This window comes from Colwellia sp. MB3u-45, from assembly GCF_014077005.1.
Classification (GTDB): Bacteria; Pseudomonadota; Gammaproteobacteria; order Enterobacterales; family Alteromonadaceae; genus Cognaticolwellia.
Genome location: NZ_JACGVC010000047.1, coordinates 230,686 through 339,144, shown reverse-complemented (window position 1 = coordinate 339,144; position 108,459 = coordinate 230,686). Strand labels below are relative to the sequence as shown.

Here is a 108,459-nt window from a genome sequence, read left to right as displayed (position 1 = left end):
GCCCATTAGTTTCTTTTGCTATAAGAGATTTAAAATCAATGGATTCAAGTGTGATCATAACGACTGATATCAATGTATGAAAAATGAAACCAATTAGATCACAAATTTAATCAAAATGGTATTACTGCAACTTAAATGTCTTCGTCTAAATTGACCTTGTTCTGTTGTTTAAATCAAAAATACCCTCCAAAAAACACTGTCATAGTCATTACATTTTTGACATATAGCTAGCGTGAGTAGCTGCTATGAGTTTTATGTTATAAGTTCATCTCCCTATATTCTATTTTTGCATAAAAAAGCCGTTTATATTCTTTTTATTTCAACGTAAATCAGTTTATTATGACGTCATTGATTAGTAATAGGTGTATTGCCAGATGTCGCCAGAACCACAAAAATTAAACCAAACAATGCTAGATACCAACCAGTTGGCATCTTTTCAGCAAAGCATCAACAATCTTTCTCCACTTCAATTAGCGTGGGCTAGTGGCTATTTGGCCGCTAAAGCAGAAAATGTTACTAATGCTACAGTTCCCGCGGCCATTGCAAGTGCTGCTCCAACAACTTTAACTATTTTGTATGGCTCGCAAACGGGCAATGCTAAAGGTGTTGCTAAGAGTTTAGCGGCCCAAGCCAGTGCTCAAGGTTTGAATGTTGAATTAAAAAGTATGGGAGAGATTAAGCCTAAGGCCATTAAAAACATTACTCACTTACTGATAGTAGCAAGTACAAATGGTGAAGGTGAAGCACCAGACGATGCTATTGCATTACATGAATTTTTGTCTTCAAAGAAAGCGCCTAGACTTGAACATTTGAATTACAGTGTTTTGGCACTGGGTGATACCAGTTATGAGCTTTTCTGCCAAACAGGTAAAGATTTCGATCTGAATTTAGAAAAATTAGGCGCAAAAAGAATTGCACCTCGATTGGATTGTGATGTTGACTATGATGAGGCAGCTAATACTTGGTCAGCTACTGTTATTACTCAGGTTAAAACCCTGCTTAGTAGTGAGGCTAGCGCTAGCAATGTAGTGGCATTAGCCAGCGTGAACAGCACAGAAGAACTTTATACTAAGCAAAAGCCATATACTGCTGAACTATTGCTTAGCCAGAAAATTACCGGTCGTGATTCAGCTAAAGATGTACGACATGTTGAAATAGATTTAGGCAACTCAGGGTTAACTTATCAAGCCGGTGATGCCTTAGGTGTTTGGTTTGAGAACTCTGTTGCATTAGTAGATGAGCTTATTACGGAACTGGGGTTTGATGATCAAGAGAAAGTCTCTACAGGTGATGAAAGCATAGCACTTGGTGAAGCATTAAAGACCAAGTTTGAAATAACTCAAACCTCAATTCAGTTTGTTAATTTTTGGGCTGAAAAATCACAAGCGACTAATTTGCTTAATATTTTAGATGATAAGAGTGCGATGCGAGAGTATGCCGCTAATCATCAAGTCGTTGACGTAGTTAAATCTGCGCCATTACCGAATGAAGTTAAGTTAAATGCTCAAGAATTTATAGATGCGTTACGAAAAATAACGCCAAGACTTTATTCTATCGCGTCCTCTCAAAGCGAAGCGGAAGAAGAAGTGCATTTAACCGTTGGGCTTGTGCAGTATCAGACTGAAGAGGCTAACCGTCAGGGTGGTGCGTCTGGATTTTTAGCCAATGGTATTGAAGAAGGTGGTGCAGTTAAAGTGTTTGTTGAGCACAATGACAACTTTCGTTTACCAGCCAATAATGAAACACCCGTGATTATGATCGGTCCAGGTACTGGTGTTGCGCCATTTAGGGCCTTTATGCAAGAACGTGAAGCCACTGAAGCCACAGGCGATAATTGGTTGTTTTTTGGTGACCAAACGTTCACGCAAGACTTTCTTTATCAAGTTGAATGGCAAGGCTATCTTAAGTCAGGCTTGTTAACCAAAATAGATTTAGCCTTTTCTCGTGATCAAGCGGAAAAAATTTATGTGCAAGATAGATTATTAGAAAATGCTGATGAAGTTTTTTCATGGTTAGAGCGAGGTGCACATATTTACGTTTGTGGAGATATGAGCCGAATGGCAAAAGATGTTGAGGCGGCTTTATTAACTATTATTGCCAATAAAGGCCAATTATCAGCAGAACAGGCAAGTGATTATTTAAAAGATTTACGTAACGCTAAGCGTTACCAGAAGGATGTATACTAATGACTGATTTGACTAAAAAAGATCAAGCAAATGGCCCTTTAATTGTCGAAGGAAAACATGCCGATAATGAAAGGTTAAAAGCGGAAAGTAATTACTTACGTGGCACGATTGTCGATGATTTAAAAGATCATGTTACTGGTGGTTTTACCGCCGATAACTTTCAGTTGATCAGAACACACGGTATGTATCAGCAAGATGATCGTGATATTCGTAATGAGCGTGCTAAGCAAAAACTTGAACCACTACATAATGTTATGCTGCGTGCTCGTATGCCTGGTGGCATTATCACGCCAACACAATGGTTAGGTATTGATCAATTTGCTCGTGAAAAAACTAGTTACGGCAGTATTCGTATTACTACCCGTCAAACCTTTCAGTTTCACGGTGTGTTAAAGCCAAATATTAAGTTAATGCACCAAACACTGAACCATTATGGTATTGACTCTATTGCTACGGCAGGTGATGTAAACCGTAATGTGCTTTGTACGACGAATCCAGTTGAGTCAGAACTACACCAAGAAGCGTATGAATGGGCTAAAAAAATCAGTGAACATTTGTTACCTAAAACACGCGCTTATGCAGAAATTTGGCTAGATGGTGAGAAAATTGAAGGTGGGACAGAAACCGGTGAAGTAGAGCCGATTTTAGGTCCAAACTATTTACCACGTAAATTTAAAACTACGGTAGTTATTCCACCACATAACGATGTTGACGTACATGCTAATGATCTAAATTTTATTGCTATCGCTAAAGACGGCAAACTGATTGGTTTTAATGTTTTGGTCGGTGGTGGTTTAGCGATGACCCATGGCGATAAATCTACTTATCCACGTAAGGCGGATGATTTTGGTTATGTTGAGCTAGCTAAAACTTTAGATGTTGCTAGTGCAGTAGTTACTACTCAACGAGATTGGGGTAACCGTGTTAATCGTAAGAATGCGAAAACAAAATACACCTTAGATCGTGTCGGTGTTGAAGTCTTTAAGGCTGAAGTTGAGCAACGTGCCGGTATCACTTTTGCAGAAAGTCGTCCTTATGAATTCACCAGTCGAGGCGATCGTATTGGTTGGACTGAAGGCTTTGATGGTAAACATCATTTAGCCTTGTTTATTGAGAATGGACGTCTGCTTGATAAGCCAAATTTGCCATTAAAAACCGGTGTGGCTGAAATTGCGAAAATCCACAAAGGCGATTTTCGTATGACCGCCAACCAAAATTTAATTGTGGCGGGTGTGGCTAGTGAAGACAAAGCTGAAATTGAACGCTTAGCACGCGCACATGGCTTAATGGCTGATAGTGTTTCTGTACAGCGTAAAAGTTCAATGGCCTGCGTGGCTTTTCCTACTTGCCCGTTAGCAATGGCTGAAGCGGAAAGATATTTACCTGGTTTGGTCACTGATGTCGAAGCTATATTAGCGAAGCATAATGTCGCTGATGAAAGTATTATTTTACGAGTAACAGGCTGCCCGAATGGCTGTGGACGCGCCATGTTGGCCGAAATTGGGTTAGTCGGTAAAGGTCCTGGCAAATACAATATGCATTTAGGTGGTAATGTTGCCGGTACGCGTATACCTAAAATGTATAAAGAAAACCTTAATGAAGAAGATATTTTACAAGAGATTGACAGTTTAGTTGCCCGTTGGGTGAGCGAGCGTAACTCAGCCGAGGCTTTTGGTGATTTTGTGATTCGAGTCAGTATTGTTGATGAAGTTAAAGTTAGCAAGTGGGATTTTCATGACTAAGATTATTACAGCGAGTACACCTCCGCTGATCAGTAATAAATTTCCAGCGTCGTTACCAGAACCTTGGTTAAAGCAGTGGAACGAATTATTAGAAAAGCAGTCGGCAAGCCAACGCGTAGAATGGGCAATGGAAAATTTACCCGCGCAATTTGTTTTATCGTCGAGTTTCGGTATTCAATCTGCGGTAATGCTACATATGCTGACCAAAATTGAACCTAATATACCGGTATTAATAACCGATACTGGGCATTTGTTTCCTGAAACCTATCAGTTTATTGAGCAACTAACAGAGCGCTTAAAGTTAAACTTACAAGTGTTTAGTGCGAAAGAAAGTGCGGCATGGCAACAAGCTAAGTTTGGGCAAGAGTGGGATGGCGATGAAGACTCGTTGAAAGCTTATAATCGCCGTAACAAAGTTGAGCCATTAGAGCGAGGCTTAAGTGAGTTGCAAGCGGGTACTTGGTTTTCTGGTGTTCGTCGCCAACAATCTAGCCACCGTGAAGGTTTATCGGTAGTCAGTATTTTACGAGGGCGCTTTAAAGTACACCCGATTATTGATTGGAGCAATAAAGACGTGCATGAATACTTAACGGCAAATAATTTACCTTATCACCCGCTGTGGGAAGAAGGTTATGTTTCAGTGGGCGATGTACATAGTACGCGACCATTAACTGCCGGTATGGATGAGAGCGACACACGTTTCTCTGGTATGCAAAGAGAGTGTGGTTTACACACTGACGGTGATGGCATTTAAGGTCATTACTATAAAAAGAATGCGCGAGCCGCATTCTTTTTACTGTCTAATTTATTCATCTAACTAAGTTATCAATAGTAAAAATCTTATCCCTGTTATTCAGCCGTAAACTTCCTAGGTATCGATAGCAAAATTTTCCGCCAGTTGCGTTTTAATTAGCGTTAAATAATGCTCGTTTTCATCATCAGTAACTAAGTGGGCGAGTTCAGTGCCAATGGGAGTGAACTTATAAAAAGTGAGTATGCAATCAGCTTTTTTTGCGACAAAGCTAAGTTGTTTACCATGATAATTAAATTGAATTTTTTCTCCCTTGGCAAAGGAGTGGCTTTCTGTTTCTTGTTCAAACAGTAAGTGGTTATCGGCCAAAGTTAAGATGTCAGCGTAGCTTAATCCCACTTGGTTAAGGTCGAGCCGTTGTTGTCGCTGCTTATTAAACAAATTGAATAATTTCGGGATTTGATAAGCGCCGCTGATGACACGAATATTTTTTTTACGTGCATCAGTCATCGCGACACTGCAAGCTTTTGCCAGCAGCTTTGCTTCAGTAATACTCATGGTTCTAAATGCTTGTAAGGTTTTTAGTGAAAAAGAGCCAGGTTGAGATACTTCACCGGCTAAAATTTTCGCCCATAAGTCCTGCATATTTTTATTACTAATACTTTCAGCAAGTGTTAAAAAAGAGCTAAACCAGTCTTGATCTGCTCTGTCAGTAATTGTCTCATCCGAGCAATACTGAACAGCGCGTACAATGATAGCTTCCATATTTTGTTGTTTTCTTAATTGGTCAAGTTTCTTTCGTCGGTTGGCTCTTTCTTCCAAAGGGACTTGTTTGGTTTCTGGTGAAAATGCAGCGCTAAGTGAAAACTTTTTTGCCAGTACTAATAATTGTTTTTGTGAGGAAGCGTTGACGTTTGCATGTGCATTATTTTTAGGTGTGACGGTTTGTTCGTCATTTTCGACGATAGCGGGTTTACTTTGTTCTACAGGATGCTCAATTATTTTATTTTGATCAATCGAATTTGACATCAGTTGTATCCCTTAAAACTATCAAATGTTGGAAAAATGCTGGAAATTCCAACATAATATTGCCAAAAAATTATTATAGCGTAAATATAAATTTTACTCATGTCCTTATATTATTAACCTTTTTTTAACAAAGTGTAAAATGTTACCTTAAATTTATTCGCCTTTAAGTTTACGTCAGTATGTTTTTTGTACAGGAAAATGATTTGTGACTAACCGTACTTGAAAATGATATTATGATAAAAACGAAATGTTGAATAATTTCATTCCAACTTTTACTATGTACCTATTACATGAAGACAATTTTTAACGAAATTAATATTCAAAAAACTCTACTAGCATTTTTTTGTTAGTGCTTTGAGGATGATATGCAAGTTTTTGACAATACTAACGATGATTTTTTGTTTATCGACGATAGTGATGAAGATGAAATATTTGATTCAGCTATAAGAGATACTTGGAAAGTCTTAATTGTTGATGATGACCCTGAAATTCATTCAGTAACCAAGTTGGCCTTATCCGACTTGGTTGTTTTAGGTCGACATTTAGAATACCTGCATGCCTATTCAGGTCACGATGCTTGCAAACTTATTGCAGAGCATGAAGATATCGTTTTAGTTTTACTTGATGTGGTAATGGAAAGTGACGACGCGGGTCTTGTTGTCGTAAAGCACATACGCGAAGTATTAAAACGTGATGACATTCGTATTGTGTTACGCACCGGCCAGCCGGGCTATGCACCAGAAGAAAGTGTTATCAAAGATTACGATATTAATGACTACAAAACAAAAACTGAATTAACTCGTCGTAAATTAGTGACAACCGTTTATGCCGCTGTTCGCTCATATCAGCAAATTGACTCTGTAACTCAGTATAGAAAGGGTTTAGAAAAAATTATTGGCGCTGCTGCCAACTTGCTAGAACTGCGTACTATTCATGATTATGCTAGTGGCGTGTTAGCTGAGCTTATAAAGCTAGTGGATACTAGTAGTGCTATTTTTTGCGCTCGCGGACAAGGGATTGTAGAGGGGGCTGATGATTTAAGTTTGTATGTTATTGGCCAAACCGGTTTAGTTGAAGCGAAAGTAAATCAAAAATTAACGGCCTTGGAAAATCAAGATACCGCTAGTCAAATTAATAGTTGTTTTCAACACAAACAGCACTTTTTTGCTGTCGACTCTACCTCATTCTATTTCGCCAGTGGTGGCTTTAGAGCCGTAATTCATTTAGAGCTTACTCAAGCCTTAACAAGTATTGAAATACAGCATATCGAAGTTTTTCTCACCAATATCGCCACCGGTTATGAAAATGTTCACCTATTTCAAAAACTGCGTAATGCGGCTTACAAAGATTGGTTAACTGAACTGCCCAATAGATTAGACTTTGTCAATTTATTGGATGACTTCTGTCAAAGTGATGATGACAAGTTAGTCACTGCACTGGTTGATCTTAATCATTTTAGTGATATCAATGATGGCTTAGGTCAAGATATTGGTAACCAGCTTTTAATGGCAGTATCTAGACGTATTCAAGCATTAAGTGCACATAATCATGTGGCAAGAATTGGTGCTGATGTCTTTGGTATTATTGGTGCAAAAAAATGGGTTAATCCTGAAATATTAACCGCGCTGTTTAGTGAGCCCTTTACTGTTGGTGAACAAAATCTACTGATTAGCGCCTGTTTTGGTTTTTGTTCTAAAGGCTCAGCAGGATCGCGTGGTGTCAAAGTACTGAATCAAATTAATATTGCCCTTAATTTGGCCAAAAAATCTATGCATGAACCTTATGTTTATTATCATCAAGAAATGGAAGATAAAACACTTTGGCGTTTAAGTATGATTAGGCAATTACGCACTGATTTTTCCGAACACCGTTTAGAGCTTTGGTATCAACCACAGCTAAGTTTAATCACAGGCGAAATTATGGGTGCTGAAGCCTTGCTGCGTTGGAAAACAGCCGAAGGTAAGTTTATTTCACCCGCTATATTTATTCCATTGGCAGAGTATTCTGGTTTGATTATTGAGATTGGCAACTGGGTTGTCGATCAAGCATGTCAGCTGTTAAATAGACTGGCAGCGAGCAAATTTACCGAGGTCAGTATTTCGGTTAATGTCTCGATTCCTCAATTTAAACGCGATAATTTTGTCGATACGGTTATTGATATAGCGAAGTCGCATAAAGTTGATCCCAGTAAATTGGAACTAGAAATCACCGAAAATGTTTTAATGGATGAACCTCAGGTGATTATTGATGCGCTAGTGAGATTAAAAGCGCAGGGCATTAGTATTGCACTTGATGATTTTGGCACTGGTTTTTCATCATTAAGCTATTTACAAAAACTACCTTTGGACCGATTAAAAGTTGATCGCTCTTTTGTCAGTGCCATTGCCGAGCCGGGTGGTGCGATTATAGCCGCCACCATTATCAATTTAGGCAAGCAAATGAACTTAAAAGTCATTGCTGAGGGCATTGAAAACAGCGAACAAGAATCAGAATTAAGAACTTTGGGCTGTGATGAAGTGCAAGGTTTTTATTATGCTAAGCCAATGCCAGCTGACGAGTTCTTCACGTGTTTAGAGCGAATAAATCGATAGCGTATATTATTGGCAATACTGGATTTACAGCACTTGTTCTACAAGTGTTTTTTTTTGTGTAAATCTTTACATTTAGCCTTGGTGTTTAAAGCACAAAAAAGTTAATCATAAAGCCCAACAAGCCAAGCCTACACGATATACCCCCCCTAAAAAGTACTCACTATTCAAATAATTCCAAGTAGCACTGCAATAACCACTACGGTAATATGATTAAGGGAAAAGCAGGTCTTAGCACTTGCTGAAATGTATTATTTTTAAGCGTTGTAAGTTAGTTACTTGTAAAATATAGGATAAATCCAGTAAAGTTATCAGTGTTAGCTTAAGATTTTTCACTCCAAGCGAGTAATCAAGCGCAATAACGATAGATAAAAATTACAGCTGAGGTATGTATGGATATTAATAAAATAGCAGAGCAAAATTACGATTGGGTTGAACGTATGGGTTGGCATAATAAGACCACGTTGGAAGCATTAGCTTTAGTGGCCTCAGAGGTCGGGGAAGCGATAAATGAATGTCGTGGTGAAAAGCCGACTGACAATTTTAAAGAAGAGTTAGCTGATATTGTGCTGAGAGTTTTAGATATTGCACATTGGCAGGGTATAAATATGGAACAAGAGTTGCTAGCTAAAATGAAAAAAAATTAGCAAAGAGGCACCCGAGGTCGCATTAAATAAAGCGCTAAATAAAATTAATACACTTAATTAAAACGCTTGTTTAAAAATGTTTGCTTTCCCTTTCCTTTCAAGGCAAACTCAGTATCACTTTATTTCTTTTACTAGTTCATCATAAATAATTAGTAAGCTAAATATTTATACGCTCGGTAGTAGTCTATGATTACATATTACCAGTCAATCGACCCACAAAAAGTCAGGAGAGTAGGCATGTTATTCCAAGGCAAAAGCCTTTCTGCCCAGTTGTTAGACGACGGCATTGTTGAATTTAAATTCGATGCACAAGGCTCAGTTAACAAGTTTGATCAGGCAACGTTTAAAGAATATATCGCAGTTGTTGATGCGATTAATAATTGCAGTGAAGCAAAAGGGGTATTGATTACCTCAGGTAAGTCTTCTTTTATTGTTGGTGCTGATATCACCGAGTTTTTAGAAGTATTTAAAAAACCGGAAGATGAGTTACTACCTTGGGTAAAAAATGCCTCTGATATTTTTGATTCATTTGAAGATATTAATCTGCCTACTATTGCTGCTATTAACGGCTTCGCTTTAGGTGGCGGTTGTGAAATGACCTTGGCTTGTGATTATCGTATTGCAGATACCTCATGTTCAATCGGTTTACCAGAAGTGAGCTTAGGTTTAATACCTGGCTTTGGTGGTACCGTGCGTTTACCACGTGTTATTGGCGCTGATAATGCCATTGAATGGATGTCGACAGGCCGAGCTTTTAAAGCTGAGCAAGCGATGGCGGTAGGTTTGCTTGACGCTGTAGTTGCACCAGAACATTTGCGCGAAGCGGCACTGAAAATGCTAAATCAAGCGATTGCGGGTAAATTAGATTGGCGCGCTAAACGTCAACCTAAACTAGAAGCATTAAAGCTTTCTCCAGTAGAAACTATTATGACCTTCAATACCTGTAAAGGTATGATCGCGGCTAAAGCCGGTAAACATTATCCTGCACCTATGGTGATGGTTAAAACGATCGAAGCCGCAGCAGGTTTAGACCGTGCAGGCGCAATGGCATTAGAAAACGCAGGGTTTGCAAAATTAGCGAAAACTGATGCTGCTACTGCACAAATTGGCTTATTTATGGCTGATCAAGTGGTTAAAGGTAAAGCGAAAAAAGCCGGTAAACAAGCGACGAAGGCAGTCAATAAAGCGGCTGTTTTGGGTGCAGGTATTATGGGCGGTGGTATTGCATACCAGTCTGCTTATAAAGGCACGCCAATTATCATGAAAGATATTAATGACCAAGCACTTGATTTAGGTCTAACAACGGCTGCGGGTATTTTAACTAAGCAAGTTGAACGTGGCCGCATGAACGTTAAGAAAATGGCTGGCGTACTCAATAGCATCACACCGTCATTAAGTTATGACAGCCTTAAAGGTGTTGATATTGTTGTTGAAGCTGTAGTTGAAAACCCGAAAGTAAAAGCTATGGTGTTGGCTGAAGTTGAAAACCATGTTGATGAAGACACTATTGTGACTTCAAATACCTCAACTATTTCAATTGATTTATTAGCCGAAGGTCTTAAACGCAAAGATAAGTTTTGTGGCATGCATTTCTTCAACCCAGTAAATAAAATGCCATTAGTTGAAGTTATTCGTGGCAAAGCTACCTCTGATGAAACCGTTGCTGCTGTTGTTGCTTACGCAGCTAAAATGGGTAAATCACCTATCGTGGTAAACGACTGTCCTGGTTTTTACATTAACCGTGTTTTATTCCCATACTTTGCTGGCTTTAGCCAATTAGTGCTTGAAGGTGCTGATTTCGTTGCCGTTGATAAAGTCATGGAAAAACAATTTGGCTGGCCAATGGGCCCAGCATACCTTCTTGATGTGGTTGGTATTGATACCGCTGATCATTGTACGGGTGTTATGTCATCGGGTTTCCCAACTCGTATGTCAAAAATTGATAATGACCCAGTAAGTGCTTTATATAATAAAGACCGTCTTGGCCAGAAAAATGGCAAAGGCTTCTACGATTACGGTAAAGACAAGCGCGGTCGTCCAACCAAAGTGGCAGCACAAGTGGCTTATGACTTGTTTTCAGGCGTAGAGAAAAAAGACTTTACCCAGGAAGAAACTATTGCTCGTTTGATGATCCCTATGGTGAATGAAGTGGTGCGCTGTTTAGAAGAAGGTGTGGTTGATACTGCAGCTGAAGCTGATATGGGCTTAATTTACGGTTTAGGTTTTCCACCATTTAGAGGCGGTCCAATTCGTTATTTAGAAACGTTAGGCTTAGATAACTTTATTGCAATGGCAGATAAATATGCCCATTTAGGCGAAATTTACCAAGTTACTGATGGTATGCGTGAAATGGCAAGATCTGGTCAATCATATTTTACAACCGATGTTAAAACTAACAGCGTTAAAACAGCTTAGGCGAAGGAGAAAATCATGAAAGAAGTCGTTATTGTCGATTGCATCCGTACCCCAATGGGGCGCTCAAGAGCGGGTGTTTTTCGTAATGTTCGTGCTGAAACATTATCAGCACACTTAATGCAACAATTGTTAATTAGAAATCCAAATCTAGATCCTGCATTAATTGAAGATATTATTTGGGGTAACGTTAAGCAAACTAAAGAGCAAGGTTTCAATATTGCTCGTAATGCTCAATTGTTAACGGACATTCCAAAGTCTACCGGTGCTGTTACCGTGAACCGCTTATGTGGTTCATCAATGCAAGCGCTACATGATGCAACCACTAACATTATGGCCGGTCAAGGTGATGTGTTTTTAGTGGGTGGCGTTGAGCACATGGGTCACGTACCTATGATGTACGATGTTGATTTTGATCCCGCATTGAGCAAGCATATTTCTCGTGCGGCCGGCAACATGGGCTTAACGGCTGAATTGCTAGGTATGCAACACGGCATTACGCGTGCTGAGCAAGATGCCTTTGGCGCTCGCTCTCATCAGCTTGCTCATAAAGCCATGCTTGAAGGTCGTTGGGCTAATGAAATTGTACCCACTTTAGGTCATGACGCTATGGGCGCTTTAACGCTTATCGAACATGACGAAGTTATTCGTCCTGAAACAACGATTGAAAGCTTATCAGCATTGCGTCCGGTATTTGATCCAGTCAATGGCACAGTAACCGCGGGTACTTCTTCTGCACTTTCTGACGGCGCTTCTGCGATGTTAGTGATGTCAGCAGAAAGAGCTAAAGCTATGGGCTTAACACCTCGTGTTAAAATCCGTGGTATGGCTATCGCAGGTTGTGATCCATCTACAATGGGCTTTGGTCCAGTGCCAGCCACCAAGAAAGCATTGCAACGTGCGGGCTTAACATTAGCTGATATTGAACTAGCTGAGTTTAACGAAGCCTTTGCTGCACAAGCATTGTCATGTGTACGTTCATTAGGTTTAGAAGACAAAATGGATGACATGATTAACCTTAACGGTGGCGCAATCGCTTTAGGTCACCCACTAGGTTGTTCAGGTACGCGTATTTCAGGGACCTTAATTAACTTGATGGAAGCACAAGATGCTAACATTGGTTTAGCGACTATGTGTATTGGTTTAGGCCAAGGTATCGCTACAGTATTTGAAAGAGTGTAATTTTTACTTTTTATCGTTAGCTTTTGAGTTAACGCTCTAAGCTAACCTGATGAATAAAAGCCCAACATTTGTTGGGTTTTTTTGTGTTCAGACTTTTCTCAGATATTTTATTTTTCAGTGTCTTAGTGCCTATTCATGATGACTCCAGCATGACTAAGTAACGCTTAATTACTTTTTGCGTGCTGGGTTATTTTCTATGCGATATAGCACCACATCCAAATCACCTAATTGTGAGTCTGAATGAATATAAGTTTTGATATATTCCATACCCAGCTTTTTCATTATCGCAATTGAGCCAGAATTATCTTTTACAGCAATGGCACTAAAGCTTTTATTTTCTGGTTGCTTAGCTAGTAGCTGCTTAATATGAATCGTCGCTTCACTAGCATAACCTTTACCCCAAGTTGACTGTAAAAAACGCCAGCCTAATTCAATGTCATGCCAAATAGGCTGGTCGGAGAAAAAGTCCATTGGGCGTACTAAAATCCAGCCAATTTCGGCTTGAGTTGCTATCACGGTAACTTTCCATAAGCCCCAACCTTTTTCTACATTTTTATAGGCGTTATGGCGGGGGATAAATACCTCGCCAATATCTTTGCGAGTGGGCATATCACCACCATTGATATAACGCATAACTTCTGGGTTTTGATCGAGTTGGAATAAGAACTCACTGTCTGTTTTATCAATGAGCTGATAGCTAAGTCGAGCTGAATTATCAATGTTCATGTTTATACCATTTTTATAATTTTCAATAGCTTAATCATCATAATAAGTGATTAAATTTTTATTATTCTTACTGTTAACTAAGGCCATACCCTAGACATCAATTATTGACTGCCTTATGATTGCTATCAATATAATAACAATATGGTTTATTTAGTAAATTATGAATGCTAAAAAAGTAATCTTAAATTCTGCTGTGCTAATCGCCTTTTTCGGTCTAACAGCCTGCAGTAAAGACGCACCAATAGCGGCTAACACAGCCCCTGAAATTGAAAAAGTAGTGAGTATTGGCGATGAAAGTAAAATGTTAACTTATCCAATAACAAAAAAAGTAGCCGTTGTTGATGATTATTTTGGTACTAAAGTTACCGATGCTTATCGATGGTTAGAAGACGACATGAGCGATGAAACCGCGGATTGGGTAAAGGCACAAAATAAAACCACCTACGATTATTTAGCGAAAATCCCTTATCGCGAGAAAATTAAATCTCGTCTTGCGGCTTTGTTAGATTATGAAAAAGTTGGCATGCCGTTTCTTGAAGGTGACTATAGTTATTTTTATAAAAATGATGGCTTACAAAACCAAGCTGTTTTATATCGTCAAAAAGGCGATGCATCGGCTGAAGTATTTCTTGACCCTAATACGTTTAGTGAAGATGGTACCGTTTCGTTAGCCAATATTGAATTTAGTGAAGACGGTTCATTAGCGGTTTACTTAATTTCTGAAGGCGGTAGTGATTGGCGTAAAGCGCGTATTATAGCAACTGAAACTAATGCTGTACTTGAAGCCGAACTAGTTGATATAAAGTTTAGTGGCTTATCTTGGGTGGCTAATGAAGGCTTTTATTACTCAAGCTACGACAAACCTAAAGGCAGTGAGCTTTCAGCCAAAACGGATCAACATAAATTGTATTACCATAAGTTAGGTACTGCACAGTCGCAAGATAGCTTAGTTTTTGGTGGCAGCGAAGCACAAAAACACCGTTATGTTAGTGGTGAAGTCACTAAAGACGGACACTATTTAGTGGTATCAGCAGCGGTATCTACCTCGGGCAACAAGCTCTTTATTAAAGATTTAACCAGCACAGATTCGCCACTGGTTAGCGTGGTTGATAATACTGAGTCAGACACCTATATGGTCAGTAGTGAGGGTGAAAACTTGCTATTTGTCACCAATATGGCAGCACCTAATAACCGTGTGGTTAAAGTTAATGCACTGCAACCAAGTGCTGAGAATTGGGTTGATATTATTCCTGAAACTGAGCATGTTTTATCAGTGTCTACTGGCGGACATTACTTGTTTGCTAACTATATGAAGCATGCGGCGTCTTTTATTGAGCAGTATGATTTAACCGGTAAGAAAATTCGTGATATCGCCTTACCTGAAGTGGGCACGGCTGGTGGCTTTAGTGGTAAAGCGTCGCAAAGTCAGCTTTACTATTCATTTAGTAACCAGAAAACCCCATCAACCATTTTTAGCTTAGACCTTGCAACGGGTGAATCTGTTGTACATATGAAGTCGAAAGTAAAATTCAATAGCGATAACTTTGAATCAAAACAGGTTTTTTATAGCTCTAAAGACGGTACTAAAGTGCCGATGATCATTACCCATAAAAAAGGCTTAGTGCTTGATGGCAGTAACCCGACGATTTTATATGGTTACGGTGGTTTCAATATTAGTCTACAACCAGAATTTAGCTCAACTCGCGCTGCTTGGTTAGAGCTCGGCGGTGTATATGCCGTGGCTAATTTACGTGGTGGTGGCGAATATGGTAAACAATGGCATGATGCGGGTACGCAGTTGAAAAAACAGAATGTATTTGACGACTTTATTGCTGCAGCTGAATACCTGATTGAAGCGAAAGTGACTTCTTCAGATAAACTTGCGGTTATGGGTGGCTCAAACGGTGGTTTGTTAGTGGGTGCTGTGATGACACAACGTCCTGAGTTATTTAAAGTCGCATTACCCGCGGTAGGGGTACTTGATATGCTGCGCTACCATACCTTTACTTCAGGTGCTGGTTGGGCTTACGACTATGGTAAATCAAACGACAATGCACAAATGTTTAATTACCTGTTAGCTTATTCGCCATTACACAATGTTAAAGCCGGCACACATTACCCTGCGACATTAATAACAACGGGTGATCATGATGATCGCGTCGTGCCGGCGCATTCATTTAAGTTTGCTGCCGAGTTACAAGCAAAACAAGCGGGCGCTAACCCAACCTTAATTCGTATTGAAACGGATGCGGGTCATGGTGCCGGTACGCCGATTAGCAAAACCATTGAGCAATATGCCGATATTTATGGTTTCACATTATTTAATATGGGTGTGACGGATATTTAAGCGCTTGGCTATAATTCGTTGGTAATGAGCGATTGTAAAGTCAATCGCTAACAAAAAGCCCAGCAATTGCTGGGCTTTTTAATATCGTTTTAATATCGTTTTAAGTTATAGTTTTACAGGTATAACTTTACGCTTATAACTTTACATTTATAGTGCAGCTAACTACTTAGCAAAAGTATCTTGTAGTGGTGGCACAACTTGCTTTTTACGGCTCATCACACCCGGTAACCAAGTTTTACCGTCAACCAAAGTAATATCATAAGCTTTTTCAATAAGGCTGATATCATCACTTACCACTAACAACTCAGAGCCTTCTTGCATGATGTCAGTTAATAACAACATCACAGTATGACGATTACCTTCTTCTTTAACGGCTTGTAAATCAGCATATAAATCAGCTTTCATCTCGTCAAATAAAGCTAAGTCGATCACTTCTAATTGGCCAATACCCACAATATTATTCTTCATGTTGAAGTCTTTAAAATCACGTAAAACAAGTTCACGAACGGGCGTACCGGCGACTGATGACTTTACGGTGAACATTTCCATGCCCAAGCCTTTGTAATCTTCAATACCGGCAATTTCTGCCAAGGCTTCAACGCATTTTATATCAGCGGTTGTACAGGTTGGCGATTTAAATATCACTGTGTCTGACAATATTGCACACATCATGGCGCCAGCAATATTTTTAGGAATTTCAATACCGTGAAAATCGTACATCATTTTAATAATGGTATTGGTACAACCTACAGGGCGAACCCAAATCTCTAAAGGGGTAGAGGTGGTAATATCACCCAGCTTGTGATGGTCGATAATACCTAAAACTGTGCAGTCATCAATATCATCAGGGCCTTGAATTCGGTCTGAGTGATCAACAACATAAATGCCGTCAGTATCAGCGAAACTCAATTTAAGCTCAGGCTGTTCTAAGCCAAATTTATCTAAAATGAATAGTGTTTCTGGCGAAAGTTCACCCAAGCGTGCAGGCTGTACATCTTCACCAATATGGGTTTTTAAATATGAAAGGGCAATGGCTGAACAAATTGAATCTGAATCAGGAACTTTGTGTCCTACGGCATAAGCTGGCATAAATTGTGCTCTCCAAGCGCCGTTAAGCTAATAATGGCGCTACTGTATAAGTATTTTCTATAATATGTCGTATATTCTAGCAAAAATTCTAAGCATTAGCCTAGTCACTATTTATACTCTTTCATACGACTTTAGTCATTGAACTTGGTCATTCGTCGCCAGCAGTTGAATTTTTATGGCGGCGCTTTAAGTGCTGTTACCCAGGTTATTACTTTACCAACAACACAAAGTTTCTGCCTTGTTTACCTGTGCTGGCGAGGTCTATAACAGTGTTTAATAACCATAAATCACCCCGGTTAGCACAAATAAAAACACCTGAAATATTCAGGTGTTTTTATGCTTATATATACATTGTTATATCGAGTAACTTTTAAGCTTATTTGTAATAAGCTAAACAGGCTTCAACTTCATTTTTAGAACCCATGATCACTTCAACACGTTGATGAATATCTGTTGGCTCAATATCCATGATACGCCCTTGGCTAGTCATGGCTAAACCACCGGCTTGTTCAATTAAAAAGCTCATTGGGTTGGCTTCATACATTAAACGTAACTTGTAGGGTTTTTCTGGATTTCTATTATCAGCCGGATAGGTAAATATACCACCACGGGTGAGAACACGATGAATATCACCTACCATAGCGGCAATCCAACGCATATTGAAGTTTTTACCACGTGGGCCAGTATCACCGGCAAGTAAATCACTAATGTAGTTTTGCATAGGTTGTTGCCAGAAACGTTGGTTTGACATATTAATAGCAAACTCTTGCGTATCTTCTGGCACTTGTAAATTGCGCTCAACTAATAAATAACCGCCATGCGTGCGGTCTAAAACATAAAAGTGCGTACCGCTGCCTGTGGTCATCACTAAGGTGGTTGATGGACCATAAAGTACATAGCCCGCGCAAACTTGGTGATTACCTGATTGTTTAAACATATCAGGATTGCTAGCAGCCATGTCTGTTGGCGCTTGGTGAATGGAGAAAATAGTACCAATTAACGAGTTAATATCGATATTTGAGCTGCCATCTAAGGGATCAAATGAAACGATATATTTACCATCTTCGACACCCGCCACTGACGTGTCTTCTTCTTCAGAAGAAACGGCTTTGACAAAGCCTGATTCTAACAAAATATCTTTAAATAACTCGTTGGCAACAATATCGAGTTTCTTTTGCACTTCACCTTGAATATTTTCATCTAAGGTCGAGCCCATTGAGTCACTTAAGTGCCCTTGGCTAACTCGAAAGGAAATTTCTTTGGTGGCAGCTAAAATAGTTTCTATTAATGAAATTAAATCTAACGGTACATTGTCTTCACGTAAAGCGGGAGCTAGTCGTTGCATAGGGTTACCTAATTACTTTAGAGTCATACTCTTATGATAGAGCATATCGTATTTTATTTTCGATGTTATGATGTAGTATACCTATTACAATAAATAGTCGAACATATAAAGTGTCCTAAATATCCAATATCTACGTTACTTTTAATCACATACGCTAGCTATGGTTCAATCAAGCCTAGGCTATATCGATGTAGGTACTGATGTTTAGTCTGCAACAATAAACATGTGTTTTTGAATATTTATTGTTACTTGTTTATTACTTGTTACTGCTCACTGATTTAATTCAATGGGCATTATCAAGACATCAAAGGTTAATTCTGCACTGATTATAACAAAAATAAGCGTATTTTCAGCACTTCTAATGATTTTAATTTTAGCTAAACAAGTAATTTACTTAGCTTTACAGACTACAAGGATATGCAATGAGGTTTTTTATTAGGCTAATGGTGTTATTTTTTTACTGTGGCTTGTCAGCGCAAGTGCAGGCAAAAACAGAAAAAAGTTATACTGAATTTATTCAAGACAAACAGATCCATCAAGGTTATTTTTCTTTTTATCTTGATGATAAAACGGGCAAAGTGTTTTTAGAAGTAGAGAACTTTGAGCAAGAATTTTTATTTCAAAGTGGCTTGCCACAGGGGGTGGGTTCAAATGATATTGGTTTAGACCGTGGCCAATTGGGCGATACTCGGTTAGTGCGTTTTGAAAGAGTGGGTGATAAAGTGTTTCTGCGCCAACTCAACACTGATTATCGTGCTAATAGCGATAACCTCCTTGAACAGCAAGCGATAGATGAAGCCTTTGCTAGCTCGATTATCTGGGGCTTTAAGGTGAGTCATAGTTCAGCAGATAACCGTAAAACCTTAATTGATTACACGCCATTTTTACTCTCAGATATTCATAACTTGTCAGCACAATTAAAGCGTACTCAACAAGGCAGTTTTAAGATTGATGCCACGCGCAGTGGGGTTTATAAAAAGCGTACAAAAGCTTTTCCAAACAATACCGAATTAGAGGCTACTGTGACTTATAAAGGCACAGACGCTGGAGTGCACTTGCGCTCAGTAACGCCTGATGCCTCAGCGGTTACGGTTAACTTGCACCACTCGCTAATTAAGTTGCCTGATAATAGTTATCAAACACGAAAGTTTCATCCCTTTAGTGGCTTTTGGCAGCACGCCTATGCAGATTATGCCAGCGCCATTGATGAGCCATTGATTAAACGCAATATTCCTCGCCATCGTTTAGTTAAGAAAAACCCAGCCGCTAAAATAAGTGCAGCGGTAGAGCCGATTATTTATTACTTAGATGCCGGAGTCCCTGAGCCGATTAAAAGTGCCTTGCTAGATGGCGCGCGTTGGTGGGATCAAGCCTTTTCTGCTATTGGTTATAAAAATGCCTTTCAAGTTAAACTGCTGCCAAGTGACGCTGACCCCATGGATGTTCGTTACAACGTTATTCAATGGGTACATCGCGCGACACGCGGTTGGTCTTATGGCTCATCAGTGATTGACCCGCGTACCGGCGAAATTATTAAAGGCCATGTTACCTTAGGCTCTTTACGTGTTCGCCAAGATTATTTAATTGCCTTAGGCTTAACGTCACCGTTTAAAAATGCCAATACTGACACTGGTGCTATGAAAGCCATGGCTTTAGCGCGCATTCGTCAATTAGCGGCACATGAGGTTGGCCACACCTTAGGCATAGCACATAATTTTGCCGCCAGTGTCAATAATCGAGCGTCAGTGATGGATTATCCCCATCCGTTAATTACCATTGAAAATGGCCAGATAAGCTTAGCTAATGCTTATGCTGAAGATATCGGCGAATGGGACAAATATGTGGTTGCTTATGGTTATGCTGAGGTAGAAAAAGCGCAAGAAGCCCAGTTTTTGACTGAGTTAGTGTCAGCAACCCAGCAAAAGGGCCTGAAGTATGTTTCTGACCCCGATGCACGATCGCAATCAAGCGCTCATGCTACAGGGCATTTGTGGGATAATGGTCAAGATGCGGCTGTAGAGTTAAACCGGGTTTTAGCGGTTAGAGCACTAGCATTAGAAAACTTTGGTTTGAACAGTATACCGGTTGGTACGCCGATGTCTGAACTCGAAAAAATATTAGTGCCCATATACAACTTTCACCGCTTTCAGGTACAAGCCGCGGCAAAGTTAATTGCCGGTGTTGACTACGGCTATCAACTGCGCAGTGAACAATTTAGTAATCAGCAAACCAGGGTTGCAGGCAAATCTCAACAAGCAGCACTTGACGCCTTACTAGCAACGCTAACCGTAGAAACCTTAACACTGCCCGCTAAAATCACCGCCTTAATACCTCCTAAGGCCTATGGTTATAATCGCGATAGAGAAAGTTTTAATAGCCAAACAGGGGTAACTTTTGACCCCATCAGTGCAGCTGAGGCAAGTGCAAAACACACACTGTCGCTATTACTCAATGCCGAGCGACTAGCAAGACTACAGCAACAAGCCATGCTTGATAACGATATTCCGTCAGTGGCATTTTTACTCAATAAACTGGTCGAAGGCACAGTAAAATCAGCGCCAAAAACCTCAACAGCCATGTTAGTGCAACAAAGAGTAAATCAGCAATTAATTGAGCATTTAATTGTGCTTTGGCATGGCCAAAATGTTGTGCCAGAAGTCAGAGCTGAAGTGTATGTAACATTAACGGATTTAGCCCAATGGTTAACTGATAAGCGCAGCACACGAAAATACCCCGGCTTTCGAGCGCACTTTCAGTTATTAGCTCAGCAAATTAATTACAGCTTAGCGCATGATAAGTCATCGACACCGACATCCAAGATAACACTACCACCCGGTTCACCGATTGGTAGCTATTAAATACTATTAGCTTAACGGCCAAACTGCATTGGTAAGTAGAAAGAGTATAAATGAACCATGTTCAGTAGATAACTGAACATGTTTTATCATAAAAGACTGTTCACAAAAAGCTTATAAAAAGTTCATAAAAGGCAATAAAATGGCAGAAAATCCAGTAGGTAAAGTCGCATTATTAGGCGTACCATTTGATGACAACTCTTCCTTCGAGCGCGGCGCTGCCTTAGCGCCAAATAAGATTCGCGAAGTGTTAAATCATGGTTCATTAAATGGTGCTACAGAATTAGGCGTGAACTTGCGCGAGTCAAAGCAATGGCTTGATGCCGGTGATGTCGACATAAGCTCGTCAGATAACTTTATCGATAAAATTGAACAAGGTTGTGACCAGTTACTCGCACAACAGACCCGTTTATTAACTTTAGGGGGCGATCACAGTATTAGTTATCCGATTCTAAAAAGTTACCGAAAATTTTTTGATAAAATCACCATATTACACATTGATGCCCATTCTGACTTGTATGATTCTTTTAAAGGCAACCGCTACTCAAACGCTTGTCCTTTTGCCCGCGTGATGGAAGACGGTTTATGTGAGCGCTTAGTACAGGTAGGTATACGGACATTAAATTTGCATCAAAATGAACAAATAGAAAAGTTTAAGGTTGAGTCATTAGAAATGCGCCATTGGCCTTTGGCCCAGCCGTTAGTATTTCAGCACCCAGTTTATTTATCACTTGATATTGATGGTATTGACCCCGCCTTTGCACCGGGCGTTTCACACCGAGAGCCGGGTGGTTTAACAAGTCGTGAAGTGATCAACCTTATCCATCAAATTAATACACCGCTGGTGGGCGCTGATATTGTCGAGTTTAATCCCAATAAAGATATCGATAATATGACCGCTCAGTTGGCGGCAAAGCTAGTGAAAGAGGTTGCGGGTAAAATGCTCATGGGTCTTTAATTTGACCTGTTATACCAATCTCACTAATTATCTGATCATTTTTACTGGTTAAAATAACCAACTACTGCGTTATTTATTTAATAATCAGCACAACTAGTTATTAAAATAAATGCCTTATATTTGGCCATTTTTCCTGCGTATAAAGTAGCCCCCCTAATTAATGAAATTGGTATTAATTTACACTAGCAAGGAAAAACAAGCACAGTAGCAGGGTAAGAAAAAACGGCGCTAAACCGGAAGGTGTTTAGCGCCGCGGTGCAATTGTACTTAGGGTAAAGTGAACTGTGCACAAAAAAGTTGACCGTTTGGAAAGTATTAAACCTGATTATCAGCTCTGTGTCTTCAGTTTTGTTTGATTGATTTCTGCTTTTTCTGCGCTATTTGTCTGTTTTTCTGTACAACCAGCAGCTGTTAGCTGCTTTTTAGAGCGAATGAGTACCACAAGATTACCGGCCAAAATAAATAATAAGCCCACGAAGGTATAGGTGGTCCATGCAAATCCTTCAACTACAGTTGAAATGATCACCGCCACCGCTGGAAACATCACTGAAGCATAAGAAGCCTTATGTGCACCAATGCGGTTAAGTAATGTTAGGTAGCTAGCAAAGGCAATAACAGAGCCAAAAATGCTTAAATAAAGTAATGAACTGATATAAGAAAATGTATAGTCAAAGCTGAAATTTTTCCCCTGAGCCATAGCGATTATCGCCATGAAAATGGCACCGTAGGTCATGCCCCATGTCATTGCCGGTATTAGCGGCAGCTTTAGTTTTTGATTTCTCATTGACAGCATATTGCCAGTAGAGGCGACTAAAGTACCCAGAATGCAAAATCCTAAGCCTAATAGCGTTTCAGCGCCTAATTGCGTGTCACTTACTTGTGGCCAAAACAGTGTCACTATGCCGAGTAATCCTAAGCTACCCCCTAAGTAAACTTGTTTAGTGATATGAGTGCCGTACCAAATGCGAGCATTGAAGACATTAAAAAACATGATCATTGAAAAGGCAATGCAGGTTAATGCTGAGTTGATGTGTTGCTGTGCGCTATAGAGTAAATAATAGTTAAAGCTAAATAAAGTAACGCCAAAAAGAAAAAATTGAAGATGGTGGCGCAAGGAAAATCTTAACGGAAAATTTTTAAGTTTACAGTAGGTAAATAAAATAATAGCAGCCAAACCAAAGCGATAGACGATAGACGCTTCTGGAGCAACATGACCTAATTGGTAATTAATCGCTATCCAAGTAGAGCCCCATATCAACACGGTAATTAAGTATAAAAATGTGTTGTTCATTACAATCCTTTAGTATGTTTGCAAGTAAAGCACTCGCGATCAAAATTTAAATTACTCAGCGCCATACGGTTAGTGATGACTGAGGCAGTGTGTAGTTATCGACATTATTTTGTTTTTTGTGTTTATTGTTTTGTAGCTAAGTACTAAAAGCGCTAAGGCATTATTCAATACTTTCTTATTCATACGGTTTTATCCAATACGGTCTTACCTGATATGCCATGTTGAACGCCTTAGTTACCACTCTTATGCATTCCAACTTTAAACCTCATCGCTAACATGAACCGAGCTTATGCTAAGCAAAGGGTCTGTTAGTGATGGATAGACATTTTACCGATTTTTTGTTTTAATAACATATACAAAAAAATGAAAATGCAACCTATACAGTTATGCGATTAGTTGACAAATCATCCCCCTACTTTTTATATCAACAAGTAATCGACTTTGTTGAATTTCAGCAACAAAGTGGCGCAATACGCCCAGGTGATAAATTACCCAGTTTACGTAAACTCAGTCGACAGTTTGAGATCAGTGTACCTACTGTCAAGCAGGCATACCTTGAACTTGAGCGCCAAGGCAGTATTTCTGCTCGGCCACAATCGGGCTACTATTTAAAAGCTAAACAAGCACGTACTTTATTACCTATGCGGGCAATATGGGCGAGTTGTGAGCCGGCAGAAATATCATGCCGGAGTTTAATTGAGCAAGTTTATGACGCTGTGCATATGCCTGACTCAGTGGCATTAGGCATTTCTAATCCTGTTAATGCGCATCCGCCAGATAAAACCCTAGCAAGATTGATGCGCTCAGTGCTGAGTCGAGTATCTGAAAAAGCGGTGAGTTATGGGCCGATTAATGGCGATCCTAAACTACGTTTAAATTTAGCCTTTCGTTATCAAGAACAGGGTGTTTCGGTTAATCACGAAGACTTAATTATTACCAATGGCGCACAAGAAGCTTTGTCTATTGCCCTGCAATGTGTGGCTGAACGCGGTGATATTATCGCGGTTGAATCACCTTGCTACTTTGGGCTCATCGAACTTATTGAAAGTTTGGGGATGAAGGCTTTAGAGGTTTACACCTGCACTGAAGACGGTGTTTGTGTTGTCGAATTAGCCAAGGTTATAAAACAACATTCAGTGAAAGTTTGCTTGTTTTCAAGCGCCATTAGTAACCCGCTAGGGTCAATGATGACCGACAAGCAACGACAAGCTATGGTCAAGTTACTAGAAAAAAATGACATTGTCTTAATTGAGGATGAAGTCTACAGCGACTTGTATTTTACTGAGCACCGGCCGGTGTCAGCACAGTTATACTCAGAAAAAGGCTTAGTATTAACCTGTTCATCTTTTTCAAAAACAGCGGCTCCGGGTTATCGAGTCGGTTGGTTGTTACCCGGTAAGTTTGAAGAAAAAGCTAAGCGTATCAAAAGGGCTCAATCATGCTCTACGTCAATGTTGCAACAATGGACATTAAGTGATTACTTAATGAGTGGCGAGTATGACCGGCACTTGCAGGTACTGAGAAAAACCCTGCGTTATAATTGTGAGCGCATGCGGGCGTTAATCGCCGAGCATTTTCCTGAGCAAGTGTGTATTTCAAAACCCAAGGGTGGCAGCGTTTTATGGGTACGTTGTCGTTCACATGTTGATACCAGCCAGTTTTTTAAACAAGCGATTGCCCAAGGCGTAAATTTTGCACCCGGAGAAGTTTTTTCTCCCTCTGGAAAGTATAAAAACTATATGCGTATTAGCTATGGCGTACAATGGAGCGAAAAAATTGATCAAGCGATTCAAGTGCTAGGTCAGTTAGTGTATGACTACCCTGAATCTTAAAAACACAAGGAAATAAGCGCAGTGACAGCGTACCGCACAAAAATATCATTAAGATTAATATTACCCTTATTAGCCGCTATTATCGCGGTATCTCCTTTGGCTATTGATATGTATCTTCCTGGCATGCCTGAGCTTACTCAATATTTTTCAACAAAAATGCCCTTAGTGCAAAATAGCTTAAGTATTTATTTATTGGGTTATGCAGTTGGCTTGTTAGTGTTTGGTCCCATGGCGGATAAGCATGCTCGTCGCACATTAGTCATGATAGGTTTATTGGGTTTTTTATTAACCACAGTGGCATTAACCTTTGCACAAAATATTGAACAATTTATAGCCTTACGCTTCTTTCAAGCGTTTATGAGTACAGCAGCCACAGTAGTTGTGCCCGGTATTATTCGACAGCTTTATGGCAAAGACACCGCGAAAGGACTGTCTTATGTCAGTATGATCATGATGTTGGCGCCCATGATAGCCCCCAGTATTGGCAGCGTATTACTGCTGCACAGTTGGCAAATGATTTTTTATGTCTTGGCGGGTTATGCTTTTATTGTTTTTGTGTGCAGTTTTTATTATTTACCCGATGTTAAAACGATCAAATCGACAATCACCTATAGTGCCGTGGAGCGTTATAAAATTGTTTTTAGTAACCGTGCCGCTCGTTTTGATTTATTGACCGTTATGATGGCATCACTGGCCTTCTTCAGTTATATCACCGCCATTTCATTTGTTTATTTGACCGTATTTAAAGTTTCTGAATTTGAGTTTAGTTTGTTATTTGCGTTGAATATTTTGGCTTTAATGACCGCGCACTTTATCAACACACGGCTGGTGGGTAAGTTTGGATCTAGAAAAATGTTACGTTTTGGTGTTGTCCTCGCCTTTGTGGCGGTAACAAGTTTATTGCTGGCCAGTATATTTTCTTTATCGCTATATTATTATGTTGTGGCTATTTTGCCGTTAATGGGGAGTTTATCGATGATTTCGGTGAATGCTGACGCCTTAATTTTACAAGAATTTGCTGAACACGCTGGTACAGCCACAGCGGTAAATGGTACTTTGCGTTTTGGTATTGGCGCCCTAGCGGGTCCTATTTTAGCGATATTTTATAATGGCAGTACCTTACCCTTTGCCCTTTTAATGGCGGGGGCAGTTTATCTCGTGGTGATCTGTCAATTAATTCAAAGTAAGCTCAATGTAGCTTCGGAGGAAATGTGAAAAATATAGCGGTAATGTTATCAGGTTGTGGGGTCTACGACGGCTCTGAAATTCATGAGGCAGTGTTGACTCTGCTGGCGATTGAACAAGCGGGCGCTAAATATCGCTGCTTTGCGCCAAATATTAATCAACATCATGTGATTAATCATTTAACCGGTGAAGTGATGGCGAAAGAGCAACGTAATGTACTGGTAGAGTCTGCGCGTATTGCTCGTGGTGATGTTGAAGACTTAACAGAATTTTATATCGATGAGTTTGATGCCTTGATCGTACCCGGTGGTTTTGGCGCGGCAAAAAATTTATCTGACTTTGCTATTAACGCTGAAGCCTTTAAAGTGAATGAACAAGTGATGGCCGTATGCCAAGCATTTGTAAAGGCCAATAAGCCAGCAGGTTATATGTGTATAGCGCCGGTGATGATCCCACTCATTTATGGTGAAAATGCTCAAGCAACCATAGGTCATGATGTTGGCATTGCAAAAGCCTTAATCGATGTAGGCTTAGCGCACCAAGATTGTGCGGTTGATGATATCGTTGTCGATGCTGGTCGTAAGCTAGTGTCTACACCGGCTTATATGTTGGCAACAACGTTAACTGAAGCGGCTAGTGGTATTAATAAACTGGTGGCACAAGTGATCAAGATGATGGATTAACTCCTATTGAAAACCGAGTGTTTGCATTGAAAGCCTAAGCAGAATGAGGGTTTTATCTTTAGTGGCTAATCTTCATTTGATGGGATTTTATGCGCTTCAGCCGTTTTTAATGCGACTTGTTCTTTTAATGCGACTTGTTGTAAACGCCATTTTTTTCGTTCAGCGTAGTAATAATCCCATACACAAGGGTTACATGCACCACCGCCACAGCAGTCATCGTCAGCAGGGGGGCAAGGCTTTGCGAGTAATTCAGTCATAACGGTTACCGCTTTTTGCTATCAATAAAAAATCATTATAAATAAAAAAAGCTCTGCATGCAGAGCTTTTTTAGACCAAGCGATAAATGTAGCGCTAAGTATTATCCATTATGTCATTTGCTATTATTCTAATGCAGCCAGTTTCTTTTCAAGATAGTGAATATTAGCACCACCATCAATAAAACCTTGGTCACTTAGAATGTCTTGGTGCAAGGCAATATTGGTTTTAATGCCATCAATAATTAATTCACCTAATGCGTTACGCATACGCGCCATAGCAACCTCACGACTATCACCCCAAGTGATCAACTTACCGATCATTGAGTCATAGTTCGGAGGCACAGAGTAATCCGAATAAATATGAGAATCCCAACGTACACCTAAGCCACCTGGAGGATGAAAACGAGTGATTTTTCCTGGTGATGGCACGAAGGTACGTGGATCTTCCGCGTTAATTCGACATTCAATTGAATGGCCTGATATTTTAATATCGTCTTGCGTATAAGAGAGTGGTTGACCTGCAGCAACACGAAGCTGCTCTTTGATCAAATCAACACCCGTGACCATTTCAGTTACTGGATGCTCAACTTGAATACGGGTATTCATCTCAATGAAATAGAATTCGCCGTCTTCGTATAAGAATTCAAAGGTACCCGCACCACGATAGTTTATTTCGATACAGGCATTACAGCAGCGTTGGCCAATTTTTGCTCGCAGTTCAGCTGAAATACCTGGCGCAGGTGCCTCTTCAACCACTTTTTGATGACGACGTTGCATTGAACAGTCACGCTCACCTAAATGAATGGCAGCACCTTGGCCATCAGCCATGATTTGAATTTCAACATGACGTGGGTTTTCTAGGAATTTCTCCATGTAAACTACGTCATTATTGAAGGTCGCTCGTGCTTCTGATTTAGTCAGTTGAATAAACTCAATTAAATCTTCTTCACGGCGAACAACACGCATACCGCGACCACCACCACCACCAGAGGCTTTGATGATAACCGGATAGCCAATACGTCTACCGTGCGCTAAATTTGCTTCAACATCTGCAGTCAATGGACCATCAGAGCCAGGTACACAAGGTACGCCAGCCGCTTTCATGGCTTTAATGGCTGAAACTTTATCGCCCATTAAACGGATACTTTCCGCCTTAGGTCCAATAAAGGCAAAACCTGATTTTTCTACTTGTTCAGCAAAATCAGCATTTTCAGCAAGGAAACCATAGCCAGGGTGAATCGCTACAGCGTCAGTAACCTCTGCGGCCGTAATAATGGCTGGAATATTTAAATAACTATCCATTGCCGCCGGTTTGCCAATACAAATGGTTTCGTCGGCTAACAATACGTGTTTAAGACTTTTATCGGCCGTTGAGTGCACAGCAACCGTTTTAATACCCAGCTCTTTACAAGCGCGTAATATTCTTAAGGCAATTTCGCCGCGATTGGCGATAACAACTTTATCTAACATGAAAATCCCCTTAAAGGTTGGGCTTATTCAATGATGAATAGCGGTTGATCAAATTCAATAGCGTCTTCGTTTACCGCTAAAATTTGTTTGATGACACCTGATTTATCAGCTTCAATTTGGTTCATCATTTTCATCGCTTCAAGGATACATAGTGTATCGCCAGAATTAACATGCTGGCCAACAACAGCAAATGCAGGTGCATCAGGCGAACCTGCTGAATAGAAAGTACCGACCATTGGAGAGCGCACAATATGTCCGGTTATTACTGGAGCCGCCGCTTCCGCTGCAACAGCCGGAGCAGGAGCAGGTGCTGCAAGTGGTGCTTGAGCTGGCGCTGCATGCATCATAGGAGCTGCTTGCATAATGGTGGCACCACGGCTAATGCGCACTGATTCTTCGCCTTCAGAAATTTCTAATTCGTTGATACCTGACTCTTCAACCAATTCAATTAATTTTTTAATTTTACGAATATCCATTTGAATACCTTTTTATATCATTTTTAAATTTATGAGTGTAAAACTTAAATGAATATCATCATTTAAGTGCTTATTTATTAAGTGCTTATTTTTTGTTTTTTTCTAACCAATCTGTTGCCGCAGCCAAAGCATATTCATAGCCATTAGCGCCTAAACCGCTAATAACGCCGATAGCAATATCTGATAAGTAGGAATGTTGTCTGAACGGCTCACGCGCATGTACGTTTGATAAATGGACTTCAATAAAGGGTATACTAACCGATAATAAGGCATCTCTAAGTGCAACGCTGGTATGCGTAAAGGCCGCTGGATTTATAATAATAAAGTCTATTTTTTCGAAACTGGCATGAATTTCGTCAAGCAAAATATGTTCAGCATTTGACTGTTTATGACTTAGCTGCACATTAGCCTTAATGGCAATGTCAGCTAAATTGGCCATAATATCAGTTAACGATAACGAACCATAAATAGTAGGCTCACGTTTGCCCAACATATTTAAGTTAGGACCATTTAGGACTAAAATGTTAAACTTTGTAGTCATCTTCGGTAAAAACACCCTGATTATTAAGTAATAGTAACATCATGTCATATTTAACTATGTGATTAAATTAAATTTGGCTTAAATGGCAAATTAATCTCATTAGCCGATTATTATAGTGTTTTCGCAGAATATAGCAGCAAAATACTGGTCTTATCACTTGGGGTGGCTATTAAATGATTGATTTTAGGTCAGTTATCATAAAACCAGCACACTAAATAGGGTGCTGGTTTTAATTAATCTATTGATTTATTGAGTTTTTTTTAAAACTAATCCAGCCGTTAGCTGTTATTTTGTGCTCTGTTGTTCAATACCCGGATGAAATTATTAACGTCTTATTTTTTAAAATGGCTGCCGTAATTTTGTTTTTTAGTTCATAAGCAGCAGCCATTAATATGATTTTAAATATAACGGCAGATACAAGGTCGTTATTTGTTAACCCGCTGCGGGCTATTCTCCTACGTGGCAGGTTTATGGGCAAAATGGTATGGCTAGAGTGACTTACGTTTAGGTGAGCAGAAATTCGTATTACGACAATAAAAAATATTATGACAATAAAAAAGCGCCTTGGAGCGCTTTTTTATCATCATATTGACCCGTTAAGGGGTGAATGTTTTATCGACATGTGCTGAAAATTCATCAGCTTCCATAAAGCCGGTAACTCTGCGTTGTGATAATTCATTACCGGTTAAATCAAAGAATAAAATTGACGGTAAACCAAAAATTTCAAACTTAGACATTAACTCAACACTGTCTTTGGAACCTGTGTCGGTTAAATCTATTTGTAGTAATACTGTGTCTGCAAGCGCTTTTTGCACCTTGGCTTCAAAGAAAGTGTACTCTTCAAATTCTTTACATGCGACACACCAGTCAGCATAAAGATCAACCATTACGGTTTTTCCTTGTGCATTAGCGGTTGCAATCGCTTGATTCATTTCTGTTAAATTCTTCACATGCTCAAAACCACGGAGTTCGGTTTGTGCTGAGACCAAAACATTGTTGGTGACGGGATAAACCAGTTGGTAGGCTTTATTGGCGCCGATAAAGAAAACTAAAAAGATTAAGATACTACGTAAACCAAAACCAAAGGTTTTAGCCGAGGCTTGATTGACAGTATAAAAGTAACCAGCAGTGGCTAAAATAAGCAGCACCCAAAGTATATCTATCACTATCAGTGGTAAGAAGCGCTCAAGCAAAAATATTGGCACGGCTAGCAGCAATAAGCCAAAAATATTCTTAATTACGTTCATCCAGTTGCCCGCTTTAGGTAGTAACTTACCACCCGAGCTGCCCAATACTAGTAAGGGCAAACCCATACCTAAACTGAGCGCATAAAGTGCTGACGCGCCGAGTAATATGTCACCTGATTGGGAGATATATAACAGTGCACCAGTTAAGGGGGCCGTAGTGCAAGGAGAGGCAACTAAACCGGAAATGGCGCCCATTACTAGCACACCAAAATAAGAGCCACCTTTTTGATTACTACTTAGCTGGTTTAGCTTGTTTTGCCAACTACTAGGTAGGGCTAAATTAAAGGTACCAAACATAGAAAGTGCTAAGAAAATAAATAATAAACTTAAGGCAATAAGTACGACAGGGTGTTGAAACATGGCTTGAAATTGTGCACCGGCAATCGCTACCACAATCCCGAGTAAAGTATAAGTAACCGCCATCCCTTGTACATAAGCAAAAGATAAGGCAAAGGCTCTTTTAGTTGATAATTTCTCACCTTGACCGACAATAATACCCGTTAAAATTGGGTACATAGGGAAAACACAAGGTGTAAAAGACAAGAGTAAGCCACCAACAAAAAATGCCGCTAGTGTTAACCAGACACTGTCACTTTTTAGCATGTCAGCTAATTGATGCTGCTCGCTGCTATTGGCATTATTACGTTGAATTTGGTTACTTTGACTATTGGAATTGCTTGTAGAGCTAGCTGATTGGGTATTAATTTCATCTTCGCTATTAGACCCCAGTGCAGACAAAATGTTTTTAGCGTCGTTGGCAGGCGCGGCTATTTGTTTAACCTCATTTACCTCAATCGTTTGCTTGGTCGGGGGATAACATAAGCCTTTTTTGGCGCAGCCTTGATAGCGAATAGTGACATTGGCATTACTTTGGGCTTGTGTAATGTCGATGGTAAAATCGAGTTGGCCAGTAAAAATTTGTTGAACACCAAAAAACTCATCTTCATAGCGCTCACCTTGAGGTAAGTTGACGGGCACAATAGTGGCGTTTTCACTGGTAAATTTAAACTGGTGACGATACAAATAATAACCATCAGCAATATTAAAACTGACTTTTAATTGATTTTTTTGTTGGTGGAAGTCAAAAATGAAAGCGTCATCAACTTTTAAAAACTCATTGTCATTACTAAAGAGTGATGCAGGCGTGTTAAAAATTGACTCTTGGGCATTTGCTAAGGGTGTTGTAGCAAAACATAAGCTGGTAAGTATTAACCAAAAAACAGTAACAATTTTTTTCATAACCGATATTTTAAAAACTCGTTGATCCAGTTTAAATATTGATGATCACCTTGCTGGATGTTCAAGGCGATAACTTCAGGAGTATGGTATGGGTGCAATGGCTTGATTATCTCATTAAATCAATCAAAACCTGCTCACTTATTTTGGTAAATAGTGCCACCTCTGCTCCGCTATGTACACTTTATTGCCAGCGAAAAAGCGATATAATATTTGCTAAACACTTGGCCAATTGGCGAGATTTTTACCTATCAAGTGCTCAGTAATGCCTTACGCTATAGCCATGCATTAACATCATGGTATTTGTTATATTGAAGCTAAAAGTAAAGCTAAATTATTTGAAATAAAGCTGAAAGAAAGCTCATGTTTCTTAAATTAGTGAATAACAACCGTAGGGGCAGTTTACGCTAATCTTTTTCAATCAGTAAGTATCAAGCCTAGGTTTGTATCAGACTTAATGATATTGAGCATAGCTAAAAAGATAGCTCGCTTGAAAAAGACCTGTTAACCCCCATATTAGTTTCATTAAAGATTATTAGGCACTGCTATGTTTCGGCTTTTATTTGTACTTTTTATTATTATTCCGATTATTGAGATTTTTGTTTTGATTCAGGTTGGCGCTGTTTTAGGCGTTTGGCCAACCATTGGTATGGTAATATTCACCGCGTGGTTGGGGGCAAAATATGTCCGACAACAAGGGATTTCAACCTTAAATTCGGTACAAACAAAAATGGCTCAAGGGCAAATGCCGTCAGATGAAATTGTTACGGCTTTAATGCTATTAGTAGCGGGCGTATTGTTGGTAACCCCCGGGTTTGTGACTGATTTTTTGGGCTTGAGTTTATTGATCCCTGCGGTTCGTCATACCATTGCCGCTAGCGTTATGTCACATATCTCCAGTAATAACGCAAACCAGCAAGGTTTTCAGTTTCACAGTCACAGCCATGGCCAGAGCCAAAATCAAGATGATTTTTCCAAACAACCCGAAAGCCCGTTTCAAGAAAACCTTCAGCCACCACATGAAGGTCAAACTTTGGATGGTGAATTTGAGCGCAAAGATTAAAAAAAGATCAAGAGGGACTTGTGAAGTTTTATTTTATCCCCATCTTACTTCTACAAGCAAATAGCACCAAAATTTTAGTCCATTATTTTTATAAAATAAAACTTTTCTGGAGAACAAAATGAGTATTCGTCCATTACACGATCGTGTGATTATCAAACGTAAAGAAGTAGAATCAAAGTCTGCTGGCGGTATTGTATTAACGGGTAGTGCTGCTGAAAAGTCAACACGTGGTGAAGTCATTGCGGTAGGCAAAGGCAGAATGCTAGAAAATGGTGACGTGCGTGCCTTAGATGTAAAAATTGGCGACCAAGTTATCTTCAGTGAAGGCTACGGTACAAAAACTGAAAAAATTGATGGTGAAGAAGTGCTTATATTGTCAGAGACTGACATTTTAGCCATCGTCGAATAATTATTAATTTTTACCTATTATATTGTACTGATTAAGTTTGGTACAAATACAGTTTACAAGGAATCATGAAAATGGCAGCAAAAGACATATTATTTGGTAACGACGCACGCGCAAAAATGCTTAAAGGCGTTAACGTACTTGCAGATGCAGTAAAAGTTACTTTAGGCCCTAAAGGTCGTAACGTAGTTTTAGACAAATCATTCGGCGGCCCAACGATCACTAAAGATGGTGTATCGGTAGCGAAAGAAATCGAATTAGAAGATAAATTCGAAAACATGGGCGCACAAATGGTCAAAGAAGTTGCTTCTAAAGCCAATGACGAAGCAGGTGACGGTACAACTACAGCTACTGTTTTAGCACAAGCGATTGTAAACGAAGGTTTAAAATCAATTGCAGCGGGCATGAACCCAATGGATCTTAAACGTGGTATCGACAAAGCAGTTATTGCTGCAGTTGAAGCATTGAAAGGTTTATCGCAAGAATGTAGCGACAACAAAGCGATTGAGCAAGTAGGTACTATTTCTGCTAACTCTGACGAAACTGTTGGTAAAATCATTGCAACAGCAATGGACAAAGTTGGCACTGAAGGTGTTATTACCGTTGAAGAAGGTCAGGCGTTAACTGACGAACTAGACGTTGTTGAAGGTATGCAGTTTGACCGTGGTTACCTTTCTCCTTACTTTATCAATAACCAAGAAAGTGGCAGTGTTGAATTAGAAAACCCTTTCATTTTATTAGTTGATAAAAAAATATCTAATATCCGTGAATTATTAGGCACACTTGAAGGTGTTGCTAAATCGGGTAAGCCATTACTTATTATTGCTGAAGATGTTGAAGGCGAAGCACTGGCTACATTAGTGGTTAACAACATGCGTGGTATCGTAAAAGTGGCTGCTGTTAAAGCACCAGGTTTTGGCGACCGTCGCAAAGCTATGTTACAAGACATCGCGACATTAACGAAAGCTACAGTGATTTCTGAAGAAATCGGCATGGAGCTTGAAAAAGCAACATTAGAAGATTTAGGTCAAGCTAAACGTGTGGTTATCTCTAAAGACAATACGACTATTATTGATGGTATTGGCGAAGATGCTGAAATTAAAGCACGTGTAGCGCAAATTCGCGGTCAAATTGAAGATTCTTCTTCTGACTACGATAAAGAAAAATTACAAGAACGTTTAGCTAAACTAGCTGGCGGTGTTGCGGTTATCAAAATTGGTGCAGCAACAGAAATGGAAATGAAAGAGAAAAAAGCCCGTGTTGAAGATGCATTACATGCAACACGTGCCGCGGTAGAAGAAGGCGTAGTTGCTGGTGGTGGTGTTGCCTTAGTTCGTGCAGCCGATGCTATTAAAGACTTAGAAGGTAGCAATGAAGACCAAACTCACGGTATCAACGTTGCTATCCGTGCAATGTCAGCTCCTTTACGTCAAATCGCTACTAACTCAGGTGACGAAGCCTCAGTAGTATTAAACCAAGTACGTACTGGCGGCACAGGTAACTACGGTTACAATGCGAGCAATAGTACTTACGGCGATATGTTAGAAATGGGTATTCTTGACCCAACTAAAGTAACGCGCAGTGCTTTACAGTTTGCAGCCTCAGTTGCTGGCTTAATGCTAACAACAGAAGCGATGATCACCGACGCACCTACTAAAGATGCTGGCGCCCCTGATATGGGCGGCATGGGTGGTATGGGCGGAATGGGCGGCATGATGTAATTATGCTTGTCTAAACTGTTAACTTCTTCGTTGCGTTATCGTTCGTTTAAGAAACACTAAACGTCACAATAAAGCGCCTTGAATTAAACAGTTTATCCTGCGCATAGATAGTCAAAATTATTTATAGCTCAAAATTGAAAAGCCCGAATAGAAATATTCGGGCTTTTTTTATTAACTTTGTTTCATCAAACTTGAACTATGCTCATATCATACACATAATGTGAAAAGGCAATAGTTGGAGTGTTAATTATGAATATTACTTTAGGTAAAGAGTTCGAACGAAGAATTAATGAAAAGGTGTCTGATGGTTTATATACCTCAGCAAGTGAAGTGATCCGTGATGGATTAAGGATGTTATTTGAGAAAGACGTTGCTAAAAACAAGCAACTTGAGATCTTACGAGAAGAAGTAGCAAAAGGTTTTGAACAGCTAGCTGCAGGTGAATCGTCAAATCACAATGTCATGGATATATTTGAACAAGCCTCCCTTGCAGTAGATAGTAAGTCTACCAATGTCGAACTATAGGTTATCTCCTTTAGCTGAAGAAGATTTATTTAAAATAATTTCTACGACAATTGAGTCATGGGGTAATGAGCAAGCAAAAGTATATGCTCAGACCATAGATGCTGCATTATTAAAACTTGCTCAATATCCTGATTTTGGTAGAGAAAGAAATGAAATTTATAATGGTGCTAGAAGCTTTCCTGTAGAAAAACATATTGTATTTTATCAAGTCAGTTATATCGGTATTGATGTTGCTCGTATTCTTCATCAACGTATGGATCTCTCAAAACATTTCTAATCGTATTTTGGTAACATTATAATCATGCCAAAAGCCATATTAATAAACTTGCCAAAATAGATGCCCGTCTTCAATTATTAAATGAAGAGCGGCTTGCTTTGCTTAATGATCGCCAAGCGTTAATAACGCAACATGAAGCTGAATTAGCCCAAAATTTTAATCTACACGCCTCTCCTGAATCTAAAGTTGACCTTTTTCTTTCATATTTTAAAGGCCGTAACGATGTTTACCCATTTAGATGGGAATCAAAAAATGGTAGAAGTGGCTATTCACCTGCTTGTTGGAATGAATGGAAGCCAAAGATTTGCAACAAACCAAAAATTAGTTGTACTGAATGTAAAAATCAGCACTTTAAAGTACCTGACCACCAAGCCGTTTATCAACATTTGAAAGGGTTTAAAACCATCGGCATCTATCCTCTATTAAGTGATAATTCAACATATTTACTTGCAGCTGATTTTGATAAAGAGGACTGGTTTGATGCTACATCTGCATTTGCAACGACTTGCGAATCATTAAATATTCCCTACCTATTAGAACGTTCAAGAAGTGGGAATGGTGGTCATATATGGATCTTGTTCTCGGAAGCTGTAGCTGCGAGTGATGCTCGGCGATTAGGCAATGGTTTACTTCGTAAAACAATGGAACTCTATCCGTTACTATCATTTGATTGCTTCGATAGGTTATTTCCCAATCAAGATATTATGCCAGAGGGTGGTTTTGGTAATCTCATTGCATTACCACTTCAGCTAGAGCCAAGAAAAAATAACAATAGTGTTTTCATTAACAAAGAAGGAATTCCTTATAATGATCAGTGGTCAATATTGGCAGCTACTCGAAAGCTAACTAAATCTCAGCTTCAATCAACGTTGAATCAGTTAAACTCTTATATTGAAAGAGTGCTAGATGACATCGCAAAGAATGAACCATGGAATAAACTTAACGATGATGACAGCATTAAGATCAATGATTGTCCTTCGATGGTCACATTAACGCTAGCTGATCAATTATATGTTCCAATCGCTAATTTACCTGGAAAACTGACCTCTAAACTAAAGCATTGTGCAGTATTTTCTAATCCAGAGTTCTACAAACGACAAGCCTTACGCTTATCAACGATTGGTACAAGTCGATATATTTGTTCCGCACATATAGAAAATGGTTATTTAATCTTACCTAGAGGTTGTTTAGCCGAAGTTACTCGCACCATATCAGGCCAAAAAATAGAGATTGAATATATTGATAAACGATTTGAAGGTAGCCAACTAGAAAAAATAAAGTTCACGGGAAAACTTAAATGCCAGCAGAAAAAATCTGTTGATGCTTTATTTGCACAAACAAATGGTGTTTTTGTTGCATCGACGGGTTTTGGTAAAACCGTTACAGGATTAGCTCTTATCGCAAAAAGGAAGGTGAATACCTTGATTTTGGTCCATAACCGCCAATTAGCGGAACAATGGCTTGAACGGATAAAAGTATTCCTAGCGAACGTGGAAGTAGGTTCATTATTAGGTGGTAAAGATAAGCTGACCTATGAAGTTGATGTAGCTACTTATCAAAGCCTAGTTAGCCGTACTGGAATAGACATTAAACCTTCAATTGAAAAATATGGGCAAATATTAATAGATGAATGCCACCACTTGCCTGCATCAAACTATGAGTGTTTGATAAAGTCAGTGCATGCTAAATATATTCACGGGTTTACCGCAACACCTAAACACCAAGATGGTTTAGAAAAATTAATGCACTTTCAAATCGGCTCTTTGGTTTATAAGGCCGCAACAACTACCAGTAGCTTTGAACAATATGTAAAGGTAGTTAAAACTAATACTTGTTTCCCTCCAGAATGGTTAATTCTTGAAACTAAACCACATATATCTCAAGTTTATAAACACTTAGTCTGTGACCAAGCTAGAAATGAAATGATTGTTAACAACATCAAGCAGTCCGTGAATAATGACAGATCAGTTATGGTGCTTACCGAAAGAAAAGAGCATATTGAATTACTTGCTAAAATGATGACTGATAAGGGTATAAAGGTTGTTGAACTGCATGGCGGTATTTCAACAAAGCAAAGGCAGGAACGAATAGCTTTATTATCTAACAAGGCAGAGGGAGATGAAGCTTTAGTCATATTAGCTACAGGAAAATATGTTGGTGAAGGTTTTGATCTACCGTATTTAGATACTTTATTCATAACATTACCGATAGCTTGGGAGGGGATCTTGGCGCAGTATGCGGGAAGAATTCAGCGAGAATGGAGTAATAAAACTGTTATTCAAGTTTACGATTTTATTGATGATTTCCCTACATTACAGCGGATGTGGAAGAAACGAGAAAAAGGTTATAAAGCGCTAGGATATCAATTCGATGAACAAAAAAACTTATTGATTTAGAGGGGAGAAGGATAAAAGGTGAGGGTAGGGGTATAATCAGAGGTATTTAGTTTGCTGTATTTTTTGAGTCCTTATCTGTGTGGTCCTAGCTCGTATGGGTGTCATGATGTAAGTTTTGCACCTTTTGTAAGCTCGTTATAAACGTGTTAATAAATAGGCTTGAATTAAGCACTCAAGTCAGTTGTTTTATAAGAAAAAACTGACTGATAAAAATAAATAGATTGCTCCTTCAATAGGGGGGGCAGACTAAAAATTATTTATACTGTAGGTAATATTAGCTACGTGCCTATGATATTGATGGGGTGTGATACAGGGTTATAAATCCGCTTAAAATGCTATAACACAATAATTAGCAATTAGATCGATACTTTTCTTAGCTTCTACGGTCTACTATTATACTGCAAACAATAAAGAGGATGAAATGATGAATAAATTTATGACAGGTTTACTAAGCCTTGTTGTCGTTTTAATATCAGCAGCAACAGCACAAGCGGCGCAAGTTGAAGTTAAGTGGACAAATCCTGACAAGTATTCTGATATTGATGCGGGCCAAGAACATCGTCAACATTTTAAAGACAGAACCTTTAAAGCCTTTGAAGAGCATTTTGCTAAAATGGCTGAAGCGCTACCAGAACAACAAAAATTAGTTTTTGATATAACGAACCTAGATTTAGCCGGCGATGTTAATTTTGGTGGTACGAAACGTATTCGCATTATAAAAGATATCTTTTTTCCACGTATAGAGTTCAGTTACCAGTTATTGAATGCCGATAATACTGTGGTTAAAAGCGCAGAGGTTTCATTAAAAGATATGGGGTTTTTAATGCATAGCAGTTTTAGATATCGTAATGAATCGTTAAGTTATGAAAAAGATATGCTTGATGATTGGTTTAGAAAGACCTTTGAAAATGACATGATTAAATAGCCTGATTTTTCTAATCAGAGCAGTGTAATCAAAGCAGTCTGATCAGCCTTTTTCATTAGCATTTTCAGTAATGATTGTGCCAGCTAAAATCTATTAGTTGTCAGCTTTAAGTGAAAAATCATCAGTAAAATATAAAATTTAAGGCATAAAAAAACGCAGTTAAACTGCGTTTTTTGGTTTTAACTTTTGGCTATTTAGCTTTGTTCAAGCTTAGCTAGTACCATAAATAACTGCTCTATTTTTTTTACAATATCGATCAGTGATTGCTGATCTGAGGTTTTTTGCCAATAAACCAAATCATTGGCTACTTCTTCAACATATGGCTGAAAAGTATTGGCTGAACATTTAAAGCCAGCGTCTGGGGTAAATATTGCCGCAAAGCCTGCTTGTCTGGCTTCACGTAATGTAGTTAATGTGGCGTCTGCCGCCAGTGACTTCTTTAAAATGATCGAAATATTATCGATTAATTGTTTGTGTACCGCTTCGCTCATAATAACTCATCATCGTTTCTTGTCTTCAATGGCGCTATTATGCCTAATTGATTGGCATTTTGTTAGCTTCTAAGATAATTTCTCTAACAAGTTTTGGCATTAAATTACGGTGAATATTTACATGACCAATGCTAGGTCAAATTGTTCTTAGGTTTTGTTCGCTGCTCCCACAATTTCTCTAACCAATTTTGGCATTAAATTACGGTGATATTTATATCATCAAGGTTAGGTTAAATTGATGGGTGTTTTGTTCGCTTCTCCCGCAATTTCTCTGACAAGTTTTGGCATTAAATAGCCGGGTAAAATCGCCATTAGCTGCAAAGTGATTTTTTTTGCCTCTGCTTCTGTAACATCAAAATGAGCGACGCCTTGTACTTTATCAAATAAATGTAAGTAGTAAGGCTGAATACCGACATCAAATAAGCCTTCACTCAGTGCTGCTAGCGTGTTGGCGTTGTCATTAATGCCTTTTAACAATACGCTTTGATTAAATAGTGGGATTCTGGCCGCAAGCAAAGGTTCAATAGCCTGTGAAACGTTAGCGTCGATTTCGTTGGCATGATTGACGTGAAAAACAATCACGGGTTTAAGTCTTGTTAAGCTTAAGGTTTTAACCAAAGCAGGCGTTATACGCTGTGGAATAACGATGGGTAAACGGGTGTGAATACGTAACCGTGTCACGTGGGGGATTTTTTCAATTTCGGTAATTAACCATTGCAAGTGCTCGTCACTGGCCATTAATGGATCGCCACCGCTAAAAATCACTTCGTTGATTTCTAAATGCTGTTCAATATAGCTAAGTGCTTGTTGCCATCTTACTTTATTTGGGCTGTTATCGGCATAAGGAAAGTGGCGGCGAAAACAGTAGCGACAGTTAATGGCACAGCCTGTTTTCACCATCATTAATACCCGATGTTTATATTTATGCAGCAATCCGGGGGCAACGGTGTCATGTTCTTCTAGTGGATCTTCGCTATAACCGTCAGTTATTGAGAACTCTAAATCTAATGGCATAACCTGTTTTAGAATAGGGTCGTTGATATCGCCTTTTTTAATGCGAGACAATAATGGTCGCGGCACTCGCACCGGAAATAGTTTACGTGCAGCAAAGTGCTGTTGATAGCTTTTTGGTGAAATTTCGACCAACTCTAACAAGGTTTTTGGGTCGGTAATAACATTTGCCAATTCTTTTTGCCAAGAAGTGTGCAATTTATCGCTGATTTGGGTTATTATTTGCGGCATTTCTATATTCAATTTTTAACCTTTGCGTGTACTGCGTGAACGAACGAGCATAATAATTATGGCTAATTTTAGCACTAACCAGTTCAAAGCTGGACTTAAATTAATGATTGATGGTGAACCTTGTAACATTATCGATAATGAAATTGTAAAGCCAGGTAAAGGGCAAGCATTCAACCGTATTAAAATTCGTAAGTTAATATCTGGCAAAATATTAGAAAAAACGTATAAATCAGGTGAAAGTGTTGAAGGCGCCGATGTGATGGATTCAGAGTTAGGTTATTTATATGCTGATGGTGAGTTTTGGCATTTTATGGATAATGTAACCTTTGAACAAGTGGCGGCCGATGAGAAAGCCGTGGGCGATGTCGCTAAGTGGTTAGCAGAAGGTGATATTTGTACCATTACATTTTGGAATGGTAACCCTATTTCAGTCGAGCCACCGAACTTCGTTGAATTACAAATTACTGAAACTGACCCTGGCCTAAAAGGTGACACCGCAGGCACTGGCGGTAAACCGGCAACACTGGCAACTGGCGCCGTGGTACGTGTACCATTATTTGTTCAAATAGGTGATGTGGTAAAAGTTGATACGCGCAATGGTGACTATGTGTCACGTGCGGGTAAATCTTAAGTTTTAGCTACTATGCCGAATGACAAAAGCCTGCATTTTGCGGGCTTTTTTTTTGCCGAGCAATTATACCCTTGCTTAAATTAATGCCATTTTTCTACCGTGGCAAGGCAAATGCCTTAACCACAATTTTTTACTCGTTCGCCATTATTACTTGGTAACTTACTCAGTGCGTTTTGGCGAAAGAACCATGCATTATAAGTTGAAAATGACCAATTTGCCCCCACGTTAAAGGCACGCAATTTTTTTAAGGTTCGCTATGCAATCAGCATTAAAAATATCAGGATTAAAGAAAACCTATAAAGGTGGTTTTCAAGCACTTAAAGGTATTGACCTGACGGTTAAACAAGGCGATTTTTTTGCTTTGCTTGGCCCCAATGGCGCCGGTAAATCGACCACTATCGGCATTATTATGTCATTAGTGAATAAAACGGCAGGTAAAGTTGTTGTTTTTGGGCATGATATTGATCAAGAACTTGAAACAGCGAAAAGCTTTATTGGTGTAGTACCGCAAGAGTTTAACTTCAATCAATTTGAGTCGTTAATGAAAATCTTGGTTAACCAAGCAGGTTACTACGGTGTAGAGCGTAAATTAGCGGTTCAGCGAGCTGAGAAATATTTAAAAAAATTAGACTTATGGGATAAACGTAATGACTCGGCCCGTATGCTTTCAGGTGGCATGAAGCGTCGGTTAATGATTGCTCGAGCATTAATGCATGAACCACAAATGCTGATACTTGACGAACCTACTGCCGGTGTAGATATTGAACTACGCCGCTCAATGTGGGAGTTTTTACGTGAGCTTAATCAGCAAGGCATTACCATTATTTTAACCACACATTATTTGGAAGAAGCTGAGATGCTTTGCCGAAATATTGCTATTATCGACTCAGGTATTATCGTTGAAAATACCGATATGAAATCTTTATTAGCTAAATTAGATGTAGAAACCTTTGTTTTTGATTTAAAGCCAAATAGTGTGCCAACAGCCTTGGCGGATTTTAGCTCTAGAGTGATTGATGATCACACCTTAGAAGTGGACGTTAAAAAAAGTCAAACCATTAATGCTGTGTTTATTGATCTCAATAAACAAGGTATTGAAGTATTAAGTATGCGAAATAAAAGTAATCGCCTAGAAGAGTTATTTGTTGGTCTAGTCGGTAGCGGTCAAGCAGCGAGCAAAAGCGCGGTTAAGGAATAAGTATTATGGCATCATCTAGAAATATCATTGCGCTTAAGAGTATTCTGCACAAAGAAATACACCGCTTTATGCGTATTTGGGTGCAAACCTTGGTTCCACCAGCGATTACCATTAGTTTATATTTTGTTATCTTTGGCTCGTTAATTGGCTCGCGCATTGGTGAAATGGGTGGCTTTGATTATATGTCATTTATTGTGCCCGGTTTGATTATGATGAGTGTTATTACCAACTCATATTCTAATGTCGCCTCGTCATTTTTCAGTGCCAAGTGGCAACGAAATGTCGAAGAAATGCTGGTGGCACCTGTACCTAATTGGGTGATTGTGGCTGGCTATGTGGGCGGCGGAATGGCACGAGGCATGTTAGTAGGCAGTATAGTGACGCTAGTATCTATGTTTTTTGTTGATATACAAATACATAACATTTGGGTGATTATTACCACAGTAGCACTTACCTCAGCTACCTTTGCTTTAGGGGGCTTAATTAACGCCATTTTTGCTGGTAGTTTTGACGATATATCTATTATCCCGACTTTTATATTAACGCCACTGACCTATTTGGGTGGGGTGTTTTATTCGATCAGTTTGTTACCTGATTTTTGGCAAGGTGTATCGCAAATCAATCCGATTGTGTATATGGTCAGTGCTTTTAGATATGGTTTTTTAGGTATTTCTGATGTGAGTTTGACCTTGTCATTTTCGGTATTAGGCGTGCTTATTGTGAGTTTGTACACTATTGCTATGGTGTTAATTACTAAAGGTATTGGTTTAAGAAGTTAAGCTTAACCACTAGCTAATAAATTGAAATTTATAGGTAAAAATTAATGAGCAATACAGAAATAACCGGTGACTCAAGAATGATTGAAACTAACCAACCCGACATACATGAAAAGTTGGTTGATATCATTCATAAGCATATTGAGCATCCATCACGAAAGCCAATACAGGCACACACTCAGCAAGCATTTGATGAAATTAACGCTATTGTGCTCGCATTTTCGGGCGAAGTTATTCTGGATTCTTGTTGTGGTGTTGGCCAAAGTACGCGCTTATTAGCCAAGCAAAATCCAGATGCCTTAGTCATAGGGGTAGATAAATCTGCCCATAGAATTAACCGTAATGTTGATGAAGTTCAGCATGATGACGGTCAAGGCAGAGTAGAGAATTATCATTTGATCCGCGCTGATTTAAATGACTTTTATCGCCTTGTTGTGACGGCCAACTGGCAAATAAGTCAGCATTATATTTTATATCCAAACCCTTGGCCAAAAGCTAAGCACGTGCAGAGACGCTGGCACGGTAGTGCTGTTTTTCCACAAATTATTGCTGTTGGGGAAGAAATTATTTTACGCAGTAACTGGCGACTTTATTTAGAAGAGTTTCAACTGGCCGCGAGTATATTTTCTTTGCAAGGCGATATATCAGCGATTAATGATGCTGAGCCGTTAACGCCATTTGAGGCCAAGTATCAAGCGAGTGGACAGCAATGCTGGCAATTGCGTATTTTTAAGTAACGACAGCGCTAAACTAAAAACAAAAAATTGGTTAAATTAACAAATATTTAGCCAATTTATAGCGTTTGAATATTCAGTGTTAAGCTGCTTTTTATTGTTTTTATTATATATTTCATTTAGTTATGTTTTTGGCCTGAATGTTGATATTACTTTAGTATATCAACTTGTAATTTAGGATGAATAACATGACAAACAATATTAAAAAAACCGTTTTTATGCTGGCATTAAGCAGCTTGGCAATTGTTGAACTGGCTTTGGTTTATATAGCAACTTTAGTGGGTTAAGTACTATTTTAGCTAAGTATTACCGCTAAAATCAGGTGAGTTAAATTGAGCTTTATTTGGTTTAATCTTAGGTTTAAAACTCAATTTTGATTGAAAAAACGAGACTTTTGCTTGATTTTTTATTACAGTGCCGCTCATATATAAATATCAACTTACTCAAGGTAAGTCGTTAATAGTGAATAAATATGACGGTGAATAAACGCGCGGCAAAAGCGTCTGAAGAGTCTTTACTGCGCATCTTTACCATTCCTGTCGCACCTGATTCTACATTAGGTCGAATAGAGAATGAGATGTCGCAAAACTTGGCAGGCTTTCTTGGCGCACATATAGCGGCAACAGAGCAAGCGTTGAGCGAAATTGAAAAAGATTTTGCTGATTCGCAGATCCCTGAAGAGCCGGCTTTTGTTTCTGATCACATGCAGCACTTGCTTGACAAGTTGGTGTCTCAGTCTGTGCATACCTCAAGTCCAAGTTTTATTGGCCATATGACCTCAGCACTGCCTTACTTTATTTTGCCATTGTCAAAGTTGATGGTGGGCTTAAATCAAAACTTAGTCAAAATAGAGACCTCTAAAGCCTTTACCCCGATGGAACGGCAAGTTCTGGGTATGATGCATCGTTTAGTTTATCAAGATGAAGCACCATTTTATCAACAGTGGATGCACAGCGCTAATCACTCCTTAGGCGCATTTTGCTCAGGTGGCACTGTCGCTAATTTAACGGCACTTTGGGTTGCGCGTAACAACTTACTAAAACCTGACGGCGACTTCAAAGGAGTAGCACGTGAGGGCTTATTTAAGGCGCTTAAACACTATCAGTATGATGGCTTAGCTATTTTAGTCTCGGCTCGTGGTCATTACTCACTGAAAAAATCAGCCGATGTACTTGGCATAGGCCAAGACAGCGTTATTGCTATTCCAACCGATGAAAATAATAAAATTGACTGCCAATTACTAGCGGCTAAATGTCAGCAATTAGCCAGTGAAAATATTCATGTACTCAGTATTGTTGGTGTCGCAGGGACAACGGAAACTGGTAATGTCGACCCGCTTGATAAAATGGCCGCTATTGCCCAACGTTATAGCGCACATTTTCATGTTGACGCCGCCTGGGGTGGAGCCACTTTATTATCGAATAAGTATCGCCCCTTATTAAAAGGCATTGAGTTAGCTGACTCGGTGACTATCGACGCACACAAGCAAATGTATGTGCCGATGGGCGCTGGGCTAGTGGTGTTTAAAAACCCAGCCTCAGTGGCCGCTATTGAACATCATGCGGAGTACATTTTACGTAAAGGTTCGAAAGATTTAGGTAGTCATACTTTGGAAGGCTCACGCCCAGGTATGGCAATGCTGGTATATTCTGCCCTGCACGTGATCAGTCGCCCTGGCTATGAAATGCTGATTAATCACAGTATTGAAAAAGCACATCATTTTGCTGAGCTAATAGCGCAGCACCCTGATTTTGAACTGATCACTAAACCTGAGTTATGCTTATTAACTTATCGCTATAATCCTGCCATTGTACAAAAATTGTTGGCGCATGCTGATGATGTTGAGCAGGAAAATATCAATGAATTACTCGATAAACTGACCAAGTTTATTCAAAAACGCCAACGTGAAAATGGTAAATCTTTTGTTTCTCGTACCCGTATTGAAGTGAAGAAATATCAAGGGCGTAAAACCTTAGTTTTTCGTGTTGTATTAGCCAATCCATTGACCTCAAAAGCTATTCTTCAAGATGTTTTAGCCGAGCAAACAACCTTGGCACAAGAAAGTGAAAGCTTTTTGCCTTTGTTACTGGCGATGACCTAAACATTTTTATCGGCAAATAAAAAAGCGACTACCCTAAGTCGTCGCTTTAATGTTTACTGCGTTATAAAGCTATACATTCATAAAGCTATACATTCATATAGCTATCCAGTCATAAAATAACTTAAGCTAATGTTACTCGTAGGTTATCGATTAACCGTGCTTTACCACAATGCGCGGCCGCGAGAATGACCAGTTCTTTATCGTCTTTGCTTGCGGGTTGTAAAGTGCGCGCGTGACAAATATGAATATAATCAGTTTTCATGCCAGCCATATTAATATTACTGGCCGCTTTTTGCGCTAAGCCAACAAAGTCATCGTTGCTTCGTATTGCTTGAGCAAGCCACTTAAGGTTTTGATTTAAAGCGGGCGCTATGTTTTTTTCTGCTTTGTTGAGATAATTATTACGTGAGCTTAACGCTAAGCCTGAGGCTTCTCGCACGGTTTCAACGGCTATTATCTCAATCGGCATAGATAAGTCTTCCACCATGGTTTGAATAACTTGCACTTGTTGATAGTCTTTTAAGCCAAAGCAGGCAATATCGGGTTGCACTAAATTAAACAACTTACAGACAACTGTTGTTACACCACGAAAATGTCCAGGGCGACTTTCACCACAATAGTGTTGAGAAACATTTGGTACTTCAACGTAACTTTGTTGGTCTAATCCCTTGGGGTAAATAATCGCAGGCGTTGGCGTAAATAATAAGTCGCAACCCGCGGTAAGTAATTTCTCTTGATCCGCCGCCATAGTGCGCGGGTAATTACCGATATCTTCAGTAGCGCCAAATTGCATTGGGTTAACAAAAATGCTGGCAACCACTTTATCGGCAAGCAATTTGGCTTTTTCTACTAAGGCAATATGCCCTTGATGTAAGTTGCCCATAGTGGGAACAAAAGCAATTTTAAGACCTTGTTGGCGCCAAAGATTAATTTCGCCACGTAAATTCGAAATTTGTTCAATTGTTTGCATGGTTATTCTACTTTCTACTCGGTGTGAATGTTGAAGGCTTAAGCTCTAATGACGATGGCTTTTATAGCCAACAGATTCATTAATTGCTCAGCTTCTAATGGTCGACATAATATACTGCGTATTTGTGTAACAGATATGTTGGCTAGGTGAATATGTGCTCAGGGCCTGGAAAGTTGCCTTTGCTGACTTCGTCAATATATAACTCTACTGCCTTTTTTATATCGCCAGTATCGATTAAAAAGTTACGTGAAAACTTAGGCATATAACTACATGATATGCCTAAGGCGTCATGCATCACTAGAATTTGTCCATCGGTATCTTTACCTGCCCCTATCCCTATGGTCGGTATCGATACGGCTTGGGTAATGGCTTTACCTAGGCTACTTGGAATGCACTCTAGCACTAATAATTGTGCACCGGCAGCCTCTAATGCTTTGGCGTTTTCAATCATCTCTAGGGCTTTGTCGCTTTCTCTACCTTGTACTTTAAAGCCACCAAAGACGTTAACCGACTGTGGTGTTAAGCCTAAATGGGCACAAACAGGGATACCGCGCTCAACTAAGCCTTTAATGCTGGCTTCTAACCACTGGCCACCTTCTATTTTTACCATGCTGGCACCGGCTTGCATTAGCTTAGCGGCGTTTATATAGGCTTGTTCGGTAGTTGCGTAACTCATAAAAGGCATGTCAGCGATAATAAGGCTGTTTTCCACACCACGTTTTACACAAAGTGTATGATAAGCCATATGGTCGATATCAACGGGTAGGGTATCGTCATGGCCTTGTAAAACCATGCCTAGTGAGTCACCGATCAATATTGCGTGAATACCTGCTTGATCGAATATTTTCGCGAAACTGGCATCATAGGCGGTAATAGTGGTAATTTTTTCACCTTGTTGTTTCATTTTCTGCAAGGTGGCGGTGGTTATTCTGGCCATAGTATTTCCGTTGGTTATGATGCAGCATTAATTTTTGCTACTTTTAGAGCTGTTATTCTAACTTAACTTACTGTGAATTTTTAGTCCATTTATATTAATCTGGTCAGCCAGTTCTTGAATATTATCACCATCAGGTAACATTAAGTTAGGTGCTATTTCTGCCAGCGGTAGTAGCACAAATTCTCGTTGTTTTAAGCCATAGTGCGGAATGGTTAAGCGTTCAGTACTTATCACTTGCTGGGCAAATAACAGTATGTCTAAATCTAGTACCCTAGCGCCCCAACGATTATCTTTGCGAACACGACCGGCAGTTTGCTCAATATGTTGTAGTTGATCAAGTAATGCAATGGCACTTAGGCTGGTTTCAATGGCGACCACAGCATTCATGTAATCAGGTTGATCTTGTGGTCCCATTGGGCGACTAAAGTATAATGAAGACACTTGGCTAACCTGACAGTCTTCTAACTGCGTTAGTTTATCTAACGCAGAAGATATTTGAGCTTGCGGATCAGCTAAATTACTGCCTAAACCAATATAGGCTAAAGTCATTAGGTTTCGCTACTAGCGCTTTCTACCCGAGGTTTTTTGCGCTTACGCGTGGTGCGTCGAGGGCCATTCTTACTAGGTACAATGCTTTTTATCATCACTTGTTGTGTGTCGGTATTAGCTTCTTGAAAGTCTCCCCACCACTTAGCTAGTTCTTGCAGAGAGCCTGGCTCGCTTTGACTAATGTTTGGCTGTTCAATTTCAGCGCGCAGTAATAAAAAGTCATAACCGGCTCTAAACTTAGGGTGTTCAAGTGCTTTAAATGCGCGTTTACCATCTCGGCGAACTAACTTCTCTTGTAAAATCCAAATGTCTTTCATTACGGCTTGAAAACGTTTGGGTATAGCAATACTGCGCTGTTGCTCTGACATTACTTCACTTAATGCGCCAAAAAATGCATCTTGTGGTGTTAGTTTGGCTTCACGATTTAATCTTTGTATCTGCTCTTGCATCGGATACCAAAGCATAGCCGCAAATAAAAATGCTGGGGTAACACGCTGGTCATTATTAACTCTATGATCCGTGTTTTTCATCGCCAAACTGATAAAATCAGCTAAATAAACTTGAGATTTTTGATTCAGTTGTTGATCAACGGCAGGGAAGAAGTATTGAAATAAACTGTAATCACGCAGCAGTTCAAAGTTTGCTAACGCTTTGCCAGACATAAACAGCTTTAAAAACTCTTCAAACAAACGCGCAGGCGGAATATTAGCCATCAGTGGGGCAAGCGTTTTTATCGGCGCTTCGGTGTCAGAATGAATTTCCATATCTAATTTTGTCGCAAAACGAATAGCACGTAACATTCTAACGGGGTCTTCACGATAGCGTGTTTCAGGGTCACCAATTAAGCGAATTTGTTTGGCGTAAACATCAGCGACACCATTGGCAAAGTCATAAACTTTAAAGTCTTTGGCTGAGTAATAAAGTGCATTAATGGTAAAGTCACGACGTTCGGCGTCTTCTTCAATACTGCCATAAATATTGTCACGCAATAACATGCCGTCTTCACTTTGCTTTGAGGTTTTTTGGCAATTTTTTTCTTCATCGTTATCATGATGGCCCCTAAAGGTGGCCACTTCAATAATTTCACGACCAAAAACAATATGGGCAAGACGAAAGCGACGACCAATAAGTCGACAATTACGAAATAATTCTTTAATTTGCTCAGGGGTTGCGTTGGTGGCAATATCAAAATCTTTAGGTTCAAAACCTAAGATAATATCGCGAACACCACCGCCCACTAAGTAAGCGTCATAGCCGCCTTTATTTAAGCGATATAATACCTTTAAGGCATTATGACTAATGTGTTTTCTAGATACAGGGTGCTGATCACGTGAAAGTATAATAGGCTGTTCAAATGATGGCTGCTTAGAATTTTTTTTTCGTGCTTTTCCGAGTACTTTTTTACACAAATTGATCACGCTTTTGATAATGGTGGACCCCAGTTTTATCGATAAATTTCCCGCGCAATGATATAACAGTGTAAACGAAAAGAGAATGGAAACAGTGTGAAAAGTCGACGTTAATTGTACTTATAAAACTATTTCTTGTGATTTTGGTACTTGAGAGATCGACCAGTGGGCGATTGCCCAAGTTAAAAGCTCAGTCACATTGGCTTGTTGTAATTGTTCAGGCGGCTGTTGACCCAAAAATTTTAAGGCGGCAAATAGTGAAGGTACTGGGTTTTTTTGATCAATTTCTGGGGCGTTATTTTGCTTACTGAGTTTAAAACCTTGCGGAGTTACCGCCAGTGGAAAATGACCAAACTTAGGGGCATTATGCTGTAAAATTTGATAAAAACTTAATTGCCTTGCTGTGGGTTCAAGTAAATCACAACCACGGATAACATGGGTAATACCTTGATAGATATCGTCAACAACAACCGCTAATTGATAGGCAAATAGGCCATCTTTTCTTAAGACAATAAAGTCTTCTTGAGCGAGTTTAGCATTGCAGGTTACTGAGTGTTGAATAAGGTCGTGATAGTGTGAGATACCTATAGTGTTAATCACACGAATAGCACTAGCATTTTTGGGCTGTGATAAGTGTCGACAATGGCCTTGGTAGATGCCACCCGTGGCTTTAATTTGGGCTCGGGTACAGCGGCAATAATAACTGAGTTTTTCTTGGGCTAATGCGGATAATACTTCACGATAAACTTCACTTTGTTGGCTTTGGTAAAGTACGTCTTCATCCCAGTGTAAACCATAGTTTTCCAGTGTGGTTAATATTTCAGCACTGGCGCCGGCCTTTTCCCTAGGTGGATCAATATCTTCAATTCTTACTAGCCATTGGCCGTGATTATGCTTGGCATCTAGATAACTTGCTAGCGCAGCAATTAATGAACCGAAATGTAATAAGCCGGAAGGCGAAGGGGCAAAGCGGCCCCGATAGTGACTGGCAGTATCGGGTCGCAAAGACTGGCTGATATCAAACAAGGTTGAGGGCTTTTAACCCGCGAGTTGACGTTCTTTGATTTCTTGTAATGTTTTACATTCAATGCAAAGATCAGCTGTTGGGCGGGCTTCTAAACGGCGAATGCCAATTTCAATGCCACAAGAGTCACAAAAACCAAAATCATCATCTTCAATAAGTTGTAAGGTTTTCTCAATTTTCTTGATTAGTTTACGTTCACGGTCGCGTGTACGTAATTCAAGACTGAACTCTTCTTCTTGAGCCGCACGGTCAACAGGATCAGGGAAATTTGCTGCTTCATCCTGCATATGCGATACGGTGCGATCAACTTCTTGGCGAAGTTGTACACGCCACGCATCTAGAATTTTTTTGAAATGTTCTAGTTGCGCGGCATTCATGTATTCTTCTTTAGGCTTTTCAACGTAAGGGTTGACACCTGCTAATGCTAAAATACCTAATGTTTTCTGTGCTGGCATGCTAATTCTCCTAGCCCTAAATCGATGAATACTGGTTACGTCATGTAACTTCATCGCTTGGTTGCAACGGCCAATTCATACAGGCCCAAAATATCCCACATATATTGTGCTAACTTATATAAAATTCAAGGCTTAATTGATAAATAATTAGGATAAAATATAAAGTTTTTTTTAAATATTACGGCTGTTTAAATTTTAACCAAGATGACAATAAAATTTGAGCAAGCTCTTTTAGCAAGTTTTTAACCCTCTCGTCAATCATTATTCTTGCTATTTTTTTGTTATCACTAAAATGTGACCGGTACTTTGTTCGCTAACGTAATAGTAAAATTATGTTTTTCTTTTTGAAAAGTCGCTTTGTAAGCTATGATTTCAACGCCTCGTTGGCTTGCTTCACGCAGCAGCTCTGCGTATTTAGCATCAATATGTGCTGCAGGCTTAACATCTTTTATGCCTGAATGTAGTACCGCAAATAAAAGAACGGCTCTGTGGCCGTTTTCTGCCATGACCATTAACTCGCGTAAATGTTTTTGCCCTCGCAAAGTCACTGCATCTGGAAAATAGCCCTGATCTTCTGCTAATAAAGTCACGCTTTTGACTTCGATGAAAGTCTCTTGGCCACTTTTATCGGTCAGGTGAAAATCAATCTTACTATTTTCGTCGCCATATTTAACTTCGCGCTTTAATGTTTTAAAACCCTGTAGTTCAGAAATGGTGCCATTTAAAATGGCTTGTTCTGCCAATTGATTCGCCCGCAATGTGTTAACACAAATAAAATGATCTTCTTGGGTCTGTGTTAACTCCCAACTAAAGGGGTATTTGCGTTTGGCGTTGTCTGAGGTGCTAAACCAAACAGTATCATTAGGCACCGCACAGCCACTCATCGCACCGGTATTGGCAACATGAATGGTGCAATCGCTACCATCTGCTAAGGTGATATCTGCCAAGAAACGTTTGTAGCGCTTAATTATAGTCGCTTTTGTTAAATTAATTTTCATTACATATTTTCATTAGATATTATAAGTCATCAGGCTTATTACATGTTACGTGATGAGCTGTTGAACTGCTAATTTCTCTCAACAGGCTTTACTGTCTTTATGACTTAGGGATAAAAAGTGACTTAGGAATAAAAAAATGATTTAGGGATAAAAACACTTTTAAGGCCATAGAACTGTGTTGCTGTACTTAATTTTTTCAGTAAGCAATTCAGTAAGCCATAGAATAGAAAATCTATATTGGTCTCTAGCGAATCAGCTGCAAAGGTTAATTGTTTAGCGGTATGTTGCCGGTATGGCGTAACGGGTATAGACTATTAGCTTAACATTAAATGCAAAGGCGATAACATGACCACAGCTAATTCTGCTTCAGTATCAATAACCTTGACCACTAGTAATAACGCACAAGGTTGGCAGCAAGATAAAACCCTACAAATTACCCATGATAATATTGCCATTTACTTACCTCAAGACGCAGCCCATCGCTTACGACAAATTCAAATGGCTGCGCGTAAAATAGAAAAATTAGATATTGAGCATGGATCGCTTCAGGGTGATGCCTGGGATGAAGCGAGTCAGTGGGCTTTTGCGCTTGGATTTAGTTGTGTTAACAAACTAGAGAATATCAGTTTTTGTGGTGAGCCAGCGTTAATTGAACGTTTGCATAATAAGCTCGCTGTTTATGCTTGGAGTCGCGACTTAACTAACCAAACACCGGCTGAACTTTACCCCTTAAAGTTGGCACAATTAACCTCAGACTATATTAAAAACCTTGCCCCTAATCATGTTTCTACTCGTCTGATTCAAGGTGAAGAACTCAAAGAGCAACAATGGATGGGTATCTACAATGTAGGTAAAGGTAGTGTTAATAAGCCATGCTTGCTCGAGCTTGATTTTAACCCAAGTGCTGATGAAAATGCGGCAGTTACTGCTTGTTTAGTGGGTAAAGGTATTACTTTTGACAGTGGTGGTTATAGTCTGAAAAGCAATGTTGGTATGTTTGATATGAAATGTGACATGGGCGGTGCAGCCGTTGTTGCCGGTGCGTTGGCATTGGCAATCAAACAAGGTTTGAACCAAAGGGTTAAGTTATACCTATGCTGTGCAGAAAATATGATCAGCAGTAATGCTTATAAACTTGGCGACATTATTACCTATAAAAATGGCGTTACTTGTGAAGTGGCTAACACCGATGCCGAAGGCCGTCTTGTGCTAGCTGATGGTTTAATGGCCGCTAGTGAAACGGGTGCGCCAATGATTATTGATGCGGCCACCTTAACCGGTGCTGCTGTGATGGCCACTGGCGGTGATTACTCTGCTTTATTCGCGCTTGATGATAACGTGGCGGCAAAAGCGCAAGCATCAGCAAAAACCACCGGTGAAGCATTATGGCAGTTTCCTTTAGAGTCTTGGCACCAAGATAAATGCCCATCAGCATTTGCTGATACAGCCAATAGCCGCACAGCAAAAGGTGGTGGGGCTGGTGGTGCGAGTAATGCCGCAGGATTTTTATCACGCTTTGTCGATAACGACGGTGCTGGTTGGTTACATTTTGATTTAGCTGGCGCTTATAATGGTGGTGAGTCTAGCTTATGGGCCGCAGGTGCAACAGGCCTTGGTATTGCTACGATTGCAGACTTGATCACTAAGCATTAATTTTTTAAAGGCCGGCTTTGGCCAGGCTAAGTGGCAGTTATTTGCTTTTACGAGTAGCGAGCAAAGCGCTTGTCACTAAGCAAACTGACATTTACTCAGCTTTTTATGGTCTTTTAAAACCTCAATTTAAAGCCTCAATTTAAGATATGAAAGCAGTGCTAGAAAAGATATTTTCTAGCACTTTTTTATATAGATTACGATGGCTTGAAGGGCCTGCTATTGATGAGGACTGTTAACTTTTTAATGCGCTTTAGTGTTGTTGTAAATACTGTTCTAACCAAGACTTTGCACTGTCTAGATCACTAAAGACATAAAAGGTAATGTTACAGGCTTGGTAAATACGTCCTAGCTGTAACTGCTGAATATCAGCAGTGCTACTGTCAATTAATACACTCGCATTGGCGATTAAGCCATGTTTTACGCGGTATTTGTTGACCTTGATTAAGGCATCTTCCGCTTCAGGTGAAAAAACACTATTGCCATAAAAAGCAATTAATAAGCCCCAAGGTTGGCCGGAAAACTGTTCACAAGCACCATACATATCCTTAATATATTTTTCGGTCACGTGCGCATTAAATGGGCCAAAAGCTTCTACTTGTAAAATGTTCGAGCGCGATGCTATTGAATATTTATCTTCAACTATTGTTTCCATTGTGCAAACTCCATTTCAACCAGAGGGGGAACAGTAGTAGCAGTATTTTACGTGCTTGCCAAGTAAGCATGTTTTCGAAAAATTGCCAATTTAAATCTCTTTAAAAATCAAGGCTAAAAATTTATTGTCCATGTTTGAACTGGTTCGTACCTAACACCAAGGGCGGTCGAGTATGAATGATATAAGCTAAAGCTAGTAATGCTCAGTTGTTGTTTAAATACGCTTTGTTGAAGGTGTTTACATAGTGCGGGTAATGGCGTTTTTGCTTTGCGATAAAGGCTTAGGTGCGGTTGGTAGCTCCTGTTTTCAAGCGCAATATTACTGCTCAGGCTTAACTCAACCACAGTGTGCTGTAAATATATTAACCAGTCAGGACAGCTTGCGGGCATCAGGTGTAATACCTGCGCCTTTTTAAAATAACCTAGCTGAGACAACAGGATAGATGAGGCCTTTTTTTGTTGTATAAGAGCTTTTAGGCGCTGTTGCATCAAACCATGCTGTTGGCTAATTAATTGCGCTACACTCGCTTGTTGTTGCGGGGCGATACAACCTAAAAAGGCCAAAGTAATATGAAAGTTTTGCCTGTCGATGGGTTTAAATGGCAAAGATAAATGTTGCTCGCGCCATTGGGCAATTTTTACTTTATCTGTGTCTATAATATCTAAGGCAATAAACATGCGTTTTTTCATCAATATTTCCATTTTAGCGACTTAAGAAAATGACAGTAAAGCTTCTACTCATCTCATTAACCTGGTGACTATGCTTGGATCTTCCCGCGATTCAACGGACATTAAGCATAAGTAGTGTAGAGTTTATTCGCTATATATTTTGTATGGCTACTATATTCAGGTTGCTGAAATAATAGTAGGAAGTCGCCGCTGCTCTTCATATTAATAAAGCCTATTTGCTTTTCTGTGATTTGATTGATTCGTTAAGTCTTCTCAGAACAGCCCTACATTCTTCTTTGTCTTTCATTGAGCCAGTATTGCAGACAGATTTTTGCGTATCCTTACCTATTTTAAAGTTACGCTGAACACCATGATGAACACATGACGATAAGAAAAAAACACAGGCCAAGAAACTGATAATTTTAATTTTTTCTTCCATAACGTTAATTAATATACCTTAAGCAAGGAGTCGAATTCAGCTAAACTTATATTCAATACGTGAAGAAGCGAAAGGAGAGATATTTAATTTTATAGAAATGTTCTACAATCCTAGAAAAGCGTCACTCTTATACCGATAGTATTTCAGCTACTAAATTTGAGAAAGCATATTTTTCTGAGTTAAAAACTGTCTAGTGAAATATGGGAAGTCCAAGTTTAGCCAAAGATAAATAGCATAATCAAAAGTAACAAGTTAACGCATAGCAGATGCGTTAACTTGTTGACTTCATCTAAGTGATAACCACTTGTCAGTCAATTACTGCGACGCTAATTGATACGTTTTATCATTTATATTTTTATACCTATAAAAAATCCAAACAACCAAAATATAAAAAGTAGAGTTCATAAAATTAACCTTCCAATTAATAAAATATTAGCCGACCTTTTACAAGAGTTAAAAAATAACCAGAGTGTGGTGCTGCAGGCAGAACCCGGGGCAGGTAAATCTACTGTTGTGCCGCTGGAGTTATTAAAAGCTGACTTTTTGAATGGTCAGCGAATTATTATGCTTGAGCCTAGACGAATGGCAGCAAGGTCAATTGCTCATTACTTAGCTAAGTGCTTGGGTGAAAAGGTTGGTGAGACTGTTGGTTATCAAGTAAAAAATGACAAAAAAATATCAGCTGCCACAAGGCTTGAAATCCTAACCGAAGGGGTATTAACAAGGCGACTTCAATCAAACCCTGAATTAGCAGGTGTTGGCCTTATAATATTTGATGAGTTTCATGAGCGGTCGATTAATACTGATTTGTCACTTATGTTATCTCTGGAAATTCAACAAGTCATTCGTGAAGACCTTCGCCTTTTAGTGATGTCTGCTACATTAGATACAAATTTAGTATCAAAGTACCTCGGTGACGCACCTGTGATGCTATGTAAAGGAAGAGCATATCCAGTTAGCGTTTTTCATCAAAAAACTGATAAAAAACAGTTGGCATCGAATGTCTGTAAAGCAATATTTAATGTCATTGAAGATGAGGGAGATATTATTGTATTCCTCCCTGGCGTTGCTGACATAAAAAGGTGTATTGCACATGCTGGCACAGTATTTTCAGAGCACAATAAACTTAAACTGGTGTCATTACATGGTTCATTACCATTGGAAGAGCAGGAAAAGGCGATTGCATTAGCACCACCAGGCGATAGGAAAATTATTTTCACAACCAATATCGCAGAAACCAGTTTAACTATCGAAGGTATTACCTGTGTCATTGACTCAGGTCTGGAAAAAAAACTTATTTTCAACCCGTCAAGTGGCATGTCAAAGCTGACGACAACTCATATATCAAAAGCGTCAGCCGAGCAACGCAAGGGGCGAGCAGGTAGGCTATCTGCAGGAAAATGTTTAAGGTTATGGAGTGAAGCCGAACATATATCGCTAAAAGACTACCAAGAAGAAGAAATTTTGAATGCAGATTTAGCTGATGCCGTGATAGAGCTAGCAAGCGCTGGACATGCGAATTATGAGGAAATAAATTGGTTAACACCTCCGCCAAAAGCTCATTATGACTCAACTCAAGATTTGCTGGTAACATTAGGTATGCTTGAGAAATCAGGAAAAATCACAAGGCTTGGAAAACAAGCAAGTACTTTGCCTATCCACCCAAGGCTAGCTAAGATGATGTTGGCAGCGAATGGTAACCAAGAGCGTGAAATTGCTTGTAATATTGCTGCTCTCTTGTCAGAACGAGATATATTGCAAGGGAGTGATAGTGCTGATTTTTTGATGAGATTACAGGTTCTTATTGAGAACGCGACGGGTTATGTTAATAAAGCCTATGTAAATAGAAATACGTTAAAAACGGTAGCTCAAGATGTTCGGACATTACAGTCATCTATAAAACATAAAAAAAGCAAAGTAGATATTTCAGATATTTCAGACATTGCAGCATATTTGTTGCTTCTAGCATTTCCGGAAAGGTTGGCTAAAAGACGTTCAGCTAATAGCAATAAATATCAATTAGCCAATGGTAAGGGGGTTTTTCTCGCAGAAGATGATCCTCTTATTAATCATGAGTATTTAGTGGTTAATGATTGCGATGCGCAAAAAAAAGAAGGTCGAGTTTTTAGTGCGATTACTTTTAATAAACATATTTTATCTGAAAAGTTTTCTCAGGAAATTTCAGAACAAATAGCCTATGAGTTAGCCGCAAACAATAGCCGTGTATACGCCAGGGTATTGAAAAAATATGGCAGTTTAATCATCGAAGAAACAAGAAGTAATGATGTGCCGACTGAATTCATATTAGACAGTATTAAATCCTTGATAAAGACAGATGCTAGAAACATATTAAGCTGGACTCAAGAGTGTGATGATTGGATGAAAAGGGTGATATGGCTTGGGGGTAAAGTGGAAGGCTTTCCAGTGTTATCAGAGACTTTAATCATGAACACTGCTGAAAACTGGTTATTACCGTATGTTTCCAATATTAAAAAAATATCGGATTTAAAACGAGTGAAAATATTACCCTTATTATCATCATTATTAACATATGAAGAATCAAAAGCTCTGGAGAAAGAAGCACCTATATTTTATATGACACCTAGCAATAAAAAGACTCCTATAATTTACGACAAAAATTCAGAGCCAACAGTGGCTGTCGTATTACAAGAATTGTTTGGTGAGCTTAAATCTCCAATGTTGGCAGGTAATAGCATTGCACTACGCTTTGAATTGTTATCACCAGCGCGAAGACCAATACAAATAACCAGTGATTTAGCCAATTTTTGGGGTGGCTCATATGTCGACGTTGCAAAAGACATGCGAGCTAAGTATCCCCGCCATAGATGGCCGGTTGATCCCTTTTCTGAACAAGCAGGTAGCTCTAGAAAAAAACGAATGACATAAGCATCTATATCAAATAATAATTGTTGAGATCTCAAGGTGCTAATGCGTTAGCGCTAGGTTAACTAAATAAGTCATGACTGTATTTTCACTAAGCGTTTTTAAGCCGCTTTATTATTGCGTGTCTACTTGAAATAGGCATTTTTATAACCATGTTAAGTAGAAGATTACCCTACTGGAAAGCCACTGTGAGCGACAACAGCCAAACCATTAATCAGCCTATCTCAAATAATAGCTCTGCAAAAAACAAGCCTAAAGCATTCAGCAGTCTGTTACCTATTTTCGCCTTTATAAAACCATATAAGCTAATGTTAGCCTTGGCCTTATTGGCTTTATTAGTCACTGCAGCGGTTAACTTGTCTTTAGGACAAGGGGTAAAGTTTGTTATTGATAACGGTTTTATTGCGGGTTCAGTTGAACAATTGCAATCAGCTATTTTAGCTTTAATCGGCTTAATTAGTTTACTTGCCGTTGGCACTTTTAGTCGCTTTTATTTAATGTCTTGGCTAGGTGAACGGGTCAGCGCTGATATGCGCAAAGCGGTGTTTAATCGCATTGTTACTTTGCATCCTAGCTATTTTGAAGAAAACCGCAGTGGTGAGCTAATGTCGCGCTTAACCACTGACACCGCCTTATTACAGTCTATTATTGGTTCGTCTTTTTCAATGGCACTGCGCAGTATATTATTACTTATTGGTGGCTTGGTGATGTTAATGGTCACTAATTTTAAATTAACCCTTTTTGTGGTTTTTTCAGTGCCCATTATTTTAATACCTATGATGATTTATGGTCGTAAAGTTAGGAAATTAGCAGAAAGTTCACAAGATGCTATTGCTGATGTCGGTACTTATGCCGGCGAAATTATTCAAAATATAAAAGTTGTGCAAAGTTATACCCATGAAGTAAAAGAACAAGATGCTTTTGCCCGTGAAGTAGAGAAGGCATTTTCTGTCGCCAAACAGCGGGTAAAGCAACGTTCATATTTGATCGCTATTGTTATTTTTCTTACCTTTGGGGCGATTAGCGCCATGTTGTGGGTGGGCGGTATGGACGTGCTAGAAGGGCAGATGAGTGCTGGCGAATTAGGTGCCTTTATTTTTTACGCCATCATTGTTGCTATGTCTGTCGCCACTATTGCTGAGGTATACGGTGAATTACAACGAGCAGCAGGTTCCGCGACTCGGCTGTTAGCATTACTTGAGGTTGAAAGTGATATTAAAGAGTTAGTTTCTCCACAAGTGATGAATAATCATGCTCAGTCGGTGATCAGCTTTAAAGAGGTTGACTTTTGTTATCCATCACGGCCAGACAGTGCGGCACTTCATCAGATTAATTTAGCCATACCGACGGGGAAAATTGTGGCATTAGTCGGGCCATCGGGTGCAGGTAAAACAACGTTATTTGAATTGCTACAACGTTTTTATGACCCTCAAAAAGGCAGTATTAGTTTTAATGATATCGACATCACTGAGTTAAAATTAACTGATTTGCGTCAAGCCATGGGTATGGTGCCGCAGCATCCGATACTGTTTAGCTCTGATGTCTGGCACAACATACGTTATGGTAAGCCACAAGCGAGTGATGAAGAGGTTATTAGCGCGGCGAAAAAAGCCCATGCCCATGAGTTTATTGAACAATTACCTCAAGGTTACGCGAGCTTCTTAGGTGAACAAGGGGTGCGATTATCGGGTGGGCAAAAACAGCGTATTGCTTTAGCCCGAGCGATTTTAAAAGACCCTGAGGTATTACTACTGGACGAAGCAACCAGCGCTTTAGATGCAGAAAGTGAATACCATGTACAAGCCGCATTAGATGAATTAATGACCAATAGAACAACATTAATTATCGCGCACCGATTAGCTACTGTGATTCATGCAGATTTAATCGTGGTGATGGACCAAGGAAAAATTGTTGATCAAGGCGATCATAAATCGTTGTTAAAAAGCTCGACTCTATATCAAAGGCTTTGTGAGTTACAGTTTGATAAAGCCAATGCTGAGGCTAATTAATCACGCTGTTCGACTCTTTTATCGCTGAATTTTTTCTAAGTGTACCAGCTAAATTAACACCCAAGTGCTAACGAATATCAGTTGCTATGCAGCCAATCGCCATGTTTTTATATTAAGGACATTAAGCCAATAACTCGCTATTGGCTTAATTTTATAATCAAGAAAATTTTACCCTCTGGCTGATGAGCAAAAAAATTAATCTCCCCCCACCTTTCGCTAAAAGCTAGGCAAGGCTTAAGTTCCTGCATTCAACAGTCGACTATTTTACGTTTTACGTTATACTGCCGCGCTCAAACCTAGTATTTAATTTTTAGTTTTTCATTTAGCGGAGTTCATCATGCACGATCTGTATTACAAAGGGCGTATCCATACCAGAGTAAACCATGTAAAAACAGGTTATAACACTAAGCGTGCTGTTAAGCTTGGCACAGAAAAACACCCGTTAACGCTAGTAGTGACGAGTGAGGAAAAGAAATTAGAGGTCGCCATATTAGTTGCCGATAATGAACTTTTTGCTAATATCACGGTAGATAGCACCGCTGATGAAGATATTATTGAACTGAGCGCGATACTGAACAAACCAAGCACCACTAGGTTTGATAAAACGCCCAATCGTAATGATCCTTGTTTATGTGGTAGTGGCAAAAAATATAAAAAGTGTTGCGGTTAACCAAACACTGTTTTTCTACCTACTGTAAAGCTAACGCTGCTCTAGTTTTTACGAGCAGCGCAGGCTAAGCCCATCTGTATTATCATCTTTATTAGCACAGGTTACTCGGCTAACTTTTTCTCAGTTAATACCTAAGCTTACAAAGACCATTTTTAGTCGAAAACGGCTAAATTTTATTGTGCTATGTTTTGCACTCATTCGTAGTATTTGCGTTATTTAAGCCTGCTATCACGGCCATGGCTTGTGCAAGCGTATTTTTATCTCCGTCTAGCCAATGTATTTTAGTGCCATTTCGTTCTAACCGTCGCAGCCAAGTGTCTTGTTTTTTAGAAAATTGATGAATAGCTGAGTTCAATTTTTGAAAACAGTCATTCTCGCTTAATTGCCCCTGTAAATGTTGGGCAATAAAACGATATTCTAAGCCGTAAAAATATAAGGTTTGCCAACTAACCCCTTGGGCATGTAACTGTGCTACTTCTTCAATCAGGCCTTGTGCCATGCGTTGCTTTAAACGCAAGGTTATACGTTGTCGAATAACCTCTCTGGGCCATTTTATGGCAAATATAAGTGGCTTGAGTGCGGGAAAGTCATTAATTTTATCTTGTGCTGCTAGCTCACCTTCAGCTATTTCAATGGCTCGTACCAGTCGTTCACGTTCGATAAGATCTGTGGTGTTATGCAGATTAGGTTTAAGCTGTATTAACTTTTGAATTAATTGCTCATGACTCAGGGTAGATAATGTTGACCTAAGGGCTTTATTTTCAGGTACGGAAATTAAGCGATAGCCTTTTAAGATTGAATCAACATAAAGCGCTGAACCGCCAGCTAAAATAGTCAGCTTATTTTTTAAGTTTATTTGCTGATGGGCATTAATAACATCTTGTTGAAAATCAAAAATATTATATTCGTAACCAGGGTCAACAATATCAATTAAGTGATGGTTAATTTCTTGGTATTCATCAAGGTCTTTACCGCTGCCAATATCTAAACCGCGATAAACTTGTCGAGAGTCGGCGGAAATTATTTCACCATTTAGCCTTCTTGCTAGCTCTACTGCCAGTTTGGTTTTCCCCGACGCTGTTGAACCAAGCACAACGAGCATGTTAAATGCAGACATAGTTAACCTTTAGCCATTGTTAGTGAGATAAAAGCAGAATTATATCGTTAATTTCGCCGTTATGCTTGTCAGTTAAGTACTATTTTAAAACGATAAAAATTATCGTTTGGGATCTCGTCTTAGCTAGATTATTATAAGGGCTTAATCGCATATCCTTGAGGCTTTTTAATAACCTATGACAGTCAAAAAAACTGCACAAACAGCGACCAAAAAATCAAAAAGTGACCAAGCTAATAGCGCAAAAAAACCAGAGGATATGCGCAATAACCGCTTAAGAAGTGTTATTCGTTGGTCATTTTGGCTGATAGTGAAAATAGCTGTTATCGCCATATTTGTACTATTTCTCTATAGCATTTATCTTGATGGTAAAGTGCGCGATAAGTTTGAAGGTCAGCGTTGGCAGGTGCCTGTTCAGGTTTATGGTACGATAGAAAGTTATCAGGTAGGTAGTGAGTTAACCCTGACTCACTTAAAGCAGTCATTAATCGCTAATCGTTATAAAAAAGTTTTTGATGTTAGACGCCCTGGCGAGTTTGCCTTATCAAAAACTCGCGCCATTATTTATCGTCGCGCTTTTGATTTTGGCGTTGGTATGGAAGTGGCAACAAAAATGACCATAGATCTGGCTAACGGTCATGTGCAAAATTTATACCTTAACGATAAAAAGGTTTCGCAACTGAGGTTAGAGCCACTTTTATTGGATAGAATTTTGCCTGAAAGCAAAGAAGACCGTGTTTTGGTGTCCTTGCAAGCGGTGCCAACAAAATTATTAGACACCTTATTGTTAATCGAGGATCGTGATTTTTATTTTCATCATGGCGTTTCACCCTTAGGTATTTTACGCGCACTGTACCAAAACCTTAAGGCAGGGCGAACGGTGCAAGGCGGCAGTACCTTAACGCAGCAACTGGTTAAAAACATGTTTTTAACGCGCGATAAAACCTTATGGCGCAAAGCTAATGAAGCTATTATGGCGCTGATATTAGAGTATCGCTATAGCAAAGATCAATTATTAGAAGCCTATATTAACGAAGTCTATTTAGGCCAGCATTATGCTAATGGCATTTATGGTTTTGGCCTCGCCGCAGAGTTTTACTTTGGCAAGTCAATTCAATCACTTAACTTAGAACAAATGGCGATGATTATTGGCCAAGTCAAAGGGCCTAGTTACTATGATCCTTGGCGTTTTCCAGCGCGCACTATCAAGCGTCGAGATCTAGTTTTAAGGCTAATGTATCAACAAGAAATTATTGCCCAACACGAGTTTGAGCGTGCAGTCGAGTCGCCGTTATCGATCAGAAAAAAACGTCGGGTAAAACAGCAAAAATTCCCCGCCTATCTGCAATTAGTCAAAGCCGAATTAGCGCGGCATTTATCCCAATATGAGCAGCAATCTGGCGTTAGAGTGTTTACCGGTTTTGCCATTAATCAACAACTGGCATTACAAGCCAGTATTGATCAAACCTTACCGAGTTTAGAGCAAGAGTCGGGCGCTGAACTACAAGTGGCGATGGTAGTGTCTGATTTTAAAACCGGTGCGGTTCGTGCACTAGTGGGTGGGAAAGAAGCGGGCTACGCAGGTTTTAATCGTGCGCTACATGCTAAGCGACCTATTGGTTCTTTAATTAAACCTGCGATATATATTGCGGCGTTAGAGCGTTATCAACGCTTTAATTTAGCCACTTTAATTACCGATAAAGCGATTACCTTGTCAACTGAAAACGGCCAGGCATGGCGGCCTAAAAATTACGATGGTCAGTATCGAGGCCAAGTGCATTTAATTGATGCCTTAGTATCAAGCCTTAATGTCCCCACGGTGAATTTAGGTATGGCGTTGGGTTTGGACAATGTTGCTCAAGCCATTCATCTGTTGGGTTATCAGGATGATATTGTTACTCGTCCGTCAATGCTGCTTGGGGCATTAAATATGTCACCAATGCAAATAAATCAACTCTATATACCTGTTGCTAATCATGGTGTTGGTGAAACGTCACATGCAATTGAGCGGATAGTCAGCGCCCGTGGTGAAACCTTATGGCAGTTTCAGGCTTTAGAGCAGGCGATTATCTCAACGCAAGCGGCTTATTTACTCAACTTTGCCTTAAATAAAGTGACAACGTCAGGCACCGCGAGTTCATTAACGTGGCGGCTTAAAGATAAAAAAATAGCGGGTAAAACAGGCACAACCAATGACCTAAGAGACAGTTGGTTTGTTGGCTATGACAATGAAATTTTAGTCACCACTTGGGTAGGTCGAGACGATAACAAGCCAACTAAATTAACCGGTAGTAGTGGTGCACTGGTATTATTTGCTGAGTTTATGCAGAAAACAGGCGCGGTTAGTCGTCAGTCTAAAGTACCAGCAAGTGTTGAATTAGTGCGCTTTGATAATAAAAGTGGTCGGGCGGTTAGCCAAACTTGTGAAAATTCGCAATTACTGCCTGCCGTCACCACTGGCCTGATTTATGACAAACAGTGCGAAGCAGATCCTAAAAATATTAAGCAGAAATCTTGGCTAGAAAAATTATTTGGCGCTTAGTTTTATAGTGAATTCAACTGCTAAGCTTTTAGCGGGTAATTTTCGCTATTTTGTTGTTTGAATAACCCCGTTTTCAGCACTATGGTTAATAGGTCGTGTATAAAAGTGGTTGTAAATTAACGCCACTTAAGCAACCAAGCTACAGTAGAAACAGAGCTAAAAAGTAGCAGGAAAGGAGTTAAAAGTAGCTAGGTAAAAGGAGCAGAATGAAACATAGATTAAGCTTTGGTTACTTCACATTGCTTACTGAAAATATTGTTGAAGTTATTATCGATGAAGGTATTGAATTGTCACTTGAAATGATTGAAGAGTGTGATGTTTTTTTTAAAGCGCATATCTTTGGTAACTTTGGCATGCTGATCAACAGAGTTAATGAATATAGTTATAATGATGAAACGCGATTATGCCTAGGGTTTTATGAGGGCTTAAAAGCCATTGCCTTTGTTTACTATTCAGCTAACAGCCAAGTTATTGTTGAAGAAATAAATTTATTACAGGTATACGAACAGTGGAATAGTTGTATTTTTTCTGGCTTAGATCTTGAAAGGCAACAGGCATTTCAATGGCTACAAGGTGAGTTGTTAATGGCTAATGACCAAGCTGCAAACATTGGCTAACCTTAATTTAGAATTTAGAATTTAGAATTAAGAATTAAGAATTAAGGGTGAATATTTTTCGTAAGCGATAAACAAAGAAAAACTTAACGTAAAAAGCAAACCATTCGGTTTGCTTTTTTATGTTCAGGAAGAACGGTATGTCACGATCACATGGATGTGAAAGAGTGACGATGTTCAGGAAGAACGGTATGTCACGATCACATGGATGTGAAAGAGTGACGATGTTTAGGAAAAACGATATGTCACGATCACATGAATGTGAAGGAGTGACGATGTTCAGGCTTCCCAGACATCCTTTTTTGCAATATATTAGTGTTTTAGACGTTCATTTAAGCGCTAATCTAGGTATTCAAATATTTTAAATACTCGGTTAACACCACCCGCATTGCGCGCAATATCTACCGCCATAGTCGCTTGTGCTTTAGTCACCAAGCCCATTAAAAACACTTCGCCATTTTCTGTTATCACTTTAATATTGGTGGCGTCTAGTTTCTCAGTACCAAATAAAGAAGCTTTTACTTTTGACGTTAGCCAAACATCACTAGTTTTTGTGATAAAAGATATGGTGTTGCTAATACGAATTTGGTTATGTAGTTGCTTAACACCATTCACCCCATTAATGGTTTTGATAGCTTGATCGCGCAAATAGCTATTTGGCGCTTGTCCAATAACTAGCACACTGCCATTAACACTCACCACTTGTAGGTTGGTGTTGTCACTTAACGCGTCTATTTGCGTGAGTTTTGCATACGCATCGAGTTCAATTTTTTGGTCGTCTATTTGATTACCCAAAGAACGATTATCAGTTGCCATACTCGCACCACCAACAACGCCAACAACCGCGACAGCAACACAGCCTTGCAGTAACACAGCAAGGGTGATTATGCTTACAATTGATTTTATCGACATACTAAGCCTCAGTTTGCGGAAATAATGTAGTATCTATGATGTCACATAAGCAATGAATAACCACTAAGTGGACTTCTTGAATTCGTGCTGTACGACTTGACGGCACTCGAATTTCAACATCATTTTCGCCTAGTAGGCCAGCAATATCACCACCGTCACCACCGGTTAAAGCAATGATTGGCATATCACGAGAAACGGCAATTTCGATCGCTTTGATCACGTTGCGAGAATTGCCACTGGTAGAAATAGCGAGCAATACATCACCATTGTTACCTAATGCACGCACTTGCTTAGAATAAATCTCATCAAAGTGATAGTCATTACCAATAGAGGTAATAGTTGAACTGTCGGTTGTCAGAGCAATGGCTGGCAAGGGTGGACGTTCAGTTTCATAACGATTTAATAGCTCGGCGGAGAAATGCTGGGCATCAGCGGCTGAGCCACCATTACCACAAGCTAATATTTTATTGCCGGCTAATAGACTTTGTACCATTGCCATGCCAGCTTGCTCAATTGGCCCTGCCAATAATTCGCTGGCGGCAATTTTTGTTTGTATGCTTTCAGTAAAATTACTTTTTATCCGTTCTAACATGGTGGACTTAGCTCCGTGGTTTCATTGCTTAAAAAGCATTAATTAAAAGGCATTTTTAAGCCAAGTAATTGCTGGGTTATTAATATCGCCTTGCATCGCAATAACATCGAATCGGCAAGGGGTATTATATTCATTTAATCCGGCCTGTTGCAGGTAAAATGCCGCACATTGTTTAATTTTTTGCTGTTTTTTAACAGAAACAGCGGCAATAGCGCCACCAAAGTGATTATTTTTGCGATATTTCACTTCCACAAACACCCAAACGTCATTTTCGGTCATGATTAAATCAATTTCACCACGACGATTTTGAAAATTACAGGTCTGTAATACTAGCCCCTGTTGGCTTAAATAGTGGGCGGCTAATTGCTCACTATTCTTACCTGTGGTTACTGTGTTGGTTTTATTGGTCCATAGCAATTTCTTGTACCTTGCTGCGACTGTATTTGCCCCAAATTAGGCTGCGCGTCAAAATATTATCAACGCCCAATTGTAATATACCGGTTTGACCATAATGGCGGACATAAGTTTTATTTTGCATAGTAGAAACTTTGTCTACTAACGCTAAACTGTCAAACCCCATGGCAAAAATGCTTTGCAAGCTGTCACTGCGATTAGGCCAAAGTTTTTTTGCTTGTGCGGCTAAGACTTGGTTTTGTTGTTTACTTTTTAACTGCCAAGGCATTTCAGTAAATATTAACCCAGATAAATCACGATTATCACTTTTGTCTATTTTTGAGCTGTGACTGCGCGAGCTAGCATAGACCGGAATTATATCAGCAAAAGGGCTGATATTAACGTCAATATAAGGCTTTAAAAGCTTGGTTTCTAGCGGCAAACCCACGACATAAATCATATCAATATCTCGACGGTTACGTAATTCACTTTGAATGGAATATTTTATATGGCGATTTAGGTCTTTTGTGCGTTGCTGGCTTAGATCAACGCCAAGGCTGGCCTTAAGTTGATTTTGCATTTTAGCATCACTATTAAAAAATACAATTTCTGGTGCCTTACCCGTGATATGTTGCCATTGTTGGCTGAAGGTCTGCGCGATGCGACGACTGGCACTGTCTTGATGGCTTAATATTATAGGGTATTGATAATGTTGACGACTGAGCGTAGTTGCCGCTTGTATCGCTTCATCTTCTGGTCGCATTGATAGCGCAACCTGATGAGGTAATAAGCTAGTTGCTGATGGTAAATTAAGTAATAACGTCGGTGTTGTTATCTCGGTTTGGGCTAAATAGAGGTTAACATTTTCCTTTAGTAGCGGGCCTATAACATAGTCGATTTTTAGTTCGGTCAGCTTGGCATTTAACGTGGTCATATCTAAGGTTGTTGAATCAATAAAGTGTAAGGTTTTAGCGCTATTAATATTGTAAGCGGCCAGTATACCTTGTTGTGCTACTTTGCCGGCGCGTTCTTGTTTACCTGAAAGCGGGATAATAATGGCAATGTTTTGATATTCGTTAGTTAATGTGGGTGGTTGTTGTCGTAACCTTGCGACAATATATTGCGCAGGGTGGCTGCTAAACTCTCGTTGCCATTGGCGTAAATAGCGTTTGAATCTTGCGTCGTCATCACCAAATTGATTGGCAAAAGAAAGCAGTTTGCTCCAACCTTCAAAGTTTGGCGGCGACATTTTAATTAGCTGTTGGTGCTGCCAAGGTGATAGCTGACAAAGTTGTTGCCAAATAATGTCAATATCGTACTCAGTTGCCGGTGAGCTTTCAGCAAAGGCTCTTAAGTTTGCATCTAGTGCGGCAATGGGCAGTTTTCTTTGTGTTTGCACTTTGGTTAATGTTTGAAAATAATCAAGGCGATGAGTCAGTTGCGCTTTTTCTTTAATATTATTTGCGTTTTCCAGTGCGAGATAAGCATCAGGTACTCTTGCCAAGGCTAATAAACTTTTAGCCTCAATGATAGCTAGGCGATATTGCTGTGTTGATGATGACACTAAGCCATTGAGTTGCTTAGCTAACCAAAGCGCTTTATGGGGTTTAGCTTCTGCTAGATATAACTCACTGGCGTTTAATAACGAGCTAAGGGCTTCATCCTGCTGGTTGGCTGATATTTGTGCTGTCGCTTGTGCAAGCTGTTGCTCAGTGGTTAAATCTGTTGCAAGCGCTGGCATAACTTCAGCTTGTTTTTCAGCTGACTCTGTTTGTTGACTTAGCTTAGTTGTTGAACAACTGGCCAAAATAGCCACTGTTGCCAACGCACAAAGAGCACTTTTATAAGATGAAAACCATTTAGTGAGTGTCAAAGTTAATAAATCCATACTTTTTAATAGTGCTTTATAATAAACTTCATCCTCTTCAGTCTCAACACAAGTATTTTATTATGTCGGATTCTCAAATTCAGCCCAGCACCTTATATATAGTTGCCACACCTATCGGCAATCTAGGTGATCTTAGTCAACGGGCGCGGGATATACTCGAACAGGTAGATATTATTGCCTGTGAAGATACTCGGCATACCCAACGTTTGTTATCCGCTTATGCGATTAAAAATAAAACGATGTCGATGCATGATCATAACGAGCGTCAACGCCAAGAACAAATTGCCGCCTTGTTAAAAGAAGGCAAAAGCGTTGCCTTAGTGTCAGACGCGGGCACACCGTTGATCAGTGACCCGGGATTTCATTTGGTACGCCATTGCCGTCAGCAAGGGCTTCAGGTATCGCCGATTCCAGGCGCTTGTGCCGCCATAGCGGCGCTGTCTGTTGCGGGCTTACCCACCGACAGATTTACCTTTGAAGGTTTTTTACCCTCAAAAACAGGTGCGCGACAATCGACATTAAATGAATTGGCCAATGAAACACGCACCATGGTGTTTTATGATGCGCCGCGCCGCGCCATTGATACCGTTGAAGATATTGTTAAAACCCTTGGCGGTGAACGCTATGTGGTGATGGCACGAGAATTAACCAAAACCTTTGAAACCATTCATTCAGACACGGCCGAAAATCTCTTAAGCTTTTTACAAGCAGATCCTAATCAGCTTAAAGGTGAAATGGTGCTCATTATCGAAGGGAAAAAAATTGATCCCAATGATATTCCTGCCCATGTGGTGGCAACACTGAAGTTACTACTGTCAGAAATGAAGCCAAAAAGAGCTTGTGCTATTGCGGCAGAAATTCATGGGGTGAAGAAAAACGCACTTTATGAATATGCTTTAGCCATGAAAGAGTAGCGGCTTAGGTGATGTCTATTGGCTTGATGGTGTAATGACTGTTTTTTTCACCGATATCTTTTACCGCTATAAAGCCCTCTCTGCTTTTAAGCCTTTGTAAGTAAGCTTGAGTTTGTGGCTGATAGTGTTTGGCTAGCCCGAGTAGTTCACCTAAATAAAGCGCATAACCGACACTAATGTCGGCAATGGTAAAGCGATTGTCGACCAAATAGTGATGGTTTTCTAAATGGATATTTAAGCGCTTTAAGCGTGCTAAATACCAAATGGCGTAATCTTTAACTACTTGTGGCTGTTGACGTTCAGGCTTTTCAAACTGGCTGTATCGCAAGACTAAGGTTTGTGGAAATGTCAGCGTAGCATCACTGCTAAAGAGCCAATTTAGGTAGGCACCGTATTCTGGGTGTGTTGCGGGTAAACTCAACTGAGTTTGCGAGTAACGCTCTACTAAGTATAACAACATAGCACTTGATTCGGTCAGCGTGGTAGCGCCATCTTTAAGAAAAGGTACTGTGCCTAAAGGATTAGTCTGTAAATAAGCTTTGTCTAAAAAACGCGGTGGGAATGGCAATGTGTGCAAGGTGTATTCAAACTGCATTTCTTTTAAAGCCCACAAAACACGAAGTGAGCGTGTATTGTGGCAATGCCAAAGTTCGATCATAAATAAAGCCTAAGTCATTTTTAGCTTACTATAACAGCAGATCTATACCCGCGATATTTAATTTAGACCTAAGTGAATATATCGGGTAGAATGCGCCCTGAGTTGACGAGACAATCGCTGCTTTATCGTTGTACCGCTTATTTTTAATAAGCGGTAAACAGATAGAGGGGAGGAAAGTCCGGGCTCCAATGAACAGGGTGCCAGGTAACGCCTGGGGGGCGCGAGCCCACGACAAGTGCAGCAGAGAGAAGACCGCCGATGGTTACTTTTTCGAAAGTTTCACAGGTAAGGCTGAAAGGGTGCGGTAAGAGCGCACCGGATTGCTGGTAACAGTAATTGCAGGGTAAACTCCACCCGGAGCAAGACCAAATAGGGTTTCATGACTATGTTAACGCAAGTTTTCATAGTATAAGCGTGGTTCGCGTGGAAACCGGGTAGGTTGCTTGAGCTATAGAGCGATTTATAGCCTAGACGAATGATTGTCACTCTTCCTTGGAAGAGATACAAAACCCGGCTTATGCGTCATCTCACCAATTTTAGACACCGCTTGATCTGTTGTTAATAGTTCAAGCGGTTTTCTAAAATCCTTTCATATCAAATAGTTACAGTCAAAAATTATACACGGCTAGTTACACACTACTGATTTATCTACTCAAAAACCTACTCTTAAATTTACCCTTCATATTTATCAGCAAAATACATTTAGACTCATTTTTTTGCCTGATAAACTTATCAGATATACATCAATTTCAATGTTTTAAAATCTTAAGTTTTTATCAACAACTAATTTATCAACAACTAATTAAGCACATTCAAGTCTGAATTCTGCTGTGAATTCTGCTGTGAATTCTGATGTGAAATTGGGTCTTGTTCTTTTTGTTATGGTGCCACCTAAGTTTGACGGGGTGCAAAATAACACCTCCAGTTAGGTGGCCAAATTAACTATGTCACTACATGTGCTTAATATAGGGTGTATTAATTATTTGCCTGTCTATGACTACTTTTCGAGGAAGGCTTGTTCGATGACATAATCACCTTGTTCTCTGGAGGTGGCCTTTTTAAAACCTTGTTTATTTAACATTGCCATCGTGTCATCGAGCATGGCCTGATTACCACAAAGCATAAATCTATCCGTACTTGGATCAATAGCCGGCAAGCCAATTTCTTGTGTTAAGGTATTATTCGCTAGCAAGTGAGTAATTCTTTGTTGATGAGCTTGAGAACGAAATTCCTCTCGAGTTACTGTGGGGTAATAAATCAGTTTTTCTTTGACCCAATCACCAAAAAATTCATTGTTCGGTAGTTCATCACAGATGGTGTGTTGATAAGCGAGCTCAGAAATATTACGCACACCATGAACCACTATAATTTTTTCATACTGTTCGTATAGGTGTGGATCTTTAATAATGCTCATAAAAGGCGCTAACCCGGTTCCGGTCGCCAGTAAGTATAGGTGCTTTCCTGGCTTAAGCCTGCCGGCTACCAAGGTTCCGGTAGGGCGGGTTGATAGAGTAAGTGGTTCACCAACTTGAATGTGTTGCAAACGAGAGGTGAGTGCCCCATTGGGAACTTTTATACTAAAAAATTCGAGTTCATCTTCATAATTGGCACTGGCAATACTGTAAGCCCGTAGTAATGGTTTGCCATCGACCTCAAGGCCTATCATAACGAACTGGCCGTTTTCAAAGGTGAATGTGGGCTGACGAGTGGTTTTAAAGCTAAACAGCGTATCATTCCAGTGATGAACACTCGTGACTGTTTCTGTAATGGTCTGTCTCATTTAATACTCTTGTAAACTAGGGTGGGGAAGTTATCCGTAGCTATATGATGTTAATATTAATTCTTGAACAGGGTTTGAACCAAGGTAGCTTGCAAATACAGCTCAGTCTTATCTGTTCACATCTTCGTTTTAGCAATGGCCTGAATTTTAGCGACGATAGCCTGCAGGCCGTTGCCACGAGTGGGGGTGATATGGCGCTCAAGGTCCAGTGCTTTGAAATAGCCATTAATGTCAAAATCCAGAATTTTCGCCATGGTTTTGTCATTAAAAACGGCTATCACTAAGGCCAGTAGGCCATTAACAATTACCGCGTCACTGTCTGCCTGAAACTGTAATTTACCGTCCCGCTCAGTGCTCACTAGCCAGACATTGCTTTGGCAACCTCTGACCAAATTCTCGTTAGTTTTCAGACTTTCATCAATAGGTGGAATACTTTTGCCTAAATCGATGATGTACTGATAGCGCTGCTCCCAGTCATCAAAAAAGGCCATATCCTCTATAATTTCTTGGCTGCTTGGTAGGTTCATCAGGGACTCTCAGGTTATCTAACTAGAAAAAAATACCGGCTTCGAGCTGAGCTTCTTCGCTCATCATCTCACGGGACCAGGGGGGATCAAATATCAGCTCTACCGCAACTTTTTTAACATTGGGTACCATGCTCACTCGGTATTCTACATCCCCTACCAACACAGGTCCCATACCACAGGCGGGGGCCGTCAGGGTCATATCGATATGCACGGTTTGTGTATCCTGATTGACAACAACTTTGTAAATCAGCCCCAGAGACAACAGGTCAATGGGAATTTCAGGATCATAGACAGTGGCCAGGGCTTGTAAAACATGATCCTTATGGATAAGACCATCGTTGAGAATAGGAAAATCCAGTTTTTGTGATTTGCGCCCTATAGCATCGGCATCAGTGCCATCAATACGCAGCATATTGCCGCGCCAGGTGACGGTGTAGTTGCCGCCAAGATCCTGGGTGATATTGACAAATTCGCCTTTCGGGATCACTTGTAAATCGCCATTAGGCACACCCCTTGCTTTGCATTCGCGCTCAGTAACGACTATTTTTTGTTGCATTTATTGAACCTCTTTATGACAAAGCATAGGTTTGTCATGACATTTAGCTGACGCTAAAGCTTTCACCACAACCACATTCATTGACGGCATTGGGATTATTAAACCTGACTACGCCGTTAACGCCTTCTTTTACATAGTCAATTTCAGTGTTTCTGACTAAATCCATCGTTTTGGCAGCGATGGTCAGGGTGAGCTTATCACTCGCCTCGATCCGTGTATCCCCATCTTCTGGTTCCTTGGCAACGTCCAGCACATAGGAGTAACCAGTGCAGCCGCTGACTTTACTAGACAGGCGCAATAGATGGCCGGGGTGCTCTGCTAACTTGCCTTCAAAATACTTTATCGCCGCTTTTGTCAGGGTGACGGCTTCGCCTTGACTTTTTTCCGGGGTAAACTTTTCTACATTCATCAAATAATCCTCAGGCCAGCATGTTCTGGACTTTTTTAAGGGCAATAAACAACGCGTCCACTTCTTCTAAAGTGTTATATACCGAGAATGAAGCTCTGGCTGTCCCCGGTAAATTCAAGCGGCGCATCAGTGGTTGGGCACAATGATCACCCGTACGAATGGCAATGCCCTGACGATCCAGAAGAAAGCCTATATCGGCGGGGTGGCAGCCTTGTAATATAAAACTCAACACGCCCATCTTATTGGCAGCATTGCCGATAATGGTTAAGCCCTCAAAGGCTTGGGCCTGTTCCAGGGCGCTGGCCATCAGTGCCTGCTCATGCGCTTGTACCGCGCTTAAGTTCAGACTAGTAAACCAGTCTATGGCGGCGGCTAAAGCTATGGCACCGGCAATATTGGGGGTGCCAGCCTCAAGACGGTTAGGTAATTCGCCCCAGGTGGCACTTTCGTAAGTGACGGTGGCAATCATTTCACCGCCGGTCTGCCATACAGGCCAGTCCTGAAGCACCTCTTCTTTACCCCAAAGCACACCTATGCCGGTAGGGCCAAACAGCTTGTGGCCGGAGAATACGTAAAAATCACAGCCGATATCGCTTACATTCACATTGCCATGGGCAATACTCTGTGCCCCGTCAATGAGCACTAACGCGCCTTGTTCTTTACTTAGGGCGGTGAGCTCTTTTACCGGATTAACTGTACCCAGGGCATTAGAGACATGGGGCAGGGCAACCATTTTCGTTTTCTGTGACAACAAGGCAGCAAAGGCTTCGGTATCCAGTGTGCCATCATCATGGATGGGCGCAATTTTCAGTGTTGCACCGCTACGCAAACAGGCCTGCTGCCAAGTGACAAGGTTAGCGTGATGCTCCATTTCAGTTACCAGCACTTCATCGACACTTTGCAGGCGTTGGGCCATACCATTGGCAATAATATTGATACCTTCGGTGGTGCCACTGGTCCAAATCACTTCCTTGCGATCATGGGCATGAATAAAGTTGGCTACCGTATCCCGAGCTTTTTCGTAGCGCCGGGTGGCCTCATCAGAAAGATGATGGGCACCGCGATGCACATTGGCATTACACTGAGTGTAAAAATCGGTTATCGCCTGGATCACCGCCTGAGGTTTTTGGGTGGTGGCGGCATTATCCAAATATACCAAGGGGTGACCCTCAATTTGCTGATGCAAAATAGGGAACTGGTTCCGGATTTCATTGATATTCAGTACACTGTTGCTGGTATTCATTTTACTTCCATTTCCACGAAGCGTGAATGCAATTGGGGCTTGAGCCACTGCGCCAGGTGCTGATTAGGCATCTGTTCCACCAACTCCTGAATAAAGCCGAAGTTGAGCATAACCAGCGCTTGGGATCGTGATATGCCGCGTGAAAGCAAGTAATACAAGGTTTCTTCCTCGGTCTCGGCAACGGTGGCACCGTGAGCACACAGCACGTCGTCGGCATAGATTTCCAACTCAGGCTTAGTATTTATTTGACCGCGACGGGACAATAACAGGTTACGGTTATGCAGCTCTGCTAGCGTCTTCTGGGCATTACGGTGAATATGAATACGGCCATTGAAAACGGCCTTGGCCTTGTCACCGACAATGCCTCGGGCATTTTCTTTTGTGGTGCCATTGGGCATCACATGTTCGATAGTACTATGCAGATCAAAGTTCTCTGCTTCGCCGAGCAAGTAAATGGCGTTAAATTTGGCCTTTGCATGCTCACCGTTGTGAATGATATCCACATCCATGCGTGACAATTCACTGCCATAAGCGATCAGCGTGCTGTTAAGCTGTGCTTTTTGCTGCAGGCTGAAATGATCGCCGCCGATATGTATGGCCTGATGGGTATGCATGGCCAGTCGGTAATGCTCAAGGTAAGCTTGTTCACCGATGTCATATTCGGCAAAACCTGTGCTAAGGCTGGCTTGTTCTCCTTGCCCGTGCTCAATGACTGTGGCACTGGCATGGCTGCCTAAGCGCACCAGCACACGATGATGAGATTCTTGTCCATCGCTGCTGATATTAACAATCCGAATCGGCTGTTCAATCTTGCTGTTGGCATCAATATCGATAATCAGACCATCTTCTGCTAAGGCATCGTTGACCAGACCAAAAAGATGACGCTGAGGTTTGATCTTGGCAAACAAGGCGTTGGCCGTGTTTTGTTGCTTATCTGATGCATCTAGCAAGCTACTGATATGCAGCCCTTGTGGTAAAGAGAGTAAGCTTATATCGCTTTGTAATTTGCCATTTACAAAAATCAAGTCTAGGCTGTTCAAGCCCTCAATATCTTCAATGATGGCTTTGCCCGCTGTGGTACTAGGGCTTAATTCAAGCTGTTCCAGTGGTGCCAATGAGGTATATTTCCAGCTTTCTACCCGGCGATTGGGCCATTTAGTGTTGCCCAGCGCTTCTAGGGCCTGAGCCCGAAGCGGGCTAAGCCAGTCATCAATGGCCTGACCACGGTCTATTACCTGCTTTAACCACTGGCTCATGCATTTGTCTCCTCGGCGTTATCCTGTCCTAGGAAAGCATAACCTTCTTTTTCCACGTCTGTGGCCAGTGAAGCATCGCCACTTTTGACGACTTTACCATTGGCCAAAATATGCACATAGTCAGGTTTAATATAATCGAGCAGGCGCTGATAATGGGTGATGATAATAAAGCTGCGTTTACCGTCGCGTTGGCTGTTCACGCCGTTAGCCACTACTTGTAGGGCATCGATATCCAAACCAGAGTCGGATTCATCCAGAATGCATAGACTGGGTTCAAGTAGGATCATCTGCATAATTTCGTTGCGTTTCTTTTCGCCGCCGGAAAATCCTTCGTTAACACCGCGTTTAAGAAAATCCAACGATAGCTGCACTTGTTTGCAGGCTTCCTTGGCTTTTTTCAGAAACTCTGTGGCAGTCAATGGCGTTTCACCACGTTGCTCACGTATGGCGTTCACCGATTCTTTCATAAAGGCCATATTGCTAACGCCAGGGATCTCTACTGGATACTGAAAAGCCAGAAACAGTCCCTTGCGGGCTCGTTCTTCTATCGCCATGTCGAGCAGGTCTTCGCCGTTAAATTCTACTTGGCCTTCACTCACCTCATAGCCTTCGCGACCGGATAGAATGAAACCTAAGGTGCTTTTACCTGCGCCGTTAGGGCCCATAATGGCATGAACTTCACCGGGTTTAATGTCTAGGTTGAGACCTTTGAGTATTTCTTTTTGTTCTACACTTGCGTGTAGGTTGTTAATTTTAAGCATGTATTTTTATCCTATTGAGCCTTCAAGACTGATCTCGAGTAATTTGCCCGCCTCTACGGCGAACTCCATGGGCAGTTCTTTGAATACTTCCTTACAGAAGCCATTAACGATCATAGATACGGCCTTTTCAGGATCAAGGCCACGTTGCTGGCATAAAAACATCTGATCATCGCTGACCTTGGAGGTGGTAGCCTCATGCTCCACTATGGCAGAGGGGTTGCGACTCTCGATATAAGGGAAAGTGTGAGCACCACAGCGATCACCAATGAGCAATGAATCACACTGGGTAAAATTACGCGCACCTTCCGCCTTAGCGCCCATACTGACCAGACCACGGTAGGTATTGTTGCTGTTACCGGCGCTGATACCCTTGGAAATAATAGTGGATTTGGTATTCTTGCCCAAATGGATCATCTTGGTGCCGGTATCGGCCTGCTGTCTACCTCTTGTCAGGGCAACAGAATAGAATTCACCTACACTGTTATCGCCTTTGAGGATACAACTGGGGTATTTCCAGGTGATTGCAGAGCCGGTTTCTACCTGAGTCCAAGAAACCTTGGCATTGGTGTGACATATAGCGCGTTTGGTGACAAAGTTATAGATCCCCCCTTTACCGTTCTCATCACCGGGATACCAGTTTTGTACGGTAGAGTACTTGATTTGAGCATCATCCATAACAACGAGTTCAACCACGGCAGCATGCAGCTGGTTTTCATCCCGTTGAGGCGCAGTGCAGCCTTCCAGGTAACTCACATGGCTACCCTCTTCGGCAACAATCAGTGTCCGTTCGAACTGGCCAGTATTTTCCTCATTGATACGAAAATAAGTGGACAGCTCCATAGGGCAACGCACGCCCTTGGGTATATAGACAAATGAACCATCGGTGAATACTGCACTGTTAAGGGCGGCGAAGTAATTATCTGAACGGGGAACTACCGATCCGAGATATTTTTTTACCAGTTCAGGATACTTATGCACGGCTTCGGAAATAGGACAGAAAATAACGCCTGCTTCTTCTAGCTTTGCACGGTAGGTGGTCACCACAGATACCGAATCAAAAACGGCGTCTACAGCAACCCCAGCTAGCATTTCTTGCTCATAAAGCGGAATGCCCAGCTTTTCATAGGTGCGCAACAGTTCAGGGTCTACTTCATCCAAGGACTGGGGTTTGTCCGCCATACTCTTAGGTGCAGAGTAATATGAGATGGCATTAAAATCTATTTTCGGGTAATGCACATGAGCCCAATCCGGCTCTTCCATGTCAAGCCAGTTGTTGTAGGCGCGAAGACGCCACTCTAACATCCATTCTGGTTCTTCTTTCATGGCGGAGATGCGGCGTATAACATCTTCGTCCAAGCCAGGTGGAAAGGTTTCAGATTCGATGTCAGAAACAAAACCTGCATCGTATTTGCGGGATAACGCCTGATCGAGTTGCTCACTCATACTTTAGTTTCTCCATAGCTATGTTGCCCTGATTTAAATAATTAGATACCAGAGTGGCTGTCTAAGTTTTTGTAAACCACGAATGTTGACGGCAACAGCATAATACTTGACTGATTTACTCAAGTATTAATCATATAGTACTTGACTAAATCACTCAAGTATTATGAGCAAAAAAATAATCGCTTTCAATTGACTTATTAAGTCTAAAGTCATGCTGATCAGCACGATACTGACTTGTTCACTGCTATTTTTTCTCTAAAATATTTCATCGGTGAAAAAGTTAACTCGGCTATGCTGCCAAATAAAATGTTTGAGAGGACAGCTAGCACAGGCATCAGCAAAGTTTTTTTGCTAATATTATCGTCGACCCTTGCTGTAAATTCCAGCGAGGCTGCATTAAACAAAACAAAGGTAGAAGCGTTACCATGCCCAACGAATCAACTTTACTATGACAGAAAAACGTAACGAGCGGAAAGTACCTTCCGGAAGAATTGCTCGCTTAGCTAAGCTGGGTGGTTTGGCCTCAGCGGTTGCTGGCAATATTGTTAAAGGCGCGACAAAACAAATGCTCAGTGGTCAGCGGCCATCATTAACTCAGTCTTTAATGAATATCGACAACGCGATATCGATCACCAAGCGTCTAGCACATATGCGTGGCGCGGCCATGAAATTGGGTCAACTACTCTCCATGGATGCAGGTGAATTACTGCCTGCTGAATGGGAGCCTATTCTTTCGCGACTGCGCCAAGAAGCTGACCCAATGCCTAAGGCGCAACTAATTAAAACCCTAGAAGCGTCTTGGTCAAAAGACTGGTATCAACAATTTAGTTATTTTTCATTTGCCCCCATCGCGTCGGCAAGCATTGGTCAGGTTCATAGAGCAACACTCAAAGATGGTCGTCAGCTGGCGATTAAAGTCCAATACCCCGGGGTAAGAGATAGCATTGACAGTGACATTGATAACGTCATGAGTTTACTAAAACTGAGCGGTGTATTACCTCAACATATCGATTTAACCAGCTTGCTCGCTGAAGCAAAAGCACAACTTAAAAACGAAGCTAATTATTTGCAGGAAGCCAAATTTCTTAAGGCTTATCGTGCCAATCTGCGCAACGATCCTCGCTTCATTGTACCCTTTGTCGTTGACGAGCTAACTGACCAAAACATACTTGCGATGGAATACATTGAAGGTTCTGCCATCACAGATATTAGTACCATGAGTGCTGACATTGTCGATCTAGTATGTAGCCAGTTAATGCACTTAACCTACCAAGAACTGTTCAGCCATAAACTCATGCAAAGTGACCCCAACTTTGCCAATTTTTTGTATCAGAGTGATACGCAAAAAATAGTGTTACTCGATTTTGGAGCCTGCCGGCAGATTGCTCAGCATACCTCAACGCATTATCTCGCTATGGCTGATGCTATGCAGCGCCAAGATACTAACGACATGCGTTCAGCCCTGTATTCGCTTGGTTTAATTGACCATAACATGAGTGCTGCGGCCATAGATACTGTGCTAAAAGCGTGTTTTGAAGCGAGTGATTGTTTGCAAAGTGATACTGGCTACAACTTAAAAAAACAACAGCTAATTAAACGAATTCAAGAAGTTAGTATGCCACTGATGACTGATAAAACAGCCGCAGCATCTCCTATATTTGAGGTTGCATTAGTCAATCGTAAAATTACTGGCATGATATTGCTAGCCAACAAGTTAGGCGCAACACTGGATTTTAAAAGCGCACTTGCTCCTTACTTAATGAAAAGCGCAAAGCAACTGAACGATGAAACATGACACCATTGATAAATGACTTTTACAGGTTTGAAATGATGATGTGAGCCATTGGTATTAGTAACACCATGACGTCAGAAGAGCTATTTAACAATAAAAAATCGACCTGTTAAGGTCTGTAGCACATTAACTATTCCGCCCTAAATATGTCGCCATATTTAGGCCTTAAAAGTGTCATAGCGCCATACTTAGTTTGACAATCATAGTTTGGTAATAAACACACTTAATCGAGTGTATAAAAAAGGCCAGAAACTTAAGCCACGGGCCTTCATTAAAAACGGTCAATATATGCTCGTGCAGGGCACTTACTTGTCATGAAATCTATACCCGATATTTCGCAATATTACTCATGACGATAATGCTATCATCAGCTAGTTAAATCTAAATCTATGCATTCAGATTTAACTAGCTGATTTGAATAAGCAGATTTAGATAAGCATGATAATCCAATTATTATAACTGGGCTAATGCTAGTTTTATGGCAGGGGATAATTGTGAACCATCACTATCGGCGTACTTTGTTATGTTTGCTTTCATTGAACGTGCCCAAAATTTCTTCACGTGATTAGCAACGATCATAGCCGTTTCTTCGTCAGTTTTTTTGTAATTATTATTAGTTTCAATTTGGTTGAGCATACTAATTAGATTATCAATTTGAGAACTACTCATCACTATTTTCCTATTTATTTATCGAATTTGGTATAGCAAGTATGTCTACCAGGACGAGCAAAGCCAATTAAATTGAGCTTAGCTTGATTTGCCAAGCTTATTGCTAAGCCAGTTGGCGCCGAAACCGCGACTAATGTGGCGATATTAGCACTGGTTGTTTTTTGTACCATCTCATAACTTGCTCTGCTTGAAATGACAACAAAGCCACTTTGGGTGTTGATTTTACGCAGCGCTAAGCTGCCAATTAACTTGTCTAAAGCATTGTGTCGACCGACATCTTCACACAAGAGGAGTATCTTGCCAGTATCGTCACACCAGGCTGCGCCATGAACCGCACCGGTTAACGCTTGTAATTTTTGATGCTCACTTAACTGTGATAGTGCATGCTGTATTACTGGTGAAGAGGGCAGTGCCTTTGGCGTTACACTCTTAATGGGCCGAATGGCGGTCTCCAGTGATTCACTACCACATAAACCACAGCCTGTGCGGCCAGTAAGGTTACGTCGGTGTGATTTTAAAGACATCATACGCTCAGAGCTAATCTCAAGACGTACTTCTATGCCTTTTTCACTGGCGACCAGCTCAATATCATACATTTCAGCCGCGTGATCAATAATGCCTTCAGACAAACTAAAGCCTAAGGAAAACTCATGTAAATTGGCCGGTGAGGCCATCATAACCGCGTGAGAAATGCCATTATAAACCATGGCAATGGGCACTTCCTCTGCGATACAGTCAAGTTTTTCTTGCTCACTACCTTGCTGCCAATAGTCAACAGGGAGTGTTAAATGGCTCGGTTGCAATTTTGCTTCATCTTCCAGCGTCAAACTTAACTTCCTATAGTGGCTTTTTGTTTTTTAGGTGAACGTTTAAAGTGCTCTTTTTGTTGTGCACTGAATTTTTTATAACGCGTCTGCCAAGCGGATGGTGAGGTGACTTTTTCCACCTGTACCGCGGTGACTTTATATTCAGGACAATTAGTTGCCCAATCCGAACTGTTAGTGGTAATAACGTTGGCGCCACTGATGGGGTGATGGAAGGTAGTGAATACCACGCCACTTTGCATACGTTCACTGACTTTTGCTTTCAGTACAGTATCACCCGCACGGCTGCTAATGCCTAACCAGTCACCATCATTAATACCTCTTTCTTCGGCATCGTTAGGATGTATTTCAAGTAAATCTTCTTGGTGCCAAGTATTGTTCGCGGTGCGTCGTGTCTGTGCCCCGACATTATATTGACTGAGTATTCGCCCAGTGGTTAATAATAACGGAAAGCGTTTGTTAGCGCGATCTTCACTAGCAAGATAGGGCGTAATCGCAAAACGACCTTTACCAATGGGAAAGCTTTCCACGTGCATGATAGGTGAACCATCAGGAAACTCTTCGTTACAAGGCCACTGAATACTACCCTGTTCGTCCAATTTTTTATAACTGACCATACTAAAAGTAGGCACTAATGAGGCTATCTCATCCATTATTTCAGAAGGATGTTGATAATTCATCGGGTAACCTAAAGCATTAGACAGCTTTTGGGTGACTTCCCAGTCGGCGAATTCAGCTAATGGCTTCATCACTTTACGCACCCGATTTATGCGTCTTTCTGCATTGGTAAAGGTACCATCTTTTTCTAGAAATGAAGAGCCGGGTAAAAATACGTGTGCATATAGCGCGGTTTCATTGAGAAAAATGTCTTGCACAATCAAACACTCTAATGATGACAATGCGGCTTGTACATGTTGGGTATTAGGATCTGATTGTAAAATGTCTTCTCCTTGCACATACATGGCTTTGAACGTGCCTTCAATGGCGGCATCAAACATGTTTGGAATACGAAAGCCCGGTTCGTTATCTAAGGTTACGCCCCAACTTTTTTCAAATTTAGCGCGCAACACATCATCACTGACATGCTGATAACCTGGCAGTTCTTGTGGGAATGAACCCATGTCACAAGAGCCTTGAACATTATTCTGTCCACGCAATGGATTAATACCTACGCCTTCACGGCCTATGTTACCTGTGGCTAATGCTAAGTTTGCTATGCCCATGACCATGGTTGAACCTTGGCTATGCTCGGTAACGCCTAAGCCATAATAAATAGCGCCATTTTTTGCCTTGGCAAAAGCACGAGCGGCAATGCGAACTTGTTCGGCATTAACCGTGGTAATACTTTCCATCGCTTCGGGTGAGTTGATCTCATCAAGAATAAATTCACGCCATGCGTTATATTCATCAGTACGCTGCTCAATGAAATTTTTGTCCTCTAAGCCTTCACTCATAACGACGTGCGCTATGGCATTGATCATAGCAACGTTAGTACCAGGTTTTAGCGGCAGGTGATGATTAGCACTTATGTGAGCGGTATTAAGTAAATCAATGGTTCTGGGATCAACGACAATTAACTCTGCGCCTTGGCGTAAGCGTTTACGCAACTGCGAGGCAAACACTGGGTGAGCGTCAGTAGGGTTAGCACCAATAACCATAACAACATCAGATTTCATCACTGAGTCGAAAGTTTGTGTACCCGCAGACTCACCAATGGTTGCTTTGAGTCCATAACCTGTCGGTGAATGACAAACACGAGCGCAGGTGTCAGTATTATTATTACCAAAAGCAGCGCGGATCAATTTTTGTACTAAATAGGTTTCTTCATTGGTACAGCGAGATGAAGTAATACCGCCAACACTTTCACGGCCATATTTAGCCTGAATGTTTTTAATTTTATTGGCGGCAAATTCTAAGGCTTCATCCCAACCGACGACTCGCCATTCTTCATCAATGCTGTCGCGCACCATAGGCTCAGTAACGCGGTCTTTATGAGTTGCATAACCAAAGGCAAAGCGGCCTTTGACACAAGAATGACCTTGGTTGGCTTTACCGCCCTTGTAGGGCACCATACGTATGACTTCTTCACCTTTCATTTCAGCTTTGAAAGAACAACCAACGCCACAATAGGCACAAGTTGTAATAATACTGTGTTCTGGTTGTCCTTTGTCAATTACTGATTTTTCCATCAGTGTTGCCGTTGGGCAAGCTTGTACACAGGCGCCACAAGAGACACAATCCGAGGAGGCAAAATCGTTTTCACTGGTGCCAGCGCTGACCTTTGAGGCAAAACCTCGACCTTCAATGGTTAAGGCAAAAGTACCTTGAACTTCTTCACAGGCTCTAACACAACGAGAGCAGGTGATACATTTACTGGGTTCGAAGGTAAAATAAGGGTTGGAGTCATCAATCTTGGCGTCAAGATGATTATCGCCATCAAAACCATAACGTACTTCACGTAAGCCAACGGCTCCGGCCATATCTTGTAATTCACAGTCGCCATTACTTGAACAGGTTAAGCAGTCAAGTGGGTGATCAGATATATAGAGTTCCATGATATTACGTCGTAATTTTGCAATATCATTATTCTCAGTAGACACCACCATGCCTTCTTTAACCGATGTCGTACATGAGGTTGGATAGCCTCTCATACCTTCAATTTGTACCGCACATAAACGACATGAACCAAAGGCTTCGATGTTATCAGTTGCACAAAGTTTAGGAATATTAATATCAGCTATTGCGGCAGCGCGCATTACTGAAGTACCGGCAGCAACCGTTATTTTTACCCCGTCAATTTCAAGACACACTGTTTGTGTTGAGGTGCTGGCAGGAGTGCCATAATCTTTATTAAAATCGATTGGTTTATTCGACGTCGTATTAGTGGCTGGATCATAATAATTAATCATGATTGCTCTCCTGTGTGGTTAAAAAAAAGTCTTGAGGAAAATCAGTAAAAGCACTGCGCACGGGTATAGGTGTCATACTGCCCATTGCGCACAAAGAACCGTCAATCATGGTGTCGCAAAGGTCATTAAGTAAAATCATATTATCAGCACGGCTTTCATCGTTTTTTATACGATCAATGACTTCTACACCACGTGTTGAACCAATTCTACAAGGCGTACATTTCCCGCAAGATTCAACCACACAAAATTCCATTGAAAACCGTGCTTGTTCTAGCATATCAACACTGTCATCAAACACCACAATGCCGCCATGACCTAGCACGGCAGAGGCTTTAGAAAATGCTTCATAATCAAGTGGAATATCGAGTTTATGGCTAGGTAAATAAGCGCCTAATGGGCCACCGACTTGAATGGCTTTTATTGGGCGGTTGCTGGCGGTGCCACCAGAAAAGTTATCAATAAGATCTTTTAAACTTGAGCCAAAAGGTAGTTCAATTAATCCACCTTGTTTAATATTACCGGCGAGTTGAAAAGGTAAGGTGCCTCGTGAACGATTTGTGCCATATTGTTGGTAGGCCTGACTGCCTTCACTCATAATAAACGGAATAGCCGCTAGAGACAGTACATTGTTAACAATAGTGGGTTTGCCAAATAATCCTTCTAAAGCCGGAAGTGGTGGCTTAAAACGCACCATGCCTCTTTTACCTTCTAGTGATTCTAAAAGTGCAGTTTCTTCACCACAAATATAAGCTTCTGCGCCTAATCTCACTTCTAAATTAAAGGTTTTACCACTACCACAAATGTTATTACCTAAATAACCGGCGGCACTAGCAATCTCAATAGCTTGTTGTAATATTTCATCGGCAATCGGATATTCTGAACGTAAATAAATATAGCCTTGGTCTGCACCAACCGCTAATCCGGCAATAATCATGCCCTCAATCAGCATAAAGGGATCACATTCCATGACTAATTTATCCGCAAAGGTGCCAGAATCGCCTTCGTCAGCATTACAGACAATATATTTTTTATCCGCAGTGGCATCTCTTACCGTTTGCCACTTTATGCCGGTAGGAAAAGCAGCGCCACCTCGGCCACGAAGACCAGAGTCTACAACAGCGGTGACAATTTCCTGAGTCGATAACGCGAGTGACTTTTGCAGGCCTTTAAAGCCATCTAAGGCAAGGTACTCATCAAGAGAAACCGGGTCAGTAATACCTGCACGGGCAAAGGTAAGGCGAGTTTGTTTTTTTAGATAGGGAATGTTTTCAGTTAGACCTAGCGCTAACGCATGAGATTGCGGTTTTTCATGGAGGATATTCTGGCTAATATCTTCCATAATACTTGCAACATCAGCCGATGCTACAGGGCCATATGCCATACGGCCTTGTGCTGTTTCTATTTCAACCATAGGCTCTAACCAAAATAAACCACGCGAGCCATTTCTGATTATTTTTAGGTCAATATCATGATCTGATAAATAGTGCGTAAATGCTTGAGCAACTTCATGTGCCCCTAAAGAAATGGCGGTACTTTCTCGTGGAATAAAAATTTTTGTTGTCATGGTCACTCTCACTTTAATTCGCGGTCTACATTAGAAAGAATTTCTTCAAACCTCTGATTAGAAATACGGCCATAAAGATCATCATTAATTCTAATGTTAGGGCCAGTTGCACAGTTACCGAGACAATAAACACTATCCAAGCTGAATTTTTTATCACTGGTCATTTGATGATAATCAATAGCTAAAAAATCTTTAGCGTGTGCTTCAAGTTCTCGACTTCCTCGAGATTGACATGCTTCTGCACGGCAAATTTGAATTTGATATTTACCAGGAGGAGAAGTGCGAAATTGATGATAAAAACTAATAACACCATGAATTTCTGCTGGTGTTTGTTTTAGTTTTGTCGCTATTCGCTCAATCGCTTGAGAAGATATATAGCCCATTTCTCTTTGAATGGCATGTAATATTGGTAACAGAGAGCCTTCTTTATTTTTCAAAGAATCAATGATGTTTTCCACATTTGATAAGGGGGAAGAAAATTCTATTTTCATACTAACTCCGAAGGCCTGTTATAAAATATACATATGAAGTGAATTGCATATTTGTTATTGTCTTATAGTTCTTTTTATAGCCTGACTATAGCACCATTGTTTTATTATAAGAATATGAATTTTTATTCATAAATGAGTGTTGTTTTAGGTGGCATTAACGCTGCGATTCGACCGCTAACTATAAAGTTTATTAGCTAATGGCATAAAGTATTATTGATAATTAGAACAGACAAAAATAAAAATAAAACTCAAAAATAATATACAGGTGAAGAAAATGACCAATAAAACACTATTGTCAAAGAGAATTCAAATTAAGCCCGCATGGTCATTTTACGATGAGCAGGGTGAGTATGTAGACCCTCGACTTTTTGTTTTGCTTAATGCGGTACACACATATGGCAAGTTGACGGTAGCGGCAACAAAACTAGGTATGTCGTATCGTCATGTTTGGAATGTACTAAAAAAATGGACTGACTTTTTTGGCTCTGATTTAGTCGAACTTAAAAAAGGTAAAGGCGCACTTTTAACGCCGTTAGGTGAAAAATTACTGTGGGCTGAACAAAGGGCACAGGCTAGATTTGAACCTCAGTTAGTCAGCATTGCATCAGAATTAAATTTAGAAATACAAAAACACTTAATGGTTAAAGAGCCTTTGCTAAAAATTGCTGCAAGCTATGGTTATGCGGTGGCTTTACTGCCTAATTTTACTAATAAATTTAAGCTAGACTTACAATATAAAAGCTATGAAGAGTCATTTGATGCTTTAAGCAAAGGTGAGTGTAATATTGCCGCATTTCACTTACCCACCGACATTGTTAGCCAGCGATTAATTGATATTTATAATAAATATTTTAAAGCTAATACTTATAAAGTCATTCGGTTTGTGACCCGTAAACAAGGCTTAATTGTTAAAAAAGACAACCCTAAAAATATTACAAAAATTTCAGATTTAATGCAGGATGAGGTTAAATTTATTAATCGGCAAAAACATTCAGGTACACGCTTATTAATAGATGAATTACTGGCAAGATCATCAGTAGACTCTAAAAAGGTGATTGGTTTTGATAAATTTGAATTTACACATTCTGCTATCGCTGCTTATGTAGCTTCAGGCATGGCCGATGTTGGCATTGGTATTGAAACCGCCGCTCGTCAATTTGGTCTGGATTTTATCCCATTAACCACTGAACACTACGTGTTGGTTTGTCATCACAAGACCCTTAAAGAACTCTCCGTACAGCGCTTAATTACCGAGATAAAAAGTGATAGATTTCATGAGGAGGTATCCAAATTAGCGGGCTATGAGTCTATTGCTTGTGGTGATATTGCGGATTTAGAAGATATGTTACCTTGGCAAGTTTAAGGATAAAAGCACCAGTTATCTTGATTGCCATAATAAATATAAAACCGCTTTAAACGAATTTAAAGCGGTTTGAATTGTAGCTTTACAAGTTGAAAATATTAACCCTTAGGGTGTGTATTTTCAACGTGATGTTTAGCCTCTACAGGGCGAATAGTTAAGTTGGCAAAGAAAGCAACAACTAACAAAGCAGCCATAGCATACATAGTAGTGTTATATAAGCTTGGTGTTGGGTCAATAGTACCCGCTGGCACTAATTCCATTAACTTACTTACCGTCACTGTTTTTGCTGCAACAAGTTCATTTAACTGACTAACGGCAGAGCCAAATTTAGCCTGAAATACCGCAGGATCTATTTTTGCTACTAAGTCAGTTATGGCGTCATTGACCGACATATTTCTAAGATACGTGATAGCAAATGGACCTAAAACACCAGCGGTTGCCCATGCGGTTAACAAGCGACCATGTATACCACCGACATGTAATGTACCAAATATATCGGCTAAATAAGCTGGAATAGTTGCAAAACCACCACCATACATAGTGAAGATAACCATGGTGGCACCGTAGAACATAACTAACCAAACCGTAGATGGATCTGCACTGACTTGAGATGCAGCATAAGGTATTGATAAGTAAAGTAGCGTTCCCAACACAAAGAAAAAGTGGTAAGTATTTTTTCTGCCAATAAAATCAGAAATTGATGCCCAGAAAAATCGACCACACATATTAAAGACCGAAATCATTAATACGTAAGTACCCGCAAAGGTCGCGGTAGCTACATCAGGTAAGGTCGAACCAAAAATATCAACCATCATGGTTTTAGCCACACCAATAACACCAATACCGGCTGTTACGTTAAAACAAAGTACAACCCATAACTTCCAAAATTGTGGTGTTTTTAGTGCTTGATCAATATGTACATCGTTATGTGAAATCATGCTTTTTGCAGATTCATCTTTCTCTGGAGGAGTCCAACCTTCAGGTGTCCACCCTTCAGCCGGCACACGATACGAGAACGAGGCAATAATCATCACAATAAAATAAACAATACCTAATGTCAGAAATGTTCCTGCAGCACCAGTATCACCAGTACCTACAATATAGACACCTGCATCACCAGGAAAAGCCATATTTGCCGCTTCACCAGCTGTTGCAACAATAACTTCTACTGTACCAGAAGCTGTTTCTGCAAAACGTTTGCCCGCTTCAGTTATTAGTTTTACAGCACCTTCTGTGCCTAAATATGTAGGAGCAACCGCATGGAATTTTAACAAAGCAGCAATAAGTGGAGCACCAATCATCGCACCGCCACCAAATCCCATAATGGCCATACCTGTAGCCATACCGCGTTTATCAGGGAACCAACGCAGTAAAGTAGACACAGGTGAAACATAGCCTAAACCCAGACCACAGCCCCCAAGCGCACCATAACCCAGGTAAACAAGCCACAATTGATGGGTTGATATACCAATACTACCTATGATAAAACCGCCACCCCAAAGAAATGCAGCAGCAACACCAACACAGCGAGGACCGACTTTTTCTAGCCATTTTCCAGCGACTGCGGCAGATAAGCCAAGAAAAACAATAGCAACAGAAAATATCCAAACCACGTTACTTAAAGACCAATCTCCAGATGAACTAGTCACTACGCCTAATTCTTTAATAAGCGCAGGGTTAAAAATACTCCATGCGTAAACAGAACCAATACATAAATGAATTGCAATAGATGCTGGTGGGACTAGCCAGCGATTAAACCCCGATTTAGCAATTATTTTATCTTTCATTAAGAAAGAAAAAAAGCCCCCACTTTTATTTGACATTATTTAATACCTTATAGCTACAGCTTGATATAAATATTTATACTCGTACAACTAGCACACTGATGAAGGGTAATTACAGAAGCTATTTATTTTCAAAAAATAATATTTGAGCATAAAATATATAATGTTTTACCGTTATTCTTTGTTCTAAATTATTCACAGTTAAGCTGAATCAAGTATAAAAAAAGAGAATAATTAAGGTGAATGTATGTTTTTATAAAAGCCTGATAGTTAAAACTAACCACAGTTTTTATATCTTTTTTTGACAATCAATTTAACTACCTTGTTTTTATTAACACAAGTATATGAATTAAATTACATATATTGGTTTTTTATTACTCGAAAACTATACCATTGGAGTATTAGCATTAAAATATGAATGAATATTCATATTAAGTGATTATTAGTTACTGCCTAAGGTAGACACTTTTAGTGGTTCACTTAGTGTTATCAATAGTCAGTTAACCCCAAGTGCTGTAACGGTTACCTTCATCTGTAAAGGCTAATTAGAGTGTTGTTTATCGTTAAATCATTGTTTTATTTTTTGTGCGCTGCACTTCTTAGGGTAGCAATTTTTAGCATCAGGTTTTTAGAACTAGATTGTCGACTAATGAATGGTGTGTTGTTGCTTGTCCCACAGACTTCCTTGCCAATGAGAGATGGTTCCAGCCGCTTGGCAGCTATCGCAATGCCACTCAATTAGGCTAAGGTTAATACAGCTTGCTTCAATGTCTCCCTCGCAATGCAGTTGCTCAGCGCGAGTGTTGCATTTCAAATTTACAGCAACTAAGTCAATATCAACTATTGGCGGCTCTGTATGCGTAGAAACCGATGATGCAATACGCTCAGAAACCGATGATACAATTTTACTGAGAAATTTGAACACTGTTTTTGCTTGTTCAGTCAGTACGAGTAATTTACCTTCGTCGTCCAGAAAATGTCTTAAATCTGTTTTTAATACCATAGGTTTTTTTCAATCAAAGAATGCTGATGCGCCTAAGATATAGTACTTGAAGCTTTTGGTACATTATTTCTCAGTTAATACTGCTCAGTTAATCCAGCTAAGTTAATATTATTAGGCTGACAGTTGGGTTAGATAAATACAACCGTTCGACTAATCAATACGATTAACCTTGAACATAAATTCGTCAAGCTAAGCGCATAGATTTTAAGCACTGAATCACTGTTTTATTGACCAACAAATAGTCAATGCTCATTCGGTTAATTAGACGCTATGCTACATTATTTCACCGATTACTTTCACAGGTTATTGTGGTCTTAGAACTGAAATTGTTGTCCGCCTCTATTCACCACATTTATTGATCACATTACAGCCTATTATCAGCAAAAGTTAACTTTCTTGTTGCACGCCGAGGGAATTTACCTAGGTAGCCTTGCCTTAATCATAAGTTATATCGGCTCAGGTGATAATATATAAAAACATCAATAGCAACGATCAGTTAACAAACAAATAACCTTTATCGAACTGCTTATGTGCTAATCTGCTGACTTCTGTGAAAGTGAAGTTAAAAGGAAGTTAAAATCATTTACATTGCAATGACTTTAAAGCTCTTTTTTTTCTCTTCCTAAATCTATTTAATCAATGACTTATAATTTACGTCTAGGGCTGTGGCTTTTCTCATTTAGGGATATTTTAGCATCTAGACTCAGCTTTTATTTATACCTAAAAGTGAGTGATTGTTAATGGTACTTAACTTTTGATTCAGCGTTACTAATAAAAATTTAATTTAATTTTGATTATGTTTCAGCGCAATTTTCTGAGTTAAAGACCAAGGTGGTCTAACATTCACTTTTGTATTTAAAAATGAAAATCCTCCATTGAAAAATAGCGGTTTACATAAAAAATATGAAATATTCTCGGCTAATAATGGAAAACGACTCTCTCATAATGAGACAGCAAAGTAGACTAACTCTGTGATCAAATTTCTGAAAAAATTCAGTAAATTAATTGTTGTGATGACATCAGCCATTGTCGGTGTCGGCTCTTCTTTTCGTAGTTTGTATGCCTTTTCAAAAACAGAAGCGGTAATTAACAGCATTGTTATGAACTTTACCTATATTAGTCAAACTAAGGTGTTTGAGTCAGTGTTATATAAAATGGAACTTGCCAAATGAATTCGCCTGTAAAATCAGTCAAGCTGTTGGCTAAAGAGTTACGCCATCGTGCAGAAGTGAAGCTAACAAAACAAACGGTTCCTAGTGACTCTGCAGCGCAAAAAATGCTACACGAATTGCAGGTGCATCAAATTGAACTGGAAATGCAGAACGAAGAGTTACATCAAGCGCAGAGAACACAAAAATTACATTACCGTTATACTGAGCTATTTGAATTTGCCCCTATTGGCTACTTTTCTTTTGATGTAAATGCCATCATTAATCAGGTCAATTTTCGAGGGGCTAGTTTACTGGGTATTGAGCGAGCTAACTTGGTCAATAAACAGTTTTTAAACTACGTAAACGCTCAATATCGAGATAGCTTGAAATCTTGCCTATTCAAAGCATTTGCCGGCAGTGGTATCCAATCTTGTGAGATTTTAGCGGAAGTTGGTACCAAAACATTGTGGCTGAATATTGAGGCAAATCTTGGTATTACAGGGACCGACTGTCTTGTTGCGGTAACGGACATTAGTGAAAGAAAAAAAATTGAACATGAGCAAAAGCTCGCTAATGAAGAGAAAGAAAAACTAGTCGACGAATTAGCCCTTGCCGCCAAGGTTTTCACTCACGCCCGCGAAGGCATTTTAATTACTGATACTAAAGGTATTATTATTGAAGTTAACGACGCCTTCACTGAGATCACCGGCTATAGTCGCGAAGACTCTCTTGGTCAAAATCCAAGCCTTTTACAATCAGGACGCCAATCAGCAGAATTTTATATCGCCATGTGGAAAACAATTTTTACCACAGGAGAGTGGTACGGAGAAATCTGGAATAAACGCAAAAATGGTGAAGTATATCCAGAAATTATGACCATTTGTGCCGTGCATAACGATGCTGGCGAGTTACAAAATTATTTAGCTATGTTTGGTGACATCAGTGTGATGAAAAGCAAGATAAAAAAACTTGAGCATATCACTCACTACGACTTACTGACCAACCTGCCCAATCGTGTTTTACTTGCCGACCGATTAACTCAAGCTATGTTGCAGTGCAAGCGCCGTCAGCAGTCACTTGCGGTGGTATTTCTAGATTTAGATGGTTTTAAACAGATCAATGACAGCTATGGACATGATTTAGGTGATGAACTGCTCATTGCTCTCTCAATTCGCATGAAAGGTGCATTACGTGAAGGTGATACTTTAGCTCGCTTTGGCGGCGATGAATTTGTCGCGGTATTAACCGATTTAAGTAAAGTTGAAGACTGTAAGACGACATTAGAGCGCTTATTACGGGCAGTGTCAGAGCCTGTTGCCTTAGGTGATGTGGTGTTAAATGTATCAGCCAGTATTGGCGCCACCCTTTATCCGCAAGACAATGCGGAGGCAGACTTGCTGATGCGTCATGCTGATCAAGCTATGCATGTGGCTAAAGAGTCGGGTAAAAATTGCTATCATTTATTTGATACGGCTGAAAATGTCGCCATTAAATTACAACTAGACAACCTAAAGACTATTCGTAGCGCATTAGACAACGAACAATTTGTCCTCCATTATCAGCCTAAAGTTAATATGAGGACAGGCTTGGTGACGGGTGTTGAGGCGCTGATTCGTTGGCAACATCCCGAGCGAGGCTTATTAAACCCCTTTGAGTTCTTGCCCTTGATTGAAAATCACCCTATGAGTATCGAAATGGGTGAATGGGTTATTGATACGGCATTGAGACAAATTAGCCAATGGCAAACCATAGGACTTATCTTACCCACAGGTATAAGTGTAAATATTGCTGCCATGCAATTACAGCAGCCTGATTTTACCAATAAACTCACTAGGCTACTAGCCGCCCATGCAGATGTTGAAGCACGCCATTTAGAACTAGAAGTGTTAGAAACAAGTGCCTTAGATGATGTGATTCGGGTCTCAACCACCATGAATGACTGTATGGCGTTAGGCGTAAATTTTTCTTTAGATGATTTTGGTACTGGCTATTCGTCTCTGACTTATCTTAGACGTTTACCTGCCAACCTGATTAAAATAGATCAAAGCTTTGTGCGAGATATGCTAGTGAATGTTGACGATTTGGCCATTGTTGAAGGCGTCATTGCTTTAGCTAAATCATTCAAGCGTGAAGTGATTGCAGAAGGCGTTGAAACGATTGAACACGGCACAGCGCTATTGCAACTGGGCTGTGAATTAGCACAAGGTTACGGCATTGCCAGACCTATGCCTGCGAGTGATATTCCCGCGTGGATTAGTTGTTGGAAGCCTGATATTAGTTGGCAAAGCTAAATAAAACGCCGTATGGCTTGAAACCCATCTAGGTTAGAATGAGACCAGATTGACTCTGGCCTCATTCTAACCTAGTTCAGGCCTAGTTCAGGCCTAGTTCAGATCTAACTCAGATCTAACTATCGCCTGATGTTGGCATAACGCTTGATCAAACACAGTTTTTTGTCACACAACTGAGACACTTTAAAGCGCGAGTATGGGGTAATAAAGTATTATTATTCCCGATACGAGCTACCCTTTTTATCGAGCATAGCTTTTTGCTGCTCAAAATGAGCGTAAGACTGGCCTCGAAACTCATCCCAACTTTCTGCTGTTTGTCGCGCTAGATCATGAGATAGAATATTCAGAGGCTGGCCGGTGGAATAAGCCAACACCATAGTCTTACAAGCTTTTTCCAGATAATACAGATCCTCAAAAGCTTCGGCGATCGTCGCGCCAGTAACCGTAATGCCGTGATTACCCATCATTAAAGCATTTTTACCGGCCAGGCTATCCACGATGCGTTTGCCTTCTGTATCACTGGTGGCAATACCGCCAAAACTTTCATCATAGGCGATGCGCTCAAAGAAGCGCGCGGTATTGTTATCAATGGGCAATATACGTGGATCTTTTAACGTTGAGAGTACAGTGGCATAGGTAGAATGTAGGTGCAGAATAACTCGGGCTGTTGGCAATAACGCATGCATATTGCCATGAATACTCCAAGCCGAAGCATCAGGCGCTTGGTCAGTCTGCATAATGCTATCGTCTTCACTATCCAGTAACTGTAGATTACTTGCCGTAACATTTGAAAAATGCATCCAGCGACGGTTCATCAGGAATTTTTTACCATCTGCAGAGACCGCAGCGCTTAAATGATTGGCCACTGACTCATGCATATCCATTTCATAAATAAGCCTGAAAGCAGCGGCCAAATCGACGCGTAATTCTTGTTCTGTTTGCATTTTTCTTATCCTCAATTTTCTTATCCTCAATAGATTTCGACTGATTAGGTCTCTAGTGATGGCTAAAGTGGCGCCGTTATTTCTGCTTCTGCTTTTGGATAGCTAGCACGTAAAACACGGTAAACACTGCGCAGATCGCCTCGGTCAACATAACAACCCCGTAAGTGCCTTGCGCCACTGCCCTTGATAAAGGAAGCTCGGCCGTGAGCGATGCGGTGGTTGTCGAACACCATACATTCGCCAGCATTTAGGCGAAAGGTCATCAAATATTGAGCGTCTTGTAGCATCTGTCCAAACTTACGAAAAGCGGGATAAAAAGTATCCATTTCACGCTGAGAAAAATCAAATACATCAGCTAAGTGCTGACTAAAATTAATACCGCTAACCTCACCATTATTAGGGTCGAGTTCGATTATTCGCTGCTTAGTGCGTACATCTTGATAGTGGGTGGTATAGCGATAAGGCACTTGGTATTCTGTCAGTATTTTGAAGTATTGTGGATAGCTTTGTTTTAAGGCGTTGGCCACGGTAGTTGCATCGACAAACAAGCTGTTGCCGCCTTCTGCATCATTAACCCTGCAGTGTAAGAACTGGATGCCTGGAGCCAGTTCTTCTGCAGGTAAATCAGTATGTAACTCAAGTGCTTTGCTGGTGTAAGCAAGGTTTTCAGGATTAGCTTTAGACTGGACATCAAAGGTGTAACCAGAAAAAGATGGCCGCACAGTGCCAAACAGTTCGCATAGGGTTTTCAGCCCTTCGTTTGAATTTGGCATATCTTGAATCAGGGCAACACCTTCATCTAACATGGCCTCCGCCCAATCGGCTACACTGGCGGGGTTAGCCATCACATCGTCATAGCTAAAACGCGCCATGTTTGGGTAGTGATCGCCGTACCAAGTTTTACGGGCACGAACGGCCAAATCACCATGGTTTTCTCCCTTGTGCCAACGTTCAAGCCAGTCTAGGTTGTAACGACTTTGATAGCCATCGCTCCAAATAACTTCCAGTGCGGCTGCATTTATCCAGGCGCTTGTTGCGTGTAAATCATCAGCTTCATCAAGAATATCAAAGGTGCGTTCCTGAGTGCTGCTATCCCATGAGGTGGCGCAATTATCGCGTAACCAGAAGTAATTGAAATAAACCATTTCTGCGTTCATCGGGAGTTCTATACCGGTTTTCAGTAATACAATATCAGACATTCAGCAGCGCTTATTTTTGTTTATTTTGAAATTTAAATTGTAGCATTTGGGCCATCTAATGTCGAAAATACCAGGGGGGGAATTGCCGTACTAAGTGCTTAATAAAGAATCATTGTTTTTTAAAAAAAATGATTAAAGCTGTTCGCTATTCATTATCGTTAGCCATGCCAGTAGCGGGTAAAATAAGAAGGTCTGCATAGGCCAAAATTAACCCGTAATGGTCACTGACAATTTTTGATAAAACAGCATTATGATGATGAGTGTAAGCTTGCGTTGAGTGAGATAGCTACAGGGTAAACTTAAGTTACACTTAATGGTGCCGATACTTGTTATATCAATTTCATTAATTAGGTGGTCTACTTTATACGCAGGAAAAATGGCCAAATATAAGACATTTATTTTAATAACGAGTTGTGCTAATTATTAAATAAATAACGCAGTAGTGGGTTATTTTAACCAGTAAAAATGATCAGATAATGAGTGAGATTGGTATCCTATATGCTTTGATAAACCGAGGTAAATTTTATGAGCTCAACAATTAAACCTAACGATAGCTATAGCCAAGAGGTTCGAACATTAGCAAACGACTCAGATAAAACCTTGAACAAGCCAAAGGGGCAGCAAATATCTGAGCTGGCTAATGATAAAAACATTGTTAAATCAGAAAGCTCTATTTATGCCAACCATAAAAAGCAGCTTAATGCCGCTATTATAGAATCTTCACTGAAGTTCAATACCACCATGGGCGATCAGCCGCTGTCATTGTTGTTAAAAACTGCATTACAGGGCATAAACGAAGCGCTTAAGGAAACCTGGGCTGATAATCGTGTTGAAAGTCGTGTTGAAGACAGTTATCAGTCGGGGGTTGATTTCAGCCCTGAAGCAACAGCGGAGCGTATTCTTGCTTTTAGTACTCAGTTTCTAGGTGCTTATCAAGAGCAGCATCCTGAAATGGCTGCAGAAGAATCGTTAACGGCTTTTGTTGATATTATCAGTGGCGGTATAGAGCAAGGTTTTGCTGAAGCCAAGGATATTTTAGGTGATTTAAAAGTATTGGCGGGCGATATTAGCCATAATATTGATAAAACTTATCAGTTGGTGCAAGCAGGGCTACAGTCTTTTGTTGAAGCTTTAAGTGCTAAAGAAGTCGATCAGCTTGAACCGTAACAAGGATAATAGTCGGTAATTTAGCCAGTGGTAACGGTGAACATTTACCATGAAGTACGGCTATATCGAGCCACTTTAAACAATTTACTTGGCTGAGGTGTCTATTGTGTTTATTTAAATAAGTAACTAAAACAAAATGTTAGTATTGATTTTTACTTTGTTCTAGTTAGGTGTAAAATTAATTTCATAGCCATATTTTATAGTGATGAGCGTTAGGCAGTAATTTATTCAGCGACTGTTATTTTTACCTATATCAGTAATTTTTAATTTATTTGTACTGATTTAACTCACTTTAGTGCAGAATCAATTGTAATGGCTTTATAAGCTATGTAATTTTATAAATCATTTTTGAAAAGGAGTACGTCAGTTGTCTAGGAAGAAATTTATCGAGTCTCATGGTGGTACAGCGAATAATTGGAGAACTGATTTTTCATTTGTAAACCATGCAGCTAAGTTTGTTATTTTTGGTGCTTGGGATACTCATACTCAAGAAGGTCGGAGCTTAATCCTTGATAAGGCTTGGGTGCAAAATAAAAAAGGTAGAAAGCAACCGGGTTATATTCAAGCGCTAGAGCATATAAGGTTAGTTGAGGAGGAGGGTTATCAACTAAAAACCTTTCCAATAATTGAAGATTTGGATTATGTAGATGCCACTGATAGCGGCAAAACTAGTAGCAAAGAGTTTATAAAAACCTTAACGGATATGACCCTCAACTTTACTGATGATAAATGGTATGCAGAAGGTGCTCACAAGCCTGAATATAGCGCAAAACCTATCGCAAAAGAGGCTGTAGATCTGTTAGAGATACTCAATTTAGCTATCGAAAAAACAGAAAAAGAAAACTTAATCTTGTGCCGCATTGGGCAAGGGCAGTTTAGAAAAAACGTTATCGATATTTGGGGTAATGGCGAAACATGTGCACTGACAGGTATAAATATTGCTGAAATGTTAGTCGCTTCTCATATTATTCCGTGGGCAAAATGTGAAGACAATAAGCAAAGGTTAGATGGCGTAAATGGCATTTTATTATGCGCGCATGTTGATAAGTTATTCGCTAAACATTTAATTACTTTTGAGAAACAAAGAATGCGCTATATTATCAAAATTGCCCATAGTCTTGATCTCGCTTTATTAAAAAGTATCAGTATTGAAAAGGGGTTAGAGCTGGCTATAGCTCGCATGCATCCTAGGTTACAATTGAGATTTGATGAATATATTCTTGAGCATAATAAAATTTTTGCCATGAATGACGTTAAATAACACCGCGATTTTTTTTATCCTTGTCTAGCTATTGTAGATACCGCTTGATTGGCTAAGCAGAGCAAGCGGTTTTCTAAATATCGAGCGATTAAAAATGTCAGTTAAACTGATAGCTAGTAACTGACAGCTATAATCAATAACTCATCACCAACATCTCATTTAGCAGTTAAAAAAAAACGGGCATCATCAGATGCCCGTTTTTAGTTAACACTTAATACCTAATAGTTAATACCTATTCGTTTGGTATTAACTATCTCTCATTAGCGATTAATCTTCTTCAACTAAAGTCATTAGTGACGTGTTGCCACCAGAGGCAGTTGTGTCAATGCTAATGGTTTTTTCTGTTAATAAACGCTGAATCAAGTGATCAAAATATTCAGAACTGATCACAGGTAATATGGCCCCTGAACGTTCAGCTAATTTTTCACTGATAAAGTGCTTACGATCACAATGACTGTCAACAACAATACCTGATAACGCAGGATGAGCCAGCATAGTCGTTAAGTGACATAACTTAGCCACTTGGAAAACATCTGCATCTTGGCCGGTAGCAATAAACTTATCTCTAAAGGCAATCGCTTCATCATAATACAAATCAGAGACCACAGTAATAACGGTATTACCCGTTGCCAATGCCGTTACAATAGAAAGTAACCAAAAATGAAAGCTCACATTTTTATCGGCAAAACAAATGATATTGCCGCGGTTTTCCAAATAAAGCACATTTGACTCACCCGTTGGCCCAGGTAAAAACGTTGGCTTTTTCAAACGCTTTTCAATACTAATTAATTGTGAACGAGCTGATTTTAAGGTGCGGTTTAAATCGTCAGCCAAATCTTCAACAATTTCAACATGGGCAATTTTTGCTAACAATTGACGTACAGAAGAAAGGCGGGTATTTAACTCAGTTAAGCGCCAGCCTTTTTCTGCTGCATTAGCCTTGTCCATAAACAATAGGGCTTCTTTTTCCGATTGTTCACCACCGTCTAAAGCTTCTACCTGCCATGGTAGTAATTTAAATTGCTCAGCATCGGGTGTTGCTTTTTCTATCACTAAACGCGTGAGGTAATTTGGCCCACCTGCTTTTGGTCCAGTACCTGAAAGGCCACGACCACCAAATGGTTGTACACCGACAATAGCGCCAATCATATTACGATTGATATAGACATTGCCAGCACGTGATAACTTGGCTAAATCAAAGGCACGGTGTTCAATACGGGTATGAATACCCATAGTTAAACCAAAACCTGTACCATTAATTTTATCTACAACCGCTTCTATGTCATTGCCTTTAAAGCGCACAACATGTACACAAGGACCAAATACTTCCTTCTCTAGCACGCTAATGTCTTTAATTTCATAAAGTCGTGGCGCAAAAAAGAAATGTTCGTTCTGCGCTACTCCATCTGTTACCTCACTGGCAATAGGGCATTGGTACAGCAGTTTGCCATGGGTTTTCATATAGTCGCTGTGAGCATTGAGGGCATCTAATGCTTTTTGATCTATCACTGGACCTATGTCTGTGCTTAACTTTTCTGGGTTACCCACATGTAATTCTGCTAATGCGCCTTTGAGCATAGTAATAACGTCATCAGCAATATCTTCTTGTAAAAATAACACGCGCAGCGCCGAACAGCGTTGACCTGCAGACTGAAATCCTGAAGAAATAACATCATCAACCACTTGCTCAGGTAGGGCGGTAGAGTCAACTATCATGCAGTTTTGGCCACCGGTTTCTGCGATAAAGGGGACTTGATCGCCACCTCGGTCAGCCAAGGTTTGTGAAATAATAGTGCCGGTTTCAGTAGAGCCAGTAAACATAACGGTTTGAATACGAGCATCAGGAACAATAACGCTGCCCACTTGACTGCCACGAGCAATAACCGCTTGTACAACGCCTTCAGGTAAGCCAACCGACTTCATTAATTCAATGGTGCGTAAGGCAATTAAACTGGTTTGTTCGGCAGGTTTTGCTAATACCGTATTACCTGTGGCAATAGCGGCAGCCACTTGACCTAAAAATATCGCTAATGGGAAGTTCCAAGGGCTGATACATAAGACAACCCCACGCGCTTCTAAGCGTTCATCAGCGGCAACTTCAACCGCTTGTTGTGCGTAATAACGACAAAAATCAACGGCTTCACGTACTTCATCAATACCGTCTTGGGCTATTTTACCGGCTTCTTTAATGCACAAGGCAATAAGCTCGTCGGTATGACGTTCAAGAATATCAGCCACGCGGCATAATAAATCAGCGCGTTCAGATACTGGCGTTTTTGACCATGTAGTAAATGCTGTTTCTGCCGTATCGATCATCTCAAGCATGGCGGCTTTGTCGTGCAGATGATGAAAGCCAATGATTTCACGATGGTTAGCTGGGTTCTTAACCGCAATTGCACCTTCGGGGATATCATTTTTATTAAGCAGGTGCTCAACAAACCAGTAATCTAACGAGGCTTTTAACGGCGTGATGACACTAATGTCGGTTAAATCTAAGCCTTTAGAATTATCACGGCCAAGACCTTTGGCGTCATGATATAAGGCAATAGGTCTAAGTATTTGGTTGTTATACTTATCTTTTAAGCGTTGAGTTCTTTCAACTGGGTCTTCAAGTAATGACTCGACCGGTTGCGACTCATCAACAATGGCATTGACAAAAGAAGAGTTAGCGCCATTTTCTAATAAGCGACGGACCAAATAAGCTAATAATTCTTCATGATGGCCAACCGGTGCGTAGATGCGACATTGAATGTTCTCAAGTGACACTATTTGGTCGTACAAAGAATCTCCCATGCCATGTAAGCATTGAAATTCAAAACCCTCTTTATCATCACCGGCAAGTTCAACAATCGTTGCTGCGGTGTAAGCGTTATGTGTGGCAAACTGTGGGTAGATAGAATCTCTGTATTCTAATAATTTATTGGCACAGGCATGGTAAGAAACATCGGTAGAAGACTTACGTGTGAAGACTGGAAAGTGGCTAAGCCCCTCTTTTTGAGTGTTCTTAATTTCTGTATCCCAATATGCACCTTTGACTAAGCGCACCATCATTTTTCGGTCAACACGTACGGTTAATTCTCGTAACCATTCAACAACAAAGATAGCGCGTTTTTGATAGGCTTGTAATGCCATACCAAAACCATCCCAACCGGCTAATTCACTGTCACTAAATACCGCTTCAATAACATCAAGCGATATATCTAAGCGTTCAGACTCTTCTGCATCAACGGTCAAGCCAATGTTATAACTTTTTGCTTGCAGGCAAAGCGCTTTTAGTTTTGGTACAATTTCAGCCATGACACGTGCTTGGTGGCTAAACTCATAACGGGGATGAATAGCCGAAAGTTTTACTGAAATACCTGGAACTCTGCGTGGGTCGTTTTTACCGGTAGCACGAGCCACTTTACCAATTGTTTCTATCGCATCTTGATAAGCTTTATAATAGCGGTTAGCGTCGTCCATTGTACGAGCGCCTTCACCTAGCATATCGTAAGAGTAAACATAACCTTGCTGTTCTTTTGTCGCAGCACGCTCAGTGGCCGCTTTGATCGTTTCGCCCATCACAAACTGCTTACCCATAATTTTCATGGCGTAGTTCATTGACTTACGAATAACAGGCTCACCTAAACGGCCAATGACTTTTTTCAATAAACCAAAGCTATCTTTTTTGCGTTTATCAGCATAATTAACCATAGTGCCGGTAATTAACAAGCCCCATGATGAAGCATTTACAAACAGTGACTCACTGCTGCCAAGATGACTGCTCCATTGTCCTTGAGAAATTTTGTCACGAATTAAAGCATCTTGAGTATGCTTATCTGGTACACGTAGTAAGGCTTCAGCCAAACACATTAATACTACACCTTCTTCGCTTGATAGAGAGTATTCCTTTAACAAAGCATCTATCGCGCCAGTACCCGCTTGGTCTTGGCGAATTTTTAACACCATTTTACGCGCTCTTTCCCAAGCACGACTTCGAGCACTAACATTAACTTCTGCTAGTGGCAAAATATGATCTACCGCTGTATTTTCATCAATACGATAAAATTCACGAATTTTCTGACGAATTGGGCAATCGGTGATAAATGAATCATTAAAAAGCATATATTTTTCCTCAAAATGACTAAGTAGTAGCGTGGTACTAGTTAGCGATAGTTACATTAATTTTAATCGTGCATTCTAATTAAAACTTAACCGTATGTGCTAGTTAAATTTTGGTTTAAAGCCATTTAAAGTAGCGCTAAAATAGCCTCTGACCATATAATATATTTCAGGTTAAAGGCTTAGAATGAAAAAGTGTGACACGGCTAGTGATAAAGTCACTGTTTTTACTGAATATTACCTTAATAATTCCATCAATATGGCTTAATATATTGGCTTAGCGCTAAATTCATTAATGTAGCGCTAAGTGAGCTAATTTATTACTGCAGTGGGTATAAGTAAATCGCATAAATATGCATGTTGTTATAATTTATTTGGGTATTTATTAGGGTCTTTGTTAGGTGAACCTTGGTGGTAAAATATCAACTGTGGTACAATCTTCGCATACTCTTTATAACCGTTAGTTTAGTTTGCTCGCTATTATATTTTATTCTCTAAAATAATTAATAAGTTAGGCTAAGCACAACACCACTTTATATACCATGAAAAATAATCAAACCATGCTGACATTATTGTGTAATGTTAATATTTACGCACCAACCCCCCTAGGCATTAAAAACGTTCTAATTGCAGGTAATAAAATTGCCGCTATTTACGAGCCTGGAAAAGGGCAAATCGATATTCCTAAGCAGTGGCACGTTAAGGTCATTAATTTTGACGGTGCGACCTTAACGCCTGGTTTTATTGATAGCCATGCCCATATTACCGGTGGCGGTGGCGAAGCAGGTTTTGCAACGCAAGTACCGCCTGTTGGCCTGACTGAATTCACCCATGCGGGTGTGACTACCGTGGTGGGCTTACTTGGCACTGATGATACTACTCGAAGCACCGAAAACTTATTAAGTCGAGTTTATGGCCTGCGTGAAGAAGGCTTGTCTGCTTACTGTTGGACCGGAGGATATCATTATCCTTTAACCACCATTACGGGCAGCGCTAAGTCAGATATCGTTTTTCTTGAGCCCGTGATCGGTATTGGTGAGTTTGCCATTAGTGATCATCGCTCTAGCCAACCCACATTTGAAGAAGTGATCCGCCTTGCCAGTGAAACCCATGTGGCGGGTTTAATCACAGGTAAAGCCGGCGTTATTCATTTTCATTTGGGTGATGGCGAAAAACGTTTAGCCTTAATTGAACAAGCGATTAGAGACACAGAGTTACCAGCGCGGGTATTTAATCCCACCCATGTTAATCGTAACAAAGCCTTGTTTGAAGATAGTTGTAAATTACTCACTCAAGGGTGTCATATTGATTTGACCGCATTTCCTGCCGGCACAGCGCAACCTGGTTGGGAAGCTTGTGACGCCATTGAAATGGCAGTGGAAAGACAATTACCCTTAGCACAAATTACCCTTAGCTCGGATGGCGGGGGTTGCTTGCCTTGTTTTGACACACAAGGTGAATTACAGCATATGGATTTTGGTCGAGCGAGTACGTTAGGAGAAACTTTGGTGGAAACATTAAATAAAGGTTTAGCACTTGAAACCGTACTCCCGATGTTAACGAGCAATGTCGCTACTATTTTACGCTTTAAAAGCAAAGGGCAAATTGCCGTTGGTTTTGACGCTGATTTATTGGTGATGAATGAAAAATATGAAATTACTGATGTAATGGCGCAAGGTGTATGGCACAAGCAAAATAATCAGACAATTATTAAAGGTACATTTGAATAGAGGTAGATATGTGTCCAGCTAAAACAACTGATGGTCAACAACGGGGATTTGTAATTCCTATCGGGGGGGCAGAAGAACGTGTAAAAGATCCGATAATTTTACAACGTTTTGTTGAGCTTTGTGGTGGCGAGAATGCTTATATTGTTATCATTCCAACCGCTTCACAACTCGAAGATACTGGGTCAAATTACGAAGAGGTTTTTAATGAATTAGGCGTGAAGAAAGCCGTTTCGTTACCGATTAATGATCGTGAACAGGCAAACAGCGATGAATACCTCGCTGAATTGGATAATGCCACCGGGATTTTTATCACCGGCGGTAATCAATTACGCTTGTCTACTATTTTAGGTGGTACGCCAGTAGCGCAAAGTATTCGTAAGCTTAATGCGGCGGGTGTGCATGTTGCAGGCACTTCTGCAGGCGCAGCGATTATGCCAGAGCATATGATAGCGGGCGGGCGGACAGGCGCTTTACCTAATGAAGAAGGGGTGACTTTTGCACCAGGCATGGGCTTAATTAATAAAGTGATTATTGACCAGCATTTTAGCCAAAGAAACCGTTTGGGACGTTTGTTATCGGCTATTTCATACAACCCTTTTGCTTCAGGCCTGGGTATTTGTGAAAATACGGCTGCCTTTATTGATCCTTCTGGGGTTTTAGAAGTGGTAGGTCATGGCAGCATCACGGTAGTTGACCCGTCAGACCTGTCGCACAGCTCAATGGCCGATGCTAATAGAGGCGAAGCTATTACCTTAATCGGTCTTAAGTTGCATGTGCTGGGTCCAGGTGCGACTTACTGCATCAATGAAAGAATAGCGACACCGGCAGTTTAAGCTAACTTTTTAAAAAGCCCTCCTGATTTTAGGCGGGCTTTTTTGTTTTATTACAACCACTTAAAGTCTTCCTCGATATCCCCATTCTCAGCAGAATAATATTTTATCGCAAGTAGTATGCTCATTATTCAAAGCGTGTTATCTTTTCTAGATCGCATTTTGCGTAGTCGATATAAATAAAAAATAATAAAAAATTCTCGTTAGAGTAATAAAAGGAAATCACGATGAAAATGCTATCTTCCAACGTTTATGTTGGCCCTAATGTTTATGCTCATTTTCCAGTGATTCGCCACATAGTCGATATAGGGGTTTTGGAACAATACCCTTCAGTTAAGTTAGGTAATGAATTTATCGATGGCTTAATCAATAACTTGCCCAGTTTAGATCAACACGGTTGCTCCTATGGTGAGCCCGGCGGATTTCTTAGACGTTTAAAAGAAGATGAAGGTACTTGGATTGCTCATATTTGGGAGCATGTTACGCTCGAACTCCAATGTATAGCAGGTACTGAAGTCACCTTTGGTAAAACTCGAAGTACAGGTAAAACTGGCGAATACAATATGGTTTTCCAGTATAAGCAACGAAATGTAGGCCTTGAAGCGGCTTTGTTAGCGCGGAAATTATTAATTTCATTAATGCCCGAAAATATTAAAGCCGAATTGAAAACCTCGATTGAAGACGATTTTGATTTTCAACAAGAAATGGCTGACTTTATTCGCTTTGCACAACGCAAAGAATTTGGTCCTAGTACGCAATCACTGGTTGATGCCGCAGAAAAACGTAATATTCCTTGGTTAAGATTAAACGAATATAGTTTGGTGCAATTTGGTCATGGTAAATATCAACAACGTATTCAAGCGACTATTACCAGTGAAACTAGGCACATTGCGGTCGAAATTTCTTGTGATAAAGAAGACACACATAATTTATTAAACGATCTTGGCTTACCTGTTCCTCAACAGCGTATGGCGTATTCAGATACCCAAGCGGTAAAAATGGCAAAACATATTGGCTATCCGGTGGTACTAAAACCGTTAAATGCTAATCATGGCCGTGGTGTATCTATTGATTTAACGACTGAAGAGCAAGTGATCACCGCTTTTGCCTTTGCTCGTGAACATGGTACCAGCCGAGCGGTTTTAGTTGAGTCGTTTTTAACCGGTTTAGATCACCGGATGTTGGTGGTTAATGGTGAATTAGTCGCGGTGGCCAAACGTGTACCGGGCCATGTCATGGGTGATGGCGTTAATAGTATTAGCCAGTTAGTTGATATTATTAATGAAGACCCACGTCGAGGTGTTGGCCATGAAAAAGTATTAACGCAATTAGAGATAGATACTCAAGCCATACGTTTACTAGGCGAGGCGGGCTTTACTGAACAAACAGTACTACCCCAAGGTGAAATATTTTACCTACGTTCAACCGCAAACTTATCGACCGGTGGAACAGCAATTGATATGACCGATGTGGTACATCCTGACAATAAAACCATGGCTGAACGTGCGGTACAAGCGGTTGGCTTAGATGTGGGTGGCGTTGATTTTTTAACCGCAGATATCACTCAATCTTATAAAGATATTGGTGGCGGTATTGTCGAAGTTAATGCCGCACCTGGTTTTAGAATGCACGTAGCGCCAAGTGAAGGTAAGCCTAGAGATGTTGCGGGCAAAGTTATTGATATGCTGTTTCCGCCAGCACTACCTACACGTATTCCTATTGCCGGTATTACGGGCACCAACGGCAAAACCACTACCTCTAGAATGCTCTCGCATATATTAAAAAGTGCTGGCCACGTTGTTGGCATGACGTCCACTGATGGTGTTTATGTTGATGGCCAATTATCGGTTAAAGGTGATATGACAGGTCCGGTCTCATCGCAAATT

The 108,459-nt window shown here is 40.2% G+C and carries 87 protein-coding genes and 1 other RNA gene (1 of these 88 only partly in view); 42 read left to right on the top strand and 46 right to left on the bottom strand.

Annotation, left to right across the window (positions count from 1 at the left end):
- Positions 1 to 374 precede the first annotated feature (374 nt).
- The 3 genes from H4J41_RS10895 to H4J41_RS10885 are packed head-to-tail and all read left to right on the top strand — an operon-like array spanning position 375 to position 4,682.
- A complete protein-coding gene (locus H4J41_RS10895) occupies positions 375 to 2,186 on the top strand; it encodes an assimilatory sulfite reductase (NADPH) flavoprotein subunit (RefSeq protein ID WP_182138128.1) in 1,812 nt (603 codons plus the stop codon).
- On the top strand, positions 2,186 to 3,928 hold the full coding sequence (gene cysI, locus H4J41_RS10890) for an assimilatory sulfite reductase (NADPH) hemoprotein subunit (protein ID WP_182138129.1): 1,743 nt from the start codon (positions 2,186 to 2,188) through the stop codon (positions 3,926 to 3,928). Before H4J41_RS10895 ends, cysI begins: the two co-directional genes overlap by 1 nt.
- Entirely contained in the window at positions 3,921 to 4,682 is a 762-nt protein-coding gene (locus H4J41_RS10885; RefSeq protein ID WP_182138130.1) for a phosphoadenylyl-sulfate reductase, read from the top strand. The genes cysI and H4J41_RS10885 overlap by 8 nt, the downstream gene beginning before the upstream one ends.
- Before the next feature lie 114 nt (positions 4,683 to 4,796).
- Here the strand turns inward: H4J41_RS10885 and H4J41_RS10880 are convergent, their stop codons facing one another.
- The gene (locus H4J41_RS10880; protein ID WP_182138131.1) at positions 4,797 to 5,708 is read right to left on the bottom strand and encodes a TIGR03899 family protein; all 912 of its coding nucleotides are present in this window, start codon (positions 5,706 to 5,708) and stop codon (positions 4,797 to 4,799) included.
- Between the two features lie 365 nt (positions 5,709 to 6,073).
- Between H4J41_RS10880 and H4J41_RS10875 the strand changes: the two genes are divergently transcribed.
- The 4 genes from H4J41_RS10875 (at position 6,074) to fadA (ending at position 12,537) form a co-directional block, all read left to right on the top strand.
- Positions 6,074 to 8,299 (top strand): EAL domain-containing protein, encoded by a 2,226-nt coding sequence (locus H4J41_RS10875; RefSeq protein ID WP_182138132.1) that lies wholly within the window; start codon positions 6,074 to 6,076, stop codon positions 8,297 to 8,299.
- A 389-nt stretch (positions 8,300 to 8,688) separates the two neighbouring features.
- Positions 8,689 to 8,943, top strand: a complete 255-nt coding sequence (locus H4J41_RS10870) for a MazG nucleotide pyrophosphohydrolase domain-containing protein (protein ID WP_182138133.1) — start codon at positions 8,689 to 8,691, stop codon at positions 8,941 to 8,943.
- Positions 8,944 to 9,180: 237 nt separating this feature from the next.
- Positions 9,181 to 11,358 (top strand): fatty acid oxidation complex subunit alpha FadB, encoded by a 2,178-nt coding sequence (gene fadB, locus H4J41_RS10865; protein WP_182138367.1) that lies wholly within the window; start codon positions 9,181 to 9,183, stop codon positions 11,356 to 11,358.
- Positions 11,359 to 11,373: 15 nt separating this feature from the next.
- Complete coding sequence (gene fadA, locus H4J41_RS10860) at positions 11,374 to 12,537, top strand: acetyl-CoA C-acyltransferase FadA (RefSeq protein ID WP_182138134.1); 1,164 nt, start codon at positions 11,374 to 11,376, stop codon at positions 12,535 to 12,537.
- A gap of 168 nt (positions 12,538 to 12,705) precedes the next feature.
- Here the strand turns inward: fadA and H4J41_RS10855 are convergent, their stop codons facing one another.
- The gene (locus H4J41_RS10855; RefSeq protein ID WP_182138135.1) at positions 12,706 to 13,263 is read right to left on the bottom strand and encodes a GNAT family N-acetyltransferase; all 558 of its coding nucleotides are present in this window, start codon (positions 13,261 to 13,263) and stop codon (positions 12,706 to 12,708) included.
- A gap of 160 nt (positions 13,264 to 13,423) precedes the next feature.
- On the opposite strand from H4J41_RS10855, the gene H4J41_RS10850 reads away from it, so the two are divergent.
- Complete coding sequence (locus tag H4J41_RS10850; protein WP_182138136.1) at positions 13,424 to 15,610, top strand: prolyl oligopeptidase family protein; 2,187 nt, start codon at positions 13,424 to 13,426, stop codon at positions 15,608 to 15,610.
- Positions 15,611 to 15,772: 162 nt separating this feature from the next.
- Here H4J41_RS10850 and H4J41_RS10845 read toward each other — a convergent pair whose 3' ends face one another.
- Together H4J41_RS10845 and H4J41_RS10840 are read right to left on the bottom strand one after the other, a co-directional pair.
- Positions 15,773 to 16,699: a manganese-dependent inorganic pyrophosphatase gene (locus tag H4J41_RS10845; RefSeq protein ID WP_182138137.1), complete on the bottom strand. Its 927-nt coding sequence runs from the start codon at positions 16,697 to 16,699 to the stop codon at positions 15,773 to 15,775.
- Between the two features lie 376 nt (positions 16,700 to 17,075).
- Complete coding sequence (locus H4J41_RS10840) at positions 17,076 to 18,044, bottom strand: class 1 fructose-bisphosphatase (protein ID WP_182138138.1); 969 nt, start codon at positions 18,042 to 18,044, stop codon at positions 17,076 to 17,078.
- 422 nt (positions 18,045 to 18,466) lie between these two features.
- Between H4J41_RS10840 and H4J41_RS10835 the strand changes: the two genes are divergently transcribed.
- Positions 18,467 to 20,902, top strand: coding sequence for a zinc-dependent metalloprotease (locus tag H4J41_RS10835; protein WP_182138139.1), 2,436 nt, complete (start codon positions 18,467 to 18,469; stop codon positions 20,900 to 20,902).
- Positions 20,903 to 21,041: 139 nt separating this feature from the next.
- Entirely contained in the window at positions 21,042 to 21,857 is an 816-nt protein-coding gene (gene speB, locus H4J41_RS10830; RefSeq protein WP_182138140.1) for an agmatinase, read from the top strand.
- A gap of 328 nt (positions 21,858 to 22,185) precedes the next feature.
- On the opposite strand, the gene H4J41_RS10825 is transcribed toward speB, so the two are convergent.
- The gene (locus H4J41_RS10825; RefSeq protein ID WP_182138141.1) at positions 22,186 to 23,148 is read right to left on the bottom strand and encodes a DMT family transporter; all 963 of its coding nucleotides are present in this window, start codon (positions 23,146 to 23,148) and stop codon (positions 22,186 to 22,188) included.
- Between the two features lie 386 nt (positions 23,149 to 23,534).
- Between H4J41_RS10825 and H4J41_RS10820 the strand changes: the two genes are divergently transcribed.
- The 3 genes from H4J41_RS10820 to elbB are packed head-to-tail and all read left to right on the top strand — an operon-like array spanning position 23,535 to position 26,848.
- Positions 23,535 to 24,980 carry a PLP-dependent aminotransferase family protein gene (locus H4J41_RS10820; protein WP_182138142.1) on the top strand — a complete coding sequence of 482 codons (1,446 nt, stop codon included), beginning with the start codon at positions 23,535 to 23,537 and terminating at the stop codon, positions 24,978 to 24,980.
- Between the two features lie 21 nt (positions 24,981 to 25,001).
- A complete protein-coding gene (locus H4J41_RS10815; RefSeq protein WP_182138143.1) occupies positions 25,002 to 26,195 on the top strand; it encodes a multidrug effflux MFS transporter in 1,194 nt (397 codons plus the stop codon).
- Positions 26,192 to 26,848 (top strand): isoprenoid biosynthesis glyoxalase ElbB, encoded by a 657-nt coding sequence (gene elbB, locus H4J41_RS10810; RefSeq protein WP_310649833.1) that lies wholly within the window; start codon positions 26,192 to 26,194, stop codon positions 26,846 to 26,848. The genes H4J41_RS10815 and elbB overlap by 4 nt, the downstream gene beginning before the upstream one ends.
- Positions 26,849 to 26,913: 65 nt before the next feature.
- Here the strand turns inward: elbB and H4J41_RS10805 are convergent, their stop codons facing one another.
- The 6 genes from H4J41_RS10805 to cutA form a co-directional block, all read right to left on the bottom strand.
- A complete protein-coding gene (locus H4J41_RS10805; RefSeq protein WP_182138144.1) occupies positions 26,914 to 27,105 on the bottom strand; it encodes an oxidoreductase-like domain-containing protein in 192 nt (63 codons plus the stop codon).
- A gap of 123 nt (positions 27,106 to 27,228) precedes the next feature.
- Positions 27,229 to 28,575, bottom strand: a complete 1,347-nt coding sequence (gene accC / locus H4J41_RS10800; RefSeq protein ID WP_182138145.1) for an acetyl-CoA carboxylase biotin carboxylase subunit — start codon at positions 28,573 to 28,575, stop codon at positions 27,229 to 27,231.
- Between the two features lie 23 nt (positions 28,576 to 28,598).
- On the bottom strand, positions 28,599 to 29,051 hold the full coding sequence (accB, locus tag H4J41_RS10795) for an acetyl-CoA carboxylase biotin carboxyl carrier protein (RefSeq protein WP_182138146.1): 453 nt from the start codon (positions 29,049 to 29,051) through the stop codon (positions 28,599 to 28,601).
- A gap of 85 nt (positions 29,052 to 29,136) precedes the next feature.
- Positions 29,137 to 29,592, bottom strand: a complete 456-nt coding sequence (aroQ, locus tag H4J41_RS10790) for a type II 3-dehydroquinate dehydratase (protein WP_182138147.1) — start codon at positions 29,590 to 29,592, stop codon at positions 29,137 to 29,139.
- Between the two features lie 596 nt (positions 29,593 to 30,188).
- Positions 30,189 to 32,078: a protein-disulfide reductase DsbD gene (locus H4J41_RS10785; protein ID WP_182138148.1), complete on the bottom strand. Its 1,890-nt coding sequence runs from the start codon at positions 32,076 to 32,078 to the stop codon at positions 30,189 to 30,191.
- Positions 32,075 to 32,176 carry a divalent cation tolerance protein CutA gene (gene cutA / locus H4J41_RS10780; RefSeq protein WP_220460967.1) on the bottom strand — a complete coding sequence of 34 codons (102 nt, stop codon included), beginning with the start codon at positions 32,174 to 32,176 and terminating at the stop codon, positions 32,075 to 32,077. Before cutA ends, H4J41_RS10785 begins: the two co-directional genes overlap by 4 nt.
- A gap of 446 nt (positions 32,177 to 32,622) precedes the next feature.
- Between cutA and H4J41_RS10775 the strand changes: the two genes are divergently transcribed.
- The 7 genes from H4J41_RS10775 (at position 32,623) to H4J41_RS10745 (ending at position 39,388) form a co-directional block, all read left to right on the top strand.
- On the top strand, positions 32,623 to 33,138 hold the full coding sequence (locus H4J41_RS10775; protein WP_182138149.1) for an FxsA family protein: 516 nt from the start codon (positions 32,623 to 32,625) through the stop codon (positions 33,136 to 33,138).
- Between the two features lie 118 nt (positions 33,139 to 33,256).
- Complete coding sequence (locus H4J41_RS10770; protein WP_182138150.1) at positions 33,257 to 33,547, top strand: co-chaperone GroES; 291 nt, start codon at positions 33,257 to 33,259, stop codon at positions 33,545 to 33,547.
- A gap of 71 nt (positions 33,548 to 33,618) precedes the next feature.
- Entirely contained in the window at positions 33,619 to 35,265 is a 1,647-nt protein-coding gene (groL, locus tag H4J41_RS10765) for a chaperonin GroEL (protein ID WP_182138151.1), read from the top strand.
- 249 nt (positions 35,266 to 35,514) lie between these two features.
- Entirely contained in the window at positions 35,515 to 35,790 is a 276-nt protein-coding gene (locus H4J41_RS10760; protein ID WP_182138152.1) for a type II toxin-antitoxin system ParD family antitoxin, read from the top strand.
- Positions 35,777 to 36,067: a type II toxin-antitoxin system RelE/ParE family toxin gene (locus H4J41_RS10755; protein WP_182138153.1), complete on the top strand. Its 291-nt coding sequence runs from the start codon at positions 35,777 to 35,779 to the stop codon at positions 36,065 to 36,067. The genes H4J41_RS10760 and H4J41_RS10755 overlap by 14 nt, the downstream gene beginning before the upstream one ends.
- A 98-nt stretch (positions 36,068 to 36,165) precedes the next feature.
- Positions 36,166 to 38,463, top strand: a complete 2,298-nt coding sequence (locus H4J41_RS10750) for a TOTE conflict system archaeo-eukaryotic primase domain-containing protein (RefSeq protein WP_220460968.1) — start codon at positions 36,166 to 36,168, stop codon at positions 38,461 to 38,463.
- A gap of 421 nt (positions 38,464 to 38,884) precedes the next feature.
- Entirely contained in the window at positions 38,885 to 39,388 is a 504-nt protein-coding gene (locus H4J41_RS10745) for a DUF3016 domain-containing protein (protein WP_259364519.1), read from the top strand.
- A gap of 194 nt (positions 39,389 to 39,582) precedes the next feature.
- On the opposite strand, the gene H4J41_RS10740 is transcribed toward H4J41_RS10745, so the two are convergent.
- Together H4J41_RS10740 and epmB are read right to left on the bottom strand one after the other, a co-directional pair.
- Positions 39,583 to 39,879, bottom strand: coding sequence for a hypothetical protein (locus H4J41_RS10740; protein ID WP_182138154.1), 297 nt, complete (start codon positions 39,877 to 39,879; stop codon positions 39,583 to 39,585).
- A gap of 225 nt (positions 39,880 to 40,104) precedes the next feature.
- Positions 40,105 to 41,133 carry an EF-P beta-lysylation protein EpmB gene (gene epmB / locus H4J41_RS10735; RefSeq protein WP_310649834.1) on the bottom strand — a complete coding sequence of 343 codons (1,029 nt, stop codon included), beginning with the start codon at positions 41,131 to 41,133 and terminating at the stop codon, positions 40,105 to 40,107.
- A gap of 46 nt (positions 41,134 to 41,179) precedes the next feature.
- On the opposite strand from epmB, the gene efp reads away from it, so the two are divergent.
- From efp to panP, 5 genes are all read left to right on the top strand, one after another.
- Positions 41,180 to 41,752: an elongation factor P gene (gene efp / locus H4J41_RS10730; protein ID WP_182138155.1), complete on the top strand. Its 573-nt coding sequence runs from the start codon at positions 41,180 to 41,182 to the stop codon at positions 41,750 to 41,752.
- A 256-nt stretch (positions 41,753 to 42,008) separates the two neighbouring features.
- Positions 42,009 to 42,950 (top strand): ABC transporter ATP-binding protein, encoded by a 942-nt coding sequence (locus H4J41_RS10725; protein WP_182138156.1) that lies wholly within the window; start codon positions 42,009 to 42,011, stop codon positions 42,948 to 42,950.
- A 5-nt stretch (positions 42,951 to 42,955) separates the two neighbouring features.
- Entirely contained in the window at positions 42,956 to 43,729 is a 774-nt protein-coding gene (locus H4J41_RS10720; RefSeq protein WP_182138157.1) for an ABC transporter permease, read from the top strand.
- Between the two features lie 44 nt (positions 43,730 to 43,773).
- Positions 43,774 to 44,463, top strand: a complete 690-nt coding sequence (locus tag H4J41_RS10715) for a tRNA (guanosine(46)-N(7))-methyltransferase TrmB (protein WP_182138158.1) — start codon at positions 43,774 to 43,776, stop codon at positions 44,461 to 44,463.
- A 469-nt stretch (positions 44,464 to 44,932) separates the two neighbouring features.
- Positions 44,933 to 46,561, top strand: a complete 1,629-nt coding sequence (panP, locus tag H4J41_RS10710) for a pyridoxal-dependent aspartate 1-decarboxylase PanP (protein ID WP_182138159.1) — start codon at positions 44,933 to 44,935, stop codon at positions 46,559 to 46,561.
- Between the two features lie 121 nt (positions 46,562 to 46,682).
- Here the strand turns inward: panP and panC are convergent, their stop codons facing one another.
- The 7 genes from panC to sfsA form a co-directional block, all read right to left on the bottom strand.
- Positions 46,683 to 47,531 (bottom strand): pantoate--beta-alanine ligase, encoded by an 849-nt coding sequence (gene panC, locus H4J41_RS10705; RefSeq protein ID WP_182138160.1) that lies wholly within the window; start codon positions 47,529 to 47,531, stop codon positions 46,683 to 46,685.
- A 142-nt stretch (positions 47,532 to 47,673) separates the two neighbouring features.
- On the bottom strand, positions 47,674 to 48,468 hold the full coding sequence (gene panB / locus H4J41_RS10700; protein WP_182138161.1) for a 3-methyl-2-oxobutanoate hydroxymethyltransferase: 795 nt from the start codon (positions 48,466 to 48,468) through the stop codon (positions 47,674 to 47,676).
- A gap of 57 nt (positions 48,469 to 48,525) precedes the next feature.
- The gene (gene folK / locus H4J41_RS10695) at positions 48,526 to 49,017 is read right to left on the bottom strand and encodes a 2-amino-4-hydroxy-6-hydroxymethyldihydropteridine diphosphokinase (protein WP_182138162.1); all 492 of its coding nucleotides are present in this window, start codon (positions 49,015 to 49,017) and stop codon (positions 48,526 to 48,528) included.
- Positions 49,017 to 50,426 carry a polynucleotide adenylyltransferase PcnB gene (gene pcnB / locus H4J41_RS10690; RefSeq protein ID WP_259364520.1) on the bottom strand — a complete coding sequence of 470 codons (1,410 nt, stop codon included), beginning with the start codon at positions 50,424 to 50,426 and terminating at the stop codon, positions 49,017 to 49,019. The genes folK and pcnB overlap by 1 nt, the downstream gene beginning before the upstream one ends.
- A 120-nt stretch (positions 50,427 to 50,546) precedes the next feature.
- A complete protein-coding gene (gluQRS, locus tag H4J41_RS10685; protein ID WP_310649842.1) occupies positions 50,547 to 51,443 on the bottom strand; it encodes a tRNA glutamyl-Q(34) synthetase GluQRS in 897 nt (298 codons plus the stop codon).
- 21 nt (positions 51,444 to 51,464) lie between these two features.
- Positions 51,465 to 51,905 (bottom strand): RNA polymerase-binding protein DksA, encoded by a 441-nt coding sequence (gene dksA / locus H4J41_RS10680; protein ID WP_182138163.1) that lies wholly within the window; start codon positions 51,903 to 51,905, stop codon positions 51,465 to 51,467.
- 287 nt (positions 51,906 to 52,192) lie between these two features.
- Positions 52,193 to 52,903: a DNA/RNA nuclease SfsA gene (gene sfsA / locus H4J41_RS10675; protein ID WP_182138164.1), complete on the bottom strand. Its 711-nt coding sequence runs from the start codon at positions 52,901 to 52,903 to the stop codon at positions 52,193 to 52,195.
- Between the two features lie 345 nt (positions 52,904 to 53,248).
- On the opposite strand from sfsA, the gene pepB reads away from it, so the two are divergent.
- Positions 53,249 to 54,556, top strand: a complete 1,308-nt coding sequence (gene pepB / locus H4J41_RS10670) for an aminopeptidase PepB (RefSeq protein ID WP_182138165.1) — start codon at positions 53,249 to 53,251, stop codon at positions 54,554 to 54,556.
- Positions 54,557 to 54,806: 250 nt separating this feature from the next.
- Here pepB and H4J41_RS10665 read toward each other — a convergent pair whose 3' ends face one another.
- The gene (locus H4J41_RS10665; RefSeq protein ID WP_182138166.1) at positions 54,807 to 55,208 is read right to left on the bottom strand and encodes a hypothetical protein; all 402 of its coding nucleotides are present in this window, start codon (positions 55,206 to 55,208) and stop codon (positions 54,807 to 54,809) included.
- 113 nt (positions 55,209 to 55,321) lie between these two features.
- Positions 55,322 to 55,897 carry an RNA 2',3'-cyclic phosphodiesterase gene (gene thpR / locus H4J41_RS10660; RefSeq protein WP_182138167.1) on the bottom strand — a complete coding sequence of 192 codons (576 nt, stop codon included), beginning with the start codon at positions 55,895 to 55,897 and terminating at the stop codon, positions 55,322 to 55,324.
- Positions 55,898 to 56,645: 748 nt separating this feature from the next.
- Here thpR and hrpB point away from each other — a divergent pair.
- The 3 genes from hrpB to H4J41_RS10645 all read left to right on the top strand — a co-directional run bounded on the left by hrpB (position 56,646) and on the right by H4J41_RS10645 (position 61,898).
- Positions 56,646 to 59,222, top strand: coding sequence for an ATP-dependent helicase HrpB (gene hrpB, locus H4J41_RS10655; RefSeq protein WP_220460970.1), 2,577 nt, complete (start codon positions 56,646 to 56,648; stop codon positions 59,220 to 59,222).
- A 218-nt stretch (positions 59,223 to 59,440) separates the two neighbouring features.
- Positions 59,441 to 61,228, top strand: a complete 1,788-nt coding sequence (locus tag H4J41_RS10650) for an ABC transporter transmembrane domain-containing protein (protein WP_310649843.1) — start codon at positions 59,441 to 59,443, stop codon at positions 61,226 to 61,228.
- 337 nt (positions 61,229 to 61,565) lie between these two features.
- Entirely contained in the window at positions 61,566 to 61,898 is a 333-nt protein-coding gene (locus H4J41_RS10645) for a PBPRA1643 family SWIM/SEC-C metal-binding motif protein (protein WP_182138169.1), read from the top strand.
- A 181-nt stretch (positions 61,899 to 62,079) separates the two neighbouring features.
- Here the strand turns inward: H4J41_RS10645 and miaA are convergent, their stop codons facing one another.
- A complete protein-coding gene (miaA, locus tag H4J41_RS10640; RefSeq protein WP_182138170.1) occupies positions 62,080 to 63,015 on the bottom strand; it encodes a tRNA (adenosine(37)-N6)-dimethylallyltransferase MiaA in 936 nt (311 codons plus the stop codon).
- Between the two features lie 175 nt (positions 63,016 to 63,190).
- On the opposite strand from miaA, the gene mrcB reads away from it, so the two are divergent.
- Both mrcB and H4J41_RS10630 read left to right on the top strand, forming a co-directional pair.
- The gene (gene mrcB, locus H4J41_RS10635) at positions 63,191 to 65,554 is read left to right on the top strand and encodes a penicillin-binding protein 1B (RefSeq protein WP_182138171.1); all 2,364 of its coding nucleotides are present in this window, start codon (positions 63,191 to 63,193) and stop codon (positions 65,552 to 65,554) included.
- A 206-nt stretch (positions 65,555 to 65,760) separates the two neighbouring features.
- Complete coding sequence (locus H4J41_RS10630) at positions 65,761 to 66,171, top strand: hypothetical protein (RefSeq protein WP_182138172.1); 411 nt, start codon at positions 65,761 to 65,763, stop codon at positions 66,169 to 66,171.
- 336 nt (positions 66,172 to 66,507) lie between these two features.
- Here H4J41_RS10630 and H4J41_RS10625 read toward each other — a convergent pair whose 3' ends face one another.
- From H4J41_RS10625 to H4J41_RS10610, 4 genes are read right to left on the bottom strand one after another with little or no spacing between them, the layout of a single operon-like run.
- Positions 66,508 to 67,080, bottom strand: a complete 573-nt coding sequence (locus tag H4J41_RS10625) for a BON domain-containing protein (protein WP_182138173.1) — start codon at positions 67,078 to 67,080, stop codon at positions 66,508 to 66,510.
- 1 nt (position 67,081) lies between these two features.
- Positions 67,082 to 67,672: a phosphoheptose isomerase gene (locus H4J41_RS10620; RefSeq protein WP_182138174.1), complete on the bottom strand. Its 591-nt coding sequence runs from the start codon at positions 67,670 to 67,672 to the stop codon at positions 67,082 to 67,084.
- A gap of 42 nt (positions 67,673 to 67,714) precedes the next feature.
- Positions 67,715 to 68,089, bottom strand: a complete 375-nt coding sequence (locus tag H4J41_RS10615) for a YraN family protein (RefSeq protein ID WP_182138175.1) — start codon at positions 68,087 to 68,089, stop codon at positions 67,715 to 67,717.
- Positions 68,073 to 69,938 (bottom strand): penicillin-binding protein activator, encoded by a 1,866-nt coding sequence (locus H4J41_RS10610; RefSeq protein ID WP_182138176.1) that lies wholly within the window; start codon positions 69,936 to 69,938, stop codon positions 68,073 to 68,075. The genes H4J41_RS10615 and H4J41_RS10610 overlap by 17 nt, the downstream gene beginning before the upstream one ends.
- A gap of 77 nt (positions 69,939 to 70,015) precedes the next feature.
- Here H4J41_RS10610 and rsmI point away from each other — a divergent pair, with 77 nt between their 5' ends.
- On the top strand, positions 70,016 to 70,867 hold the full coding sequence (rsmI, locus tag H4J41_RS10605; protein WP_182138177.1) for a 16S rRNA (cytidine(1402)-2'-O)-methyltransferase: 852 nt from the start codon (positions 70,016 to 70,018) through the stop codon (positions 70,865 to 70,867).
- A gap of 4 nt (positions 70,868 to 70,871) precedes the next feature.
- Here the strand turns inward: rsmI and H4J41_RS10600 are convergent, their stop codons facing one another.
- Positions 70,872 to 71,525, bottom strand: a complete 654-nt coding sequence (locus H4J41_RS10600) for a glutathione S-transferase family protein (RefSeq protein WP_220460971.1) — start codon at positions 71,523 to 71,525, stop codon at positions 70,872 to 70,874.
- 98 nt (positions 71,526 to 71,623) lie between these two features.
- Between H4J41_RS10600 and rnpB the strand changes: the two genes are divergently transcribed.
- An RNA gene (gene rnpB, locus H4J41_RS10595) (RNase P RNA component class A) lies at positions 71,624 to 72,059 on the top strand.
- 463 nt (positions 72,060 to 72,522) lie between these two features.
- Here the strand turns inward: rnpB and H4J41_RS10590 are convergent.
- The 8 genes from H4J41_RS10590 to sufB form a co-directional block, all read right to left on the bottom strand.
- Positions 72,523 to 73,305: a ferredoxin--NADP reductase gene (locus H4J41_RS10590; protein ID WP_182138178.1), complete on the bottom strand. Its 783-nt coding sequence runs from the start codon at positions 73,303 to 73,305 to the stop codon at positions 72,523 to 72,525.
- A 116-nt stretch (positions 73,306 to 73,421) separates the two neighbouring features.
- The gene (locus H4J41_RS10585; protein ID WP_182138179.1) at positions 73,422 to 73,832 is read right to left on the bottom strand and encodes a SufE family protein; all 411 of its coding nucleotides are present in this window, start codon (positions 73,830 to 73,832) and stop codon (positions 73,422 to 73,424) included.
- Positions 73,833 to 73,854: 22 nt separating this feature from the next.
- Positions 73,855 to 74,388 (bottom strand): putative Fe-S cluster assembly protein SufT, encoded by a 534-nt coding sequence (gene sufT, locus H4J41_RS10580; RefSeq protein ID WP_182138180.1) that lies wholly within the window; start codon positions 74,386 to 74,388, stop codon positions 73,855 to 73,857.
- A 43-nt stretch (positions 74,389 to 74,431) separates the two neighbouring features.
- Positions 74,432 to 74,797 carry an iron-sulfur cluster assembly accessory protein gene (locus H4J41_RS10575; RefSeq protein ID WP_182138181.1) on the bottom strand — a complete coding sequence of 122 codons (366 nt, stop codon included), beginning with the start codon at positions 74,795 to 74,797 and terminating at the stop codon, positions 74,432 to 74,434.
- A gap of 10 nt (positions 74,798 to 74,807) precedes the next feature.
- The gene (locus tag H4J41_RS10570; RefSeq protein ID WP_182138182.1) at positions 74,808 to 76,040 is read right to left on the bottom strand and encodes an aminotransferase class V-fold PLP-dependent enzyme; all 1,233 of its coding nucleotides are present in this window, start codon (positions 76,038 to 76,040) and stop codon (positions 74,808 to 74,810) included.
- The gene (sufD, locus tag H4J41_RS10565; RefSeq protein WP_182138183.1) at positions 76,037 to 77,296 is read right to left on the bottom strand and encodes a Fe-S cluster assembly protein SufD; all 1,260 of its coding nucleotides are present in this window, start codon (positions 77,294 to 77,296) and stop codon (positions 76,037 to 76,039) included. Before sufD ends, H4J41_RS10570 begins: the two co-directional genes overlap by 4 nt.
- A complete protein-coding gene (gene sufC / locus H4J41_RS10560) occupies positions 77,293 to 78,057 on the bottom strand; it encodes a Fe-S cluster assembly ATPase SufC (RefSeq protein ID WP_182138184.1) in 765 nt (254 codons plus the stop codon). Before sufC ends, sufD begins: the two co-directional genes overlap by 4 nt.
- A gap of 6 nt (positions 78,058 to 78,063) precedes the next feature.
- Entirely contained in the window at positions 78,064 to 79,500 is a 1,437-nt protein-coding gene (sufB, locus tag H4J41_RS10555) for a Fe-S cluster assembly protein SufB (RefSeq protein WP_182138185.1), read from the bottom strand.
- A 448-nt stretch (positions 79,501 to 79,948) separates the two neighbouring features.
- Here sufB and H4J41_RS10550 point away from each other — a divergent pair, with 448 nt between their 5' ends.
- Positions 79,949 to 81,295 (top strand): AarF/ABC1/UbiB kinase family protein, encoded by a 1,347-nt coding sequence (locus H4J41_RS10550; RefSeq protein ID WP_182138186.1) that lies wholly within the window; start codon positions 79,949 to 79,951, stop codon positions 81,293 to 81,295.
- A 450-nt stretch (positions 81,296 to 81,745) separates the two neighbouring features.
- On the opposite strand, the gene H4J41_RS10545 is transcribed toward H4J41_RS10550, so the two are convergent.
- From H4J41_RS10545 to H4J41_RS10525, 5 genes are read right to left on the bottom strand one after another with little or no spacing between them, the layout of a single operon-like run.
- Complete coding sequence (locus H4J41_RS10545; protein WP_182138187.1) at positions 81,746 to 81,961, bottom strand: formate dehydrogenase subunit delta; 216 nt, start codon at positions 81,959 to 81,961, stop codon at positions 81,746 to 81,748.
- Between the two features lie 14 nt (positions 81,962 to 81,975).
- Positions 81,976 to 82,788, bottom strand: a complete 813-nt coding sequence (gene fdhD, locus H4J41_RS10540; RefSeq protein ID WP_182138188.1) for a formate dehydrogenase accessory sulfurtransferase FdhD — start codon at positions 82,786 to 82,788, stop codon at positions 81,976 to 81,978.
- Positions 82,789 to 82,790: 2 nt separating this feature from the next.
- Positions 82,791 to 85,694: a formate dehydrogenase subunit alpha gene (gene fdhF, locus H4J41_RS10535; protein WP_182138189.1), complete on the bottom strand. Its 2,904-nt coding sequence runs from the start codon at positions 85,692 to 85,694 to the stop codon at positions 82,791 to 82,793.
- Entirely contained in the window at positions 85,687 to 87,258 is a 1,572-nt protein-coding gene (locus H4J41_RS10530) for an NADH-quinone oxidoreductase subunit NuoF (protein ID WP_182138190.1), read from the bottom strand. Before H4J41_RS10530 ends, fdhF begins: the two co-directional genes overlap by 8 nt.
- 8 nt (positions 87,259 to 87,266) lie before the next feature.
- Positions 87,267 to 87,749, bottom strand: a complete 483-nt coding sequence (locus H4J41_RS10525; protein ID WP_182138191.1) for a formate dehydrogenase subunit gamma — start codon at positions 87,747 to 87,749, stop codon at positions 87,267 to 87,269.
- A gap of 274 nt (positions 87,750 to 88,023) precedes the next feature.
- Between H4J41_RS10525 and H4J41_RS10520 the strand changes: the two genes are divergently transcribed.
- Positions 88,024 to 89,112 carry a substrate-binding domain-containing protein gene (locus H4J41_RS10520; protein ID WP_182138192.1) on the top strand — a complete coding sequence of 363 codons (1,089 nt, stop codon included), beginning with the start codon at positions 88,024 to 88,026 and terminating at the stop codon, positions 89,110 to 89,112.
- 98 nt (positions 89,113 to 89,210) lie between these two features.
- Here H4J41_RS10520 and H4J41_RS10515 read toward each other — a convergent pair whose 3' ends face one another.
- Together H4J41_RS10515 and H4J41_RS10510 are read right to left on the bottom strand one after the other, a co-directional pair.
- Positions 89,211 to 90,935 carry an OFA family MFS transporter gene (locus tag H4J41_RS10515; RefSeq protein ID WP_182138193.1) on the bottom strand — a complete coding sequence of 575 codons (1,725 nt, stop codon included), beginning with the start codon at positions 90,933 to 90,935 and terminating at the stop codon, positions 89,211 to 89,213.
- Between the two features lie 607 nt (positions 90,936 to 91,542).
- Positions 91,543 to 91,899 (bottom strand): hypothetical protein, encoded by a 357-nt coding sequence (locus H4J41_RS10510; RefSeq protein ID WP_182138194.1) that lies wholly within the window; start codon positions 91,897 to 91,899, stop codon positions 91,543 to 91,545.
- Positions 91,900 to 92,870: 971 nt separating this feature from the next.
- On the opposite strand from H4J41_RS10510, the gene H4J41_RS10505 reads away from it, so the two are divergent.
- Both H4J41_RS10505 and H4J41_RS10500 read left to right on the top strand, forming a co-directional pair.
- A complete protein-coding gene (locus H4J41_RS10505) occupies positions 92,871 to 93,071 on the top strand; it encodes a hypothetical protein (RefSeq protein ID WP_182138195.1) in 201 nt (66 codons plus the stop codon).
- Complete coding sequence (locus H4J41_RS10500; protein ID WP_259364521.1) at positions 93,068 to 95,341, top strand: EAL domain-containing protein; 2,274 nt, start codon at positions 93,068 to 93,070, stop codon at positions 95,339 to 95,341. The genes H4J41_RS10505 and H4J41_RS10500 overlap by 4 nt, the downstream gene beginning before the upstream one ends.
- Before the next feature lie 215 nt (positions 95,342 to 95,556).
- Here the strand turns inward: H4J41_RS10500 and H4J41_RS10495 are convergent, their stop codons facing one another.
- On the bottom strand, positions 95,557 to 96,285 hold the full coding sequence (locus H4J41_RS10495) for a class II aldolase/adducin family protein (RefSeq protein WP_182138196.1): 729 nt from the start codon (positions 96,283 to 96,285) through the stop codon (positions 95,557 to 95,559).
- 62 nt (positions 96,286 to 96,347) lie between these two features.
- Positions 96,348 to 97,484, bottom strand: a complete 1,137-nt coding sequence (locus H4J41_RS10490; protein WP_182138197.1) for a TauD/TfdA family dioxygenase — start codon at positions 97,482 to 97,484, stop codon at positions 96,348 to 96,350.
- Between the two features lie 525 nt (positions 97,485 to 98,009).
- On the opposite strand from H4J41_RS10490, the gene H4J41_RS10485 reads away from it, so the two are divergent.
- On the top strand, positions 98,010 to 98,651 hold the full coding sequence (locus H4J41_RS10485) for a DUF5610 domain-containing protein (protein WP_182138198.1): 642 nt from the start codon (positions 98,010 to 98,012) through the stop codon (positions 98,649 to 98,651).
- Positions 98,652 to 99,018: 367 nt separating this feature from the next.
- On the top strand, positions 99,019 to 99,912 hold the full coding sequence (locus tag H4J41_RS10480) for an HNH endonuclease (protein ID WP_182138199.1): 894 nt from the start codon (positions 99,019 to 99,021) through the stop codon (positions 99,910 to 99,912).
- A 267-nt stretch (positions 99,913 to 100,179) separates the two neighbouring features.
- On the opposite strand, the gene putA is transcribed toward H4J41_RS10480, so the two are convergent.
- On the bottom strand, positions 100,180 to 104,016 hold the full coding sequence (putA, locus tag H4J41_RS10475; RefSeq protein ID WP_182138200.1) for a bifunctional proline dehydrogenase/L-glutamate gamma-semialdehyde dehydrogenase PutA: 3,837 nt from the start codon (positions 104,014 to 104,016) through the stop codon (positions 100,180 to 100,182).
- 539 nt (positions 104,017 to 104,555) lie between these two features.
- Between putA and iadA the strand changes: the two genes are divergently transcribed.
- The 3 genes from iadA to cphA all read left to right on the top strand — a co-directional run.
- Complete coding sequence (gene iadA / locus H4J41_RS10470) at positions 104,556 to 105,743, top strand: beta-aspartyl-peptidase (protein WP_182138201.1); 1,188 nt, start codon at positions 104,556 to 104,558, stop codon at positions 105,741 to 105,743.
- A gap of 8 nt (positions 105,744 to 105,751) precedes the next feature.
- Entirely contained in the window at positions 105,752 to 106,576 is an 825-nt protein-coding gene (locus tag H4J41_RS10465) for a cyanophycinase (RefSeq protein WP_182138202.1), read from the top strand.
- A gap of 224 nt (positions 106,577 to 106,800) precedes the next feature.
- A protein-coding gene (gene cphA, locus H4J41_RS10460) for a cyanophycin synthetase (protein WP_182138203.1) crosses the window boundary here: on the top strand, positions 106,801 to 108,459 show its 5' portion. The gene runs 1,161 nt beyond the window's last position; 1,659 of the gene's 2,820 nt are visible here — the first part of the coding sequence; the start codon lies at positions 106,801 to 106,803; its stop codon lies beyond the right edge, outside the window.

What these genes read in the sequence shown, in the direction of transcription:
- mrcB (WP_182138171.1), top strand. Translation starts at nt 63,191, where the DNA reads ATGACAGTCAAAAAAACTGCACAAACAGCGACCAAAAAATCAAAAAGT.
- H4J41_RS10495 (WP_182138196.1), bottom strand. Translation starts at nt 96,285, where the DNA reads ATGCAAACAGAACAAGAATTACGCGTCGATTTGGCCGCTGCTTTCAGG.
- H4J41_RS10485 (WP_182138198.1), top strand. Translation starts at nt 98,010, where the DNA reads ATGAGCTCAACAATTAAACCTAACGATAGCTATAGCCAAGAGGTTCGA.
- H4J41_RS10515 (WP_182138193.1), bottom strand. Translation starts at nt 90,935, where the DNA reads ATGTCAAATAAAAGTGGGGGCTTTTTTTCTTTCTTAATGAAAGATAAA.
- speB (WP_182138140.1), top strand. Translation starts at nt 21,042, where the DNA reads ATGGCAGAAAATCCAGTAGGTAAAGTCGCATTATTAGGCGTACCATTT.
- iadA (WP_182138201.1), top strand. Translation starts at nt 104,556, where the DNA reads ATGAAAAATAATCAAACCATGCTGACATTATTGTGTAATGTTAATATT.
- dksA (WP_182138163.1), bottom strand. Translation starts at nt 51,905, where the DNA reads ATGCCAGCACAGAAAACATTAGGTATTTTAGCATTAGCAGGTGTCAAC.
- H4J41_RS10570 (WP_182138182.1), bottom strand. Translation starts at nt 76,040, where the DNA reads ATGAATACCAGCAACAGTGTACTGAATATCAATGAAATCCGGAACCAG.
- H4J41_RS10585 (WP_182138179.1), bottom strand. Translation starts at nt 73,832, where the DNA reads ATGAACCTACCAAGCAGCCAAGAAATTATAGAGGATATGGCCTTTTTT.
- panC (WP_182138160.1), bottom strand. Translation starts at nt 47,531, where the DNA reads ATGCAAACAATTGAACAAATTTCGAATTTACGTGGCGAAATTAATCTT.
- miaA (WP_182138170.1), bottom strand. Translation starts at nt 63,015, where the DNA reads ATGTCTGCATTTAACATGCTCGTTGTGCTTGGTTCAACAGCGTCGGGG.
- H4J41_RS10740 (WP_182138154.1), bottom strand. Translation starts at nt 39,879, where the DNA reads ATGAGCGAAGCGGTACACAAACAATTAATCGATAATATTTCGATCATT.
- efp (WP_182138155.1), top strand. Translation starts at nt 41,180, where the DNA reads ATGGCTAATTTTAGCACTAACCAGTTCAAAGCTGGACTTAAATTAATG.
- H4J41_RS10500 (WP_259364521.1), top strand. Translation starts at nt 93,068, where the DNA reads ATGAATTCGCCTGTAAAATCAGTCAAGCTGTTGGCTAAAGAGTTACGC.
- H4J41_RS10645 (WP_182138169.1), top strand. Translation starts at nt 61,566, where the DNA reads ATGCACGATCTGTATTACAAAGGGCGTATCCATACCAGAGTAAACCAT.
- H4J41_RS10715 (WP_182138158.1), top strand. Translation starts at nt 43,774, where the DNA reads ATGAGCAATACAGAAATAACCGGTGACTCAAGAATGATTGAAACTAAC.
- H4J41_RS10825 (WP_182138141.1), bottom strand. Translation starts at nt 23,148, where the DNA reads ATGAACAACACATTTTTATACTTAATTACCGTGTTGATATGGGGCTCT.
- fdhF (WP_182138189.1), bottom strand. Translation starts at nt 85,694, where the DNA reads ATGATTAATTATTATGATCCAGCCACTAATACGACGTCGAATAAACCA.
- H4J41_RS10855 (WP_182138135.1), bottom strand. Translation starts at nt 13,263, where the DNA reads ATGAACATTGATAATTCAGCTCGACTTAGCTATCAGCTCATTGATAAA.
- H4J41_RS10725 (WP_182138156.1), top strand. Translation starts at nt 42,009, where the DNA reads ATGCAATCAGCATTAAAAATATCAGGATTAAAGAAAACCTATAAAGGT.
- H4J41_RS10630 (WP_182138172.1), top strand. Translation starts at nt 65,761, where the DNA reads ATGAAACATAGATTAAGCTTTGGTTACTTCACATTGCTTACTGAAAAT.
- sufD (WP_182138183.1), bottom strand. Translation starts at nt 77,296, where the DNA reads ATGAGCCAGTGGTTAAAGCAGGTAATAGACCGTGGTCAGGCCATTGAT.
- aroQ (WP_182138147.1), bottom strand. Translation starts at nt 29,592, where the DNA reads ATGACTACAAAGTTTAACATTTTAGTCCTAAATGGTCCTAACTTAAAT.
- cysI (WP_182138129.1), top strand. Translation starts at nt 2,186, where the DNA reads ATGACTGATTTGACTAAAAAAGATCAAGCAAATGGCCCTTTAATTGTC.
- H4J41_RS10880 (WP_182138131.1), bottom strand. Translation starts at nt 5,708, where the DNA reads ATGTCAAATTCGATTGATCAAAATAAAATAATTGAGCATCCTGTAGAA.
- panP (WP_182138159.1), top strand. Translation starts at nt 44,933, where the DNA reads ATGACGGTGAATAAACGCGCGGCAAAAGCGTCTGAAGAGTCTTTACTG.
- H4J41_RS10575 (WP_182138181.1), bottom strand. Translation starts at nt 74,797, where the DNA reads ATGAATGTAGAAAAGTTTACCCCGGAAAAAAGTCAAGGCGAAGCCGTC.
- H4J41_RS10820 (WP_182138142.1), top strand. Translation starts at nt 23,535, where the DNA reads ATGCGATTAGTTGACAAATCATCCCCCTACTTTTTATATCAACAAGTA.
- fadB (WP_182138367.1), top strand. Translation starts at nt 9,181, where the DNA reads ATGTTATTCCAAGGCAAAAGCCTTTCTGCCCAGTTGTTAGACGACGGC.
- H4J41_RS10760 (WP_182138152.1), top strand. Translation starts at nt 35,515, where the DNA reads ATGAATATTACTTTAGGTAAAGAGTTCGAACGAAGAATTAATGAAAAG.
- H4J41_RS10620 (WP_182138174.1), bottom strand. Translation starts at nt 67,672, where the DNA reads ATGTTAGAACGGATAAAAAGTAATTTTACTGAAAGCATACAAACAAAA.
- H4J41_RS10600 (WP_220460971.1), bottom strand. Translation starts at nt 71,525, where the DNA reads ATGATCGAACTTTGGCATTGCCACAATACACGCTCACTTCGTGTTTTG.
- H4J41_RS10805 (WP_182138144.1), bottom strand. Translation starts at nt 27,105, where the DNA reads ATGACTGAATTACTCGCAAAGCCTTGCCCCCCTGCTGACGATGACTGC.
- H4J41_RS10850 (WP_182138136.1), top strand. Translation starts at nt 13,424, where the DNA reads ATGAATGCTAAAAAAGTAATCTTAAATTCTGCTGTGCTAATCGCCTTT.
- H4J41_RS10590 (WP_182138178.1), bottom strand. Translation starts at nt 73,305, where the DNA reads ATGAGACAGACCATTACAGAAACAGTCACGAGTGTTCATCACTGGAAT.
- pepB (WP_182138165.1), top strand. Translation starts at nt 53,249, where the DNA reads ATGACCACAGCTAATTCTGCTTCAGTATCAATAACCTTGACCACTAGT.
- H4J41_RS10490 (WP_182138197.1), bottom strand. Translation starts at nt 97,484, where the DNA reads ATGTCTGATATTGTATTACTGAAAACCGGTATAGAACTCCCGATGAAC.
- H4J41_RS10840 (WP_182138138.1), bottom strand. Translation starts at nt 18,044, where the DNA reads ATGCAACGACTAGCTCCCGCTTTACGTGAAGACAATGTACCGTTAGAT.
- H4J41_RS10530 (WP_182138190.1), bottom strand. Translation starts at nt 87,258, where the DNA reads ATGACAACAAAAATTTTTATTCCACGAGAAAGTACCGCCATTTCTTTA.
- H4J41_RS10745 (WP_259364519.1), top strand. Translation starts at nt 38,885, where the DNA reads ATGATGAATAAATTTATGACAGGTTTACTAAGCCTTGTTGTCGTTTTA.
- rsmI (WP_182138177.1), top strand. Translation starts at nt 70,016, where the DNA reads ATGTCGGATTCTCAAATTCAGCCCAGCACCTTATATATAGTTGCCACA.
- putA (WP_182138200.1), bottom strand. Translation starts at nt 104,016, where the DNA reads ATGCTTTTTAATGATTCATTTATCACCGATTGCCCAATTCGTCAGAAA.
- H4J41_RS10755 (WP_182138153.1), top strand. Translation starts at nt 35,777, where the DNA reads ATGTCGAACTATAGGTTATCTCCTTTAGCTGAAGAAGATTTATTTAAA.
- H4J41_RS10785 (WP_182138148.1), bottom strand. Translation starts at nt 32,078, where the DNA reads ATGAAAAAAATTGTTACTGTTTTTTGGTTAATACTTACCAGCTTATGT.
- accB (WP_182138146.1), bottom strand. Translation starts at nt 29,051, where the DNA reads ATGGATATTCGTAAAATTAAAAAATTAATTGAATTGGTTGAAGAGTCA.
- H4J41_RS10625 (WP_182138173.1), bottom strand. Translation starts at nt 67,080, where the DNA reads ATGTCGATAAAATCAATTGTAAGCATAATCACCCTTGCTGTGTTACTG.
- H4J41_RS10835 (WP_182138139.1), top strand. Translation starts at nt 18,467, where the DNA reads ATGAGGTTTTTTATTAGGCTAATGGTGTTATTTTTTTACTGTGGCTTG.
- groL (WP_182138151.1), top strand. Translation starts at nt 33,619, where the DNA reads ATGGCAGCAAAAGACATATTATTTGGTAACGACGCACGCGCAAAAATG.
- H4J41_RS10665 (WP_182138166.1), bottom strand. Translation starts at nt 55,208, where the DNA reads ATGGAAACAATAGTTGAAGATAAATATTCAATAGCATCGCGCTCGAAC.
- thpR (WP_182138167.1), bottom strand. Translation starts at nt 55,897, where the DNA reads ATGAAAAAACGCATGTTTATTGCCTTAGATATTATAGACACAGATAAA.
- H4J41_RS10720 (WP_182138157.1), top strand. Translation starts at nt 42,956, where the DNA reads ATGGCATCATCTAGAAATATCATTGCGCTTAAGAGTATTCTGCACAAA.
- panB (WP_182138161.1), bottom strand. Translation starts at nt 48,468, where the DNA reads ATGGCCAGAATAACCACCGCCACCTTGCAGAAAATGAAACAACAAGGT.
- H4J41_RS10870 (WP_182138133.1), top strand. Translation starts at nt 8,689, where the DNA reads ATGGATATTAATAAAATAGCAGAGCAAAATTACGATTGGGTTGAACGT.
- H4J41_RS10875 (WP_182138132.1), top strand. Translation starts at nt 6,074, where the DNA reads ATGCAAGTTTTTGACAATACTAACGATGATTTTTTGTTTATCGACGAT.
- sufT (WP_182138180.1), bottom strand. Translation starts at nt 74,388, where the DNA reads ATGCAACAAAAAATAGTCGTTACTGAGCGCGAATGCAAAGCAAGGGGT.
- H4J41_RS10895 (WP_182138128.1), top strand. Translation starts at nt 375, where the DNA reads ATGTCGCCAGAACCACAAAAATTAAACCAAACAATGCTAGATACCAAC.
- H4J41_RS10545 (WP_182138187.1), bottom strand. Translation starts at nt 81,961, where the DNA reads ATGAGTAGTTCTCAAATTGATAATCTAATTAGTATGCTCAACCAAATT.
- sfsA (WP_182138164.1), bottom strand. Translation starts at nt 52,903, where the DNA reads ATGAAAATTAATTTAACAAAAGCGACTATAATTAAGCGCTACAAACGT.
- H4J41_RS10550 (WP_182138186.1), top strand. Translation starts at nt 79,949, where the DNA reads ATGACAGAAAAACGTAACGAGCGGAAAGTACCTTCCGGAAGAATTGCT.
- H4J41_RS10770 (WP_182138150.1), top strand. Translation starts at nt 33,257, where the DNA reads ATGAGTATTCGTCCATTACACGATCGTGTGATTATCAAACGTAAAGAA.
- sufC (WP_182138184.1), bottom strand. Translation starts at nt 78,057, where the DNA reads ATGCTTAAAATTAACAACCTACACGCAAGTGTAGAACAAAAAGAAATA.
- H4J41_RS10775 (WP_182138149.1), top strand. Translation starts at nt 32,623, where the DNA reads ATGTTTCGGCTTTTATTTGTACTTTTTATTATTATTCCGATTATTGAG.
- H4J41_RS10845 (WP_182138137.1), bottom strand. Translation starts at nt 16,699, where the DNA reads ATGCCAGCTTATGCCGTAGGACACAAAGTTCCTGATTCAGATTCAATT.
- H4J41_RS10465 (WP_182138202.1), top strand. Translation starts at nt 105,752, where the DNA reads ATGTGTCCAGCTAAAACAACTGATGGTCAACAACGGGGATTTGTAATT.
- fadA (WP_182138134.1), top strand. Translation starts at nt 11,374, where the DNA reads ATGAAAGAAGTCGTTATTGTCGATTGCATCCGTACCCCAATGGGGCGC.
- accC (WP_182138145.1), bottom strand. Translation starts at nt 28,575, where the DNA reads ATGTTAGATAAAGTTGTTATCGCCAATCGCGGCGAAATTGCCTTAAGA.
- H4J41_RS10525 (WP_182138191.1), bottom strand. Translation starts at nt 87,749, where the DNA reads ATGAAAATAGAATTTTCTTCCCCCTTATCAAATGTGGAAAACATCATT.
- H4J41_RS10510 (WP_182138194.1), bottom strand. Translation starts at nt 91,899, where the DNA reads ATGGTATTAAAAACAGATTTAAGACATTTTCTGGACGACGAAGGTAAA.
- H4J41_RS10520 (WP_182138192.1), top strand. Translation starts at nt 88,024, where the DNA reads ATGACCAATAAAACACTATTGTCAAAGAGAATTCAAATTAAGCCCGCA.
- folK (WP_182138162.1), bottom strand. Translation starts at nt 49,017, where the DNA reads ATGACTTTAGCCTATATTGGTTTAGGCAGTAATTTAGCTGATCCGCAA.
- H4J41_RS10885 (WP_182138130.1), top strand. Translation starts at nt 3,921, where the DNA reads ATGACTAAGATTATTACAGCGAGTACACCTCCGCTGATCAGTAATAAA.
- sufB (WP_182138185.1), bottom strand. Translation starts at nt 79,500, where the DNA reads ATGAGTGAGCAACTCGATCAGGCGTTATCCCGCAAATACGATGCAGGT.